The organism is Kaistia granuli DSM 23481 (genome assembly GCF_000380505.1).
Lineage (GTDB): Bacteria > Pseudomonadota > Alphaproteobacteria > Rhizobiales > Kaistiaceae > Kaistia > Kaistia granuli.
This window is the reverse complement of sequence record NZ_AQYH01000008.1, coordinates 338,087-451,690: the sequence shown is the minus strand read 5'-3', so window position 1 is coordinate 451,690 and position 113,604 is coordinate 338,087. Positions and strand designations below refer to the sequence as shown.

Below are 113,604 nucleotides of genomic sequence, written 5' to 3'. Positions count from 1 at the left end.
GCTGCTGCTCGGCCTCTTGGCGCTTTTCATGGTGGCGATCGCCGGCCTGCCGCCATTCCCGGGCTTCTGGGCGAAATGGGAGCTGGTCATGCAGCTGACCAGCGCCGGCAAATTGCCCTGGATCGCCGTGATCCTGACCGGCTCGCTGCTCGAAGCCGCCTATATGTTCAACTGGTTCGTCCGCGCGCTGCGTCCTTCCGAGGAACGCGCTGGCGCCGGACCCGACACCGTCGCGCTGTTGCCGGTCTATGGCGTCGCGCTGCTGCTCGCAGGCGCCGGCTATCTCGCCGCGCGCCTTTCCGGCGCGGCGTCGCTCTGGATCTTTGCGCCCCTCGCAGTCGGCATCGTGCTCTATGCGCTCGACCGGCTGCCGGGTCGGGTCAAGGGCGTACTGATGCTGATCGCCGTCGCGCTCACCGGCACATGGCTCGTCGAAAGCGCGGTCGGCATCGCCTGGCTGTTCGCCGTGCTTCTCCTCGCCGGCAGCGTCGTCATCGCCGCTGCCAGCCTCTACCGCGAGGATCAGCGGCCCGGCTATTACCCGATGCTGGCGGTGCTGCTGATCTCGATTCCGGCGCTGCTGCGCTCGTCGACCAGCCTCGAATTCTTCTTCAGCTGGGAGATCATCACGCTCTCCTCCTGCTTCCTGATCGCCAAGGGCAGGGGAGCGGGCCCGCATGTGCTGACCTTCCTCCTGTTCTCGCTGGTTTCGGCCTTCTTCCTGCTGGCCGGTTTCGCCGGCATCGCGGCGCTCTCCGGCACCACCAGCCTGACGGCGCTCGTCACCAGCGGTCCCGACGCCACCATCGCCTTCGTGCTGCTTGCCATCGGCTTCCTGATCAAGGCCGGGGCCATCGGCGTGCATGTCTGGCTGCCCGGCGCCTATACCGAGGCCGACGACGATTTCACCGCCATGCTCTCCGCCGTCGTCAGCAAGGTGGCGATCTTCGGCCTGCTGACCGGCACTTATCTCGCCATTCGCTCCGAGGCGGCGCTGGAGATCGCGCATGGCATGGCCTGGATCGGCATGCTGACGACCATCGTCGGCGCGCTGCTGGCGCTGCGCCAGACCGACTTCAAGCGCCTGCTCGCCTTCTCCAGCATGAGCCAGCTTGGCTACATCGTCACCGCGATCGCGCTGATGAGCCATCTCGGCTGGGTGACGGCGCTCTATCTCGTTGCCAACCACATGATGGTGAAGGGGATTTTGTTCCTCGCCGTCGCCGGCATCATCCTGAGAACCGGCACGCGCGATTTCGCGGGCACCGGTGGTCTCGCCCGCGCCATGCCGGTGACCTTCATCCTGGTCGTCGTCGCCCTCATCTCGATGTCCGGCCTGCCGCCGCTGATGGGTTTCGGCGGCAAGTGGCTGCTGCTCTCGGCCATGACCGACAAGGGCTGGAACTTCCTCGCCATCGCCGGCCTGATCGCGACCTTCCTCGGCTTCCTCTACATGATCCGCCTCGTCGCCGGCTTGTTCTTCGGCGCGCGTGCGGCCGGACAGGCGGATGTGCGCGAGGTGCCGCTGGCGCTGATCGCGCCGCAGGTTCTGCTCGTCGTCGGCATCCTCGTGCTGTCGTTCTATCCGAAGCTGCTGATGGACCCGGTCTCGGCCGCGATCGATCCGCAATTCGCGGCGACGCTCGTCTGGGAGGGCATGTCCCTCTACACCATCTATGGCTACTGGAACCCGACGCCGGTGATGATCGGCGCGGTGGGCGCGGCGGCTGTCCTCGGCGTCATCGCCTGGCTCGTCTATCGCAGCGGCGTCGGCCGTTCGGGCAGTCTCGCCCGCTTCTATGCCTATTACCGGATGGTGATCGAGCGCGCGGTGCCGCCGGTCGCGACGGAGTTCTGGAGCGGCGTCACCGGCTTCACGCTGGCGACGGCCGCCACTTTCAGGCAGGTCTATACCGGCAACGGCCAGACCTACGCGCTCTATGTGCTGGTCTATTTCCTCGCGCTCTATCTCGCCAGCACCGGACCGGCCGGCTTCTGGATCGCCGGATGACCGGCGTCACGCTTACAACCGGGATGGGACCATCGGTATGACGGCCGCACCAGACGACGCCATCCCGCTGCATCTCCTGCGGCTGGTCAGCCCCAGCCTGCCTGTCGGCGCCTTCTCCTATTCGCGCGGGCTGGAATTCGCGGCCGAGGCCGGCTGGGTGCAGGACGAGGCGTCCGCGAAGGACTGGATCCACGGCACGCTGGAAAACAGCTTTGCCCGGCTCGACGGCGCCCTGTTCTGGCGGATGATCCGGGCGCTCGACGCCGGCGACCATGACGGCTTCGTCCACGCTGATGCCTGGCTTTCGGCTGGCCGCGAGAGCCGCGAGCTGCAGCTGGAGGATCGCCGCATGGGCGAGGCGCTGCTCACCCTGCTCGCCGATCTCGAAGTGCCGGAGGCGATCCGCTATCTCGACGCACCGCTCGGCTATCCCGCCGCCTTCGCCATCGCCGCCCATCATTGGAATGTCGCCCCGGCCGCTGCGCTGAAGGGGCTGATGTGGACGATCGTCGAGGGCCAGGTCGCCGCCGCGATGCGGCTGGTCAGGCTCGGCCATACGGCCGGCCAGCGCATCCTGATATCCGCCGTGCCGGTGATCGAGCGCAGCGTCGCCACGGCGCGCACGCTCGATGACGATCAGATTGGCAATGTCTCGGTCGCCATGGCGATGGCGAGCGCCTGGCACGAGACGCAATATTCGCGGCTGTTCCGGTCGTAGGGGGGCGAGGCTCTAGGCAATGCGCCTTACGGCCTTGGCCCACCCTCCGCCGTCATCCCGGGCCTGACCCGGGATCCATTCAGCCGGGTTGCCACTCGCGCGCCCCCTGCTTCCGAGGCTGTATGGATCCCCGCCTTCGCGGGGATGACGGAGCCTCGTGTGGCAGTCGGAGCCTGGCCTGAATGCGTCGTTAGACCGCGTGCTGGTCGTTCATGATGACGAAGTCCTTGCCCGAGCGGCTGTCGGCCGAGAGCGGCAGGTCGACCGTCACCATCACGACGCCCGGCTTCATGCGGGCGCGGATCGCGTCGTTGATATCGCGGCCGGCGCGGATCCGGGTCAGGGTGGTCTGGTCGGCATTCGCCGCCGCCTGGTTCGGATCGGTACTGTAGCCGATCGGCTGCCAGTGCAGCGCGCCATGGTCGGTGTTCAGGTGCGACAGGATGAAGACGTGGTTGCCGAGCGGCTGCGAGGGATCCACGAGCGTGAGCGGTCCCTCGGCGACGACAACGCCGTCGTCGAGCACGACGATCTTCTTGTCGGCGCTCGACACCATGATCGCGGTCGCCGGCGGCTGGTAGGGATGCTCGGCCGAGGTCGGGATCTTCTTGTCCCTAAGGTTCGCGACCGCGTGGTCGAAATCCTGCTCGGCGGTCTCGGAGAGCACCATGCCCGGATGCACGACATTCGGCGGGAAGGTGGTCGTGTCGGCGATGATGACCGGCGTGCCGACATGGGTGATGCTGAAGAGATCCGCCGAGAAGGCCATCGGCAGGCGGACGCAGCCATGCGAGGCCGGATAGCCCGGCAGCTTGCCGGCATGCAGCGCGATGCCCGACCAGGTCAGCCGGTTCATGTTCGGCATCGGCGCGTCGTTGTAGGTCGACGAGTGGTGGTTCTTGTCCTTCTGCAGGATCGTGAACACGCCGGTCGGCGTCTCATGGCCGGGCTTGCCGGTCGAGCAGGTCGAGACGCCGATGCGGATGCCGTTGCGATAGACATAGACGCGCTGATCAGGCAGCGAGACGACGACAGCGACCGGGCCGGCCGGGGACCGATCCGGATGCCAGGTGAACTCGCCCGGCTTCATCGCCGAGATCGGCTCGACCGTGTCGGCGAGCACGGGGCCATGCCCCGGTGTCGCCAGCAGGGCAGCGGTGCCGAGCAGAAGTCCGCGGCGCGAAAGAACGAATGGTCCGGTCATGAGGCTCCCCTTGTCGCCGTGTCGAATCAACCCTCTCGATGCTTACGGTTGTGGGGAGCGATCCGCAACGATCATTCGGTCCGCGCCGTCGTCCGGCGGCTGGCCCGGCGGGAGCGGCGATTACTCGCCGCCCCCCGCGAGGTAGCGGGCGCGGTTGTCCTCCGGCGTCGTCGCCTCGGCCGGCGGTACCGGCACCAGCGCCTTGAAGCCGTATTGGCCGATCAGCATCAGCCAGGTGACGAGCACGAAAGTCGACGTCAGCACCGGCATGCCGATCGGGCCGAGGAAGATGGCGATCGAGGCCCAGAGCCAGGTCGTCACGACGATGCCGAACAGCGTGTAGACGAAGCTGCGCCAGGTCAGCACCAGGAAGAAGCCGCCGAGCGCGATCGCCGTCAGCGCCGCGTTGTAGCCGAACAGGCCGTCGCGGATCGCCCCTTCCGGGCCGCCGAAGATCACCGCGACCAGCGCAGCGCCGGCCGCGCCGATCAGCGCCATGCCGGCCGAGATGCGCGAATTGACGGCGATGCCGATGACGATCAGGTAGCCGGTGATCCAGTTGTCCTGGAAGAAGATCTGGCCGATGCCGTTGCCGATGCCCTGGTACCAGGTCGGCAGGGCATAGGCGATCGCCGCGTCGTACTGGTCGGGCGAGACCGGCTTCGCCAGCGGTCCGGCCTCGATATTGGCGAATTTCAGCACGGCGAACAGGAACAGCCAGCCGATCAGCACGAAGGGCGCGGTCAGCGCCGCCACCTTGTGCGGGCCGAGCAGCGTCGCGATCGTCGAGAACGTGATGGTGGTCATCGCCGCCGCGAAGATGATGTAGACCGTCATGGCGGCCGAGGGCACGGCGCCGGTGCGGAAGTCGGCGCTGGTGAAGGCGACGAGTGCCAGGGCGACGAGCACGCCGTTGAAGCCGAACAGCCCGTCGCGGATCAGGCCCTTGTCGGCCTTCAGCAACATTGCCGTCGCCGTCGCCACGACGACGCCGAGGATGCAGATCGTGCCGTAGATCGCCGAATTGAAGAACAGGGCGAGCAGGATTATCAGGCCCGAGAGCGGGTTGTTCTGGAACACGACCTGGCCGACGCCGCGCAGGCTCCAGTCGACGAAGCCGAGCGTCGGATGGTCCCTGTATCGATCCTGAAACGGAAACTGGGTCTGGGTCACAAGCTTTCTCCCCCAAAGAAAAACCCCACCGGACGTTCCCGGTCCGATGGGGTCTGTGTCTGTCGCCGCCGGCTTCCCGTCAGAACAGGAAGTAGCGCTGCGTCATCGGCAGGGTTTCCGCCGGCTCGCAGGTGATCAGCTCGCCGTCGATGCGCACCTGGTAGTTCTGCGGATCGACCTCGATCTTCGGCGTCAGCGTGTTGTGGATCATGTCCTTCTTGCGGACGCCGCGCGTGCCCTTGACCGCCACCAGCTGCTTCTGCAGCGAGAGCTTCTCGCCGATATTGTCGTCGAGCGCCGCCTGCGAAACGAAGGTGACACCGGTCTTGCCGCGCGCCCGGCCGAGCACGGCATACATCGGCCGGTAGTGAACCGGCTGCGGCGTCGAGATCGAGGCGTTCGGATCACCCATCGGGGCGGTGGCGATCATGCCGCCCAGGAGGACCAGCGACGGCTTGACGCCGAAGAAGGACGACTTCCAGAGCACCAGGTCGGCGCGCTTGCCGACTTCGATGGAGCCGATCTCATGGGCGAAGCCATGCGTGATCGCCGGGTTGATCGTGTATTTGGCGATATAGCGCTTGCAGCGGAAATTGTCGTTGCGGTCGCTGTCCTCGGGCAGCGGCCCGCGCTGCACCTTCATCTTGTGCGCCGTCTGCCAGCAGCGCAGCGTCGTCTCGCCGATGCGGCCCATGGCCTGCGAATCCGACGACATCATCGAGAAGGCGCCGAGATCGTGCAGGATGTCCTCGGCCGCGATCGTTTCCTTGCGGATACGGGATTCGGCGAAGGCGACGTCTTCCGGGATCTGCGGGCTCAGATGGTGGCACACCATCAGCATGTCGAGATGCTCGTCGATGGTGTTGATCGTGTAGGGCCGCGTCGGATTGGTCGAGGAGGGGAGGATGTTCTCCTGGCCCGCCGCCGTGATGATATCCGGTGCGTGGCCGCCGCCCGCGCCTTCCGTGTGGAAGGAGTGGATGGCGCGGCCTTTCATCGCCGCGAAGGTGTCGGCGACGAAGCCGCTCTCGTTCAGCGTGTCGGAATGCAGCGCGACCTGCACGTCCATCTCGTCGGCGACGGTCAGGCAGTTGTCGATCGCCGCGGGCGTGGTGCCCCAGTCCTCGTGCAGCTTCAGCCCGATGACGCCGGCGCGGATCTGTTCGCGCAAGGGCTCAGGGAGGGAAGCGTTGCCCTTGCCGAGCAGGCCGACATTGATCGGCAGCGCCTCGATCGCCTCCAGCATGCGGTGGATGTACCACGGGCCGGGCGTGACGGTGGTGGCGAGCGTTCCGACCGAGGGGCCGGTGCCGCCGCCGACCAGCGTCGTCGTGCCGCTCGTCAGCGCTTCCTCGGCCTGCTGCGGCGCGATGAAGTGGATGTGGGTGTCGATGCCGCCGGCCGTCAGGATCTTGCCTTCGCCGGCGATGACGTCGGTGCCCGGGCCGATGATGATGTCGACGCCCGGCTGGATGTCGGGGTTGCCCGACTTGCCGATGCCGGAGATGCGGCCGTCCTTGACGCCGACATCCGCTTTGATGATGCCCCAATGGTCGAGGATGATGACGTTGGTGATGACGAGGTCGGCGACCTCGGCGGCATTGCGCTGGCTCTGGCCCATGCCGTCGCGGATGACCTTGCCGCCGCCGAAGGTGACCTCGTCACCATAGACGGTGCGGTCTTCCTCGATCTCGATGATCAGGTCGGTATCGGCCAGCCGGACCCTGTCGCCCTTGGTCGGGCCGTAGAGCGAGGCGTAGTTTTCGCGGGTGATGCTCGCCATCTCAGACCTCCAGCTTTCCCATGACCTTGGCATTGAAGCCATAGACGGCGCGGTCGCCGGCGAGCGCCACCAGCTCGACGGTGCGCTCCTGGCCCGGCTCGAAGCGGACGGCGGTGCCGGCCGGAATGTTGAGCCGGAAGCCCTTGGTCTTCGCGCGGTCGAAATGCAGCGCCGTGTTGGTCTCGTAGAAATGATAGTGCGAGCCGACCTGGATCGGCCGGTCGCCGGAATTGGCGACGTCGATCGAGATCTTTTCCCGGCCGGCATTGAGCTCGATATTGCCGTCCTCGAGGATGAATTCGCCTGGAATCATGACACGCCCCTACGGTATCGGGTTGTGGACGGTGACCAGCTTGGTCCCGTCGGGGAAGGTCGCTTCGACCTGGATGTCGTGGATCATCTCCGGCACGCCGTCCATGACCTGATCGCGGGTCAGCAGCGTGGCGCCGTAGGACATCAGATCGGCCACGGTCCTGCCGTCGCGGGCGCCCTCCAGGATGGCGGCGGAGATGTAGGCAATCACTTCCGGATAGTTCAGCTTGACGCCGCGAGCCAAGCGGCGTTCGGCCACCAGAGCTGCGGTGAAAAGCAGAAGCTTGTCTTTCTCGCGCGGCAAAAGTTCCATCGCGGACCCCTCTCGACTGTTGTTACGTTGCCCAGATGCGCGGCGCGCTGGCCGCCTTTCCCTGACATGACGTCCGGAGCGCGTCCCACGCCTGGACGAAGAGTGACTTGCCTTCGGAGACGCGGGGGCCGAGATAGCGGCACACCACGCCCTGATCGAGCTGGCTGACGGAAAACACGCCGTCACCCCGGCTCCCGATCGCGCCGCGGACGCGTTCGGCCGCGTCCTCCGCCGTCGGTCCGGCATAGATCATCGTACCCCATGTCGGCCTGCCGGCAAGCGCATAGGTTGCATTGGCTAGATTGGATCCGCCGGACAGTTGCATCCGCTCGAACCAGATGGGCTTGCCGTCGCGGAGGATTTGGATCCGCTGGCTGACGCTGCCGCTCTCGAAGCGCTCGCGCGCCGCCGGCCTGCCGAGGCAGAGAAAATCCCAGCCGACATAAGTCGCGCCCTCGGCGAGCGTGACCCGGGTGTCGATGACGGCGTTGGCACCGTCGAACAGGATGGTTTCCTGCGGCAGGTATTCGCAGACAGCCCCGGCGCCGACGTCGATGGCCGTCGACTGCGTGCTCACGCCATGCTCGCTGCGATAGAATTTGGTCGCGCCCGGCGTTGTCAGCACGGCGCGGGCATCGGCGGCGAGGTGAAAGCGCATGTCGAGCTGGTCGCCGCCGGCGACGCCGCCCGGCGGATGCAGCAGGTAGACGTGGCAGGTGCCGTCCTTTTCCGGGTGGAACGGCTTCTGGACGACGAGCGGTCCGAGATGACGGCGCCGCATCAGGCGCGTCTTGCCGGCGTTCGGCGCGAACCAGAGTTCCAGCTCGGCCAGCCAGTGGCTGGGCGCCGCCGCATAGTGCGCCCGCGCCGTCGTGACGGCGTCCGGCATGGCACTTTCGGCAAGCAGCAACGGCTTCACTCTATACGTGCTCCCGGTCTGGACCACTCTTCGAGCCGATCACGAGACGGTTGTGAGTTTGACCTATCACACGGTGAACGGCCCGTTCGCAACGGTAAAATCCGGCACGTCGCACTTATGGAGCCGCACGCTATGCGCACGGTCTCGCGACTTGGCGCTCCGTCCCGAAATTGGCATGGCCGCTTTCTTTTGTCGCCCAAAGAAGGGAAGATCGTGCCCCATCGCATTCGTCTTGCGACCTGCGAAAATGCGCTATAGGCGGTGACGGCGATGGTATGTCGCCGAGCCTTGAGTTGAAGAGCGGGGAAGTGGAATGTTGAGGGCAATCGCCGTCAGGCGGGCATCGGAAATCGCTGCCGAGGACGAGGCCCAGCCGCTCGGCCGTGCCGTGCTGCCGCATGACGAACGGCATCTGCGCCGGCGCGCCATCGAGCTGGTCGACGGCCGCAAGGTGCTGGTCGATTTGCCCGAGCCCGTCGTGCTGGAGGCCGGCGATCGCCTCGTCGTCGAGGGTGGCGGCGAGATCGGGATCGCGGCGGCCTACGAGCCGCTCTACGAGATCTTCGGCCAGGATCCGGTGCATCTGATGGAACTCGGCTGGCATATCGGCAACCGGCATCTGGCGGCGGCGATCGAGCCGACCCGCATCCTCATCCTGCGCGATCACGTCATCAAGGCGATGCTGGAAGGGCTGGGCGCGCGGGTCAAGGAGATCGTGGCGCAGTTCAATCCGGTGCGCGGCGCCTATTCTGGCCATGGCGAGCATTCGCACGGCCATGATCACGGCAACCATTCCCACGATGCACATGCCGGGCATAGCCACGGTCATGATGGGCATAGCCACGACCATGACCACCATGACCATGACCACGACCATGGTCATCATCACGATCATGGTCCCGGCGGCCACCGCCACGACTGAGCCGGCCCGTCGACCGGACCGATCCTGCTAGAGAAGGCCAGAGCGCTCATGACATCGAAAAACGGACCCCTTCGCGTCGGCATCGGCGGCCCCGTCGGCTCCGGCAAGACGACGCTGACCGAAAAGCTCTGCAAGGCGATGCGCGACGAGTTCTCGATCGCGGTCATTACCAACGACATCTACACCCAGGAAGACGCGCTGATCCTGGCGCGCCGGCAGGCACTGCCGGAAGACCGCATCATGGGCGTCGAGACGGGCGGTTGCCCGCACACGGCGATCCGCGAGGATGCCTCGATCAATCTCCAGGCGATCGCCGAGATGAACCGCAGGATCCCGGGCCTTGATATCGTCTTCATCGAATCGGGCGGCGACAATCTGGCCGCGACCTTCTCGCCGGATCTCGCCGATCTGACGCTCTATGTGATCTCGGTCTGCCAGGGCGAGGAAATCCCGCGCAAGGGCGGGCCGGGCATCACCCGCTCCGACTTCCTCGTCATCAACAAGAGCGACCTCGCGCCCTATGTGAACGTCGATCTCGACATCATGCAGAAGGACGCGGCGCGGATGCGCGGGATCCGGCCGTTCGGCTTCACCGATCTCTCGCGCGGCAAGGGGCTCGACGCCGTCATCGACTTCATCGTCGAGAATGGCGGGCTGCGGCTCGAGGCGCGCAAGAGCGCCTGATCGGGGAGAGCGCCTGACCGGGCTTTCGCCATTCGACGTGGGCTTCGCAGGGTCGCATTGGCAGCCGGCCGCCGCTATACCGGGCGGGATGTGAAACCGGCCCCTCCGGCCGCGCCGTCGCCGGTGCCGCGGGACGCCGCCAGGATCCGGATCTGGTGATGGATGAAGTCGAGTGCGTCGTCGTCGGCGCGGGAGTGGTGGGCCTCGCCGTGGCGCGGGCGCTCGCCAATGCCGGCCGCGAAGTGCTGGTGATCGAGGCTGAGGACGCCATCGGCACGCAGACCTCGTCGCGCAACAGCGAGGTCATCCACGCCGGCATCTATTATCCGGCCGGCAGCCTGATGGCGCGATCCTGCGTCGCCGGCAAGCTCGCCCTGTATGATTATTGCGCCGAGCGCGGTGTGCCGTTCCAGCGCTGTGGCAAGCTGATCGTCGCCGCCGACGCGGCCGAGCGTGACAGACTCGGCGCCATTATCGCGCGCGCCGCCGCCAATGGCGTCGACGATCTCGTCGAGCTGACGGCGGCCGAGGCGCTGGCGCTGGAACCGAACCTCGCCTGCGCCGGCGCGCTGCTGTCGCCCTCGACGGGAATCATCGACAGCCATGCCTACATGCTGGCACTCGAGGGCGACCTCGAAGCATCCGGCGGCATGGTGGTGTTGTCGAGCCCGCTCGTCGGCGCGGCACCCGATGGCGACGGGCTGGTGCTGTCGATCGGCGGCACCGAGCCGATGCAGCTCCGCACCCGGCTGCTGATCAATTCCGCCGGCCTCTCGGCGCCCGCCGTCGCACGGACGATCGCGGGGCTCGATGCCGCGCATATCCCGACCGAGTACTATGCCAAGGGCAGCTATTTCACGCTGTCGGGCCGTTCGCCCTTTTCGCGGCTGATCTATCCGGTGCCGGTGCCGGGCGGGCTCGGCACGCATCTGACGCTCGATCTGGGCGGCCAGGCCCGCTTTGGTCCGGACGTCGAATGGATCGATGCGGTCAACTACGACGTCGACGCGGCGCGGATCCCGCTCTTCGTCGACGCGGTCCGGCGCTACTGGCCCGACGTGAGCGCCGATCGGCTGCAGCCGGGCTATGCCGGCATCCGGCCGAAGATCGTGCCGAAGGGCGCCGGCGCCCAGGATTTCGTCGTCCAGGACGGTTCGGTGCATGGCATCGCCGGCCTGATCAACCTGTTCGGCATCGAATCCCCGGGCCTGACCGCCTCGCTGGCGCTGGCGGATCACGTCGCTGGGCTGGCGGCGCGCTGATCCAAAACGGTCCCGGCCTGAGCCGGAACCGTCATGCCATAGGCCGGGCTGGATCAGCCGCGGCCGACCAGCGGCATCTTGGTGGCCATGATGGTCATCTGCAGGATGTTGGCATCGAGCGGCAGGCCGGCCATGTGGACGACGGCATTGGCGACGTGGCTGACGTCGAAGGTCGGCTCGACCTTGATCGAGAGATCCGGCTGCAGCACGCCGCTCTTCATCTTCGCCGCCATCGGCGTCTCGGTGTTGCCGATGTCGATCTGGCCGCAGGCGATGTCGTACTTGCGGCCATCGAGCGCGGTCGAGCGGGTCAGGCCGAGCACGGCGTGCTTGGAAGCGGTGTAGGGCGCCGAGTTCGGGCGCGGCATCACGGCCGAGATCGAGCCGTTGTTGATGATGCGGCCGCCCATCGGCTTCTGGTCCTTCATGATGCGGAAGGCGGCCTGGGTGCACAGGAAGACGCCCGACACATTGGTGTCGATGACCGCCTTCCACTGGGCGTAGGTCAGGTCTTCCATGTTGATCGGCGGGGCGTTGACGCCGGCATTGTTGAACAGCACGTCGAGGCGGCCGAAGCGGTTCTTGATCTCGCCGAACAGGGCGGCGACCGAGGCCTCGTCGGTGATGTCGGAGGGAATCGCGACGGCGTCGCCGCCGGCTTCCTTGGCGACTTCCTGCAGCGGCTCGATGCGGCGGCCGGTGACGACGATCGTGTAGCCGGCGCCAGCGAGCGCCAGCGCGACGGCGCGGCCGATGCCGGTGCCGGCGCCGGTGACGAGCGCGATCTTGCCATTGTTGGACATGGGATTTCCTTCCAGGGATCGTTTGTTATTGGGCGAGGAAGCCGCCGTCGACCGGCAGCGTGTGGCCCGTGACCATCGAGGCGCCGGGGCCGGCGAGGAAGAGGATGGCGTTCGCGACCTCCTCCGGATCGGCGAGGCGGCGGAGCGGTGTCATCGCCTCGATGCGGGCGATCAGCTCCGGATCGGCCATCAGGCCGGCGATGAAGGGCGTGCGGACATAGGTCGGCGCCACGGCGTTGACGCGGATGCCGTTCGGCGCCCATTCGACGGCCAGCGCGCGGGTCATGTTCACGATCGCGCCCTTGGTCGTCTGGTACGAGATGTTGGGATAGAGCCCGCCGCCGGAAAAGCCCATGATCGACGAGACGTTGACGATCGAGCCCTTGATGCCGGCGGCGATCATCTGGCGCGCCGCGATACGCGATGCGAGGAAGGTGCCCGTCATGTTGACGTTCACCACCGTCTCCCAGTCGGCGACCGAAAGCTCGACCGCCGGACGGCGGATCGCCGTGCCGGCGCTGTTGACCAGGATGTCGAGCTTTCCCGCCTTGTCAGCGACCGCCTGGAAGGCGGCCTCGAGGCTCGCCTCGTCGGCGACGTCGGCGGTGACGGCGAAGTGCTCCGCCGCCATGCCGAGCGTTGCGAGCACCTCCGCCGCGACTGGATTGCGGTCGAGCAGGACGACGCGGGCGCCGGCATTCGCGAGCGCCTGCGCGCTCGCGAGGCCGATGCCGGAGCCGCCGCCGGTCACCGCGGCGAAGCGGCCTTTAAGGGAGAAGGGATCGCTCGCCATCGGTGTCATTCCGGTTCCGGGTTCCTGGGGTGTCGCTCAGCCGCCGATCTTGCCGCCGAGTTCATCCTCGACATGGGCGCGGATGATCTGGTCGAACGAGGTCTCGGCCTTGAATCCCAGTCCTTCGGCGCGCTTGGTGTCGAAATCGCGCGCCCAGCCGGCGACGATGCGGTCGATGGTCTCGTCCTTCTCGTGGCGGATCAGCTTGACGGCGGCATCGCCGGCGACGCGGCGCAGCGCCTCGATCTCTTCCCCGACGGTCGCCGACAGGCCCGGCATGTTGAGCGTGCGGCGCGGGCCGACCGTCTCGAGGTCGATCGTGCCGGCATGGATCAGGAAGCCGACGGCCGAGCGGGGGCTGGCGAACCAGTGGCGAACATCCGGCGAGACCGGCAGCACGGCTTCGATGCCGACCAGCGGCTCGCGCAGGATGTTGGAGAAGAAGCCCGAGGCGGCCTTGTTCGGCTTGCCGGGACGAATGCAGATCGTCGGCAGGCGGATGCCGATGCCGTCGAAGAAGCCGCGGCGCGAATAGTCGGCCAGCAGCAGTTCGCCTATCGCCTTCTGCGTGCCGTAGCTGGTCAGCGGGGTCTGGAAGAACTCGTCGCCGATCTTCTCCGGGAAGGGCGCGCCGAAGACGGCGATCGACGAGGTGAAGACGACGCGCGGCTTGTAGCCCGACTTGGCATTCTCCAGGCGGATCGTGTCGAACAGATAGCGCGTGCCGTCGAAATTGATGCGGTAGCCCTTGTCGAAATCGGCCTCGGCCTCGCCGGAGACAATGGCCGCGAGGTGGAAGATGACGTCGGGCCGATTGGCGATCAGGGTATGCGAGGCTTCCGGCGCCGACAGGTCGATCGTCAGCGTCTCGACCGGGCCGTTGAAGCCCTGCGGGGCCGCCGGGGCGACGACATCGGCGAGCGTCAGACGGCTGACTTCCTTGCCGCCGAGATGACCGTCGGCGACCAGCCTGTCGGTGAGCTTGCGACCGACCATTCCAGCCGCGCCGATGATGAGGATATGCATTGGAAAAACCTCGAAAAGGGAAACGATGTCAGGAGATCAGGAGACGGGCCACGGCGTAGGGGGCAAGCGTGAGCGTAGCCTCGTCGAAGGGCTGGGTCAGATGGTCGAGCGCGTCGCGATCCCCTGTCGCCGCCACGAAGCTGTCGGCATCGAGCAGGAAGAGGCTGCGCGGCGCGCCGGGCAGGGTGACAGACTGTTCTGTGCCCGTGCGGTTGGCAAGCCAGAGTTCGACGCCATCCCCGGTCTCGGCGGCGATCGCCTCGATGGCATCGGGCGTCGCTACGGCACGTAGCGGCAGGCCTGCGAGTCGCGCCATGCCGGCGAGGACGTGGAACATCGGAAAGACGCCGCCGGCCTCGTCGAACCAGGGCTGCGGCCAGTCGTGCTTGACGGCGATGAGCCCGAAGGCGCCGGTAGTGCCGCCGAGCGTGATCGTCGTTGCGCCGCCCGCCGCGAAGCGGGCGAAGAAACCGAGCGCCCAGGCGGCGCCGAGCAGGCCGCGGTGGCGCGGATCGTTGAAGTTCATCGCCTGGCGGATATTGCCAGGGTTCTTCAGCGGTGCCTCGCCATAGGGGTTCATGCGCATGCCGATGGCGCTGGGGCCAACCGCATAGGGTTTTCCGTCTGCAATGGCGCGGGCGCTGAGCGCGATCGCCGGCAGCGTCTCCAGCCCTTCGGTAATCGAGTGGTCGTCGCCGGCATGCAGCATCGCCGTCGTCGTGAACGAGACGAGGTCGATCAAATCGACCGGCGGCCGCTTGCGATTCATCTCGGTGAACAGGCTGAACATGCCGCCGCCGAGCCGGGCGTTCGGGAAGACTTTTCGCGCGACTTCAAAGAAATCGCGCGGCGGCGGCGCTGGCGGCCAGACGCTGCCGGGCAGCGTGCATTTCAAATCCGGCAGCGGCGACAACAGCACGGTCGGGAAGGGCGAGCCCATTTCGGCTACGGTTTTTCCGAGAGTCTCGATCTCGGCCTCGAAGCCGTCGACGGACTGGATGACGGCTTCGAGCCAGGGCTCGGCGCCGATCGCGCGGGCGGCGGCGACGATTCCGCCCAGCGTCGTCGGACCATGGCCGAGCGAGGGGTCGTAATAGCCGACCAGCACCTTCGCGCCGATCCGTCGCAGTGTGTCGGCGCGGGCGATCGTGTCGGTGATCTCTGTGGGATCGAGGCCGAGGCCGAGCGGCGGCACCGTGCCGATGCGCTCGCCGAGCGTGACCTTGCCCGCTTCGGCGCCTGCAGCGGCCTGCGGCAGCGAACCCGCGATAGTGACGCGCACCGCCTGCCGGATGGTCTCGTCCTTTGGCAGCGTGTAGGGCCAGGGCAGGGCCAGCGGGCGGACATAGGTCTTGTACGAGGCGTCGGTCCAGTTGCGCTGGTCCTCCATCTCGTAGGTGTCGCCCTCCATCCGGCAGGTCACCGTCAGTCCCGGCGCCGCCTCGTGGGTGAGCGCGCGCAATTCCATCATCGGCTGCACGGGGTCGATGATGTCGGGGAAGCGGCTCTCGACGATCGAGCCGTCGACATGCTCGATCGTCACCGGATGGCCGGAAACGCCGTTGATGGGATGCAACACGACGAAGCCGGTGCGGTTGGTGAGGAAGGGGTTTTCCGCATAGCCCTCGGCCGAGAAATCGAGCGTGCCGTCGGCCGAGCCCTCGATGCGGGCGGAATAGCGGAAGGCCTGGTTGTCGTCGAGCGCGAGCGCCTTGTAGGTGACGGTGAAGCCGTCGGCGCGCTCGTCGACGACGAGGTCCGAGAGGATCGGGTTGTAGGTACCCCAGTTCTTGTCGCGGACGATGAAGGAGACGGCGCGGATGATCTCGACGCCGGCATAGCGGATATGGCGGAGATTGCCGGTATCGAGCTCGGCGGTGAGCGCCCCCGCCCTCAACAGGCGGAGCGGCGTGACGGGCTCGTCGGTGCCGAAGAGCCGGATTGCGAGGGAGGGGGCTTGGCTCATCGGCTGATCCTCGAGGAAACCAGGCGCTCGACCAGGAGCGCCAGGATGATGATGGTGCCGATCGCGGTGCCCTGCCAGAAGGGCGAGACGCCCATCAGGTTCAGCCCGTTGCGGATCATCACCATGATGAAGACGCCGATCAGCGTGCCGATCATCGAGCCGCGGCCGCCATAGAGGCTGGCGCCGCCGATGACGACCGCCGCGATGGCGTCGAGTTCCATCTGGTTGCCCATCAGCGGATCAGCCGAGAGCAGCTGGCTGATCGAGAAGGTGATGGCGACGGCGGCGAAGGCGCCGGACAGCACATAGGGCAGGATCGAATAGAAGGTGGTGTTGAGGCCGGCGGCGCGGGCGGCTTCCTTGTTGGAGCCCACCGCATAGATGGTGCGGCCGCCCTTGGTGTAGGTCAGATAGCCCCAGGCGGCGGCGTAGAGCGCGATCAGGAACAGCACGTTGGACGGGATGCCGAGGACATCGGTGTAGACGATGTTCTGCATCGCCTCGGGGATGTTCGAGATCGCCGTCTGGCCGGAGAAGATGTAGGCGAGGCTGCGGCCGATCGCCATGACGCCGAGCGTCACCACGAAGGGCGCGAGGCCGAACACGGTGATCAGCGTTCCCGAGATCAGGCCGATGAAGCCGCCGGCGACGACGGCGATGCCGATCGCCGGCACGATCGGCACATGCTGCAGCGACAGGCCGAGGATGATGCCGGTCAGCCCCGCGACGGAGCCGACCGAGAGGTCGATGCCGCCGGTCAGGATGACGAAGGTCATGCCGACGGCGACGATGCCGATCACCACCGACTGGTCCAGAAGGTTGAAGATGTTGGACTTGGTCAGGAAGAAGGGCGACAGGAAGGACAGGCAGACGGCGATCAGCAGCGCCAGCAGCAGCATGCGGACTTCGAGCCGCTGCGCGAACTGCTTGAGCGGCGAGGCGGGCGCCCGGCGGTTGAGGGTTTCGGTGTTGGCCATGGTCGAAGGATCCTTGGTCACAGCGTTGCCGCCATGGTGTCGATGCGGGATTTGATCGTGTCGGGCGCGGGCAGCGGCCGGTCGGCCGGCAGCGACAGCCCGACCCAGCCGAGGTCGTGGCCGCGCGGGCTGGTCATCGGCACCACCAGCGTGGTGCGGCTCCTGTCCGCCTCGGGCACGAAGATCGGCTCGCGGCGGCGGAGCGCCTCGGGAATCTGGGTCGCGCCGAGCTCGCGCGCCTGTCCGGCCCGGAAGCCGGGATCGAGCGCGGGGTTGCTGACGACGGCGTTCAGGCAGATCAGCCGCTCGCCCTCGATCAGCGCCCAGAAGCCGGAGCCGCCATGCTCGCGGGCGAGGCCGTTGAGCATCTCGGTATTGCGCACCATCGAGGTGCGCGGCGCTGCCAGCAGCGTCAGGCTTTCCTCGTCGAGCATGGCGCTCGGCAGGTCGGCGATGGTGCGGCCGTCGCTGATCACGACGACGCGGTCGGAGAGGCCGAGCAGCTCCTCGAAATCGGAGGAGACGACGACGAGGGCGACGCCCTCGGCCGCGATGTCGCGCAGCATCGCGTAGATCGAGGCGCGGGTGCCGATGTCGACGCCCTTGGTCGGCTCGTCGAGGATCAGCACGTCCGGCTCGAGCAGCAGCCAGCGGGCGATGATGATCTTCTGCTGCATGCCGCCGGAGAAGTTCAGCATCGACGCGTCCGCCACCCGGTCCTCGGGCATGCCGAGCTTGGCGAGCAGCTCCTTCACCTTCTTCTCGCGCGAGGCGTAGCTGCAGAAGAAGCCGCGATGCGCGCCGAGATGCGCGAGCAGCAGGTTCTCCTTCACCGAGAGGTCGGGGACGATGTTCTGCGTGCGGCGGTCCTCGGCGACGAAGCCGAGGCCGGCGCGGATCGCCGTCTGCGGGCTGTCGGCGCGGAGCTTCTTGCCCCCGAGCGTGACCTCGCCGCCGGTGCGGGGCCGGAGGCCGAAAATCGCCTCGACCGTCTCCGACCGGCCGGCGCCGACCAGGCCGCCAATTCCGAGGATCTCGCCCTTGCGGACCGAGAAGGAGACATCGCGCACGGCAGGCGCCGAGGCGAGATTGCGCACTTCAAGCGCCACCGGCGCGTCGGTCTCGGCGACGTGGTGGCTTTCACCGCGCTCGTAGATCGCGCCAAGCTCGGCGCCGACCATGGCGCGGATCAGCTCGGCCTGCGACAGCGTCGCGGTCGGGTGCGCGTTCATCACCGTGCGGCCCTCGCGCATGACGGTGACGCGGTCGGTGATGGCGAAGACTTCTTCCAGACGGTGCGAGACGAAGACCAGGCCGTGGCCGGACGAGCGCAGCCGCGCCATGATGTCGAACAGGCGCTCCGCCTCGCCGGGGCTGAGCGACGCCGTCGGCTCGTCGAAGATCAGCAGCTTGGCGCGCACGCCGAGCGCCTTGGCGATCTCGACCAGTTGCTTCTGGGCCGACGAGAGGCGGCGGACTTCCCAGTCGAAGGGCAGGCTGTCGCCCTGGCCGAGATCGTTCAGGATCTCCTGGCCGCGCCGGCGCAATTCGCTGTAGTCGAGGCGGCCGGGCCGGCCGAGTTCGGGCAGGAAGATGTTTTCGAGCACCGTCAGGTCGGGGACGAGGCTGGTCTCCTGCATGACGATGGCGATGCCGATGCGGAGCGCGTCGCGCGTCGAACGCAGGCGGATCTCGTGGCCGCGATAGGTGAGTTCGCCGCTGTCGAGCGTGTAGTGGCCGGAAATGACCTTGGAGAGTGTCGACTTGCCGGCGCCGTTGGCACCCAGCAGGCCGTGCACCTCGCCCTCGCGCAATTCGAAATTGGCGCCCTGGAGAGCCCGCGTGCGGTCGAAGGTCTTGGTGATGTCCCGGGCCGTGAGAAGGGTGGTGTGGCCCGTCTCCGCGAGGGGGGCAGTGTTGGGCTGCAACGGATCATGCTCCTGGTGTCGGCCTCGACACCCTCAGGGCGGAGGCCGGCGGCGGAAAAAGGGTCGCCGCGCGACGACGGGCATCGCGCGGCGGGATCGGGATCAGACTTCGTTGGCGAAGACGGTCCGACGGATGGTCGGCAGTTCAGCTTCGATGTTCGTGCTGGTGATGGCGACGATCGGAACCGTGATTTCGGCCTTCGGCGTCTTGCCGTCGAGCACTTCGAGCAGCGCTTCGCCGGAGTTGACGCCCATCAGGAAGGGCTGCTGCATGCCGGAGACGACGAGGTCGCCCGACTTCAGCAGGTCAACGAATTCCGGGATGCCGTCGAACGCCGCGACGAGCACTTCGCCGTTGCGACGCGCCGCCTTGATGGCGCGCAGCGCGCCGATCGCCGGCTGGTCGGTCTGGATGAACAGCCCGCGCATGTCCGGATTGGCGGTGAGCAGATCCTGCGTGAACTTGAAGGTCTCGTCGGCGGTGTAGCTCTGCATCTGCTGCAGGCCGGCTTCCTTGCCGGTGAAGCCGCCTTCCTTGAGGCCGTCCAGGAAGCCCTTGGTGCGGGCCTGGCCGTTCTTGCGCGCCTGCGAAATGGCGACGATACCGACCGAACCGCCTTCCCAGCCCTTTTTCTTCAGCGCTTCGGCCAGCGCCACGCCGACGTCATGCGCGCCCTTGTAGTTGTCGGACGAGATGAACGAGGCGAAGTCGCCGCTATTGGTGCCGATGTCGCCGATGACGACCGGGATGCCGGCCTTCTGGGCCAGTGCCAGCACGCTCGGAGCCGTCGAGGAATCGGTCGGCGAGATGATGATGCCGGCGACGCCGCGGGCGATCGAGTCCTGCGCGTTGCGCAGCTGCGTCTCGGCGCTGTTGTGGCTGTCGAGCGCCTGGAAGTTGAAGCCCTTCGCCTTGACCGTCTCTTCGATGCCCTTCGACAGGTAGCGCCAGAACGGCAGGTCGAGGCCGGGCGTCAGGTAGACGATTTCCTTGCCGGCCGCGGCGGCGGCGGAAATTCCGGCAAGACCGGTGCCGGCGAGCAGCGTCGAGCCGGCCGCGAGCTTCAGGAATGAGCGACGTTCCATAGAGTTCCTCCCATTGGATCAGCCAGGATCGGCTGCGTTGCAGATATTCGAGTGCCGACGCGCGTTGCGAACCCCCGTTCACGCGCGAAGGTCGGTCAGCCGCCTCCCTTGATGAAGGGTTGCGTCGTCGCGTAGATGCGGCCGGTATGCGTCATGAACGCCTCGGCCGCCGCCTCGGGATCGCGGGCGCGGATCGCCTCGACGATGGCGACGTGATCGGCATAGCTGGTGGCGATGGCGCCGGGGCTGGTGAGCGCCTCGCGGCGGTATTCCATCATGTAGGCGTAGAGATCGGTGCTGATGTCGGCGAGCAGCGGATTGCTCGACGCATGGTAGAGCGCGACGTGGAATTCCCGGTCGGAGATCAGGAAGCGCACCGGGTCGTCGAGCGCGTCGACCTGCGCCTCCAGCAGCGATTCCAGGATCTTCACGCCGGCGTCGTCGATGTTGCGCGCCGCGTCGGCGACAACCTGCCGGTCGACCAGCAGCCGCGCCGCATGCACGGATTCGATGTCGTAGGAATTGACCGCGCGGGCGGTGGCGAAACCGACCGTGACCGGTCCGATCTCGTTGCTGCGCACGCGCGTCCGCGCGCCGTGCGAGATCTCGAGAATGCCGCGCGCCGCCAGCATCTGGATGCCGCCGCGCACGGCGTCGCGGCTGACATTGAGCGCGGTGGCGAGATGGCGCTCGCTGGGTAGCGCGTCGCCGACCTGCAGGATGCCGGACGCGATCAGCGCCGCGATCTTGTCGCTGATGACGGTCGTGATCGGTCGCTTGACGATCGCTTCCCGAAAGCTCGGGAGCTCGGCAATCAGCGCGGGATCCATGTTCTTGGTCGAAGACGACATCGCACCACTAATTGACTGATCGGACCAGCAGACCAGTTGCTTTAATCGCGAGGCGCTTCGGGAGTCAAGCCGGTGATGACGGCGCTGTCATCGGTAATCCCCTGCCAAGTTGACCGAGCGTCTTCCACGCCGCCCCGAGGGCCTTTCGTGGCGCCATGCGCCGGGCCTGCCGTGATATTCCGAAGCGGAAGCTCTCTATTCGGGCAATTCGTTTGGGAACGGAGCCGGGACGGCGACGTTTAGTCCATGTCCTCCGTGAGGTCGACGCCGGGCAAAGTCCCCGCTGGCTGTCACGCCGAACCCTATGAAAAGCACAAACCAGGAGCGTTTCATGGCAATCGAACATGCCCTTGTACGGGCTGTGCAAAAACCCTGGGGAAGCCGTAATCTCCTTCCGTGGAGTTCCCTGCGCGACGACGCCGGACCGATCGGAGAACTGTGGTTTGAGCGGGCCGATACCAAGGCGCCGGATCCCGAACTTCTCCTCAAGCTGCTCTTCACCCGCCAGGCCCTGTCGATTCAGGTCCACCCCGACGACAGCTATGCCCGCTCGATGGGCGAGCCGCATGGCAAGACCGAGGCCTGGTACATCCTCGCCGCCGAGCCAGAGGCGGCCGTCGCCGTCGGGCTGCAGCGCGACCTCACGGCGGAGCAATTGCGGGCCGCCATCGAGGACGGCTCGATCGCCGATCTGGTGGAGTGGCATCCCGTCCGCGCCGGCGAGACCATCTTCATCCCGGCCGGCACGATCCATGCCATCGGCCCCGGTCTGGTGCTGGCCGAAATCCAGCAACGCAGCGACGTGACGTTCCGCCTGTTCGACTATGGCCGAGCGCGTGAACTGCATGTCGACGCCGGTGTCGCCGTCGCGCAGACAGGCCCCGCCGCGCCCTTGCCGTCGCCGCGCCATCTCGGCGACCACCGCACCTTGCTGGTCGCCAATCCGTATTTCGTGCTGGAGCGGGTGGAGCTCGGGCCGGACACGACCCGGATCCTGAACGCGTCGCAGGAGACGTGGATTCTCGGCCTCGCGGGCGATGCCGCGATCGGATCGAGCGGCATCGCGATCGGCGAGGCCGTCTTCCTCGACCATGAGCGCTGCACCGTCCATGCGGGCGCCTACGGCGTGAAGGCGCTCGTGGCCTATCTCGGGCCGCAACCGCATCGCAACCTGCTGCAGGCCCCCGACCAACGCATCGTCGATCTGTCCGCGCATCGCTTCGGCGCGCCGGCTTCTCATCACAAAGGGAGCGCCCAGGCGTCCTCCCGCATCGCGGAGAATACCCTATGAAAACGGTACGCCGGACCTCGACCCTGCGGGTGGCCTTCATCGGGAACTCGCTCCCGCGCCGTTGCGGCATCGCCACCTTCACAACGGATCTGAGACAGGCGATCGCGGATTCCGGCGCCGCCGAGACGGAAGTGGTCGCGATGACCGATCATGGTCACCGCTATGACTATCCGCCGGCCGTTACCTTCGAGATCGATGACGGCACGCTCGAGGACTATGTCGCGGCGGCCGACTATCTGAACCGGGGCGATTTCGACGTCGTCTCGCTGCAGCACGAGTTCGGTATTTTCGGCGGCGAGGCGGGCAGTCACGTCATCGCCTTGCTGGCGCGGCTCGACATGCCGGTCGTCACGACGCTGCATACGGTGCTCGCGGAACCGTCCGAGGCCCAGCGGCGCGTGCTCGACCGCATCATCGACTTGTCGGCGCGGATCGTCGTCATGGCCGAGAAGGGGCGGGAACTGCTGCGGACCATCTACCGGGTGCCGGCCGAGAAGATCGAGGTGATCCCGCACGGCATTCCCGATTTCGATTTCGTCGATCCGGAGCCGGTCAAGGAAAAGCTTGGCTTTGCCGGCCGCACCGTCATCCTGACCTTCGGCCTGCTGTCGCCGAACAAGGGCATCGAGGTGATGATCGATGCCATGCCGGAAATCCTGGAGAGCCGGCCCGACGCCGTCTATGTCGTTCTCGGCGCCTCGCACCCCAACCTCGTCCGCGACCATGGCGAGAGCTATCGCGACAGTCTGAAGACGCGGGCCCGCGACCTCGGCATCGAGGATCGCATCGTCTTCCGCGACCAGTTCGTCGACCGCGACACGCTGCTCGACTACATCGCCATGTGCGATCTCTACGTCACGCCCTATCTTCATGAGGCGCAGATGACCTCAGGGACGCTGGCTTATAGCTTCGGCCTCGGAAAGGCTGTCGTGTCGACACCCTACTGGCATGCGAGCGAACTTCTGGCGGATGGCCGCGGCGTGCTCGTCCCCTTCGGCGACGCGGCGGCGACCGGCCATGCCATTGCCGGGCTCCTGACCGACGATGTCCGCCGCGAGACGATGCGCAAGCGGGCCTATTCGTCGAGCCGTACCATGATCTGGGAGAAGACAGCCGAGCATTATCTTGCCGTCTTCGAGACGTCGCGGCGTCCGAGCGACCGGCTCAAGCTGATCGCACCGTTCGGCCAGGAGACGCGTTCTGTCGCGCATGCGGCGCCCCCTGCCATGCAGCTCGGTCATTTCTTCGCCATGTGCGACGACACGGGCCTTTTCCAGCATGCCGTCCACTCGGTGCCGGATCGCCATCACGGCTATTGCGTCGACGACAATGCGCGCGCGCTGCTCGTCGCCTGCACCCTCAACCGGACCGGCGAGCAGCGATTGCCGGAGGAGATGACGTCCCGCTTCGCCGCCTTCATCCAGCATGCATGGAACCCGGACAATCGCCGCTTCCGCAATTTCATGAGCTTCGATCGGCGCTGGCTGGAGGATGAGGGGTCCGAGGACAGCCACGGCCGGACGCTTTGGGCACTGGGCGAGGCGGCGGCGAGCGACAGCAGTCCGTCGCGCCGGCGCTGGGCGGCATCCCTGTTCATCGCCGCCCTGCCGACGGTGCTGCGGTTCAGCTCGCCGCGCGCCTGGGCGTTCACGCTTCTGGGGCTCGCGCCTTATTGTGCCGCATTTCCGGAGGATCCTGTCGCCCGTCGCCATCGCGACCTTCTGGCGGAAAGGCTCATGTCGATCTTTGCCAAGACGGAGACGCCTGATTGGGTCTGGTTCGAGAACGGGCTTGCCTATGACAATGCCCGCCTGCCGGAGGCTCTGATCCTTTCGGGTATGGCGAGCGGGACGGCGTCGCAGATCGAAGCCGGCCGCAGGGCGCTGCGCTGGTTGACGGAGGTGCAGACGTCGCCGACCGGCTGCTTCCGTCCGGTCGGCAGCGAAAGTTTCGGCGATATCCGCAAGCCGCCGCTCGCCTATGACCAGCAGCCGCTGGAAGCGACGGCGACCATCTCGGCCTGTGTCGCCGCCTGGCGCGCCGATGGCGCGCGAAGCTGGATCGGGGAGGCGAAGCGCGCCTTCGCCTGGTTCCTCGGCGACAATGACCTCAAGATTTCGCTGGTCGACCCGGAAACTGGAAGTTGCCGCGACGGGCTGCATCCCGATCGCGCCAACGAGAACCGCGGAGGTGAATCCGTCGTGTCCTATCTGCTCAGTCTCGCCGAGATGCGCCAGCTGGCTCGCCTCAGCGACGATTACGTGCGTCGCGAGTTGCGCGCCGTGCGTGCGTGACGTCCGTGCTGCATTCCGTCAAACCAGTCGAGGACGTCTTGTCTCCAGCCTCATTTCTGAACCGGCAGGCGCTGTTTCTGCGTCCGGATCCCGCCCGCGTGGTGGTTCGTCCGTTCAAACCTGCCACCGAACCGCGCGATCTCAACCCGAAGGAAAAGACGCGGGCGAACCATATCGTCGACCGCGTCCTCGCCCTGGAACCGGAGGCAGCAGCCAGCCAGCTGATCGATGTTCTTGAAAACTTCGACGGCCGGCACCGCAACCTGTTGAAGACTTTCGAGAACCGCGCCGACGAGATGGAGGAGGCGTTCACGCCTCACCCGGAGTTCAGTCGGATCCAGCGGCAGCTGATCGGCGCCTATTTCCTGCATGAGTACTCGTTCGAATCGGCGGCGCTGTTCAATCCGAGCATCGTGCTGCATCCCGACCAGACCGGTGCGCCGCCGGGCGGCTGCCGTTTCATCCTCAGCCTGCGTTCCGTCGGCGAGGGGCACATCTCGTCGCTGACCTTCCGTTCCGGCTCGATCGCGGCCGACGGCGGCATCGTGATCGATCCGACCATCCGGCTCGCCTCGGTGCCGAAGGTCCTCAGCCGGACGGCCGTCCTCGATGGCGAGGTGGTCCATCTCGAATTCGCGACCGACGAGGACATCACAGAGCGGCTGATCTTTCCCCTGACGAGCTCGCAGTCGAACGGCATCGAGGATGCGCGCTTCGTCCGCTTCGAGGATGATGGCAAGCGGACCTACTACGCCACCTACACCGCCTATAGCGGCAGCGCGATCCGTTCGGAGCTGTTGCAGACAGACGATTTCGTCCGTTTCCGGATGTCGCCGCTCTATGGCAGCGCCGCCCGCAACAAGGGCATGGCGCTGTTCCCGCGCAAGATTGATGGCCGCTACGCGATGATCGGCCGGCAGGACAACGAGAATCTCTACCTGATCTATTCGGACGATCTCTCCGTCTGGGACGGCGGCGTGCCCTTCATGCGGCCGCGCTTTCCGTGGGAGTTCGTGCAGATCGGCAATTGCGGTTCGCCGATCGAGCTCGACGAAGGCTGGCTGCTGTTCACCCACGGCGTCGGGCCGGTCCGCAAATATTCGATCGGCGCCGCGCTGCTCGACAAGAAGGATCCCTCGAAGATCCTGGCCCGTTCGAGCGAACCGATCGTTCGGCCCGAGCCGTCCGAGCGCGAAGGCTATGTGCCGAACGTCGTCTATACCTGCGGCGCGATGCGGCATGGCGAGCACATCATCCTGCCCTATGCACTCTCCGATACCGCCTCCAACTTCGCCACCATGCGGATCGATGCGCTGCTGCGCGCCATGGAAGGCTGAGTGCCGGCGCGTTCCACGCGCGCGGGTGTGGACGCCGGGGCGAACTCCGCGATAATGCTGGCAGATCGGAACGCGAGCGGGGGAGCGGGCGGACTTCATGACGACGGAATCGGGACGGAGCGCGGAAGCACGGTTGGCCGTTATCGTGATGGGGGTGTCCGGCTCGGGCAAATCGAGCGTCGGCGAAGGGCTGGCGGCGGCACTCGGCATCGATTTCGTCGATGGCGACGGCCTGCACAGCCCGGAGAACGTCGCCAAGATGGCCAGCGGCCAGCCGCTTGTCGATGACGACCGCTGGCCCTGGCTCGACAAGATCGGCAGGACACTCGGCGATCGCGCGGCGCATCCGACCGGCATCGTCGTCGCCTGCTCGGCGCTTCGCAAGATCTACCGCGATCGCATCCGCGCCGCGGCCGGCCAGCCGATCCGTTTCGTCTTTCTCGACGCGCCGCAATCGCTGGTCCAGGACCGGCTCGGCGCGCGCAAGGGCCATTTCATGCCGCCGAGCCTGCTCGCCAGCCAGTATGCGACGCTGGAGCGACCGGGCGATGGCGAGGCCGACGTCCTGGCCGTCGCCGTCGACGTGCCGGTGGTCGAGATCGTCCGCCGCGCCGCCGCCGAGCTTGCAACGCCCGGCCTCTGAGGCGGTCCCGGCAGGGTTCGGCCAGGACCGACGGCCGGGGAACAGGAAACTCCGCCGGCAGAAAACTTCGGAACAATCCAACTCGATTGTTCGGGTGGGCCGCCGTACTAGTTTCATCTTGGCGGTCGCCGCCGAGCCGCTGCCCATCCTCCACCTTGATCCGCTCGGTCGACAGTCGATGACGCAAAGCCCAGATCCTACCGCCGTCGCGCTCCGGGGCGTCGTCAAGCGCTTCGGCGAGCAGACGGTGCTGGACGGGCTGTCGCTCGACGTGCCGCGCGGCGAATTCCTGGCGATTGTCGGCCCGAGCGGCAGCGGCAAGACCACGGCGATGCGCGTCATCGGCGGCTTCGAGACGCCGGACGAGGGCTCGGTCTGGATTTCAGGCGAAGACGTCACCGGCCTGCCGGCCGAGCGGCGCGACGTCAATACCGTGTTCCAGAGCTATGCGCTGTTCCCGCATCTCTCCGTCCTCGACAACGTCGCCTACGGCCCGAGGATGCGCGGCGTGCCGCGCGCCGAACGGCGCCGCCAGGCGGGCGAACTGCTCGATCTGGTCCGCCTTTCCGGCGCGGCCGACCGCAAGCCCAACCAGCTTTCCGGCGGCATGCAGCAGCGCGTGGCGCTCGCCCGCGCGCTCGCCAACCAGCCGGCCGTCCTGCTGCTCGACGAACCGCTCGGCGCGCTGGACCGAAAGCTGCGCGAGGAAATGCAGCGTGAGCTCCGCCGCATCCAGACGGAACTCGGCGCCACCTTCATCTACATCACCCATGACCAGGAGGAGGCGTTCGGCATGGCCGACCGCCTCGCCGTGATGCGCGACGGTCGCTTCGCCCAGATCGGCGATCCGGCGACGCTCTATGACGAGCCGGTCGACGCCTGGGTCGCGCTCTTCCTGGGCAGCGCCAACCGCATCAGCGCGACGCGCGGCGTAGGCGACGAGCTTCATTCCGATCTCGGGCCGCTCGCGGCGGCGCACATCGCGGCCGACCTGCAGGCGGGCGACCGCGCCATCGTCATCATCCGGCCGGAGCAGACCCGCTTCGAACGGCCGACCGCTGGCCTCGCCGCGCCGAACCGCATTCCGGCCCGCATCCTCGACATTGTCACGCTCGGCCCGTCGCTCCGGCTCCGCGCCGTCACGGCCGGCGGCGTCGAGTTCGAATCGATCGAACGCCGCGGCGACCACCGCGACGATCGCGCCGGCCTCTCTTCCGGCGATGCCGTCTCCGTCACCTTCGACGTTTCTGCCGCGCGCGCCTATCGCGCCGGCACCGAACCGCTTCCCATCGGTCCGTCCTCTTGAAAGGAACCGCCATGACCCGGCATCTGCTTCTTCCCCAGGGATCCGCCAAGCGCACGGGCTTCAGCCGGCGCTCCATGCTCGGCCTGCTCGGCGCGGCGCCGGCGGCGCTGGCGATCCAGTCGGCATTCCCGGGCTCGGCCTTGGCGGAATCGGCCGGTGGTGGCGCGCTCAACGTCTTCTCCTGGCCGAACTATTTCTCCAACGACAGCCTCGCCGAGTACGCCCGCAAGTCCGGCGTGACGCCGAACATCACCTCCTACGATTCGAACGAGACGCTGTTCGCCAAGCTGAACAGCCCGGCCGGCGCTGATTTCGACCTCGTCATCCCGAGCTCGAGCTGGATCAAGCAGATGGCCGATCGCGGTCTCTTGCAGGAGATCGACCACTCGCGCCTGAACCTCGCCTCGCTCGATCAATCCCTGCTCAACCGCGACTACGACCCCGGCAACAAGTACTCGATCCCGAAGGACTGGGGCGTGCTCGGCGTCGTCTACGATCCCGAGGCCGTCGGGGCTGAGATCAAGACCTGGCAGGATTTCCTCGATGCCGGCGCCAAGCCCGGCGTCAGCGGCAAGGTGCGCCTGTCGGATTCCGGCTGGGAGACGATCGGGATGTCGCTCTGGACCCATGGCAAGGACTGGAACAAGGCGACCGAGGCCGAGATCCGCGCCGCCGGCGAGGAGATCAAGGCCTTCGCCAAGCATGTGAAGACCTTCGCCGGCCTCGATCCGAACCAGCTCGCCAACGGCGCCATCGTGCTGGCCCAGACCAACCAGGGTACGGCGCGCGCGGCCATCGCGCTCAATCCGAAGTTGAAGTTCGTCGTGCCCGGCCCGATGAGCGAGCTCTGGGTCGACAACTACGCCATTCCCGCCAAGGCGCCGAACCTCGACCAGGTTTATGATTTCCTCGCCTACCAGCTGGAGCCGGAGGTGCAGATCTCGGAGACGCAGTATATCGGCTTCCCGGCGGCGCTCGCCGGCCTGCGCGACAAGCTGCCGGCCGACACCAAGAATGTCGACCTGATCTTCGGCGGCAAGGACCTCGATTTCGACAAGCTCACCTCCTTCGTCGTCGATCCGGCGACGATCGGCGTCTATCTCGAGGTGCAGACCGAGATCCAGGCGGCTGCCGGCGGCTGATCCTTCGGAAAACAGATGTCCGCGAACCCTCCGATCGATGCGACCGTTGCCCATCCGGGCGGCGGTCGCGCCAACGCCCGGCGCGCCGCGCCGGCGCGCTGGGTCGATCATGGCTTCGCGGCCGTCCCGACCTTGTGGCTGGCGCTGTTCTTCCTGGCGCCGCTCGGCTTCACCGTCGTCTATTCCTTCGGCAATTCGCTGTTCGGCGCGGTCGAGCTGGGATTGACGCTGAAGAACTACCAGACGGCGCTTTCCGGCTTCTATCTCACCACTTTCCTGCGCACGGTGCAGTTCGCGGTGACCGCCTCGGCGCTCTGCCTGATCGTCGCCTTCCCCGTCGCCTATTTTATCGCCCGCAAGGCCGGCCGGTTTCGCACGCTGGCGCTGGTGCTGATCCTCGTTCCCTATTTCTCGTCGTTCCTCGTCCGCGTCATGTCCTGGCAGATCCTTTTGGCGCGCGGCGGGGTCATTGAGACGATCCTGAATTTCCTGCATCTGCATGATGGACCGCTCGATCTGCTCGACACCAAGACCGCCGTCTTCATCGGCATGGTCTACACCTATCTGCCGATCGCGATCGTGCCGCTCTTCGTGGTGCTCGACCGCATTCCCGGGCCGCTGCTGGAGGCGAGTCGCGATCTCGGCGCCAGTCGCTGGCAAACCTTTTATGCGGTCACCCTGCCGCTCGCGCGGCCGGGCATCGCCACCGCCGTGCTGCTCACCGCCGTGCCGATGCTGGGCGAGATGGTGATCCCGCGCCTGCTCGGTGGCAGCCGTGGCGTGCTGATGGGTCAGGCGATCCAGTCGCAATACATGCAGTCGCAGAACTACGCGCTCGGCTCGGCCATGGCCGTGCTGGTGCTGATCGCGGTCGCGATCCTCGTCGCGGCGCTGGCGCGCCTCACCAAGGGCTTCGCCACGGTGCCGGCATGACCGCGCGCGCCGCGAGCACAAACGGGCAGGGCGGCATTCGGGCAAGCGATGCCGGGCTGGCGCTCTGGTTCGCCCTCGCCATCCTGTTCCTGTTCGCGCCGATCGCCGTCTCGATCCTCTATTCGTTCAATGCCGGTGTTGTCGGCAAGCAGACGGCGCAGTTCACCGGCTGGACGCTCGACTGGTATCCGGCCGCGTGGAACGACCTGGCGCTGCGCCGCTCCGTCCAGACCAGCCTCTACGTCGCCTTCTGGGCGGCGCTGATCGCGCTCGCGATGGGGACCTCGCTCGGCTACGCGCTGGTGCGCCATCCGAGCGCTCGGGTGCGCTGGTGGCTGTCGGGGCTGACCTACATCCTGCTGATCGTGCCGGAAGTCGTCATCGGCGTCTCGCTGCTTCTGTTCTACGCCGTCACCGGCGTTCCGCTCGGCGCCGCGACGTTGATCGCCGGCATCACGCCGGCGGCGATCGCCGTCACGGCGCTGATCGTGCGCGCGCGGGCGCTCACCCTCGACCCGAGGCTGGAGGAGGCGGCGGCCGATCTCGGCAGCACGCGCTCGAAGACGCTCTGGTTCATCATCCTGCCGCAGCTCCTGCCGGCGATCCTCGCCGGCGGGCTGATGTCCTATGCCTTCTGCTTCGACAATCTCGTCGTCGCCGCCTTCCTGACCACGCCGACCGTCAACACGCTGCCGGTCTATCTCTATGGCAGCCTGCAATATGGCCCGGCGCCCTCCGTCTATGCGGCGGCGACCGTGGTCTTCCTTTTCACGGTGACCCTGCTCGGGCTTGCGGCGCTCTGTTTCCATTTGAGCCGGAAGCCGGGCCGGGCTCGACCGGGAGGTGACTGATGGAAGCTCGAAGGGCCGTCATCCCGGCGAAGGCCGGGATCCATACACGCAGTCCGGTGGTCACGGGGCTGGGCCACTGTCTGCCCGGTCGGTGTTCATGGGCCCCGGCGTTCGCCGGGGCGACGAGTTTTTCCATCCGCCGCAGTGAGCACGGCTGCTTTGAGTTTGCCTCACCTCTCCCTCGGGGAGAGGTGAAAAGCCAGGTTCCCCCGGCCCTGGTTCCAGAAAGAGACGATAATCGATGACCGAGTTCTCCGCCGAAGACCTGCTCGATCCGCCCGCCTATCCCAGCGTCGGCTATGCCGTGCTCGCCGACCGGATCGGAGCACTGATGCGCAGCTTCGACGATGTGGTCTTCGTCCAGGCCGAGGCGGTGGTGGCGCTGGAGGCGGTCGCCGCCAGCCTTGCCAAGCCGGGTCTTCGCGTCCTCAACGTCGTCAGCAGCCCTTATGGAGACTATTTCGCGGCCTGGCTGCGTCGCGGCGGCGCCGTCGTCGAGAACGTCGTCGCCGAGCTTGGCCGCCCGGTCGAGCTGGCGGCGTTCCAGGCGGCGCTCGACGGCATGGAGAGGGTCGATGTCGTCGTGCTCGTGCATGGCGAGGCGGCGAATGGCTCCCTGAACCCGCTGCCGGAGATCGCCGTCGCCGCCAAGGCGCGCGGCGCGCTCCTGGTCGTCGACGCCGTCGCCTCGATCGGCGCGCATCCGTTCGAGGTGCAGACGCTCGGCATCGACATCGCGATCATCGGTCCGCAGAAGGCGCTGGCCGGGCCGGCCGGCCTCTCCGCCATCTCGGTCAGCGAGGCCGCCTGGGCCAGGATCGCCGAGGCGCCGGCCCTGCGGCTCTCGACGCTGTCGCTGCTCGATCTCAAGGAAAACTGGCTCGATCGCGGCGCCGATGCGCTGCCCGGCACCCCGGCGCCGCTGGAATTCTGGGCGCTCGACGCGGCGCTCGACCGGATCGACGCGGAGGACGACGGCATCGAGACCGTGGTCGAGCGCCACCAGCTCGCCATGCGCGCCACCCGCGCCGGGCTTCGCGCGCTCGGCGCCGCCCTCTGGATCGAGGATGACGAGGCCGCCTCGGCGCTCGTCACCGCCGTGCCGGTGCCTAGCGGCGTCGACGTCGACGCGCTGGTCGCGGCGGCAAGCGCGGGCGAGGGCGCCGCGATCAGCCCTGGCGTCGGCGGCGTCGAGACGCTTCTGGTGCGACTGAACCACACCGCCGCCCGCGCCGCCTACCGGCCGGTCCTGGCCAATGTCGTTGCCTATGGCCAGGCGCTCGCAGCGCTCGGCCAGGCCGTCGACCTCGACGCCGCGATCGAGGCCGTCGCCAAGTCCTTTGCCGACGCCGAACCGGCCGGCTCCACCGACTGAGATAGAGCATGAGCGCCCGCACCATCCATCTGAACGCCTTCGAGAATTGCTCGCCGGTCAACATCTCGGCCGGCCTCTGGCGCCATCCGGACGACCAGTCGCACCGCTACAAGGACATCACCTACTGGACCGAGCTCGCCGTCATGCTGGAGGAGGCGGGGTTCGATTCGATCTTCCTCGCCGACGTGCTCGGCATCCTCGACGTCTATGAGGGCAAGCCGGACGCAGCGCTGCGCCATGCGATCCAGGTTCCTATCAACGATCCGCTCACCGTCATCCCGGCGATGGCGGCGGTGACGAAGCATCTTGGCTTCGCGGCGACGGTATCGCTCACCTACGAGCAGCCCTATGCCTTCGCCCGCAAGATGACCAGCCTCGACCATGCGAGCAACGGCCGCGTCGGCTGGAACATCGTCACCTCCTATCTCGATAGTGCTGCCCGCAATCTTAGCCGCGGCGAACAGCTCTCGCATGACGAGCGCTATGACCGTGGCGACGAGTTCCTGGAGGTGCTCTATAAGCTCTGGGAAGGTTCCTGGGAGGACGACGCCGTCGTCATCGACAAGGCGCGCGGCATCTATGTCGATCCGGCCAAGGTACATCCGATCCGGCATGCCGGGCGCTATTTCAACGTGCCTGACTCCTTCATCGCCGAACCGTCGCCGCAGCGGACTCCGGTACTGTTCCAGGCGGGATCCTCGTCGCGCGGCCAGACCTTCGCCGCCACCCATGCCGAGGGCGTGTTCGTGCACGGCACCCGGCCGGAGGTGATCGCGCCCGTCGTCGCCAACATCCGCGCCAGCGCGGCGGCTCAGGGGCGCGATCCCCGGAGCCTCAAGATCTTCGCCGTTACCACCATCGTCGCAGGGGCGACGGACGGCGAGGCGGACGAGAAATATGCCGAGCTGCTGTCCTATGCGGACTATGAGGGCGCGATGGTGCAGTTCGCCGGGCCGCTCGGCCTCGATGTCTCGAAGTTCGATCCCGATCGGCCGCTGACCGAGATCAACCCGAACGCGGCGCATTTCACCCGGCATCTGTTCGCCGGGGCCGATCCGGACGTCGTCTGGACGCTGCGCGACATCGCCCACTACATGGGCGTCGGCGGCATGGGGCCGAAATTCGTCGGCTCCGGCGCGACGATCGCCGACGAGATGCAGCGCTGGGTCGAAATCGCCGATCTCGACGGCTTCAACATCACCTATGCCATCCGCCCCGGCACCTTCGTCGACACGGTCAAATACGTCGTGCCGGAGCTGCGCCGACGCGGCCTGATGCGTCCGGCCTATGCGGGCTCGACCTTCCGCGAGAACCTCTACGGCGCGGGGCAGAAGCAGTTGCGCGACGACCATCCGGGCAAGAAGTACCGGCGGGGGTAGGGGGCTCCCCAGAACCCTCTTCCGGAACGGAGAGGGAGGCCGACAGTGTTTGAGGACCACGGCATGTTCGATCTCGACACCGCCCAGCGCTTCATGCAGGCCGAGGGCATCGATGCCTGGCTGCTGGTCGACTATCGCGGCAGCAATCCGCTGCTCTGGCACATCCTCGGTGTGGTCCGGCAACCGACCCGGCGCGCCTTCCTGGTCGTGCCACGCTCGGGCACCCCGGTGCTCCTGATCCATACCGTCGACCAGTTCTTCTTCCACGACGTCGAACTCGACAAGCGGATCTATCGCGGCTGGGTCGAGATGCGGGAGATGCTCCGCGACCTGCTCGGGCCGACGCGGCGGCTTGCGCTGGAATATTCGGAAGAGGGCGGCGTGCCGACCGTCTCCTGGGCCGATGCCGGCACGGTCGAGCTGCTCCGGAGCTGGGACTATCAGATTGTCACCTCGGCCGACCTGTTCCAGGTCTCGGCCGCCGCCTGGGACGATTTTGCGATTCGATCCCACAAGCGCGCCTGCGTCGTCGTCGCCGGCATCAAGGACGCCGCCTTCGACCGCGCGAAAACGGCCATCGGGGTTAACAAGCCGCTAACAGAATATGAGCTGCAGCAGTTCATTGTTTCCGAGTTCGAGCGCCTCGGCCTGGAGACGGAGGGGCAGCCGGTCGTGCAGGTGAACGGCCATTCCGGCATCGTCTCCTACGAGCCGAAACCGGAAGGCTCGGCGCCGATCGGCGCCGGCGACTGGCTCTTGATCGACTTCTGGGCCCGCTATCCCGGCGAGCGCAACGTCTATTCCGACATCGCCTGGGGCGCCTATGCCGGTGCGACCATCCCGCCGAGGCTGCAGGAAATCTTCGACATCGTCCGCCGCGCCCGCGATGCGGCGCTACAAGCGATTGAAAAGGCTTGGCAATCCGGTGCGGTTCTGGAGGGCTGGCAGGTCGACGACGTGGCCCGCGGCATCATCGCGGCGGCCGGCTTCGGTGAGAATTTCCACCACCGCACCGGCCACAGCATGGGCCCTGGCAAGCGGCTGCATGGGCTCGGCGTCAACCTCGACAATCTCGAGACGCACGACACCCGCCGCATCCTGCCGCGCACCGGCTTTTCGATCGAGCCGGCGATCTACCAGCCCGAATTCGGTGTTCGGCTGGAGATCAACGTCTTCCTCGACCCCGTCGCCGGGCCCAGCGTGACGACGCCGATCCAGGACGAAATCGTTCGGTTGATCTAAGGCTTAGGCGCTGCGGCGGAGCAGGCTGCCATAGATCTCGTCGTCGCCGCAGAGGCCGGCCAGCTTGCCGTCCGCATCGACGAAGATGATCGGATGGTCGGTCTTGCGCTTCAGCGCGATCGTCGTGGCGAGCTTCAGCTCGACCGGCGCCACGATGATATCGCAGGGCGTGTCGAAGGCGCCGGCATTGCCGTTGACGCGGCCAAGGCTGCCCTCGCGGCCGTTCACCTCGACGCCGACCGGGCGGTCGCCGGCGTCGACGCGCATGCGCACCAGCCCGTCGCGATCGAGCAGGACCGTGCCGTCGCTCCGCCGGACCGAGCAGGCGGGCGTCATCACCGAGTGGCCGCGCAGCACGTTCAAGGGATTGGTATGCTTGACGAATTCCGCGACATAGGGCGTCGCCGGGCGGAGCAATATGTCCTCCGCCGTGCCGCACTGGACGATGCAGCCCGCCTCCATGATGGCGATCTTGCTGCCGATCTTCATCGCCTCGTCGAGGTCGTGGCTGACGAAGAGGATGGTCTTCTGGATGCGGCGCTGCAGGTCGAGCAGTTCGTCCTGCATCTTGTCGCGGATCAGCGGGTCCAGCGCCGAGAACGGCTCGTCCATCAGCAGGATCTCGGCATCGGTGGCGAAAGCCCGCGCCAGGCCGACGCGCTGCTGCATGCCGCCGGAAAGCTCCTGCGCATGCTTGTCGGCCCATTGCGAGAGCCCGACCATGGCGAGCTTCTCGTCGACGATCCGCCGGCGTTCGGCAGCCGGCATGCCGCGGATTTCCAGCCCGAAGCCGACATTCTCGCGTACCGAGCGCCAGGGCAGCAGGCCGAATTGCTGGAACACCATCGAGACGGTGCGCATGCGGATCTCGCGCAGCGTGGCGTCGTCGCAATGTGTGACATCGACGGCGGCGCCGTCATGCGAGACGAGCACGCTGCCGCGCGCGACTTCGTTCAGCCCATTGACGGCGCGCAGCACCGTCGACTTGCCGGAGCCCGAGAGTCCCATCAGCACGCAGATCTCGCCGCGCTCGACGGTCAGGTCGATGCCGGCCGCGCCGAGGACGGCGCCGGTCGCAGCCAGGATCTCGTCGCGTGTCTTGCCCTGGTCGATCAGCGCTGGTGCCTTGCCGCGGCGGTCGCCGAAGACGATGTCGACCTTGTTGAACTGGATGGCCGGCATGTCAGCGCGCTCCCTTCCTGCGTTCGGGGCGCTTGCAGACCCGGTCGAGCACGATGGCGAGCAACACGATCGCCGCGCCTGCCTCGAAGCCCATGCCGATATTGACGGAATTCAGCGCGCGGACGACCGGCTTGCCGAGCCCGTCGGCGCCAACCAGAGCCGCGATCACCACCATCGAAAGCGACAACATGATGCACTGGGTGATGCCGGCCATGATCGTCGGCATCGCGTGCGGCAGCTCGACCTTGTAGAGCAGCTGCCGCTTGGTGGCGCCGAAGGCCTGGCCTGCCTCTCGCAACTGGGCCGGCACCGAGGTGATGCCGAGATGGGTGAGCCGGATCGGGGCGGGGATGGCGAAGATCACCGTCGAGATCAGGCCGGGCACGGTGCCAAGGCCGAACAGCACGAGCGTCGGGATCAGATAGACGAAGGTCGGAATCGTCTGCATCAGGTCGAGAGCGGGGCGGATGCCGGCATAGAGCCAGGGCCGGTGCGCGGCGGCGATACCGATCGGCACACCGACGACGACGCAGACGAGCGTCGCCCAGATCACCAGCGCGAGCGTCTCGATCGTCGGCTGCCAATAGCCGAGATTGATGACCAGCAGGAAGGCGATGGCGGTGAAGGCCGCGAGCCTGAACGAGCGGTGCAGCCCATAGGCGATGCCCGCGAAGATCGCGATCAGAAGCAGCGGCGGCACCGCCAGCAGCAGATCCGTCAGCCCTTCGATCAGCGTGCCGAGGACAAGTGAAATCCAGTCGAACAGCCATTGCGCGTGCTGGTTCAGGAAGTCGACGAAGCTCTTGATCCAGGATCCGAGCGGGATTTTGTGCTCGGTCAGCCAGCTATACATGGCGCGCTGCGATCCTCAATTGGGTCTCCGGGGGCCGGACGGACCGGCGGGGCGATGAAATGTCGCTCGCCCCGCTCAAGCGTTGTGGATCCCACCGATGCCGGCCGAACCGGCGCCGGTAGGAACATGGCTCAGAGACCGAGGCTCTGCTTCACGGCGGCGAGGCCGGGCTGGCCGTCGATCGTGTTTACGCCGGCGAGCCAGGCGTCGAGCTGGGACGGATTGGCCTTCAGCCAGGCTTCGGCGGCGGCGATCGGCTCCTTGCCGTCGTCGAGGATGCTCGACATCACCTGGCCCTCGATCGGCAGGGTGAACTTCATGTTCTTGATCAGCGCGCCGACATTCGGGCACTCTTCGAGATAGCCCTTGCGCACGCTGGTCGAGACGGTGGCGCCGCCGAAATTCGGGCCGAACACCTCGTCGCCGCCATCGAGATACTGCATGGCGAACTTCTCGTTCATCGGGTGCGGCGCCCAGCCGAGGAACACGATCGCGTCCTTCTTGCGGCCGGCGCGGTCGACCTGGGCGAGCATGCCCTGTTCGCTCGATTCGACCAGCTCGAACGAGCCGAGGCCGAACTTGTCGGCCTTGATCATGTCGAGGATCAGCCGATTGCCGTCATTGCCCGGCTCAATGCCGTAGAGCTTGCCGTCGAGCTTGTCCTTGAACTTGGCGATGTCGGCGAAGGTCTTGAGGCCTTCGTCGAACAGATAGGCCGGCACAGCGAGCGTGTATTTGGCGCCTTCCAGATTGACGCCGACGACCTCGACCGAGCCGTCGTCGAGATAGGGCTGGAGGTCGGCAGCCATCGAGGGCAGCCAATTGCCGAGATAGACGTCGATATCCTTGTTCTTCAGCGAGGCGTAGGTGACCGGCACCGACAGCACCTGCAGCTTCGGCTCGTAGCCAAGGCCGGTCAGAATGCGCGAGGTCAGGCCCGTTGTCGCCGAGATATCGGTCCAGCCGACGTCGGAAAAGCGCACGGACTTGCAGCTGGCAGGTTCCGCCGCCGAGGCGGTTCCCGCGAGCGCCAGAACGCACGTCATGGCGGCCAGTGACTTCGACACTACCGAATTCAGCATTCTCTACTTCTCCCAACATGTGGCTTTGCCAGGCGACCGCCGGATGGGGTCAAGCATAGCGCAGCAATCGACGCGATGATGCGTCCTAGCTGTGGATCGGATGATAGTCTCCGCGACGATGTGTCCGCCACTCTTCGTTCGAAGTCAAATGAACGCGGCTAGGCTTTCTGATTCTTGTCCATTGAATGGGCGTTCAATCCTGATTGTCAGCGGATTTGCGCGATTTGAATGACGATATCGACTTGAGATGTCTGCTCCAACGGAGGGAGTAGAGGGAAGCGGTCCGTGCTTTGATTGGCCGTTCAATCAGGATAAATGACGGGTGCGTGCTTGTTGGCGGAAGAGGATTGTCATGGCCGAGGCAGGTTCCGTCCGGATCGAAGTCGAGGATCTGCGTCGTCGACAGCTGATCGAGGCGACGATCGAATCGCTGGCCGAGGTCGGTTTTGCCGCCTGTACCCTGATGGATATCGGCCGCCGGGCCGGGGCGTCGCCCGGACTGGTGGCGCACTACTTCGGGGACAAGGAAGGCTTGCTCGAAGCGACCTTGCGCTACATGGCCGGCCGTTTGAGCCGGATCGTCTCGATCCGGCTGGCGGAGGCCCGGTCGCCGCGTGAGCGCGTGCAAGCCGTCATCGACGCCAATCTGGCGCCCGAGGAATTCGATCGCCGCACGGCCAGCGTCTGGCTCGCCTTCTGGGGGCAGGTCATCCACTCCGCCCGCTTCAAACGCGTGCAGAACGTCTATCAGCGCCGGATGCTCTCCAATCTGCGCCATGGGCTGAAGCAGATGGTGCCGGCGCGCGAGGCGCAGTCGACGGCGGTGGCGATCGCCGCCGTCATCGACGGGCTTTGGCTGCGCGAGACCCTGTTGGCGGAGGGCGAGCCGGAGAGCGCCGAGGCGCGCGCCATCGCCACGGCCTTCGTCGATGCCCAGCTCGCCGCGATCCGCGCGCGGACATCGGCGGCGGATGCCCTGCCTGGGCCCGAAGGCCGCAAGGTCGTCCGCAATTTCATCGGCGGTCGCGCCCGCGCGAATGGCGACGACCGCCGTTTCGCAATGATCGATCCCGCCACCGGCGAAACGATCGCCGAGATCGAGCTGGCGGACGCGGTGGAAATCGACGCGGCCGTTGCAAGTGCCGAGGCGGGCCAGCGGCTCTGGGGTGCGATGACGGGTGCCGCACGCGGCCAGATCTTGCGGCGAGCCTCGGCAATGCTCCGTGAGCGCAGCGATGAACTCGCCCGGCTGGAAACTCTCGAGACGGGCAGGCCGATCCGGCAGACGGCGGGAACGGCCTCCGCCGCCGACTGCATCGACTACTTCGCCGGGCTGGCCGGCGCACCGACGGACGGGGCCGTCGATCTCGGAGCGGAGGCGTTCGGCTATACGAGGCGCGAGCCGCTCGGCGTTCTCGCCGCTATCGGCGACGAGAGCCATCCCCTGCTGAGCGCTTGCGGCCACGCCGCGCCGGCGCTCGCGGCCGGCAACGCCCTGATCCTCAAACCCTCCGAACAGACGCCGCTATCGGCGGCCAGGCTCGCCGAAATCCTGAGCGAGGCGGGTGTGCCGGACGGCGTCTTCAACGTGGTGCACGGGGCAACCGAGACGGAGCGACTTCTCGCCCGCCATCCCGGCATCATCCGGATCCCGTCGGCCGACGCGGGGCAGCCCCGGACATTTGAGGGGGACGGCAAGTCGTCCCTGCTCGTCTTCGAGGATGCGGAGTTGGACGATGCTGTATCCGGGGCGCTGCTTGCCAGCTTCGCTCGGGCCGGTTGGGGCGGAACGCGGATCTTCGTGCAGGAGAGCGTGCGGGACGCATTTCTCGAGAAGCTCGTCGCCCGCGCCAGCCGCCTGATCGTCGGTGACCCGCTCGATCCGCGCACCCAGATCGGCGCGCTGATCTCGGAAGCGCATCTGGAGCGCCTGCTCGACCAGATCGCGCAGGCCCGGGAGGCGGGTGTGTGCGTGCTGGCGGGTGGCTATCGCATCGTGGCCGGGGCGATGGCGAAGGGCGCTTTCGTCGCGCCGACGATCCTCGACCAGTGTACCGACACAATGGCGGTCGTCCGCGAAGCGATCGTCGGCCCGGTGGCGACGGTGCTGTCGTTCCGGGATGAGGACGATGGGATCGCCAGGGCCAATGCGCGGCCGTTCGGGCCGACCGCCACGGTCTTCACGCGAGACCTGGCGCGCGGCAATCGTGTCGTCGCGCGCCTCCATGCCGGCTCCTGCTGGATCAATCATCCCGGCTTCGGTGTCGATATCGCGGGCGAGGCGTTCGCGGCGACGCTTGAGCCCTATACCCGATTGAAGCGCGTCTTCGTCCAACTCGGCTCCGTCGAGGCGCCGTTCTGAGCCGTCGCTGCCAGGACGCTACCGCGCGCGGTCCATTGCACTGGCTCCCGCCTTGGTTGAAGCTGCCGTCTCGCCGGCAGCCGGAAGGCGCCTATATCGGAACAGGTAGTGGATCGGGCGTCGCTGCGACGCCGGTTCGAGAGGAGGGACGAGATGACGACCGCACGATCACTGGCGTTTGTGGCTTCTGTCGCGCTGATGGCGCTTGGCGGCGCCGCGAGCGCGCAGGAAGGCAGCATGACCTTCTTCATTTCCAGCGTCGGCTCGGGCAAGGGGGCCGATCTCGGCGGGCTCGAAGGCGCCGACAAACTTTGCCAGACGCTGGCGGAGAAGGCCGGGGCAAGCGGCAAGACCTGGCGCGCCTATCTCTCGACCCAGGCTGTCGACGGCACGCCGGCGGTCAATGCGCGCGACCGTATCGGCGCGGGACCCTGGCAGAACGCCAAGGGCGTCGTCATTGCCAAGGACGTGGCGGAACTGCACGGCAAGAACAATCTCACCAAGGAGACCGGGCTGACCGAGACCGGAGTGCCGGTGAATGGCCGCGGCGACAAGCCGAACACGCATGACATCCTGACTGGTACGCAGCCGGACGGCACGGCCTTCCCGGCCGGCGAGGACAAGACCTGCGGCAACTGGACGAAGAGCGGCGCCGAGGGCGCGGCGATGGTGGGTCACCACGACCGGGTGGGGCTCGATGAATCGGCGCCGGCGAAGTCGTGGAATTCGTCGCACCTGTCGCGCGGCGGCTGTTCGCAGGAAGCGCTGCAGGGCACCGGCGGTGCCGGGCTGCTCTATTGCTTCGCTGCCCAGTAAGGCGCGACGGTGCGTGACGGGGCGGGCCTACGGGCCGCCCCGGATCGGCGATCTCTAGGGGCCGGCGAACTGGCTCCGGCGGATCTGCACATCCTCGATCTTCGGGATCAGTTCGCTGTCGTAGAAGTAGCGCTGGTCGTCGTCGAGCGCCGTGACACCGTTCTCGATCACCAGCTTCATGATGCGGTGCGCATCGGAGCGGCGAGAGATCTGGCCCTCGTCAAGGAGACGGTCGAGCGCCGTTGTCAGGAAAATTCGTCGCGACATAATTCCGACCACCCTGTCGAGAAGAACCAATCCTTAGATTCTGCCTGATACGAGATTCGGTCAAGCGGTGGTGACGGTCGGGCTTTTCGCCTCGATGCCCCGTCCACAAGATGTTGCGCGGCTCGGTCGCATCGACGGTTGGCCCATTTTTATGTCAACGCGTCCTGAGAAATCTGTCATACGTTTGCCGAAACGAGGGATCTTTCCATATGAACAAGAAGCTGACGGCGCTTCGGGCGCGGCTGGTCGAAGCGCAGCAGAGGTTGATCACGCAGGCTGTCGACGCCGGCGGCCTGCCGACCGACGGCGCGCTGCGCAAGATCTCAGATCTGGAGAACGCCATCATGGCTGTCGAGCACATGATGGAAGATGTCGGTACTTCCAAGAGCTGATCGGGCCGGGCGCGTCTAGCGCCCGCCACCGGCGCAAGCGCAACGGAGCCAGTCGCCGAAGCGATCGGCCGTTTTGGCACGCGCCGATTTTCCCACGTCTCGACCTAGATGCGCTTCAGAAGCCGCTTCGGGGCGATGAGCTGGTAGCTGCGGCGGACCAGGTCCGCGACTTCCTGCCAGTCAGGATCCTCGTCGAGCCGGATGCCGACCCAGCCCTTCGATCCGACATAGGGCGGCACGAAGAAGCGCGCAGGGTCGGCGCCGACCAACACCATCTGGCTGCCTTGCGGCGCCTTGATCCAAACCGACAGCCGCTCGTCGCCTGATTTCACCATGGCGAAGATCTTGTCGCCGACGCGGAAGGTGGGATCGCCCCAGGTTTCCTGTTCGACGACTTCGGGCAGGGCGAGGCAAAGTTCGCGCAGTCGATCGGTCGGTTGTTCCTGCGGCTTCATGACGTCCCGGCTGGAGGCCTGCTCCAGTTCGCGGTCAGCGTTCGCCCAGATAGCTGAACAGGGTCTGCTTCCACCAGTCGCTATGAACGTTGTCGAGCAGCGCGACGTCGATGTTCTTGCGCAGCGGGCTGCCGAGCGGCAGGCCGATGCCGTAGTTCTGCGGGTCGAACACCAGGTCGAGCATCTGGATCGACGACGAATAGCGTTGCAGGACGATCCAGGCGAGCAGCGGCTTGTCGTAGACGAAGGCATCGATCTCGCCGGCCTTCAGGGCTTTCAGGCCATCCTCGGCCGAGGGGAAGCCGGTATATTTGAGGCGCTGGGTGTTGAGATAGTCGACGGTCGAGCTGTCCGAGATCGCGCCGACCCGAACCGAGGCCAGATCGTTCGGATTGCTGATCAGCCCTTGCAGCGCGCTCGTCGTCAGCGCCGAGGTGACGCCCGCCGTGAAGACGGCGATCGCGATGATCGATACCGCCATCCAGAGAATGGCGAGCGACCGGCCGGCGAGCGTGATGGGCGTATGCACACCGGTGCTTGCCTGTGTCATCGCCTCGGCCGACCACCAGATCGAGGCGCCGATGCCGCGCGCGCCGCCGAAGTGCTCGTTGCGCCGGCGCTCGAATACCCAGATCAGGAAGCCGACCAGCAGCGCGAGGCCGATCAGCGCGCCGACGGCTTGCAGAAATCCGAGCGACAGCATGGAGCGCAGAATCACCGTCCAGCGCGATCCGTCCGAGAAGGGCACGGCGATGCCGAGGCCGGTTCGATAGAAGGGCTGGCTGAAGTCGAGGATCTCGGCGCGCGGACCTGTGATCGTCAGGGCGGCGACGGCGGCGTCGTACTTGCCGCTCGCGGTGCCGTCGATCAGCGCCTCGACGGTCGGCTCCTCGACGAGGCGATATCTGACGTCGAGCTTGTCGGCGATGCGCTGCCAGAGATCGATGCTGATGCCGGTCCAGACACCGTCTGCGCCCTTGATGGCGAAGGGTGGCGCCTGCTTGGTGCCGATGACCAGTTCGCGTGCCGTCGCGGGCGGGGCGGTCTCCTCGGCCAGGGCCGTGGCAGCAGGGCCAAGCGCGAGCCAGAAGCCGGACACCAGAAGAAGGAAGGCCCGCAGCATCGCCTTGTCACCATTTGCTGGATCGGCATGCAAAGGCATGGTCGATATCCGGACCGGTTCTACTGGAAGCGGTCAGGATATCTAGTGCTCTGTTTCGGCGTTGGTGCTTCTTCGCGAAGTACCAACGCCTTTTTTATCCGCGGCTTAGTCGACGAAAGTGTGGTCGGCGATCGATTCCGCCTTCATCTCGATCGAGAAGCCCGGCAGCTTCGGCGGCATGTAGGCGGCGTTCTGGATGTCGCAGGGCTCGATGAAGTGCTCGTGCAGATGGTCGACATACTCGATCACCCGGCCTTCCTTGCTGCCCGAGACGACGAGATAGTCGATCATCGACAGGTGCTGGACGTATTCGCACAGGCCGACGCCGCCGGCATGCGGCCAGACCGGCTTGCCATACTTCGCCGCCATCAGCAGCACCGCCAGAACCTCGTTCAGGCCGCCGATGCGGCAGGCATCGATCTGCACGATGTCGATGGCGTTGCGCATGATGAACTGCTTGAACATGATGCGGTTCTGGCACATCTCGCCGGTCGCGACCTTGATCGGCGCGACGCCCTCGCGGATCTTGCGATGGCCTTCGACGTCATCGGGGCTGGTCGGCTCCTCGATGAAATAGGGCTTGGCGAAAGCGAGCTGCTTGACCCAGTCGATCGCGGCATCGACTTCCCAGACCTGGTTGGCGTCGATCATCAGGAAGCGGTCCGGACCCATGACCTCGCGGGCCGCCTTCAGACGACGGATGTCGTCCTCGAGATCGCGGCCGACCTTCATCTTGATGTGGTTGAAGCCCTGGTCGACGGCTTCCTGGCAGAGGCGGCGCAGCTTCTCGTCGCTATAGCCGAGCCAGCCGGCCGAGGTCGTGTAGCAGGGATAGCCCTCGGCCTTGAGCGTGGCGATGCGTTCGGCCTTGCCGATCTCGGCCTGCTTCAGGATGGCGAGGGCCTCGCCGGGCGTGATGCCGTCGGTCAGGTAGCGGAAATCGACGATCTTGACGATCTCTTCCGGCGTCATCTCGGCGACGAGCTGCCAGACCGGCTTCTTGACTTCCTTGGCCCAGAGGTCCCAGGCGGCGTTGACGACGGCGCCGGTGGCCAGGTGGATGGCGCCCTTGTCCGGGCCGATCCAGCGCAGCTGGCTGTCGCCGGTGATGTGGCGCCAGAAGCGGCCGGGATCTTCCTTGATCCAGTCGAGTTCGAGGCCGATCACCAGATGATCGAGCGCGCGGATCGCGGCGCAGCAGATCTCGTTGCCGCGGCCGATGGTGAAGGTCAGGCCGTGGCCGGAGAGCTGGGGATTGTCGGTATCGAGGATGACATAGGCGGCCGAATAGTCCGGATCCGGGTTCATCGCGTCCGAGCCGTCGAGCGATTGCGAGGTCGGGAAGCGGAGATCGAAGACGCGAATGCCAGTAATGCGGGTCATTGTTCTTTGCTTTCGTCTTGTCGGCGCGGTCGGGAGGAACCGCCCGGACATCACGGTGGGGGGCGCCGTGGTGGATGCGTCCAGCTTCCGAATACCTTACGGCCCGGACCTCGGCAACGGCCCTGCCGGCCTCGCAACCTGACGATGCGGGCGGATTTCCTATCGCCCATCGGAAAGTCATGCGGCATTATCAGGATGGCGATTCGGCAGCCAAGCCGAACGGAATGCATTTCGACCGGGAGAGACCAGACGTGCTGTTTCCTCGATTTCGGTCCAAGGAACGCGATATTCGTAGTGATGTCGAGCGGTTGGCATCGGTCGAAAGCGCGATATCGAAGGTGATCGACGAGGTCGAACAGGAACTGGCCGGCCTCACGGCGCGCATCGAGGAAGCCCGCGCCCGCGCCGCGTTTCTCTATGGCGACATGCTCGAGGGCGAGAACCCGGATACCGCCGGCGCCGCGGCGATGCTGACCGATGCGGAGCGTCTTCTGGTGCGCGGCGACGTGCGGCTGGTCGAGATCCACGGCAATCTCGCCTTCCTGCGCGACCTGCGGCAGCGCACGCTTTCCGAATCCGGCCGCCTGCAGGCCTACGCCGCCCAGGGTGAATGAGCTGACCCCGGTGATCGACGCCCCGGCCTGAACCGAGGCGTCATTTCCATGATTTCGTTCAGTCGACGCGACCACGCGCCGCCACCGCCACCGTCTCGACGACATGGTCGCCGGAGACCAGGTGGACGTGGTCGAACAGGTTCGAGACGGGGCAGGCGTGGTTCGGCAGGATACGCAGCCGGTCGCCGACCTTCGGCTTCTTGGCCGAGGCCGAGAAGTCGATATTGCCGTGCTCCTCGCTCATGCCGTAGATCACCGCGTCGGGATAGCCCATCACGGTGCCGTAGCCGCTGAGGCCGAGCAGGTCGCTGGTCAGCGCCTTCGAGCCGGCGTCGACGATGGCGCGGTCTGCCGTCGGCCGGCTGACCACCGTCACCAGCACGTTGAGGGCGCAATCCTCCTCCGTGGCGACGCCGCGGGCGACCAGCGATCGGTCGTAATAGATATAGGTTCCGGGGCGATATTCGGTGGCGATCGCCGTCTCGTGCGCGCGCCAGAGGTCGGGCGTGCCGCCGGTCGAGATGGCCTTGGCCGGCAGGCCGGCATCGGCGAGCTTCGCCGCCGCTTCCTCGAGCCATTGACGCGCGCCGGCGGAGTTGCCAGCCGGCGGATAGGTCATCAGGCCGCCGAAGACGAGGCCGGGGGTCGAAGCGATCCGGCGGGCGAGCGCGACGGCGTCGTCGGGCGTCTGCACGCCACAGCGGCCGGCGCCGGTATCGCATTCGATCAGCACGTTGAGCGGTGCGTCGGCGGAGTCGGCGAACGTCGCGGCATAGCCGTCAACGACATAGTCGCTGTCGGCGGTGACGGCGAGCGTCACCCGCCTGGCGAGATCCTTCAGGCGGGCGAGCTTCTCCGGCGCCATCAGATTGTAGGGCAGGAAGATGTCCTCGATGCCGGCATCGGCCATCACTTCGGCTTCGCCCAGCTTCTGGCAGGTGATGCCGATGGCGCCCAGCTCGAGCTGGCGCTTGGCGAACAGCGGCAGCTTGTGCGTCTTGATGTGCGGCCGAAGGCGCACGCCATGGGCATCGGCATAGTCCTGCGCGCGCTGGAGATTGGCTTCGGCCTTGTCCAGGTCGATCACGACGCAGGGGGTCTGAAGGGTATCGATATGTCTCGGCATGATGTCCTCGCCTGGCCGCGGCCGCGGCGGATGGGGTTGCTGGTGCGACGGGCTTCGAAGGTCAGAAGACGTCGCGGATGAAGCGCAGATTGCCCGCAGTGAGCCCGGCATCGACGGGCAGCGCAACACCTGTGATGGCGCCGGCGAGCGGCGAGGCCAGGAACAGGGCGGCGTTGGCGACGTCGGAGGGTACGACCAGCTTGCCGAGCGGATAGTGCGCCACGACCTTAGTCAGGAGGCTCGGATCCTTCTCGACGCGATGATCCCAGGCCGGCGTGCGCACGGATCCGGGGCAGATGCAGTTGGCGCGGATGTTGTCACGGCCATTCTCGACCGCGATCGCTCGCATATAGGCGATGAGCCCGGCCTTGGCCGCCGCATAGGCCGGATTGCCGTAATGGGCGAGGGCATTGACGGTCGACGTCATGACGATGGCGCCGCCGCCATTGGCGATCATCGCCCGCATCGTCGGGTCGATGAGGTTGAAGCTGCCGGTCAGGTTGATGTCGACTTCCTGGTTCCAGGACTTCTGATCGACCGTATCCATCGTCTCGGCCCGGCTGAACCCGGCATTGCTGACGAGAACGTCCGGCGTGCCGTGCTCGGCGACGAGGGCCGCCACCGCGCGGGCCGTCGCTTCCGCATCCGTCAGCTCGAACACCGATTTCGCGACGCCCTGCAGCGGCGCCAGCAATTCCGGATCGCGGTCGCAGGCCGTCACGCGGGCCCCGGCCGTTTGGAACGCGGCCACGAGGGCGCGGCCGATGCCGCCTCCGGCGCCGCTGATCACCACATGCTTGTCGTTCAGACCGAACATTCTCATTCCTCCGCCTGCCGCAAGGCTCTTTCGGATCGGGCAACAAAGCAACCGGCCAAATGCAGTGTTTCGCCGGTTTCCTGTCGATAATCGGGGCGATTTATTCTAGCCTCGCCGCCGCTACTCTGGGGTGGTCTGATGGCCCGCTGTCGGGCCGCCTCGCATAACCAAAGGGGCTTGTCCATGAGCAAACTGAAGATCGTCTACGGCGCCTCGCATGTGCCGCTCTCCCCGGCCGTGCGTGCGGGCGATTTCGTCTATGTCTCCGGCCAGGTGCCGACCGACGCGAGCGGCACCGTCGTCGTAGGCGGCATCGAGGCGCAGACCCGGCAGACGCTCGAAAACGTCAAGGCGGCGCTGGCGCTGGCCGGCTGCACCATGGACCAGGTGGTCAAGACCTTCGTGATCATCACCGACGCGCGCGACTTCGGTGGCTTCAACAAGACCTATGCGACCTTCTTCGAGAAGGACCCGCCGGCGCGCACCACGGTCGAGGCCCGGCTGATGATCGACATCAAGGTCGAGATCGAGGCCATCGCCTACGCCCCGCTGGGCTGACGCGGTCACGGCCGTTCGAAACCGGCTCGACCATCGGACCCCGGCCCGGCACGGGTCGGGTCCGATGACCCCCTTTCCAGGATCCTTCCCGAATCATGCGCATCTTCACTGCTTCGCTCGCGACCGAGACCAATACGTTTTCGCCCGTCCCGACCGACCGGGCGAGCTTCGAGATGGCATTCTATGCAGGACCTGGCCGGCATCCCGAGACGCCGACGCTCTGCTCGTCGCCGATCGTGGCGCTGCGTCGCCGCGCCAAGGCTGACGGCATCGACCTGGTCGAGGGCACTGCGACCTGGGCGGAGCCGGGCGGTCTGTTGCAGCGCGCCACCTTCGAAGGTTTGCGCGATGAAATCCTCGACCAGCTTCGCGCCGTCATGCCGGTCGACGCCGTCGTGCTCGGCCTGCACGGCGCCATGGTGGCGCAGGGCTATGACGATCCGGAGGGCGATCTGCTCGCCCGCATCCGCGAGATCGTCGGCCCCGATGTCCTCATCGCCGCCGAACTCGATCCGCACAGCCACCTGACGCCGAAGCGCGTCGCGAATTCGAACATCCTGGCTGCTTTCCTCGAATTCCCGCACACGGATTTCTACGAGCGCGGCGAGCATGTCGTCGATCTCGCCATCCGCGCGCTGCGGGGAGAGATCAAGCCGGTGATCTCCACCTTCGACTGCCGGATGATCGACGTTTTCCCGACCAGCCGCGAGCCGATGCGTTCCTTCGTCGACCGGATGAAGGCGATGCACGGCAAGGACGGCATCCTGTCGGTGTCGCTGATCCACGGCTTCATGGCCGGCGACGTGCCCGAGCTGGGCACGCGCATGCTGGTGGTGACCGACGACCGCAAGGCGGAGGGCGACGCGCTGGCCGAGAAGCTCGGCATGGAGATCTTCTCGCTGCGCGGCAAGACGATGATGCCGCAATTCGGCATCGACGCGGGGCTCGATCACGCGCTGGCGCTAGTCGCCGGCCGGCCGGGCAAGCCGGTGGTGCTGGCCGACACCTGGGACAATCCGGGCGGCGGCGTTGCCGGCGACGGCACGCTGATCCTGCGCCGGATGATCGAGCGCGGCATCGACAACGTCGCCGTCGCGACGATCTGGGATCCGCTCGCCGTCACCTTCTGCCTGGCGGCGGGCGCGGGGGCGCACATCCAGCTGCGCTTCGGCGGCAAGGCGGGGCCGGACGGCGGTGCGCCGATCGACGCCATGGTCGAGGTTGTCCGCGCCGTCGAGGAGAGCTGGCAGAGCTTCGGCGCCAGCCGCGTCACGTTCGGGCCGACGGCCCTGGTCCGCATTCTCGGCACCGAGATCGACGTCATCCTCAACACCAACCGGACCCAGACCTTCGAGCCGGACGCCTATTCCAATCTCGGGCTCGATCCATTGGCGAAGGAGATGCTGCTGGTCAAGTCGACTAACCATTTCCATGCCGGCTTCGCGCCGATCGCCGCCGAGATCGTCTATATCGACGCTGGCGCGCCCTATCCGTCCAATCCGCGCGTCACCGATTATCGCAAGCTCAACCGGCCGATCTGGCCGCGCGTCGAGAATCCGCACGGCTGACGGCGGGAATGCGGCGTCACCCGCGCGCCGCATTCCGCTTGTGCTCGGCGCGCGAAAGCGCGATGAATCAGGGGTTCGATGTGTCGCCGGCTGGCACCACGTCGCCCCGCCCTGATCTCCCTCGCCGTCGGCCGGCATGACCTTCGCAGCACCGCAGAAATCGACCTGGATTGCCTTGCTCGTCGCTGTCGCGTTCTTCATGGAGAACCTCGACGGCACGGTGATCGCGGCGTCGCTGCCCCAGATGGCGGCCTCCTTCGGCGTGGAGGCGGTCGATCTCAACATCGGCATGTCGGTCTACATGCTGACGCTGGCGATCTTCATTCCGGCGAGCGGCTGGATGGCGGATCGCTTCGGCGCCCGCACCGTCTTCGCCTGGGCGGTTTTCGTCTTCACCATCGCCTCCGTCTTCTGCGCGCTCAGCGACAGCGTGCTGACTTTCGTGCTCGCGCGCATCCTGCAGGGGGCCGGCGGTGCCATGATGGTGCCGGTCGGAAGGCTGGTCGTGCTGCGCAATGCGTCCAAGAGCGAGCTGATGCGTGCGATCGCCGTGCTGACCTGGCCGGCGCTGTCGGCGCCGATCCTCGGCCCGCCGCTCGGCGGCTTCATCACCACCTATGCCTCCTGGCACTGGATCTTCATCCTGAACGTGCCGATCGGCATCGTCACCCTGGCGCTGTCGTTCTGGCTGATCCCGAACGAGCGCGTCGCCGAGCGGCAGAGCTTCGATTGGCTCGGCTTCATCCTGACCAGTATCGCCTGCGCTGGGCTGATGTACGGACTCGACCTGGTCGGACAGAGTCATGTCGACTGGGTCGTCGGCGCTGGCATCCTGGCGGCGAGCGCGCTGTTCTTCTGGGTGGCGCTGCGCAATTCGAGCCGACATCCGCATCCGCTGCCGGATCTCTACGGCCTCGCCATCCAGACCTTTGCAGTGACCATGAAGGGCGGCTCGCTGTTCCGTACCGCCGTCAGCGCCGTGCCGTTCCTGCTGCCGCTGATGTTCCAGCTCGGTTTCGGCCTCGATCCGTTCCAGGCCGGCCTCTATGTGCTGGCGCTGTTCGCCGGCAACCTCGCGATGAAGCCGTTCACCAGCCTGGTGCTACGCACCTTCGGCTTCCGCACGACGCTGATCGGCAACGGCCTGTTCTTCGTCGCGACCCTGTTCGGCTGTGCCATGCTGACACCGGCGACACCCTGGCCGATCCTCATGATCGTGCTGTTCCTGAGCGGCGCCGCGCGCTCGATGCAGTTCACTGCGATCGGCACCATGGCCTTCGTCGATGTTCCGCAGGACCGGATGAGCGGCGCCAACACGCTGTTCAGCCTCGTGCAGCAGATTACCTTCGGCCTCGGCATCGCGCTCGGCGCGATCGCGCTGCGCCTGGCCGATGCCTGGCTGACGCCGGACATAGAAGGCTTGACGCTCGCCGACTTCCACGTCGCCTTCCTGATCGTCGGCGTTGTCGGCCTGTTCGGCCTCTACGATTCCTTCGCCCTGCCGCGCGACGCCGGCACCGCGGTCAGCCGACATCGTCTGCGCGAGCGGGCCGTCGCGACGCCGCGCCCTTGACGCAAAGCCGGTCCAATCCCTAGTTCGAGCCAAACCTGATAGTGGAGTTCCAGCCCATGACGATGATGCACCGTGATCCCTCGCTCACCCACGAGCAGAAGCTCGATAGGCTGGGCGAAGTGGCCGTCCGGGTCGGCCTCGGCCTGCAGGAAGGCCAGGAGCTGGTCATGACCGCCTCGCTCGACGCGCTGCCCCTGGTGCGGCGCATCACCGAGCATGCCTACAAGGCCGGCGCGTCGCTGGTCACGACACTGTTCTCCGACGAGGAAGCGACCCTGATGCGCTTCCGCCATGCCCGTGACGGCTCGTTCGACGTCGCCTCCGGCTGGCTCTTCGACGGCATGGCATCGGCCTTCAGCAACGGCGCTGCGCGCCTTGCCATCGCCGGCGAGAACCCGTCCTTGCTCGCTGGTCAGGATCCCGACAAGGTTTCGCGCGCCAATCGCGCCCGCTCCAAGGCCTACACGCCCGCCATGGAACGGATCGTCGGCTTCGACATCAACTGGACGATCACATCCTTTGCGTCGCCGGCCTGGGCGCGGACCGTGTTCCCGAACGAACCGGAGGAGGTCGCGGTCGCCAAGCTCTGGGATGCGATCTTCGCTGCCTCGCGCGTCGATCTCCCCGATCCGATCGCGGCCTGGGGCGAGCACAACAAGGCGCTGCACGCCCGCACCAAGCTCTTGAACGACAAGCGTTATTCGGCGCTGCGCTTTGTCGGCCCCGGCACGGACCTGACCGTCGGGCTGGCCGACGACCATGCCTGGGAAGGCGGGGCCTCGACGGCCAAGAACGGCATCGTCTGCAACCCGAACATCCCGTCGGAAGAGGTGTTCACCACGCCGCACAAGGACCGTGTTTCCGGCCATGTGACGAGCACCAAGCCGCTCTCCTACCAGGGCACGCTGATCGAGGACATCGCCGTCCGCTTCGAGGACGGCCGCATCGTCGAATCCACCGCCCGCACCGGCGCCGACGTGCTGGCCAAGGTGCTCGATACCGATGAAGGCGCGCGCCGGCTCGGTGAAGTGGCGCTGGTGCCGCATTCCTCGCCGATCTCGGCCAGCGGCCTGCTCTTCTACAACACGCTGTTCGACGAGAACGCCGCCTGCCACATCGCGCTCGGCCAGGCCTATTCCAAGTGCATTCGCGGCGGCGACAAGCTGAGCCCCGACGAGTTGGCGGCGAGGGGCGCCAACAAGAGCCTGATCCATATCGACTGGATGATTGGTTCCGGCCAGGTCGATATCGACGGCATCGCCGCCGATGGCAGCGCCGAACCGATCATGCGCCAGGGCGAATGGGCCTGACGTAGCAGCGCCGGGCGTCCCGCGACGGAAGGCAGCAGGTCATGCCATGTAAATCTGCTGCTGTCTTCCGCGCACGGCCTCAATCCAGCCAGATTTGAGGCTCTTCAACCTTGCATCGGATGCAAGGAGAATGGCGGCGGCCCCTATCGACAGCATGTCGATTGTCGCGCCGGCGCCGTGACGTCATGATGAGCGATAGCGTTACATTGCTCGCACGCAGCGCCCGTCGCCGCGTGGAAAAGCTGCGTGAAGACATGGCCGATCCGCACAGGGACGAGGCGCCGGACTGCAGCGAAACCGGCGCTCCGTCAGCACCGCGTTTTGAGCGGCTCCGCGCTGCCCTGGCGCCCTGGCGTCCCGCCATCGCCGCGCTGGTCGGCGTCGCCGTCGTCATCCTCGTCTGGCTCGCCGTGTCGCGGCTGGTCGCGGAGGTCAACTATGACGACGTCCTCGACACGCTGCATGCGACGCCGTTCTCGGCCATCGCCGCGGCGATCGGCTTCACGGCGCTGAGCTTCCTGGCGCTCAGCATCTACGATCAGTCGGCCCTTCGCTATCTCGGGCGCTCGGTGCCCTATCCGATCGTCGCGCTGACCGCCTTCTGCGCCTATGCGGTTGGCAACACCGCCGGATTCGGTCCGCTGACCGGCGGCGCCATTCGCTACCGCTTCTATTCGCGCCTCGGCTTCGAGCCGGCCGACGTCGCCAAGATCGTCGCGTTTGTCACTGTCGCCTTCGGCCTTGGTCTTGCCGGTGTCACCGGGCTCGGCCTGACCTTCGCCGCCGCCGATCTCGCGGCGCCGCTCGCCTTGCCGCCGGCGCTGCTGCGGGGGATCGGCGTCGCCGTCCTCGCAGCCCTCGCGGCACTTGTCGCTTATTCGGCCTATGGCGGCGGCAAGATCGGCGGGCGCGGCTTCTCCCTGGCCCTGCCGCGGCCGGGGATCCTGTTGACCCAGTTCGGCGCCACCCTGGTGGACGTCTCGGCGGCGGCCGCCGTGCTCTGGGTGCTGTTGCCGCAGACGGATGTCGGCCTGCCGGCCTTCATTGCCGTCTATGCGGTGGCAATCGGCCTCGGCGTCGCCAGCCACGTGCCGGCCGGGCTCGGCGTGTTCGAGGCGGTGATCATTGCCGTGGTTGGTCGAACGGCCTCCGTCGACGAGGTTTTGTCGGCGCTCATCCTGTATCGCGTGATCTATTACGGCCTGCCGTTGCTGGCGGCGTCGGCGTTGGTGACCGGGCTCGAAGTGCAGCGGGCCGCGTCCGGGGCGCAGGCATCCCGCGTGCTGAGGGCCGGAGCGCAATTGTCGCCGCGGGTGCTGGCGGCTCTGACCTTCGCCATGGGCGCAGTGCTGATCTTCTCCGGCGTGACGCCGGCTTCCGACCAGCGGCTGGACCTGCTTTCCGGCCTGCTGCCGCTGCCGATTGTCGAGGGCGCGCATTTCCTCGAAAGCGTCCTCGGCCTTGGCCTGATCGCGATCGCGCATGGGCTTGCGCATCGCCTGGATGGCGCCTGGTGGGCGGCGGTGACGGCGGCGGGCGCCGCGGTTCTGCTGTCGCTCCTGAAGGCGATCGCGATCAGCGAGTCGATCGCGCTGGCGCTGCTGTTCATCGCTCTCCTGGCGACGCGGCGCGAGTTCAACCGGCCGGCGTCGCTTCTGCACCAGCGCCTGACGCCGGGCTGGTACCTGGCGATTGCGACGGTGATCGTCACGGCGCTCGCCGTCATGCTGTTCGTCTATGCCGATGTCGACTATTCCAACCAGCTCTGGTGGCAGTTCGAGTTCTCGCAGGAAGCCCCGCGCAGCCTGCGCGCGCTTCTCGGCGTCGTCATCGCGGCTGGATCGATCGCCGCCTGGTCGCTGCTGCGGCCCTCGAAGGGCAAGACCGGACGACCGAAGCCGGAGGAAGTGGCCGAGGCGGTCCGCATTCTCGAGGGCCAGCCTTATCCGGACGCCAATCTCGTGCGGATGGGCGACAAGACGCTGCTGTTCTCCGACGATCGCCGCGCCTTCATCATGTTCGGCCGCCAGGCGCATTCCTGGGTGGCGCTGTTCGACCCGATCGGGCCGCGCGATGCCTGGCCCGGGCTGATCTGGCAGTTCGTCGAGATGGCGCGGGCGGCGGGCGGCCGCGCCGTGTTCTATCAGGTGATGCCGGAGAATTTGGCGCTCTACGCCGATGCCGGCATGCGCGCCTTCAAGCTGGGCGAGGCGGCGCAGGTCGATCTCGAAGGCTTTGATCTGAAGGGCGCGAAGCGGGCGGGCCTGCGCCACGCGTTCAATCGCAGCCAGCGCGAGGGACTGAGCTTCGAGTATCTCGAACCGGGCGAGGTGGCAGGATCGATCGACGACCTCGAAGCCATCTCGAACCGCTGGCTGGCCGAGCACAGGGCCCGCGAGAAGCGCTTTTCGCTCGGCGCCTTCGAGCGCGGCTATGTGATGTCGCAGCCGGCGGCCGTCGTGCGCAGAGAGGGGCGGATCGTCGCCTTTGCCACCGTCATGACGACGGAGACCAAGGAAGCGGCGACCGTCGATCTGATGCGGTTCGATCCTGGTGTTCCGGCCGGTGCGATGGAGTATCTGTTCGTCTGCGTGATGCTGCATCTCCGCGCGCTCGGCTATCGCTGGTTCGACCTTGGCATGGCGCCGCTCGCCGGCTTGTCCGAGAGCCCCGCCGCGCCGATGTGGCACCGGTTGGGCCGGGCGGTGTTCGAGCATGGTGAACGCTTCTATAATTTTCACGGGCTCAGGGCTTTCAAGGCGAAGTTCCAGCCCGAGTGGCATCCTCGCTACATGGCGGTATCGGGCGGCATGTCGCCGGCCCTGGCCCTGGCCGATGTGACCGTCCTGATCAGCGGCAGCCTCAAGGGAGTCGTTGGAAAGTGATCCGAGATCTGATCTTCGCGGCGCTGATCGCCAGCGCAGCCGCGCCCGCTCTCGCCGACGATGCGGCGCCGAAGCCGACGAATTTCCGCGCCGGGCTGCTCGGCACGCCGCAAATCCTGGTGCCGGACGGGGATGTCGGCGGCGCGGTCTTTCTGTTTTCCGACAAGGCCGGCTGGACGCCGGCCGATGAAACCCTGGCGACCGGTCTGCAGCAGGCGGGGGCCATCGTCGTCGGCGTCGATACGCCGAAATTCCTCGCCGGGCTGGAGGTCGACAAGGTGGACGAGTGCGTCTACCTCGTCGCCGACATCGAGGATCTGAGCCACCAGATCCAGCGCTCGCTTGGCACCGCCATATATCATTCGCCTATCATCGCCGGCATCGGGACGGCCGGCACGCTAGGTCTCGCCATCGCCGCACAGACGCCGGACGCGACGATCGGCCGGACCGTCGTGGTCGACCCGCAGAAGGTCCTGCCGCTGGTGAAGCCGCTTTGCACCGACGCGCCGCGGACCGCGGCGGCCGGCGGCGCCGTCTACGGTCTCGCCGAAGGCGACCTGACCAATCCCGTCGACGCCATCTACACGCCGGCCGCGCCGGCCGACGGCAAGGCGCATGTGGTCGATCTGCAGAAGCAGGGGTTCAGGATTAAGGACAAGACCGCCGAGGGCGATGCGCATGCCGCGCTGCAGGAGCGTCTCTTGCATGTCCTGACGCCGAAATCGTCCAGCGAGGATCCGCTGGCCGATCTGCAGCTGATCGAGCTGCCGGCCACGGCCCGGCACAACACCATGGCGATCGTCTATTCCGGCGATGGCGGCTGGCGCGATATCGACAAGTCGGTCGCCGAGGCACTGCAGAAGCAGGGCGTGCCGACGGTCGGTGTCGACTCACTGCGCTATTTCTGGTCGCAGAAGACGCCGGAACAGACGTCGGCCGATCTCGCCCGCATCATTGAGGCCTATGTCGAGCGCTGGAGCGTCGATCACGTCATCCTGATCGGCTATTCCTTCGGCGCCGACGTGCTGCCCAACGCCTATAACCGCCTGCCGACGGAGGTGAAGGACACGGTGGCGGAGCTCTCGCTGCTCGGCCTCTCCGAAGCCGTCGACTACGAGATCTCGGTCGGCGAGTTCCTCGGCACAAGCTCAAGCGAGGGCGAAACGCTGCCGGACCTGAAACAGATCAAGCCGGCCCTGGTGCAGTGTGTCTATGGCGAGGACGAGGAGGATTCCGCCTGCCCGAAGCTCGAAGGCACCGGCGTCGAGATGATCAAGACCACCGGTGGCCATCATTTCGACGGCGACTATGATGCGCTGGCGGCCAGGATCCTCGACGGCTTCAAGCGCCGCGTTGCGGGGCAGGGCCATCCCCAGGCGGCGCGGTAGGTAGCCGCCCGGGGAGTTCACCCGGATCAGGCCCTGGACCCGCTTGTCTCGCTGCTGTTGAGCCAGCGGATCAGGGACGAGCGCAATACCAGCCGCTCGCCTGGTCCGTGCACCGCCGCGAACAGCAGGCCGGCGATGAAGGTGAAATGGTCGATGAAGGCGCCGATTTCCATCTGGCTGTTCCAGTGCGACGGACCGTGGAAAGCGAAGGCGAGGAACAGCACATAGGCGGCGGCGAGCAGGGCGGCTTCCGAGAAGAAGGCGCCGGTCAGGAACGCAGCCGCGAGTGCCACTTCGAAGAAGGCCGCGATCCAGGCGAGGAACAGCGGGAACGGGAACCCGGCCGACGCGATATAGCCGGCAGTCGCATCCATGCCGGCGAATTTGAACGTCGCGGCCATGATGAAGATGCCGGCGAAGATCAGCCGGGCGACGAGGATTGCTGCGGTCTTGCCCATGATGGAACCCTCCTGAACTCATGCAGTCGGGTACACGACGAACGGACGCTGTCGATTTCGACACCATCCTCGCCGGCACGCCGCAGGATTTCAGGCTGCTACCAGCCGGAACCGCCGCCCCCGCCGCCGCCGCCGCCGGACGAACCGCCACCGCTGCTGCCGGAGCTGAAACCGCCGGAGCCGGAGCGCGAACCTGGCGCCGTCGAGGCGGAGGCCACCGTCTGCGATAGTCCCGAGCCGAGGCGGTCGACCAGATCGGTCGCGCTGCGATTGCCGCTGGCGAGATACCAGCTCGATACCGCCGCCGTCGCACCGGCGGCGGCGAGGATGCCTGAGAACTTCTTGGCCCAGGCGTTCTCGACGTCGAGCGCCACGGCATAGGGCAGGTAACGCTCGAACAGCTCGGGCGTCTTTTCCGGCGGATGCAGCATTTCCAGCCGATGTTCCTCGGCGATGCCGAGATACTGGCGGAAGCCGGCGATGGCATCACGCAGCTTCTGGCCCTCCGGCGTCGGCGAGCGCATCCACGAAAAGGCGGACGCGAGCACCGGCAGCAGGGCGAAAGGCAGCACGAGAACGGCCAGGTCGAGCGGGCCGCGAACAGCGCTCAGAAAGACGCCGAGGCCAGCGCCGCCGAAGGCGAGCGCGAAGATGCCGGTGAACAGCAGAACGAAGATCCGCTTGTACCAGGGACTGCCGCGCAGCGACCGCAGGGTGAGCCCGACGACGATGGCCGGGATCGACAGGAACACCAGGCTGAAGGCGGCGACCATGCCGTTCTCGCCCATGGCGATGACCAGGCCGATCGCGGCGAGCGCATAGGCCGCGAGTGTGATCAGGACGCCGCCGGTCAGCCAGCCGCCATTCATGTTGAAGACGGTGCCGGAATAGGCCTTGGCGAGGCCGCGCTCCAGCGTCGCCTTGGCGCTGGACAATGTCGCGTGGTTCGACTGGACCAGCGAGATCTCGCCGCCGCCACGGAACAGCGCCGCCGCCGCCGCCGCCTCCGGCTGGGCGATCGGCTTGCCGCCCGGGGTGCGGGTCAGCACCAGCGTCTTGTCGCTGTCGGCGATCTTGAGTTGGCCCTTGACGCCGAGATCGAGGATCGCCGCCGTGAAGGCGCGGTCGTCGAAGGTCATTTCGGTGATGTAGCGCGTCGCCGCCGCCGAGAGGCCCTCGGGCGGCGTGAACAGCGGAATGACGGGGCCGGGCTCGGGATCGCGGCCGGCCTTGCGCCAGGCCTGGAACAGATAGAGCAGTCCGCCGGCGGCGCCGAGCAGCGCGAAAATTGCGCCGATATTGTCCTGGATCCACCAGTACGTGCGCTGACTCGAACTCGGCGCGTCGACGACGCCCTTCGGCCAGGCGGCGGCGACCGTCAGGCCGCTATGGGCGGGCAGGGGCTCGGTCGTGCGGAAGACGATCCGTCCCGGCTCCTTCGAGACGATCCGGGCGTCCTGGCCTCGCTCGCCCTGATGGCCGGTATAGATCGCCGTGTTGCCGAACGGGACGGCCTCCGGCAGTGTGATGCGCGCCTCGGCGACGTCGATCGGGAAGGTCCAGCCGGTGCCGGTGGCGTTCCAGTAGAGTTCGTCGAAATCGTCAAAGAAACCAATCTGGCGCGTGGTCTTGTAGCGGATGACGTAGTCGTGCGGACCTGGCGTCAGCAGCGTGTCGCCGGAGCCGATGCGGATGCGCTTGCCGTTCGAGAGCTGCTCGATCGCGAAGGGCTCGTCGCGGCCGTCGCGGGTGACGGATTCCACATCGAAGCCGACAACGACGGAACCGCCCTTGTCATCGCGATAGGTGGTCGGGAAATCGCGCAGGATGCCGCGCCGGATCTCGTTGCCCTCGGCCTGGACGCGGATCGACTCGACCACGTCGAGATCGCCGTTCCGCTCGACCGTGACATCCGATACGAAGCGCAGGATGCGTTCCTCGGCCGTGGCGGTCGAAAGCGGCGCGAACGCCAGCAGCAGGCCGGCGGCGAGGCCGAGGATGGATCCGAAGGGCGGTCGCGCGCGCATGGCTGCCTCAGAACGAAACCTTGGGCGGGATCTGCGCGGCGGCGCGGTCCTCGATCTCGTAGAAGGCCTCGGGGCGGAAGCCGAACATGTTGGCGACCAGCACGCTCGGGAAGGTCTGGATCGCCGTGTTGAGGTCGCGCACCGTGCCGTTGTAATAGCGCCGCGCCATCTGCATCTCGTCCTCGACGCTGGCGAGCTGCGCCTGCAATTCGCGGAAATTGGCGTCGGCCTTCAGGTCGGGATAGGCCTCGGAAATGGCGATCAGCCTACCGAGTGCGCCGGAGAGCGCTTGGTCCGCCGCCGCCTGGCTCTTGACGTCGCCGGCGTTCATGCTGGCGGCGCGCTTCGCCGCGACGTCCTCGAAGATCGCCTTTTCGTGCGCGGCGTAGCCTTTGACGGTCTCGACCAGATTGGGGATCAGATCGGCGCGCCGCTTCAGCTGGACGTCGATTCCGCTCCACCCTTCATGGGCGAGGTTCCGCTTGGCGACGAGGGTGTTGTAGAGGCTGACCGCATAGAACGCGGCTGCCACGATCACGGCCAGGACAATCCATGTGGTCATCTTCGTTCCTCGGCTTGCCGGCGGCGGGTTCGGGTGGACACGAATCTCTGCCGCCCGAATGGGCTGATCTGTTGATAGCGCCTCGCGGCCCGGATTGCGAAGAGGCGCCGATTCAATCGCGTGATTCCGCGCGGCTTGGTTTCGGCGCGGCGATCCCCATCTGTCCGGATTGGCATCGTTGGTCCCGACGGACGCGCCGCCTCCTCTCATGAGCTCCAACGCTCCCGGTACATCGAATGACTGATCTCACCTCGTTCGCGCTGGAAACCCGCGACCGGCTGCCCGACGAACTGCGCTATCTGGCCGAACTCTATCCGCGCGAGGTCTGGACCGGCCACGCCAATCTCGGCATGACGGCCCGCTTCTGGTTGCAGCGCCACGACGCCTTTCGCGAGCAGGGCAAGATCATGGCCGCCGGGCTGGTCGATTTTCGGGAAGGCAGGATCGAGCCGCGCGCCTTCGGTCCGTGGCTGGCGCCACGGTTGCAGCGCTTCCTGAACGAGCTGAACGGCCATCACCAGATCGAGGACTATCAGTATTTCCCCGTCTTCACGGCGGCGGAACCACGACTGGCGCGTGGCTTCGAACTGCTCGACGGCGATCACCAGACGATCCATCACTGGATCGACACGGTGGCGGAGACGGCCAACGGCTTTCTCCGCTCGCTCGACGGCGACCGCGATGCCTTGCTGCGGGCAAGCGACGCCTATGCCGATGCGAGCGGCGCCATGCTCGCCGGGCTGATGCGCCATCTCGCCGACGAGGAGGATCTGATCATCCCGCTGATCCTCGACCGCACTGAGGACGGCATCGGGATCTGAAGACCGCCTAGTTTCGCGCCTGCTGCATCGGCCCTAGCTTGTCGAAGATGCGGGAGCGCTGGCGCGTATCGCGGGCGATGGTCTGGATCCGAGGATTGCCGCGTACGGCCTCGCGGCCGGCGTCGACGACCAGGTCGACCTGATCCTTGGACAATTTGAGCCGGGTCGGCACCTTGTTGAGCTTTTCGTATTGCTCCGGCCTGGCGTTGCGGAAGGTCAGGTGCTCGGTCGTGATGTGGACATCGCGGCAGTTCCAGTCGGCCAGCGTCCCCCGATAGCGCAGCACCTCGCTTCGCGGCAGGCCACAGCGGTACCGGATCAATTGCTGCTGCCATTCGGCCAGTGCGAGGTCGATGGCGTCGAAACCATGACGGGTCGAAGCGGCGATCGTCGTATCCGCGACGGAGCGCAGGATCTTGCCGAGATGCGGGGTCTGCCGCGACGCGCCCCAACCATATTGCCCCTCGACGCCCGCATCGGTGACGATGAACAGGAAATGGCGGATGCGGACGGCCTGATGGGCGGAGAGCGGGGCATAGGGCGTGTTTGCCTGGGCCCGCTCCAGGGACAGTCCACCAATGCCGAGATTGTCGGTAAGGCCGCCGTCCAGCAGGCGGACATATTTGAGCTCATCCTTCGACTGGTAGGAATCGAGTGCCCGTGCGTAGGCCTGCAGGCGGACGGAGGGATTGTCCGATTCGAGCGCCTTTTCTAGCCAGGCCGGTCGGCGATAGTTGCATTCTCCCTTGTCGGGCGTGGCGAGCACGACAGGAGAGAAGACTATTGGCACGGCGGCAGAGGCGGCGACGGCATCGGCAATCTTGACCTGCTGCAGATCGCTGCACAAAGCCGAGAACGTGTCCTGAGTGAAAAGGAAGGGCGTGTTGTTGTAGATGTCCGACGCGGTGATCCAGACCAGCGGCCGGTCCGGCTTCTGGAACGCGGCATAGGTCTGGCCGTCGAACAGCCTTTCGTCGAGCCAGCGGCCGAAGCTGCTGCGGTCGTTCGCGCCGCCATATACCGTCGCCGTCAGGAGATTGGCGGGATTGGCCGAGGTCCGCATGTAGGCTTCGGCATCCTGATCGAGGAACCGTGTGCGGAAATCCGCGAATTCGCCTTTGCCCTTGTAGCCGAGATAGGCGGCCATGACGGCGCCGCCCGACGTGCCGGCGACCGAGCGTACGTCGTCAACCAGGCTGCGCTCATACGGAGCATCATCAATGACGAGTGTGTCCAGTTCGGTGAGCGCGCCATAGGCGAAGGCGGCCGCGCGGGTTCCGCCGCCCGAAAACGCGAGGGCGACGATGGTGCTGCCGTCGTCGCCGGGATCGGGCAGAGCGTGCGAGGACGGCGAACCGGGCTGCCGGCCTGGCTGGTTGATCGGCGTGGTGTCGATGGATGTGCAGCCCGACACCAGGATCGCCGCGGTGAACCCGACGATCCGCAGCATGACTTTGAACGAATTCAGCACCCAACCATCCTCGGCCCGCTACTCCGGCCGGCAGTCTAGGGACGAGGGCTTAATCCTCCTTGAATCCCCGTCCGCTGCCTTGCCGGTCGGATGGCGTCGGTGGATTCGGCTCTCAGCTCTTTCCCGCCCAGGGGACCAGACGGCGTTCGATCCAGCGCAGGACCGCTTCCAGCGCGAAGGCGACTGCCGCGATGACGAGGATCCCCATCAGCACGACGTCGGTGACGAGGAATTGCGCCGCCGACTGGATCATGAAGCCGAGGCCGCGCGAGGCAGCGACGAGTTCGGCTGCGACCAAAGTCGACCAGCCGGCGCCGAGCGCGATGCGGATGCCGGTCAGGATCGCGGGCAGGGAACCGGGCAGGATGACATGGCGGAGCAGTTGCCTCCGCGTCGCGCCGAGCGAGCGGGCGGCGTTGAGCCGGTCGGCGTCGACGCCTTTGACGCCTGTCGCCGTCGAGATGACGATCGGCGCCAGCATGGCGATGCCGATGATCAGGATCTTCGACGGCTCCCCGATGCCGAACCAGATGATGACGAGCGGCAGGTAGGCGAGCGGCGGGATAGGCCGCAGGAATTCGATGATCGGATCGAAGGTGCCGCGACCAACCGCGCTGGAGCCGATGGCGAAGCCGATGGGAACGGCGATCAGGGTCGCGCCGACCAGCGCGGCGAACACGCGACCAAGGCTGGCGGCGAGATGCTGCCACAGCGTCGCATCGACAAAGCCGTCGCGCGCCACGGTCACGAAGGCTTTGCCAACGGCGACTGGCGACGGCAGGAACAGGGCGGAGACGAGCTGGAAATGCGAGGCGATCGCCCATGCCAGGACCAGGCTTGCGATCGTCAGCGCCGCGGTGATGGCGACGACGGGACGATTTCGCGGTGCGGCCTTGGTCGGCCCGGCGCGCTCCGCGGGCCGGGACGGGGCGAGCGCGGCTTCGGCGAGATCGAGACTCATGCCGCTTCCCTTTCGAAGATGCTGTCGAGGAGATCCTCGCGCGCTGCGACGAAGGAGGGGCTCGCCTTGATCGAGCGCGCGCTTTCGCCGGCGAGCCGCCTGCGGCCGAAATCGACCTCGAGCCTGCGAACGATGCGGCCGGGCTGCGGCGCCATGACGATGACCCGCGTGGCGAGATAGAGCGCTTCCTCGACGCCATGCGTGATCAGCAAGGTGCCGGTCCGTGTCCGGTTCCAGGCTTCGAGCAGCAGGTCCTGCATCGCCTCCCGCGTCATGGCGTCGAGCGCGCCGAGCGGCTCGTCCATCAGCAGGAAGCGCGGTTCGGCGGCAAGCGCGCGGGCAAGGCCGACGCGCTGGCGCTGGCCGCCGGACAATTGCCAGATCGGCCGGTCGCCGAGGCCGGCAAGTCCGACGATATCGAGGTAGCGATCCGCCTGCGCGCGGCGCTCCGCCGGGGCGATGCCGGCGAGCCGGGCGGCGAAGGCGACGTTCTCCGCCGTCGACAACCAGGGAAACAGCGCATCGTTCTGAAACACCACGGCGCGATCGGCCCCGGGGCCGGTGACGGGGCGGCCATCGACAAGGACCTGGCCCGATGAGGGTGCGAGAAAGCCGGCGGCGAGGTTCAGGAGCGAGGTCTTGCCGCAACCCGACCGGCCGACCACGACGACGAATTCGTCAGCCCGTATATCGAGCGAGAGATTGCCGAGAACCGGCGCGCCTCCCTCGTATCGGAGCGATACGCTATCGAGCTGGAGATGCGCCATGGTCTTGTTTTCCTTGCCGTATCGGATCGAAAGCGGAAGAGGCCCGCTCCGCGCGAGAGGGATCGCGGAACGGGCCTTGCGTCGCGGCATTGCCCCGACCGCGACGGGATCAGTTCGAGGCGAGCGCCTCGGTCACGAATTTCGTCGTGACATAGGGGCTGTAATCCGGCAGCACGGCCGGGACCTTGCCCTGCTCCTTCAGGAAGGCGGAGGCGTCGGCGATCGCCTTTGCCGTGCCGCCGCCGAGCAGCCCGGCCGAGGTCTGTTCGTCAAGCAGCGGGAAGTGATAGCCCTTGAGCAAGGCCGGCACTTCCTCGACCTTGGCGCCGGTCAACCGCGCGATCTTGGCGGCCTGTTCTGACTTGGCGTCCCAGGCTTCCGGCTTGGCGCGGAAGTCGGCATAGGCCTGGCCGGTCGTCTTGACGAAGGCCTTCACGACATCGGGATGCGCTTCGGCATAGTCCTTGCGGACGATCCAGGCGTCGAATGTCGGGGCGCCGAACGTCGCAACCTGAGCGGAATCCGTCAGCACCTTGCCGTTTTCCTTGATCTTGCCGAGCGCCGGATCCCAGACATAGGCGGCGTCGATGTCGCCGCGCTCCCAGGCCGCGGCGATCTCGGGCGGCCGGAGGTTGAGGATCTCGACCGTCTTCGGATCGATGTCCCAATGCTTGAGCGCGGCGAGCAGGCTGTAATGCGTGGTCGAGACGAAGGGCACGGCGATCTTCTTGCCGACGAGATCCTTCGGCGAGGCGATGTTCGTGCCGTCGCGAACGACCAGGGCTTCGGATTCACCGATCAGCCCGACCACGAAGATAGTCTCGATCGGCAGCTCGCGGCTGGCGGCGGCGGCCAGCGGGCTTGAGCCGACATAGCCGATATCGAGCGCTCCCGACGCGATGGCGGCGATGACGTCGGCGCCGGAATCGAATTTCTTCCAGTCGATGGCGGCCTTGGCCGCCTTCTCATAGGCGCCGTCGGCCTGCGGGATCTTGGACGGCTCGACGACGGTCTGGTAGCCGATCGTCAACTTGGATTCGTCGGCGCGGGCGGTGGCGCCTGCGGCGAGCGTCAGGCCGATGGCGGCTGCCGTGGTGACGAAAGTGCGGCGGGTGAAAGCTGACATGGTGCTGTCCTGGATTTTGCGCGCAGCTGGCCGTTCGCTCAGCTTGAGCGCGCAGGAAAACTGGGGATCTTCAAGGAGGGCCGCATTGGCGCGGCGTCGCGATCAAGCGGACGTCAACAGAGCCGGGTGGTCATGGCGTGCTCCCTTTGGGGCTTAGCCGTTGTTGGCGCGGGGCAAGCCAGCCTGAAATCGCCGCGACGATCGATCATCCGACCGTGCCTTCAGCCTATGAAAGGCGGCTAAGACGATAAAGGAAGTCGTTTTTAATTTTGCGATTGCGCGAGGCAGTTCGTTGCGCGATGCCCAGCCTGCGCAATTCCCAGATGTTCCGCTGGTAGGCCATGAGCCGGTGTCCGGGGTGGCCGGGCGGTCCGGCTTTTCGTGTCGCAAGGCCGCCGTTTCGCCGCTGCCGGCGCTGCGCAACGAAAAAGGGAGGGCGCTCGCGCGCCCTCCCTCTGTAACCGTCGATCCGGACGAACGGCCGTCAGTTCGCCTTGGGCAGGGCGTAGGCGACGATATAGTCGCCGCGATCGGGCGACTGGCGGGCGCCGCCGGCCGAGATGACGACAAACTGCCGGCCACTCTCCGGCGACACATAGGTCATCGGGGTCGCCTGGGCGCCGACGGGAAGCCGGCCTTTCCAGAGTTCCTCGCCCGTCTTGCTGTCGAGCGCGCGCAGGTAATAGTCCTGCGTGCCGGCATAGAAGACGAGACCGCCGGCGGTCGTCGTCGGTCCGCCGAGCGACGGCATGCCGACCGGGATCGGCAGACGGGTCTTCAGGCCGAGCGGGCCGGTATCCTCCAGCGTGCCGGCCGGTACCTGCCAGACGATCTCACGCGACTTCAGGTCGATGCCGGTGATCGTGCCATAGGGCGGCTGGTGGCAGGGCACACCGAGGACCGACATGAAGCCGTTCTTCAGCGCGCCATAGGGCGTGCCGACCTGGGTGCCGAGGCCGTCATGCGCGGCCGAGGGTCCGTAATTGTCGGCGACCTCGCGCGGCAGCAGCTCGACGAACTGCGGCATGCGGATGTCGTTGACGACGAGCATGCCGTTCGCTTCGTCGATCGAGGCGCTGCCCCAGTTCATGCCGCCGTAATAGCCGGGGAAGATCAGCGAGCGGGTCGTGCCGGGCGGGGTGAATTCGCCCTCGTAGCGCATCTTCTTGAAGGCGATGCGGCAGAGCAGCTGGTCGATCGGCGTCGCACCCCACATCCGCGCCTCGGTGAAGGGCTCGGTGCCGATCGATGGCATGCCGACCGAATAGGGCTGGGTTGGCGACAGGAAGTCCTCCTTGACGCCGCCGGTCTGCGGCACAGCCATTTCCTGCACCTCGGCGATCGGCTTGCCGTCGCGCCGGTCGAGCATGAAGATCTGGCCGCGCTTGGTGACCTGGATCAGGGCCGGCGTCGTGCCGCCCTTGCCGTCCGGAACCTCGTAGAGCGCCGGCTGCGAGGGAACGTCATAGTCCCAGAGATCGTGATGCACGGTCTGGAACTTCCAGCGCTCGCGGCCGGTTTCGATGTCGAGCGCCACGACCGACGCCGTGTATTCCTCGGCCGCCTTGGAGCGATGCGCGCCAAAGAAGTCCGGCGTGGCGTTGCCGGTCGGCAGGTAGACGAGACCGAGGGCTTCGTCATAGCTCGGCGTCGACCAGACGTTCGGCGTGCCGCGCGTGTAGCTCTCGCCCTCGGGCGGCAGCTTGGTGATGTTGGGATTGCCGAGGTCCCAGGCCCAGGCCAGTTCGCCGGTGCGGGCGTTGAAGGCGCGCACGGCGCCCGACGGTTCGCCGGTCTCGACATTGTCCCAGACCCAGCCGCCAACCAGGATCAGATCGCGCATGACGGTGGGGGCCGAGGTCTGGAAGTAGAAGCCGGCCTTGACCTCGCCCATGCCGTTCTTGAGGTCGACCGTGCCGTTGTTGCCGAAGCCGGTGCAGAGCTCGCCGGTCTTGGCGTCGACCTGGATCAGGCGGGCGTCGATGGTCGTCAGGACGATGCGGCCGCCGCAATTGTCTGCGACGGGAGCCGGGGCCGGGGCGGCGGGGGGCTCGGTCGCCGGCGTGGTGGTCGCGTCGCTCGCCTCGGCAGGTGCCGCGGCGGGCGCCTCGACGACGGGCTGCAGAACCGGTTCGTAGTAGCTGACACCCCGGCAGCGCTGCCAGAGCGGCGACTTGGCTTCCGGATCGAACTTCCAGCGCACCGCGCCGGTCTCGGCGTTCAGCGCGTGGACGATGTTGTGCGGCGAGCAGGTATAGACGGTGTCGCCGACCTGCAGCGGGGTGTTCTGGTCTTCGGCGCCCTTCACCGCCGGATCGCCGGTCTGGAACGTCCAGGCGACCTTCAGATCCCTGACATTGTCGCGGTTGATCTGGTCGATCGGGGCGTAGCGGGTGCCGTACGGCGTGCGGCCGTAATGGCGCCAGTCGGTGGCGCTCGCCGCCGCCGGCGGGACGGTCGCCGCTGCCGGGGCAGCCGAGGCGATCTCATTGCGGATGACGCCATGCGGCTTGAAGGCATAGACGACGGCCGCACCGAGCGCGACGAACAGGACCAGGGCCAGCAGGATGGCCGGGGCCGACGACCGGCGGACGCCGTTGCGAGCCGGGAAGGCCGGCACCAGGATCAGCGCGATCACCGCCAGGACGGCGGGAGCGATCAGGCGCGGCACTAGCGGCCAGAAATCGAGGCCGACTTCCCAGATCGCCCAGGCGATGGTTGCCAGCAGGATGAGGATGTAGAGCCAGGTGGCCACCGGCCGACGCAGGATGTGCAGGATGCCGACGATCAGCAATCCGGCTCCCGCCAGCGCGTAGTACCACGAGCCGCCCAGTGTGATCAGCTGGACGCCGAGACCGGCGAGCAGGGCGCCGACGAGCGCGACGACGATCCCGAAAAGGACGAGCAACCATCCGCCTATGCCTAGCGGAGCTCTCGATTGGGCCATGTTTCTACCTCGGTATGATGCGCCGGCGAGGGGCGGCCGGTGCCGATCTGCGATTGAGCCTATGGCAAACCACGCAATGCGCGCCGGGCGGCGCGACGACTCAACAGGAGTCTGCACCATCCTAGGCTTCGAAGGCGGTGGGCTCAATGCATCGACCAGGCGGGGAAACGAAGCCGCGACAAGGGGATGCGCCGGGTATTCGGCGGGTAGCGAACTAATTCGGCCTCGCAGTCGGGTTCTGTCCGCATGTTACCCGACGATGGCAGGCCGGCTCGCCCGGGCGAGACCGGCCGGGGCCCGCGCTCAGGCGGCGGCCTTGACGGCGCGGTTGCCGAGGCGGGCGGCGAGGCGGAAGCCGTCGGCCCATTTGCCGTGCCCGCTTTCCGTGTTGACGTGACCGGCCGTGCCCAGATCGTGCAATTCCGAGCCCCAGTGCGCGGCGAACAGCCTTCCACGCTCGACCGACACATACGGATCGTTCCGGCTCAGGGCCAGGATGGACGGGAAGGGCAGGCGCTTCAGCGGCACGGAGCCGAAATCCGCCAGCGGATGATCCGCCGGCAGGTTGTCGACATCGGCGGGCGCCACCAGCAGCGCGCCGGCGATCGGCGCCCGCGGATAGAGGCTGGCATAATGCGCGACGAGGATGACGCCGAGGCTGTGGGCGACCAGGGTCGGTTGCCGCACGCGGCGGACCGCGGCGTCGAGCCGGACCAGCCAGGCTTCGAGGTCCGGCGCAAACCAGTCGTCCTGCTCGACGAAGCGCGCATCGGCATCGACATCGAGCCAGCGGCGCTGCCAATGGCCAGCGCCGGATCCCTGCCAGCCGGGGATGATCAATCGGGACATGTCTTTGCTCTGTCGGTGGCGTTTCCCCAAGAATAGGACAGAGCTTTTCGGCAACGAAGGAATGAGGCTCCAAGGTTTTCCGCGATGCCGGATTTTCTTGCCTTTCCGTCGCAAGAAGACGTGAAGCGAGACGCGGTTCGAGGCACTCGCGTTCGACTGGCCGATTCGAGGCGCGGGCCATGAGCGGTCCAGGGATATTCGATCCGCCGACCGCCCCGAAGGAAAAAGCCGGACGGTATCCCGTCCGGCTTGATCGCGTTAGCTTCCGGCGCGCAGGCGCTGCAGCAGCGCGGCGTCGGGATAGGAATCGGCCGGCATGCCGAGCTCGATCTGCATCGCCTTGACGGCGGCGCGGGTGCCGGCGCCGATCATGCCGTCGGCCTTGCCGACATCATGCCCGCGCTTGGCGAGCAGCTTCTGCAGCTCGACCACTTCCTTGTAGGGAAGCTGGACGGCGCCATTGCCGCGCCCGACCGGCGGCGCGCCGGCGAGGCGGGTCGCGTAATAGGCGGCGGTGGTGGCGTAGATGAACGACTGGTTCCATTCCAGATAGACCCGGTAGTTCTGGTAGGCGAGGAAGGCGGGGCCGTTGCGGCCCATCGGCAGCAGCAGCGACGCCTTCATGTCGGCTTCCGGCAGCTTCGAGCCCGGCGCGACGGAGACGCCCATCTTCTTCCAGGTCGAGACCGGATGCTGGATCTGCAGGTCGGCCTGCGACCAGTCGAGATTGGCCGGAACGCGGACTTCGGTCAGCCAGGGCTGGTTGCGCTGCCAGCCTTCATGGACCAGCAGATTGGCGGCGGAGGCGAGCACGTCCGGCGTGCTCTTGATCAGGTCGCGGCGTCCGTCGCCGTCATAGTCGACGGCGAAGTCGCGGTAGTGCGTGGCGAGGAACTGCACCTGGCCGAGCTCGCCGGCCCAGGGGCCCTTCATCTGGGCGGCTGTCAGGTCGCCGCGATCGATGACGGTCAGCGCCGCCATCAGCTGGTCGTGGAAGAGTTGCGGGCGGCGGCAGTCATAGGCGAGCGTCGCCAGCGAGCGAAGCGTCGGCATGTCGCCGAGATTGGCGCCGAAATCCGTCTCGAGGCCCCAGAACCCGACCAGAACCGCGGCGGGCACGCCGTAGTCCTTCTGGATGCGGTCGAACAGCTTGGCGTTCTGCTTGATCAGCTGCGCGCCCTTCTGCATCCGGTACTTGGCGACCATGCGGTCGGAGAATTCCAGGAAGCTCTGCGAGAAGACGTTCTGGGCGCGATCCTTGGCGACGACATCGGGCGCGTAGGAGAGGCCGTCCAGCGCGGCGATCGCCTGCGAGGAGTGTCCCTTCTGGGCGGCTTCCTGCTTGAAGCTCTGAAGCCAGGCCGGGAAGCCGGAGGCGTCCTTGCAGGAGGCGGCAAAGGCGGGAAGCGCCGAGACGGTGAGGGCGAAGAATGTCGCGAGCTGCAAGCCAGCTTTGCGCATGAAAACCTCCGAGGGGAGCGGCCGGGCGCGGCCGGAAATGTCAGGGTCCGGTGTCGCAGACGGTCCGGAATCGATTGGGGGGACTATGAACGGCGCAATCCGTCGATTCCATGACGAAGTGCAAGGAAGACGACGGGCGACGCTCAGTTGCGCTCCCGGTCGAACGCCGCCGCCAGCCGCTTCGGCGCGGACTGGCGCCAGGATCGTTCGACCAGTGGCGCCAGCCGGTCGGCGTCGATCCGGGGCAGGCGGATGAGGACATAAGCATAGCCGCGGAAATGGTCGTTGGTGAAGAAGATGTCCGGCTCGACCGCGATCAGCATGTCGCGGTCGCCGATGTCGATCTTCAGGGCGAAGGTCGTGCCGTCGTCCTGCAGGCGGCCCAGGAACCTCTTGCCCAGATAGAAGGACAGCGTGCCGTGGGTGACGCCCTCGCGCATCTCGGGAAGCGCGAGGAAGATCTGTTTCAGCCTCTCCGTGTCGACCGGCATCGACCGCTCCGCCGCGTGGACGCAGGAATTGCGACCCGGGGCTCAGTCTGCGCCCGACGTCCGCGCGCGACCAGCCCCGGAGGCTAGGCTGCCTTCTCGCGCTGGTAATCCTTGATCTCGCTGGCGACGATGGCCGGCGAGCGCTCGAGGTCGTAGCGCAGCTCGAAGGCGGAGGGCGCCATGAAAACGGGCGCGCCGTCCAGATCCGACGCCATCGACGAGCGGTGGCGGTCGATGAAGGTTTCGAGCGCGACCTTGTCGGTCGAGGTCACCCAGCGGCAGACCTGGAAGCGCGAATGCTCGAAGTCGATCGGCAGGCTGTATTCCACCTGCATGCGCTCCTTCAGCACGTCGAGCTGCAGTGCGCCGACGACGCCGATGATTGCCGGCGAGCCGTCATGCGGCACGAAGACCTGGACGACGCCTTCCTCGGCCATCTGCTGCAGGGCTTCCTTCAGCTTCTTCGCCTTCATCGGATCCTGCAGCCGGATGCGGCGCATGATTTCCGGCGCGAAACTCGGCACGCCGTGGAAGACGAGGTTTTCGCCCTCGGTCAGTGTGTCGCCGATGCGGAGCGTGCCGTGGTTCGGGATGCCGACCACGTCGCCGGCATAGGCCTCGTCGGCGAGCAGGCGATCCTGCGCGAAGAAGAACTGCGGGCTCGACAGCGGGATCGGCTTGCCGGTGCGCACCAGCTTCGCCTTCATGCCGCGCTGCAGCTTGCCCGAGCAGACGCGCAGGAAGGCGATGCGATCGCGATGGTTCGGATCCATGTTCGCCTGGATCTTGAACACGAAGCCGGACATCTTCGGCTCGGTCGGCTCGACCATTCGGCCCTCGGCCTGCTGCGGCCGCGGCGACGGGGCGTAGGCGGCCATGGCATCGATCAGGTCGTGCACGCCGAAATTGCGCAGCGCCGAGCCGAAATAGACCGGCGTCAGATGGCCCTGGCGGAAGCTGTCCATATCGAAGCCGTTGCCGGCGCCCTCGATCAGCTCCATCTCCTCGCGGAAGCTGGCGACGGCGCTGGCGGTCGTCAGCGCGTCGATCTGCGGATCTTCGGGACCACTGACCGGGATGACGGAATTGTCGGTATCGATGCGGCGGATGGTGCGGGCGACGATGTCGTAGGTGCCGGCGAATTCGCGGCCGCGGCCGATCGGCCAGGTCATCGGCACCGTATCGAGCGCCAGCGTCTTCTCGATCTCGTCGAGCAGGTCGAACGGATCGCGCGTCTCGCGGTCGAGCTTGTTGATGAAGGTGACGATCGGGATGTCGCGCAGGCGGCAGACCTCGAACAGCTTTCGCGTGCGGTCTTCGATGCCCTTGGCGGCGTCGATCACCATGACGGCCGAATCGACGGCGGTCAGTGTGCGGTAGGTGTCTTCCGAGAAGTCTTCATGGCCCGGCGTGTCGAGCAGGTTGAAGATGGTCTCGCCATATTCGAATGTCATCACCGAGGTGACGACCGAGATGCCCCGCTCGCGCTCGATGCCCATCCAGTCGGAACGGGTCTGGCGGCGGTCGCGCTTGCCCTTGACCTCGCCGGCGAGCTGGATCGCGCCGCCCATCAGCAGCAGCTTTTCGGTCAGCGTCGTCTTGCCCGCGTCGGGGTGCGAGATGATGGCGAAGGTCCGGCGGCGATCGACGGGTCCGATGGGGCGGTCCATGGCTTGGTCTTCTAGCGGTTTTTGAGATGGCGCATCGATAGACGAGACCGACCGGAAAGGCCAGCCCCGATGGTCCCTAGCGCTTCTTCTGGATAAGCGCGGAGATGGCGACGCCCAGCCAGCCGATCATCATCGTGGTGCCGCCGATCGGGGCGATGGAGGCGAGGGCGGGGCTGCCGGTCAGCGTGTGGAAGGCGAGCGCGCCGGCGAAGCCGATCAGGCCGAGCGCAATCGCCCAGGCCGATATCGTCATCAGCAGCGCCGATGCCGGCACGAAGAAGCCGAGCGCCAGCAGGGCCGGCGCCTGCGCCATCGCCATGTTGCCGGCGGTCGCCAGCCTTTCGCCGCCCGGCACATGGGCCCCGGCGGCGGCCATGGCGACCCCGAGCATGCCGGCGAGGCCGGCGACGACGAGGAGCGCGCGTTGACCGTTCATCACTTCATCTCCGTGCAGTGCGCCGATCCCGGCGGCGGACATCTCTTGTTTCACCATCGGCTCTGGCCGGATCATGCCGGCCTCGAAGCGATCCATGCGATAGCGGCAACGCGCTTGCTTGGCTTCGTGGCAAATGCGCTCAGAGGATAGGTCTGCAACACCTGCCGCCGCGGCATTGAAGCGCCGGGAGCCGGTGCTATGGTCGGATGAATGGACAGGCATTCAGGCTCAGCCGCCCTGCGGAGGCGGCGCGCCCGTCCGGTTCTTATAGCATGTCGGGAGGAAAGCATGATCGTTGTCACGGGTGGAAGCGGGCTGGCCGGCCGCGCGGTGGTCAGGGACCTGGTCGAGCACGGCTATGACGTCACGTCGATCGACATGGCGCCGCAGCCACCGGGTCAGGGCGTCCGTTTCAGCCGCGCCGATCTGACGGATTACGGCCAGGCGATCGCCGCCCTCTCGGCCATTGACGAGCGGGTGTCGAAGGTAACCGGCATCGTCCATCTCGCCGCCATTCCGGCGCCTGGCCTCGCGCCCAACCATGTGATCTTCGAGACCAACATGGTCTCGACCTACAATGTCTTCGAGGCGGCGCGCGTGCTTGGCATCCGCAACGTCGTCTGGGCCTCGAGCGAGACGGTACTCGGCATCCCGTTCGACACGCCGCCCCCCTATGTGCCGGTCGACGAAGAATATCGCGGCCGACCGGAGACCGCCTATTCTCTGTCGAAGTTCCTTTCGGAGGAAATGGCCAAGGAGTTCTGCCGCTGGGATCCGGAGATGAAGATCTTCGGCCTGCGCTTCTCGAACGTCATCGCGCCGGAGCGCTATGCCGAGTTCCCCGCCTTCGACGCCGACATCAAGGCGCGGATCTGGAACCTCTGGGCTTATATCGACGTACGCGACGCGGCGCAGTCGTGCCGGTTGGCGCTCGAATCGCCGCTGAAGGGCGCGGACGTCTTCGTCATCGCCAATGATGACGGCGTCATGAGCCGGTCGAATGATTCGATGCTCGACGAGGCGTTTCCGGGCGTCGCCCGCAAACGCCCGATCGGGCCGAACGAATCGCTGCTGTCGATCGAGAAGGCGAAACGGGTGCTCGGCTACAAGCCGCAGTTCAACTGGCGCTAGCGCCCTCCGGGCGGCGGCGCTCAGCCGCCGCCGAACAGCGGCAGTTCATCGAGCCTGGCGCGGCTCTCGATGGCGAGGATCCGCCGCTTGGTGCCGATGCCGCCGCTGCCGGAGAAGCCGCCGACCTTGCCGCCGGCCGCGAGCACGCGGTGGCACGGGATGATGATCGGATACGGGTTTTCGCCCAACGCCCTGCCGACGGCGCGGGCGGCGCCCGGTTCGCCGATCGCCGCGGCGATCTCGCCATAGGTCATGGTCTCGCCGGGAGGAATGCGTCGCGCCACGTCGTAGACGCGCTGGTTGAAGGGCGGAATGTGGTCGGGGTCGAGCGGAATGCTCGTCAGGTCGTCGTCCGCGCCTTCGAGCAGGGCGACGATCGCCGCGATCGCCTCGGTGACGAAGCCGGGCGGATCGATCGCCGTCGCTTCGGGGAAGCGGCGGCCGAGCTCCGCCCGCGTCGCGTCGGCATCCGCCTCGGGCAGATGCAGGCCGGTGATGCCGCGTTCGCCCCAGGTGATTCCACACGGACCGATGGCGGTTTCGAACAGGACGATGCCTTGGGTGCTCATTCCGAAATTCTAGCACAAAACGGGAACAGCGCCAGCTCGCCCATGAGCGTCGCGCTTCGCCAGGCCAGCTTGCGCGCTAGGCGCCATCGTCGGGAATGGCGAGGATCTCGCCGCAGGCCTTGCAATGGACCGCGTCCTGGTCGTGCCACTGCAGGGCGCAGCGCGGGCAGGGGTGGAAGACCTTGCTCGGGCGGACGATCGCCTGCGCCAGGCGGACGAACAGCGAGATGCCGCAGATCATGGTGACGATCGAGGTCAGCTTGCCCCACGGGCCCGGCAGCGTGATGTCGCCGAAGCCCGTCGTCGTGACGGTGGTCACCGTGAAGTAGAACGCATCGATATAGCCGGTGGCGCCGGGGTTATGCCGGAAGAAGAATGTATAAATGAAGCCGGTGGCGACTAGCAGGAAGGTCAGCAGGTTGAGCGCTGCGCTGAGCGGCTGTTCCCAGCGCGCAAAGCGGTTGGAGCGGATCGGTCGCCAGAGCTGCCCGCTGCGCGACAGCGACCAGAGACGCAGAATGCGCAGGAAGCCGAGATTGGCCAGGGAATGGGGGAAAAGCAGCGTCACCAGGATGAAGATGTCGACGATGACGGTCGGCTGCTTCAGCCAGGCGCGCAGATGTGGTTCCGACAGGCCGCGGGCGACGATGTCGATCAGCAGGATGATCGCCACCGCATAGTCCAGCCAGAGAAAGGCCGAGGCGTCGCGCAGCACAGGTGTCGCGATGAAGAAGGCGATGATCGCGAGGTCGATGATGATGACGCAAGCCTGGAAGATCCGGGCCCGCCGCGCCCTGCTGTGGTACAGGTAGTGAAGGCGCCGCCTCAGTCGGGTGAGGCCGGCATCGGTGGGGCTCTTCGATTCCGCAGTCATCTCGGCTCGCTGTTCGAGGCTGTCGACGCCATAGCACGCTTCCCGAACACGGCCTATCGCGACGGGATGCGCCTGACTGGACGGCTTCAAAGCGCGCCGGCAGTATAGATCCGGGCGACGGGCCCGCGCGTACAGTTTCGAATGGGCATCCCAAGGAGGCGGCCATGCGAAGCGATGCCGAATACCTGCGTCTCACCATGAAGCTTGCCGCGGAAAGTCGGGCCAGCGGCAGTCATCCCTTCGGGGCGCTCCTGGTCGGGCCGGAGGGCGACGTGTTGTTTTCCTCGGGCAACACCTATGCGCGGGATCGCGGCGTTGGCCACGCCGAATCGAATGTCGCCCGCGCGGCCGCGCTGCGATACGAGCCGGCATTTCTAGCGGGGTGCATGTTGGTGACCTCGGTCGAGCCGTGCTGCATGTGCTCGGGCGCTTCGTACTGGGCCGGCATCGGCACCGTTGTCTTCGGTTTGAGTGAAAAGCAGTTGGTCAAACTCACCGGAGACAACCCGCGCAACCTCACCATCGATCTGAGCTGTCGCCAGGTGTTCGCTGCCGGACGGCGCCAGATCGAGGTCCGTGGCCCGTTCCCGGAACTCGAAGACGAGATCCTGAAGGACCACAAGGACTTCTGGTGAGGGGCCGTGGGACACCTCGTGGATCGCTCTGATATCCGCGAGCGCTACGGTTGGGCCTTGGTCGGTGGGCGCGACCGGCTAGCCGCCTAGTGGGCCGCCAGTGTCGGGTCCGATTGCTTCAGCTTGCTGATGCCGACCGAATAGATGTCGCGCACCCGGGTGATGTGATTGCGGATGGTGTTGGTAGCGCTGGCGAGATCGTCCTGCGCGATCGCCTGGACGATCGCCGCGTGCTCGCTCTTCGAGATGTCGAACAGGGTCTCGTTGGGAGAAGAGAAATTGGCGCGCAGCGCCTGGATGCGCGGATCGATCGAGCCATAGACCTCGCCGAGCAGGGCATTGCCGCAAGCCGCGAAGAACGCCTTGTGAAAATCCTGGTCGAGCCGGTGATAGGTCTCGTGCTGATACTGGTCGCGCATGTCCTCCATCTGCTCGAAGGTCCTGGTGACGGCCTTCAGCAGCTTCTTCGGACCGCGTTCCATCGAGAGGCGGAGCGCATAGCATTCCAGTTCGACGCGCAGTTCGCAGAGTTCGCGCACCTGCTCGAGCGTAGGGTAGGGGACGAAGCAGCCCTTCTGCGGCTGGATCTCGACGAGGCCCAGCGATTGCAGCTGGAAGAAGGCTTCGCGGATCGGCGTCTTGCTGGTGCCGAAGGTTTCGGCGACGGCCTTCTCGCTCAGCATGCTGCCATAGGCGATCTCGCCCTGGGTGATGCTTTCGAGCAGGCGTTCGAAAGCCATTGCGGTCAGCGATTTCGGTCGGTCGAGCTGGTGGGCGGTCATGGGACGGGGGCTCCCCTGGTGGACGAGACGTTGCCGAGTTCGGATCCGGCAATCGGTTGGACGGTGAATATTTCGACCATCGAAGATGGGCATGGCACAAGGCGGCGCTTGCCGAAAGCCTGCGCGCATCGCGCGTGAGGTCGCTGCATCTTTATCCTCAACCGTCCGCTTCCTTCCGCCGCCCGAAACCGGCGCGGCTGCGCGCTGGTCCCGCCCGACGCCGGCGCTCCAATCGGAACCGTCGTCGCCCGGCCCGCTCCGATGCATCCTCATCCGAGCCGCAACAACATCCCTAGTCAGGGATTGCCTCTCCGTCAATTTTGAAATATCTGAGATATCACTAGCCGCCCGGTGGGGACTTTGGTGCCGGCAGCGATCGCTAGCTTTGTGGAGGAAGAAACCGATGTTGAATCGCCGTTCCGCGTTCAAATACGCGCTCGCTTTGTCGGCCCTGACTGCCGTGATCTCGTCCGGCCCCAGCTTCGCCGAAGAGAAGAAATTCACGATCGGCTACTCGCAGATGTGGGGCACCAACCCCTTCCTGCTGGCGCAGGCCGCCGGCGCCGAGAAGGCCGTCAAGGAATGGGCCGACAAGGGCGTCGCGGTCGACATGATCGTGACCAATGCCGGTGACACCGACGTCAACAAGCAGGTCGCCGATCTCGAGGATCTCTATGCGCGCGGCGTCGATGGCCTGCTGATTTTCCCGGGCGACAGCATCGTCGTCGGCGATCCGATCGTGAACCTCTACAACAAGGGCAAGATCCCGGTCGCGATCACTGATATCGGCATCGAGAAGGGCGACTACGTCCACTTCAACATCACCGACAACTACAAGGGCGGCGCGCTGGCGGCGCAGCTGATGGCGAAGAACGTGCCGGCCGGCGCTAAGGTCATCACCTTCGATCACCTGCCGAACAGCACGGCCGGCCAGGAGCGCCGTCGCGGCTTCGAGGAAGAGGCGGCCAAGCTTGGCCTCACTGTCGAGCCGCGCAAGATCTACACGCTGAGCCTCGAGAATGCCCGTCGCCTGATGGAAGACACGCTGACCTCCATTCCGGACGTCGCCGGCGTGTTCTTCATGAACCAGGTCGGCGGCCAGGGCGCCGCCTCGGCGCTGGAGACGCTCAACAAGGCCGACAGCGTCAAGCTCGTCGCCTTCGATCTCGATCCGATCTCCTACGGCATGGTCAAGGACGGCAAGCTGCTCGGCCTCGTCGTCCAGAAGCCGTTTGAGATGGGCTATGCCGGCATGAACAACATGGTGGCGTCGCTGACCGGCGGCGAGGTCCTGAAGGACATGCAGATCGAGCCGCTGATCCTGTCGAAGGAGACGGCCGCCGACTTCGCCAACGACCCGCAGGTCACCGGCGGCAAGTAACGCCCGCTTCCCGAACCTATCGACCATTGAACTCGCAGGGCGCCCGCGCGGCGCCCTGCCCAGGGAATAGCCATGAGCGGGGAGCAGCCATGAGCGGGGCGGAAGCGCCAATTCTGCAATGTAGCGGCATCGTCAAGTCGTTCGGCGGCGTCCGCGCGTTGCGCGGGGTCGACTTCGCCATCCGGCGCGGCGGTATTCATGGTCTCGTCGGCGAAAACGGCGCCGGCAAGAGCACGCTGACGCGCATCATCGCCGGCATCCATCGCCAGGACGAAGGCTCGATCCGTCTCGACGGCGAGGAGTTGCGGCTCGCCGATGCGAACGACGCGCTCGCCCGGCGCATCGTCACCATCCATCAGGACATCAACCTGATTCCGTCGCTGTCGGTCACCGACAACATCCTGCTCAACAACGAGCTGACGAAGGGTGGGCTGCTGCGTCGCAAGGACGGCCGCAAGCGCGTCGCCGACCTGCTGGCGAAATATCATCTCGACGTCTCGCCCGATGCGCTGGTGCAGACGCTGCCGAACGATGCCCGCAAGATGATCCAGATCATCAAGGCGGTGAACCGCGACGCGCGCATCCTGATCATGGACGAGCCGACCTCGTCGCTGAACCAGACCGAGGTCCGCGTCGTCCTCGACATGATCCGCTCGCTCGCCGAGCAGGGCGTCGGCATCGTGTTCATTTCCCACTACATGTCGGAGATCTTCCAGGTCTGCGACGACATCACCGTGCTGCGCGACGGCCAGAACGCGGCGCATCTGCCGCGCGAGACGACGACGCTCGACGTGGTTGTCGGGGCGATGCTGGGATCGGAGGCGGCCGCCGCCAAGGCGACCGGGTCGCACGCACGCCGCCAGATCGCCGACGAGCCGCTGTTCGAGGTCGCGGGTCTGTCAGCGCCGGGCAAGCTGCGCGATGTCGGCTTCACCCTGCGCAAGGGCGAGGTGCTCGGCGTCACCGGCCTGACAGGTTCCGGCGCCAGCGATCTCGCCAAGGCGATCTTCGGCTCGACCGATATTCGCCGCGACGGCGGCCGTTTCCGGCTGGAGGGCCGCGAGGTTCGTCTCGACAACCCGCACCAGTCGCTGTCGCACCGCATCGCGCTTTTGACCAGCGACCGCCTGCGCGAGGGCGTGCTGCCGGATTTCTCGCTGATCGACAACATGACGCTGCCGATCCTCGACCGGTTCTCCAAGGGATCGGGCTTCCTGGATGAGAAGCAGCGCCGCGAGGTGACGGAAGCCGGCATCCGCCGCCTGAACGTCCGAACCTCGGGGCCGAATGCCACCATCCGGCAGCTCTCCGGCGGCAATCAGCAGAAGGTGCTGATGGCGCGCTGGCTCGAGACCGGGCCGAAGGTGCTGATCCTCGACGAGCCGACCATCGGCATCGATCTCGGCGCCAAGGCGGAGATCAAGGCGATCATCCGCGATCTGACGGCGCAGGGCGTCGGCGTCATCCTGGTCACCACCGAAATCGATGAGATCGTCGACATGTGCGACCGCGTCCTCATCCTCTACCGGGGCGCGCTGATCCGCGAATACGCCGGAACCGACATCAACAGAGAGGCTGTTCTGGCGGCCTCGATCAGCGGGAGCTGAAATCCATGAGTGATGCTGTCGTCAAGCCCGCCCCGGGCCAGAACAATTGGATGGACACGCTGCGGCGGTCCTACGGCCTGATCCAGTCGCTCGCCGTTTTGGCACTGCTGATCATCGTGCTGTCCTATCTTTCGCCGCGCTTCATGACGTGGATCAACATCAGCAACCTGATGGCGCAGATGTCGGTGATTTTGATCGTCGCCGCCGGCATGACGGTGGTGATGATCGCCGGCGAGCTCGACATCTCCGTCGGCGCCATCGTGGCGCTGACCTCGACCACCGCCGCCTATCTGATGGTGAACTATGGCATCACCGCCGGCCTCGTCGCCGGCATCCTGATCGGCCCGGCCTTCGGCATTTTGAACGGCTTCATCGTCACTCAGTTCAAGATACCATCATTTATCGTCACGTTGGGCACGTCGATGATGGCGCGAAGCCTCGCCTTCGTCGTCACCGGTGGCATGGTGATCGCCGGCGTCCCGGCCGAGTTCAAGATCATCGGCCAGGGCAAGCTGCTCGACGTGCTCGGCTTCACCGAGACGGGCGCGTTCGAATATCTCAACATTCCGCTGCCCTTCCTGATCGCCATCCTCGTCTACGCGCTGGTCTGGATCCTCCTGACGCGCACCGCCTTCGGCAAGAAGGTCTACGCCGTCGGTGCGAACAGTACCGTCGCGATGCTGTCCGGCATCCGCGTCGCGCGGGTGAAGATCGCCTGCATGATGATCGTCGGCCTGACGGCATCGCTGGCCGGCCTGCTGCTGCTTTCCCGCGTCGGCGCCAGCCAGGCGGATTCCGGCCGCGGCCTCGAATTCGAGGTCATCGCCGCCGTCGTCATCGGCGGCACCAGCCTCTATGGCGGCCAGGGCAACGTGCTGCGGACGATCATCGGCGTCGTCATCATCGTCCTGATCCGCAATTTCCTGAACCTCTCGCGGATCGACATCTTCTGGCAGGATTTTGCAACCGGCGTGATCATCATCACCGCCGTGCTGCTTGACGCCCTGCAGAAGTACATCGCGTCGCGGAGGTAGGCATGTGCGCCATCGACACCACCGATGACGCGGCCTTCGTCATCGCCCTGATCGACACGATGATCCCCGGCGACGGGGATTTTCCGAGCGCCTCGGAAGCGGGCGTCGCGGCGCTGGTCGCGGCGCGCGCCAAAGAGATGCAGGGGCCGGCCTTCCTCGCCGGCCTGCGCGAAGCCCTCGATCGCGACGGCGCGCCCTTCGCCGGCGCGGACGAAGGCGAGCGGGTCGCCCGGCTCGTCGCGCACGAGACGGCGAAGCCGTCCGACGTGCAGGCGGTCTGCGTCGTCCTCTACCTCTCCTACTACGGCGCCGCGTCCGTGAAGGCGGCGATCCGGCGCATGGGGATGCAATATCCCGACGCGCCGCAGCCGGGCGGCTACGTCATGTCGCCGTTCGATCCGGCCGATCCGATGGAGGCGCCGGTGCATCGGCGCGGCCATTTCGTCGCGACAGACGCTGTCGCGCGTGTGTCGACGGAAGGCCTTGGCGATCTGATGGAGCGGGTCGGATGAGCGCGACGGAGCATAGCAACGAGCCGGTCGATGTCGTCGTCATCGGCTCCGGCGTCGGCGGCGCCATCACTTCGATGATCCTCGCCGAGAAGGGCCTCAAGGTCGTCTGCCTGGAGCAAGGCGACTGGGTCGACGATCATCCGCATGGCGATCCCGGCTGGGAATATCGCCGCTTTTCGGACTGGGCTCTGTTCCCGAACGAGCGCCGTCGCGCCAATGACTATCCGCTCGATACGCGCGACGAGAAATCGCTGATGTGGAACGGCGTCGGCGGCTCGACCAACCTCTACACCGCCACCTGGCCGCGCTTCCGCCCCTCGGATTTCCGCAAGGGCACTGAGCACGGCCTCGCGCCGGATTGGCCGATTACCTATGAGGATCTCGCCGAGTTCTACGACCGCTCCGACGTCGATTGCGGCGTCGGCGGCTTCCTCGGCGATCCCTCCATGCCGGAACGCGGCCCGTTCCAGACGGCGCCCTGTCCGCGCGGGGAGATGTCCCGTCATGCGGCGCGCGGCTTCGACGAACTCGGCTGGCACTGGTGGCCGATGCCGACGGCGATCCTCGCCGAGGACTATCTCGGCCGCAACGCCTGCAACAATTGCGGCTACTGCCTTGCGAGCTGCCCGACCGGGGCGCTGGCCGGCATGCATGTCACCCACTGGCCGCGCGCGCTCGCAGCCGGCGTCGAACTGCGCACCAATGCCCGCGTCGCCCGCATCGAGACGGATGCGGACGGCGAGGCGACCGGCGCGACCTATATCGACCGCGCTAGCGGCGAGCGGCGGTTCCAGGCGGCGAAGGTCGTCGTGCTGGCCGGCAACGGCATTGGCACGCCCCGCGTTCTGCTCATGTCGGACTCTGAGGCGCATCCGAACGGGCTCGCCAATTCGTCGGACCAGGTCGGTCGCAATCTGATGCACCACGTGCTCGCCTTCGTCGAGATGTGGCTGGACGAGCCGACCGAGAACCACATGGGTACCGTCGGCGCGACGCTGATCTCGGCGGAATTCGCCGAGACGGACGCCTCGCGAGGCTTCGTCAACGGCACGACGCTGCATCTGGTGCGCCAACTCGGCGCCGGCATTCAGTCGCTCGGCAGCAATTCCGGCAATCGCGCACCCTGGGGACGTGGGCACCATGATTGGTTCCGCCGCCATTTCAGCCACGGTCTGTCCGTGCTCGTCTATGGCGACGACCTCCCGCAGGCGGAAAACCGTGTGACCCTGTCTGACGAGCTTCGGGACAGCTCCGGCCTGCCCGGGGCCAAGATCGACTACAAGCTCTGCGCCAATGACCGCCGGTTGATCGAGTTCGGCATCGAGCGGGCCAAGGAGCTCGGCCGGGCGCTCGGCGCCTTCGAGATGAAGGTCAACGATTTTCGCGATGCGGACGGAAACTACGTTCCGAACGCCTGGCATCTCTATGGCACGGCGCGGATGGGCGATGATCCCAAGAGCTCGGTCGTCAACCAGTGGCACCAGGCCTGGGACTGCCCCAACCTGTTCGTGATCGACGGCTCGGTCATGGTCACGGGCGCCGCCGTCAATCCGACCAGCACAATCGCCGCCCTCAGCTACCGCGCGGCCGAAAATCTCGCCGAGCGGTTCGAAGATGCCTGTCTCGGGCGTTCGTTCGTCTGAAAACTGATCCCCCCGAAGGAATGCATGAAATGGGCAAGGCCGAGGCCAAGCTGGACGAGACGATCCTCATTCGGGATATCGATCCCGGCTCCCACTATATCCGCGACTGGTCGGGCGAGGCGGACGGCAATCCGTCCTTCATCGCCCGGCCCCGCACTGTCGATGAGGTCGTCGAGCTGGTGCGCTATTGCGCGGCGAACGGCCTCCCCATCGTCCCGCAGGGCGGTCATACCGGTCTGGTCGAGGCGGCCGCGGCCCGGATCGACGGCGGGCATGTGCTAGTCAGCCTGGAGCGGATGAACCGCATCCGCGAGATCGACGATCTGAATTTCAGCGTCGTCGTCGAGGCCGGCTGCGTGCTGGAAGCGCTGCATCAGGCCGTCGAGGCGGAGGATCTGCTCTTCCCGCTGTCGCTCGGCGCCAAGGGCAGCTGCCAGATCGGCGGCAATGTCGCCACCAATGCCGGCGGCATCAACGTGCTGCGCTACGGCATGATGCGCGACCTGGTGCTGGGGCTGGAGGTGGTGCTGCCGGACGGCCGCGTCTGGAACGGCCTCAAGAAGCTGCGCAAGGACAATACCGGCTACGACCTGAAGCAGCTCTTCCTCGGCTCGGAGGGCACGCTCGGCATCGTCACGGCGGCGACGCTGAAGCTGTTTCCAAAACCCTCCCAGGTCGAGACGATGTTCCTGGCGGTCGAATCCGCCGAGGCGGCCGTCCGTCTGTTCGCCGCCGCGCGCCGCCAACTCGCCGACCTGCTCTCCGCCTTCGAGCTGATCTCGGACAAGAGCGTGGCCATGGCGATGAGCATGCCGGATATCGTCAATCCGCTGGCGACGCCGTCGCCGTTCTACGTGTTGCTGGAGGCAGCATCGAGCGGTCCGCTCGATCTCGAGGCGCTGGTCGGCGGGTTCCTCGAATATGCGCTGGAGGAGGGCATGATCCTCGACGGCGTTCGCGCTTCCAGCGCGACGCAGGCGCAGAAGATCTGGGCCATCCGCGAGGCGGTCGTCGAGGCGCAGGTGAAACGCGGCACGCATCTGCGCACCGATGTGTCGGTGCCGATCTCGCGTGTCGCCGCCTTCATCGTCGAGGTCGAGGCAGTGCTGGCCACGACGGCCGAGAACGGCATCGTTCTGACCTATGGCCATATCGGTGATGGCAACCTGCACTTCGTCGTCGTGCCGCCGGACGATCTCGCCGGCGAGGCGCGCCGAACGATGATCGAGGCCAGCGAGGCCGCCATTTTCGCGGTGGTCGATCGCTTCGACGGTTCGATCAGCGCCGAGCACGGCATCGGCCGCCGGAAGCATCATGCCTTCGCGGACCGGGCTTCGCCGACGCAGCTGGCGCTTCTTCGCACGATCAAGTCGGGTCTCGACCCTGCCAATCTGATGAACCCGGGGGCGATCTTCGACTGATCGCGGCCGTCGACAAGACAGGGCTGGCATCAGCCCGTTTCAAGGGAGAGGAACGACATGAAGCGGATCGGTTTCAAGATGCGGATGAAGCCCGGCTGCGGCGCCGAATACAAGAAGCGCCATGACGAGATCTGGCCGGAGCTGCGCGAACTGCTCGCCCAGCACGGCGCCCGCGACTACACGATCTTCCTCGACGAGGAGACGAACATCCTGTTCGCGATCAACCACATAGCCGACGGCGCGCGCGCCGACGAGCTGAACACGCAGCCGCTGATGCAGAAATGGTTCGCCCATATGGGCGACATCATGGACACCCACCCCGACGGCACGCCCGTCATGATCCCGCTTCCCGAAGTCTTCCACATGGATTGACCTCGACGGCATTGAGGTCCTGGCCTCGTTCGGGAGGTTGGAGCTGGCCTGTCGGGCTGGGACCTCGATTGCGTGACCGGGCTTCGGCCCGGTCACGTGCTTTCGCGCTGCAGCACGCGAAACGGCATGATCCGCGTTTCCGGCGGGATCACCTGGCCGCCGCGCCGCGCCTCGATCGCCTGCAACAGCAGGCTTCCCGCTGTCCGCCCGATCTCGAAGGCGTCGACCGCGACCGTCGTCAGCCGCGGATGGGTGCATCGCGATACCTCGAAATCGCCGAAGCCGGCGATGGCGATCCGTCCCGGTACCGCCCAGCCGCGCCGGTGGCATTCCATCAGCGCACCGAAGGCGGAGAGATCCGAGACGCAGATCGCCGCGTCGACCTCGGGCCATTGCGTGACCAGCTGGACGATGGCCTCGGCCCCTTGCGCCATCGAGATCGGCGGGCTGCCGAACGAGATGATGCGGGCCTGCGGCAGGCCGAGTTCCTCGATCGCCTGGCTGTAGCCGAGCCGCCGGTCGGCGCCGCGCGTATCGCGATTGCTGGTACCGCCGATGAACCCGATCCGGCGATAGCCGCGCGCGTGGAGGTCGTGCACGAGGGCGCGGATCGCCGCCGCGTTGGAGAAGCCGACGACGTGCTCGACCGGCTTTTCCGGCAGGTCCCAGGTCTCGATCACCGGGATGCCGATCGCATCGAGCAGCCGCCGGCAGCGAGGGCTGTGCGATCCGCCGGTCAGGATGATGCCTTCCGGTCGCCGGGTCAGCATCGATTCCAGCAGCGTTTCCTCCTTTTCGACCAGATAGTCGGTATGGCCGAGCAGGAGCTGCAATCCGCTGCCTTCGATCGCCTCGGTGATGCCGCGCACCGTGTCGGAGAAGTTCGAATTGTTCACGGAGGGGATCAGGGTCGCGATGAAGCCGGAGCGCTTCGACGACAAGGTTCCTGCCGTCTGGTCGAGCACATAGCCGAGCTCGTCGACCGCCGCCATGATCCGCCGGCGCGTTTCGTCGGAGATCGGGCTGCCCTTCTTCAGGGCGCGCGAGACCGTCATCGTCGAGACGCCGGCGCGCTCGGCGACGTCGGCCATCGTCGGCTGGCTCTTCGGCGGTTTTCCGGGGGGGACGGTCGCCATTTTCACTACCCAAGGCCCTGGGCGCGGGTTTCTGCCGCGTCCGGTGAAGTGCGAAGTCGGCCGGTTGTCGTCACGCGAACTGGGCCATCGAGGCGCCGTCGTTACTCCAGCCGCCAGCGCGGCACCAGAGCCGGATGCGGCGGATCACCAGATCGGACGGGATCGTTTCCTGCGGGCGCCAGTGGCCGCGGATCGAGCCGGCGGCCGCTTGAGGCGGCCGCCGGACGAGAGGTCAGGGAGCGATCAGTTGACGCCCCAGATCTTCTTGTAGGCATCGCGGTAGCCGTTGTCGGGGTCGAAGATGTTCTTCGGGCCGCCGTCGAAGGCGATGTTGTCGGGCGTCACGAGATGCACGCCCGGCACGTAGCCGGACCACTTCTCGCCGGCGAAGGCGCGGTTCAGCTCGTCGACGAGCTGCCAGCCCTGCATGGCGAGCGGCTCCGGCACGGTCGCAGCCTGGTGGTCCTTGGCGCGGATGCGCTGGAAGGCCGATTCCGAGCCGTCACCGGCTGAGATGTTCTGCGGGTCGCCGTCGCCGGCGATGCCGGCGGCCTGCAGCGCCGGCGGCATGAAGTCGTAATAGAGGTCGTTGATCGCCAGTGAATGGGTCCACTTGGCGCCGTTCTGCTGCAGCAGAGTCGTGGTGAGCTGCGGGATGCGGGTCGAGACGTCGGCGAGCGGCGTGTCCTGGAACGAGACCACCGTGCAGCCGGCGCACTTCTTGATCCACTCTTCCATGGCGCGGCCCTTGGCGATGGCGATTGCATAGGTCGAGTCGGCGAAGACGACAACACCGGCCTTGCCGTCGGAATCGGCAACCGCCTTCATCGCCGCGACCTTGGCGACTTCCATCGCGTCTGTCGTGACGTTGGCGAAGATCGGCGTGCCTTCGAGCGGGCCGGGGACGGGGCCGGAGTGCCAGCCGACCATCAGGATGCCCTCCTTGGCGGCGCCTTCAAGGCCGGCCTTCTGCTCGACCGCGTCGCTGCCGCCGACGATGATGGCGTCGGGCTTCAGCGCGATGGCCTGGGAGAGCGCCGTGGCCTGGCCGGAAACGGTGCCCTGGCCGTCGATCTCGCGATAATCCCAGCCAATGGCTTCGGCGGCTTCCTTGGCGCCCTGGGCAACGCCCAGGATGCCGCCATTGCGCATGTCGCCGGCGACATAGACGATTGTCTTCTTGCCGGCCGCCTTCGGGCCGGTGGTCGGGCCGTCCCACTTGTCGGCGCGGCCGGAGGCCTTGGCGACGATCGCCTTGGCCTCGTCGACGAAGGCATCGGCATGCGCGATGACCGGCATGGCCAGCAGCGCGACGGCGCTGGCCGCCGCGAGGAGCAGATTGCGTGATTTCATGAACGTCCCTCCGAGTTGTGACGGGTCTCTCATGTGCCCGCCTTCTTGAACTGCTTGCTGCTGCTGGCGCCGCGGCGGCGCTGGGCGTAGCCGGCGATACCGATGGCGACCAGAAGCGTGACGCCGTTGAACATCGGCTCGACCCAGAACGAGCCGCCGAACTGCTGGATGCCGGCGATGCCGACCGCCAGGATCGCCACGCCGACGAGCGTGCCCCAGACATTGACGCGGCCGGGCTTGATCGTCGTCGAGCCGAGGAAGGCGCCGACCAGCGCCGGGAGCAGATATTCGAGGCCGACGCTGGCCTGACCGATGCGGAGCTTCGAGGCGAGCAGCACGCCGGCGACGGCCGTCAGGGCGCCCGAGGCGATGAAGGCGCCCATCGTGTAGCGCTGGACGGGGATGCCGTTCAGGGCGGCGGCCTTCGGATTGGCGCCGATGGCGTAGAGATAGCGGCCAATCGGCAGGTGCTCGAGGATCAGCCACAGCACGATGGCGAGTCCGATGACGTAGAAGCCGGTGATCGGCAGGCCGAACACCATGGTGCCGTTTAGGGACAGGAAGCCTTGCGGCAGCTGCGCCACCACCTGCCGGCCCCCCGTGTGCCAGAGCGCGATGGCGTAGAGCACGGTGCCGGTGCCGAGCGTGGCGATGAAGCTATCGATGCGGGCGACCTCGACGAGCAGGCCATTCAGGAGGCCGACGCAGGCGCCGAGCACGATGACGATCAGCACGGCGAAGGGCCAGGGAATGCCGGCCATGGTCTGCAGGCTGATGGCCAGGATGTGCCAGAGCACGATGCCGTAGCCGACCGTCAGGTCGATCTTGCCGGCGGCCATCGGGATCATCGCGGCAAGCGACAGCAGGGCGATGATTGCCTTGTCGGAGATGATCGAGCGCACGTTCAGCATGGTCGGGAACGTGTTCGGCAAGATCAGCGAGAACAGGATGATCAGCAGGACCAGCAGAATCGGCAGGCCGTAGACGGGAATGCGCCGGCGGATGCGCTCGCCGAGCGAGGCGTTCTTCAATTCGCTGCGGGTCGGCTCCAGCGCATCGGAGCGGACGGAATTCATCGACATGGGCGCTTCCTAGGCTGCTTCCGACGCGGAGGCCGCGGTGATCACGGATTCGGTGGTGAGGGCGGGGCCGGAGAGTTCGGCGATGATCTTGCCCCGGTTGAAGACGAGCGCCCGGTGGCAGATATGGGCGATCTCCTCGAAGTCGGTGGAGACGACGACGACCGCGAGGCCGTGCTCCAGCGCCTGAGCGATCAGCCGGTAGATCTCGGCCTTGGCGCCGACATCGACGCCGGCCGTCGGATCCTCGGCGATCAGCAGCCGCCGGTTGGTGGCGAGCCAGCGGCCGACGACGACCTTCTGCTGGTTGCCGCCGGAAAGGCCTTCGATCGGCAGGTCGGGATCGTTCGGGCGAAGGCCGACCGAGGCGCCGAGCGTGATCGCCTGACGCGCTTCGGCGCGCGGCGACAGATAGGAAAACAGGCCGCGTCCGATGGCGGCTGGATTGAGATAGGCGTTCTCGCGGACACTGAGCGAGAAGGCGACGGATTCCTCGGTCCGGTCGCGCGCCACCAGCCCGATGCCCGATGCGAGCGCCGAGCGGGGCGAGGCGAGGTCCGGCGCGGCGCCGTCGATCCTGACCGAACCGCGATGCGGCGCGGCGCCGAACAGGGCGCGGCCGATCTCTTCCTGCCCGGCGCCGCGCAGGCCGACCAGGCCAAGCAGTTCGCCCTGGCGGACGTTGAAGGAGACCGGTCCGGCGGACGGCGTCTCCAGATCCCGGATCTCGACGCGGACCTTGCCGGAGGCGAGCTCGGCCTTCTGGAACAGCTCCAGCGTCGTCGAACCGACGATCAGGCTGACCAGCTCGTCCGGCGTCGTCTCGGAGACCGGCTTCTCGCCCACCTTGAGGCCGTCGCGCATGACGACGACGCGGTCGGCGATGCGGAAGATCTCGTCGAGACGGTGCGAGACATAGATCATGCCGACGCCACGGGCGCGCAGCCGGCGGATCGCCTCGAACAGGCGTTCCACCTCGTCGGCCGGAAGGCTGGCCGTCGGCTCGTCGAGGACGAGGAAGTCGCAATCGACCACTAGCGCGCGGGCGATGGCAACCAGCGATTTCTCGGTGCGGCTCAGGCTGTGCACGCGGGTCGTCGGATCGATGTCGCAGCCGACCAGTTCCAGTGCCGTCGCGGCCCGCTGTTCGGTCGATTTCCAGTCGATCAGGCCGCGCGCGCCGCCGCGGCCGGAAAAGCCCTGGGCGAGGCCCATGTTCTCGGCGACCGTCATCCATTCAACGAGGCCAAGATCCTGGTGGATGAAGGCGACTTTCTGCCGTTCGCCGCGCGCCCGGGCGCGATGGCGATAGGGCTCGCCGCCGATCGTGACGTGACCGCTATCGGCCCGGAAGATGCCGCCGAGGATCTTGATCAGCGTCGACTTGCCGGCGCCGTTTTCACCGAGCAGCGCCACGACCTCGCCGCGTGCCACGTCGAAGCTGACGCCCTTCAGCGCCCGCGTGCCGCCAAATGCCTTGGCGACATCGTCGAAGCGGAGGATTCCCCCGTCGGCCATGCTTTCATCCTCCCGGATGCGGGTGGCACCGCTATCGTTCCCATCCGGCTCTTTGGCCAGTTGTTCTTGTTATCGATAACAGTTGACGTCGTGTCAAGCGCTGCTGACGAAGCGTCAGATGCAATGCAGGCGGGAGACGGGGGAGGGTCCGGGAAGTCTGGTCTTGCTATGGGGCAGGGAAGGCGGCCTGGCGGGCCGCCTTCCTCTTCGGCAGGGGCGTCAGAGGCTGGCTGTGATGCCGCCGTCGACATAGAGAATGTGGCCGTTGACGAAGCTGGAGGCGTCGGAGGCGAGGAAGATCGCCGCGCCGGCGAGTTCCTGGACGTTGCCCCAGCGGCCGGCCGGCGTGCGGTTGGAAAGCCAGGCCGAGAAGGTCTCGTCGGCGACCAGGGCCGCGTTCAGCTCGGTCTTGAAATAGCCGGGTCCGATACCGTTGACCTGGATGCCGTAGCGGGCCCAGTCCGTCGCCATGCCCTTGGTCAGCATCTTCACCGCGCCCTTGGTCGCCGTGTAGGGGGCGATGCCCGGACGCGCCATCTCGCTCTGCACCGAGCCAATATTGATGATCTTGCCGCGGCCGCGCGGGATCATGCGGCGGCCGACGGCCTGACCGACCAGATAGACGCTGTCGATGTTGGTGGCGGTGATCTTGCGCCAGGCTTCGAGCGGGAAGTCCTGCAGCGGGGTCCGGTGCTGCATGCCGGCATTGTTGACGAGGATGTCGATCGGCCCGATCTCGGTTTCGATCGTCTCGATGCCGGCGGTCACCGCGTCGGGGTCGGTGACGTCGAAGGCGGCGGTAGCGACGTCGTAGCCCCGGCCCGCGAGCGCTGCACGCGCGGTTTCCAGCCTGGCCTCGTCGCGGCCGTTGAGCACGATGCGGGCGCCGGCGGAGGCAAGAGCGTCGGCAACGGCGAAGCCAATGCCCTTGCTGGCGCCGGTGACGAGGGCCAGTCGCCCGCTGAGATCGAACAGATTCACGCGCTCACTCCCTGAATGGATAGGCTTAGCCTTGGAATGGATAGTCTATCGGCAATTGTCGCGACGAATTTGCTATCGATAACAATGGCCATGTCAAGCGGATGGCCAGGCGCCCATGGCGGGTCGGGCTGGTGTTCCGTCCGCCCGGCGGTACAACACGGGTCCTAGTCGGATCCGGCGGTGAGCCACCGCGCAGGGCCGGCATGCATCTCGAAGCGGAGCGGAAACCAGCAGTGACGGAAACAGTCTATGGCGGCGGGTGTCTTTGCGGCTGGATCCGCTATGAAGCGATCGGGCCGGCCAACGATCCGCATACATGCTCCTGCCGGCAGTGCCAGCGGTTTTCGGGGGCGCCGACCACCGTCTGGGTCGAATTCCCGCGCGACGGCGTATGCTGGACGGGGCCGGGCCAAGAGCCGTCCACCTTCCGGTCGTCGGACACGACCCGCCGTGCGTTCTGTCAGAAATGCGGCAGCTCGATCGGCGCCATCGACGATGCGCCGACGATCGAACTACTGATTGGCGGTTTCGACGAGGCGGACCAGGCCGCCCTGCGGCCGAGGCGGCACGCCTTCGACGATCGCAAGCCCGGATGGTGGCATGTCGATACCGGTCCGGCCGATGCCGGGGCGGACGAGCCGTAACGGCGGGGACCGGCGAGGCGGCCAGGTCGTCTTGCACTGCCGGCAAATCGTGATATCGCTAACAAAATCAAGTGGGGAGAGAGACTGATGCGTGCCGTCGTCATTCATGCGGCCCATGATCTGCGGGTCGAGGAGCGGGAAGTCGGAGCGATGGGACCGGGCGAGGTCACCGTCCGCATCGAGGCAGGCGGCATCTGCGGCTCCGATTTGCATTACTACCAGCATGGCGGTTTCGGCACGGTGAAGCTGCGCGAGCCGATGATCCTCGGCCACGAGGTCGCCGGCACCGTTTCCGCCGTGGCGGCGGATGTCACCAGCGTCAAGCCGGGCGACCGCGTCGCCGTCAACCCGTCGCGCCCCTGCCGCGCCTGCCGCTATTGCTACGAGGGCCTGCCGAACCAGTGCCTGAACATGCGCTTCTACGGCAGCGCCATGCCGATGCCACATATCCAGGGCGCGTTCCGGCAGGAGCTCGTCTGCATGGAGACCCAGTGCGAGAAGGGCGGCAACGCCACGGTCGCCGAACTGGCGATGGCGGAGCCCTTCGCCGTGACGCTGCATGCGCTGTCGCGGGCGCCGTCGCTGCTCGGCAAGCGCGTGCTGGTGACGGGATGCGGCCCGATCGGCGCGCTGACGGTGGCGGCCGCCCGTTTCCATGGCGCCGCCGAGATCGTCGTCACCGACGTCGTCGACGAGCCGCTGGCATTCGCCCGCGAACTGGGCGCGGATCGCACCATCAACATGGCGCGCGAACCGGAAGCGCTCGCGGCCTTCGCCGTCGACAAGGGCAGCTTCGGCGTGATGTTCGAATGTTCCGGCAATGAGCGGGCGCTGCGCTCCGGCCTCGATGTGGTCCGGCCGCGCGGCACCATCGTCCAGGTGGGTCTCGGCGGCGAACTCTCCCTGCCGCAGAATGTCGTCGTCGCCAAGGAGATCGCGCTCACCGGCTCGTTCCGCTTCCACGACGAGTTCCCGCTGGCGGTCAAGCTGATCGACGAGCGCAAGGTCGACCTGCGACCGTTGCTGACCGGCAGCTTCGGCATCGAGGATGCGCGCGAAGCCTTCGAGACCGCCGGCGACCGTCGCCGCGCCATGAAGGTGCAGCTGGCGTTCTAGGGGAAGCCGACGAACTTGGCCGGCGCGCGTTCTTCCAAACACGCGCCGGCGTCTCCGCGACGACGGAAGCCCGCCGCGATTAGGCGGGAACGTAGGTCAACCGGATCACGTCCTCGCCGAGGCGATCGGAGGCAACCAGGCGGAGCGGCGGCCTCGGGCCGGCGAAGAACGGCCGGCCGCCGCCGAGCACGACGGGGTGGAAGTAGAGGCGATACTCATCGACCAGACCGAGCTCGGCCAGGCTAGCCGCGAGCACCGGCCCGGCGACGTCGATCTCGCCCGCGAGCCGCGCCTTCAGGTCACGGACCACCGCCTCGACGTCGTCCGCGACCAGCGTGGCGTTGGGGCCGACCGACGTCAGCGAGCGCGACACGACCCATTTCGGCTGCCGCCGCCAAGCTGTCGCGAACTCGCGCTCTTCCGCGCTCCATTCGGGCCGGTCCTCGTCCCAATAGCTCATGATCTCGTAGATGCGGCGGCCGTATATGCTGCCCGTCAGGCCGCTCACCAGCTCGATCCAGTGACGAAAGAGTTCGGGGCCTGTCGACATTTTTTCGTGGTCGACATAGCCGTCCAGCGAGAGGTTCATTCCAAAGACGAGCTTCGCCATGCTGCAAAATCTCCACCTCGGGATTTCACAGTAGCTTGAGGTGGCGACAGGACGCAAAAGTACGGCCGGGCTTTGGCCGTGCGTCGCCCTTCAAAGAAAGGGGGCAGGTCCGGCCGTTTCGCCGCTAATGGCGCTCGCGTCGAGGCGGTTCCGGCTGCGGCTCGTCCCAATCGTCCTCCCAGTCTTCTTCCGAATCCGGGTCGAGATGCGGGCCGACTTCCTCATCGTCTTCTTCCTCCGTCTCGTCATCCTCATCGTCCTCCTCGAACTCATCCGGTTCCGGGGCAGGGCGCGGACGGCGCGAGAGGAAGCGCAGGATGGCGGCGTTGATCACCAGCGCCAGCACCAGCAGCAGGAAATTGAGGAAGGCGCTGGAGCTGTCGATCCACCAGGTCAGCAGCACGCTCCAGGGCAGGCCCAGCACCAGCGCCAGCACGGCGGCCAGCGGGTTTGTCGCGATGACGCCGAGCGCGCTCAGGGGGACGAGCAGGATCGCGAAGACGGCCCATGCCACGTAGATCAGGAAGAGGATGCGGAGAACGCGCCAGCGCATAGTCGTCCGGTGAAAAGAAATCGCGGAGGTCGCCGTCCGGCTCGAAGCGGCCGGAGCCGCGCTCCGCCGGCCGTGATTCTACCCGGCCATGCTTTCCAGAGTCTTTCCCGCCCTCCGTTCAGCCTCGACGACGGCGCGGCGGGCCGCCGCAGGGGGTGGCGACGGGACGGTTTTTTGCCGTTCCGGCAATTTTCTGGATTGCGATTGCTCGTTTTCCGGAGCGGCCTCGCGTAGAAGTTCGGGCCCCGTCTCAAAGGGCGTCCGAAACAAGCGGTTCCAGCAGCCTATGCCTCATCGCCTTCGACATTTCGTCACTCGTCATGAAGTGCGTTCCGGCAGCACGCTGCAGCATATGAAATCCGGTCTCGGCGGCGCGATCGGCATCGGCGCGGTCGGCGCGCTGGCCGTGACGACGCACCAGCCCTTCCTGCTGGCGCCGTTCGGCGCCTCGGCGGTGCTGCTCTTCGGTCATCCGGCCAGCCCTCTGGCGCAGCCGGCCAATGTCATCGGCGGCTATTTCGTTGCCACGCTGGTGACGCTCCTGGTGCTGATGCTGTTTCCCGGCGCCTGGGTCGCGGCCGCCGTTGGCGTCGGCCTCGTCATCGCCCTGATGTCGATTCTGCGGATCACCCATCCGCCGGCGGGCGCCATCCCGATTCTCGCCGCCACGTCGACGATCCAGGGCGGGACACTGCTCGGCGTCGTGGTCGGCGGCAGCATCGGTCTCGTCGGGGTCGCCTCGCTGCACCACTGGCTACCGCCGCGGTTTGAATATCCGAAGCGTCGCCCGGTCAAGGAAAACGGCGCGCCCTGATTATTCGGGCACGCTGTTGCATAAATCTCGCCGGAATCGTCATCTGCCTCGGCTATCATGGCCGTCATGCAGAACATCATTTCCGTCGAACACCTCTCGAAAGTCTATGCGTCCGGCTTCGAGGCGCTGAAAGATGTGAACCTCGACATCCGCCGGGGCGAGATCTTTGCGCTGCTCGGGCCGAACGGCGCCGGCAAGACCACGCTGATCAGCATCATTTGCGGCCTCGTCAATCCGTCGAGCGGCCGTGTGCTGGCCGATGGTCACGACGTGGTAGCCGAATACAAGGCTGCCCGCGCGCGCATCGGCCTAGTGCCGCAGGAACTGACGACCGACGCCTTCGAATCGGTCTGGGCGACCGTCACCTTCAGTCGCGGCCTGTTCGGCAAGCCGGCCAACCCGGCCCATATCGAGAAGATCCTGCGCGACCTGTCGCTCTGGGACAAGAAGGACGCCAAGCTCCGGACGCTCTCGGGCGGCATGAAGCGCCGCGTCATGATCGCCAAGGCGCTGTCGCACGAGCCGCAGATCCTGTTCCTCGACGAACCGACCGCCGGCGTCGATGTCGAGCTTCGGCGTGACATGTGGGACGTGGTGCGGGCGCTCAGGGCGAGCGGCGTCACCATCATCCTGACGACGCACTACATCGAGGAAGCCGAGGAGATGGCCGACCGGATCGGCGTCATCCATCGCGGCCAGATCATACTGGTCGAGGAAAAGGCCGAGCTTATGCGCAAGCTCGGCAAGAAGCAGCTGACGCTGCAATTGCAGGAGCCGCTCGCCGGTGTCCCGGACGGGCTCGACGCCTATGGGCTTGAGCTCGGCGCCGACGGCAACGAACTCGTCTACAGCTATGACGCCGATGCCGAGCAGAAGGGCATCGCCGATGTGCTTCGCGCCCTCGGCGCGGCCGGTATCCACTACAAGGATCTGCAGACGAGCCAGCGCTCGCTCGAGGAGATCTTCGTCAGCCTGGTGAGTGAGCGCACATGAACGTCTACGCGATCCGCGCGATCTATCTCTTCGAGATGGCGCGCACCGGCCGCACCTTGCTGCAGAGCATCGTCGCGCCGGTTCTCTCCACCTCGCTCTATTTCATCGTCTTCGGCGCGGCGATCGGCTCGCGCATGCAGGAGATCGACGGCGTCAGCTACGGCTCGTTCATCGTGCCGGGCCTGATCATGCTGACGCTGCTGACGCAGAGCATCTCCAACGCCTCCTTCGCGATCTACTTCCCGAAATTCGTCGGCACCGTCTACGAGGTCCTGTCGGCGCCGATCTCGCCGTTCGAGATCGTCATCGGCTATGTCGGCGCGGCGGCGACCAAGTCGATCCTGCTGGCGCTGATCATCCTGGCGACGGCGGGCCTTTTCGTCGATATCGAGATCCAGCACCCGGTCTGGATGCTGCTGTTCCTGGTGCTGACCGCCGTCACCTTCAGCCTGTTCGGCTTCATCATCGGCATCTGGGCGGACGGGTTCGAGAAGCTGCAGCTGGTGCCGCTGCTGATCGTGACGCCGCTGACCTTCCTCGGCGGCAGCTTCTATTCGATCTCGATGCTGCCACCGGCCTGGCAGACGGTCGCCCTGTTCAATCCGGTCGTCTATCTCGTCAGCGGCTTCCGCTGGAGCTTCTTCGGCACGTCGGACGTCAATATCGGCATCAGCCTGGCGATGACGCTGGTCTTCCTGGCCGTCTGCCTCGCCACCGTCACCTGGATATTCAAGACCGGCTACCGGCTGAAGAACTAGAAGCCGCGCGCCGGTCGGCGATCGCCCGTTCCAGGCTTGGCGTCGCGTGGTCGCGGAACCAGCCGATCATGGCGTGGATGTCGCACTCGGCCGGGCGCGTCTCGCCGGCGCCGATCAATTCGGCCCCGACCTCGGCCATGGCGACGAGGATGCGCGCCGTCTCCGGCCGGTAGTCGAGATCCGCGCCCGCCTCGTGCCGCGCGCGCAGGATCGCGTAGCGCAGGTTTTCCGGATAGGTCCAGGCGCTCGCCAGGATGTCGCCGACGCTGACCTCCTGGCCGTTCACCGCGATGGTCGCGTCGCGGTCCGCCGGACCGTAGCCGCTCGCTTCGATCCGTTCGCACGCATCGATCGCCGCGTTCATCATGGCGCGGATCTGGTTCCAGTCGGTGGTCATGCCGCGGTCTGTTTCAGGCGGTTTCGGCGGCGGCGGGCGTAAAATCGCCGGGCAGGAAGAGCGAGATCGGCCTGAGTTCATAGGCGCCGCCGGGGTTGGCCTCGGTCAGGTCGCGGGCGATCTGCAGCGCCTCGTCGCGATCGGCGACGTCGACGGTGTAGAATCCGAGCAGTTGCTCCTTGATCTCGGCGTAGGGGCCATCGATGACCCGGCCCTGGTCCTTGAGGTAGGTCGTGGCGGTGCGGGTCGGACTGAGGCGCGCCGTGGGGCCGAGCTGACCGTTGCGCGCCAGCTTCTCGTGCACCTTGTGCAGGCGCGCCATGACGGCGTCGTCCTCTTCCTTCGTCCAACTGCCGACGATATTCTCGTCGTGATAGCAGATGATCGCATAGAGCATGGAAGCCTCCTTCCTTCGAGCGGCGACTATGCCCCTGCGTCCGGGCGTCCGCCGCAAAAAATTGGCTCCGCGGGCGAAAAAGTTCGTTGCGCTGCGCAGGAGCCGCCGGAATCGTCGCGAAAAAGTCGAACTGCGCCGGTCTTCTGCCCTGGCCGCCGGCCATAGTCGACCGCCACAAGTCCCACAGGATTCCCGGCAAGTGGATACCATAACGATCGTTCTCGTGCTGCTGCTCGCCGTCGTCGTGAGCGGCTTCGTTTCCCGCATGCTGCCACTGCCGATCCCGAGGCCGTTGATCCAGATCGCGCTCGGCGGAGCGATCGGCCTCGTCGCCGACTTCCGGGTAACGCTCAATCCCGACATCTTCTTCCTCTTGTTCCTGCCGCCGCTGCTTTTCCTCGATGGCTGGCGCGCGGCGAGGGAGGAACTGATCCGCGACCGCAAGGCAATCCTGGCGCTGGCGCTCGGCCTTGTCGTCTTCACCGTCCTCGGCGTCGGCCTTTTCGTCCATTGGCTGATCCCGGCCATGCCGCTCGCCGTCGCCTTCGCGCTGGCCGCCGTGATTTCGCCGACAGACCCGATCGCCGTTTCCGCTATCGCCTCGCGCGTGCCGATCCCGAGGCGGATGATGAGCATTCTCGAGGGAGAATCGCTGCTGAACGATGCGTCGGGCCTCGTGTGCCTGCGTTTCGCCATCGCCGCCGCGCTCACCGGCACCTTCTCGCTTTACGAGGCGACGCTGAGCTTCGCCTGGGTGTCGCTGGGCGGCGTCGCCGCCGGTTTCGCCGTGACGTGGATCATCAACGCGGCCAAGAACTGGATCGCCGCCCGCTATGGCGAGGAGAGCGGCTCGCAGATCCTGATCAGCGTGCTGATTCCGTTTGCCGCCTATCTCGTGGCCGAGCATCTCGACTGTTCCGGCATTCTGGCGGCGGTCGCCGCCGGCGTGACGATGGGTTTCAGCGAAGCTTCAGGCCAGGCGCTGGCAACGACCCGGGTCCGGCGCAATACGGTCTGGGACATGATCCAGTTCGCCGCAAACGGCATCATCTTCGTGCTCCTCGGCGAGCAGCTGCCGGCGATCCTGCGCAGCGCGGCGGAGACGGTGCGGGTCACCGGACATCATGAACCGGGCTGGTTGCTGATCTATGTGCTCGCCATCAACTTCGCGCTCGCCGCGCTGCGCTTCGTCTGGGTCTGGGTCTCGCTCGATCTGACCCTGCTCCGGGCCCGCCGTCGGGGCACCGTCATCCAGCGGCCAAGCTGGCGGCTGCTGGCGGCCATGTCGCTCGCCGGCGTGCGCGGCGCGATCACGCTGGCCGGCGTCCTGACTCTGCCCTTGTTCCTGGCCGACGGTTCGCCGTTCCCCGCCCGGGAACTGGCCATATTCCTGGCGATGGGGGTGATCATCCTGTCGCTGATTGCCGCCAGCATCGGCCTGCCGCTACTCCTGAGCGGTCTGAAGATGCCGGCCGACACGTCACACCAGGCCGAGGAGGAGCGGGCGCGGATCGCCGCCGCCCAGGCTGCCATCGCCGAGATCGAGCGCGTGCAGCATGAACTCGCCGGTGGCCGCCCCGACGCCGATATCTTCGTGGCGGCGGCGGCGCGGATCATGGATGCGTATCGCGCCCGCATCGATGCCGGCTCGCGCGCGGCCGAGGAGGCAGCGCTGGCACGCCAGATCGACGCGATCGAAACACGCCTGCGCGTGGCGGCGCTGAAGGCGGAACGGACGACGATCTTCAAGCTGCTGCGCGGCCGCAAGATCGGCAGCGACACGGCGCGCAAGCTGGTGCGCGAACTCGACCTGATGGAAGCGCGCTACGAGGGGTGAGGCGGGCGGTTGAAAGCGCAGCAACCCGACCGTGGTTCGCTCGTGCCAACCCGGGATCCATCCAGCGGCGGCCAAGGGAGGTCCCCCCGAGAGTGGCCTTGGCTGCGTGGATCCCCGCATTCGCGGGGATGACGGAGGGGGCGGGGACGAGGCGAGGGGACATGCCCTCGCCGTGCTAGTGCTCAGACGACCGCCGTCACGCCGCCGTCGACATAGAGGATGTGGCCGTTGACGTAGCTCGACGCGTCGGAGGCGAGGAAGATCGCAGCGCCCGCGAGCTCCGGTGTATCGCCCCAGCGGCCCATGGGCGCGCGCTGCGCCAGCCAGACGTGGAATTCGGGGTTCTCGACCAGCGCCTTGTTGAGCTCGGTCTTGAACCAGCCCGGGCCGATGCCGTTGATGTTCAGGCCGTGCTTGGCCCATTCGGCGCACATGCTCTTGGTCATCATCTTGATCGCGCCCTTCGATGTCGAATAGGGCGTGATCGTCGCGCGGCCGAGCTCGCTGGTCACCGAGCAGATGTTGATGATCTTGCCGCGCTTGCGCGGGATCATATGGCGCGCCACCGCCTGGCCGACGACGAAGGCGGCGTCGACATTGGTCGCCAGCACCTCGCGCCACTGCTCCAGCGTGAATTCCTCCAGCGGCAGGCGCTTCTGCGTGCCGGCATTGTTGACCAGGATGTCGACGGGGCCGATGTCGCTCTCGATTGCGTCGACCGCCTTCGCCACCGCCTCGACATTGCAGACGTCGAACACCGACGCCGAGGCGTTGAGGCCGTCGGCGCGCAGTCCGGCAACGGCCGTTTCTAGAGTACCGGCATCGCGGCCGTTCAGCACGACCGTCGCTCCCGCCTCGGCGAGGCCGCGCGCGATGGCGAGGCCGATGCCGCGGCTGGAGCCGGTGACGAGCGCGACGCGCCCCGTCAGGTCGAAGAGCTTGGTCGTCATGAATTCCTCCCGATCGGCGCAACCTGCGCCGGTAACCATGGTGATCGCGAGCATCGCGCTGCCGCGACGAAGGCGCAACGCGAGGATCGGATGAAGGGGCGGGCGGGCTGGCCGGTGCGATCCCAGCGGATGTCGGCGCCCGCGCTTGACGAGCATGCCGCATGGGCTCAGAATTGTCACATCATTTGACGATTTTTCGGGTTCGCGGCAGTCCTTTCCCCCGGTCCGGACGTCGCCTCGTCTCACACAGCCAGGAACCGCCATGGTCTATGTCGCCGCCGCCGATCGCTATGACGCGATGAAGTACAACCGCGTCGGCCGTACGGGCCTGAAACTGCCGGCGATCTCGCTCGGCCTCTGGCACAATTTCGGCTATGACGGCAGGGTCGAGACGATGCGGGCGATGTGCCATCGCGCCTTCGATCTTGGCATCACCCATTTCGATCTCGCCAACAATTACGGTCCGCCGCCCGGCGCGGCGGAAGAGTTCTTCGGCACGATGACGACGGGCGATTTCAAGCCCTATCGCGACGAGATGATCATTTCGTCGAAGGCCGGCTACCTGATGTGGCCGGGGCCCTACGGCGAATGGGGCAGCCGCAAATATCTGATCGCCAGTCTCGAGCAAAGCCTGAAGCGGATGAAGCTCGACTATGTCGACATCTTCTATTCGCACCGCTTCGATCCCGAGACGCCGCTGGAGGAGACGATCGGCGCGCTCGATTCGATCGTGCGCCAGGGCAAGGCGCTCTATGTCGGCATTTCCAGCTATTCCTCGGCCAAGACGGCCGAGGCGGCGGCGATCGCCCGCTCTCTCGGCACGCCACTGGTTATCCACCAGCCCCGTTATTCCATGCTCGATCGCTGGACCGAGAAGGACCGGCTGCTCGACACGCTCGAGACCGAGGGCATGGGCTGCATCATGTTCTCGCCGCTGGAGCAGGGCGTGCTGTCCGATCGCTATCTCGACGGCATTCCGGCCGACAGCCGCGTCACCCATTCGCAGGCGCTGCGCAAGAGCGTGCTGACGGCGGAAAACCTGGAGCGGGTGAAGGGCCTGAACGAGATCGCCAAGGCGCGCGGCCAGACGCTGGCGCAGATGGCGCTCTCCTGGGTGATGCGCGACAGCCGCATGACCTCCGCTCTGATCGGGGCCTCCAAGGTCGCGCAGATCGAGGACGCCGTTGCGAGCCTGGCGAAGGCGACGTTCACTGCCGACGAGTTGATCGCAATCGACAAGCTGGCGATCGACGGCATGCTGAAGAGCTGAAGCAGGACCGGCCCATCGCCGGGAGAGGTGTCTTGTGCAGAATTATTACAAGTCGATCACCGATCCCGGCGTGCGTCGGTCAGCCGGCGCCGCGCCTCGACGAGATGGAACTTCATGTAGAGCGCGGCCTGGTCGGCCTGCTGGCGGGAGATCGCGTCGACGATGTTGCGGTGCTCGGCGAACAGGGCTCGGCGTCGTTCGTCGGAGCCGACGCGCGTCATGCTGAGCGCGCTGCGCATCCAGTCCTCGATCCGACCCTTCAGGCTGTCGAGCACGGCCGGGAACACCTCGTTGCCGGTCGCCTCGGCGATGGCGTGGTGGAAGGCAAAATCCTCCTCGAGACCCGCCGCGCCGGTATTGAGCGCACTCTCGAACGCCGCCTGCCGCGCCTCGATCTCGGCGAGCTGGGCGGCCGAGCGCCGGGTCGCCGCCAGATGCGCGCATTCCGTCTCGATCGCGATGCGGACCTCGGTGACGCGCAGCACGCTCGCGACCTGCTGCGGCGGCGTCGTCTCCAGCAGGCCGCCCGGCGGCTTGTGCGAGACGAAGGTGCCGGCGCCCTGGCGCGCGATGACCAGCCCGTCGACCTGCAGGCGCTGCAGCGCTTCGCGGACGACGGGACGCGAGACTTCGAAGGCCTTGCAGATGTCGTTCTCGGACGGCAGCCGGTCGCCCGGCGCGAAGGTGCCGGAGACGATCTGCTCGAGGATCTGGCCATAGAGGATGTCGGAGAGCTTCTCGCGGCGCGCCGGCTTCAATTGCAGATCAACCATGCGCCTCTCGCCTTCCTTGTTCCCCGACTCAATTCGACCAAGCGTAACCTCAAGGGGCCGGATTTCCGAATGCCCCCGACCAAGGACCTGTTCCGATGACGTCGTCCGCCTTGAAGCCGTCCCGGCGTTCGATCGCCTCGCTCCGCAGCCAGCGCTGGTTCGGCGCCGCGGACCTGCGCTCCTTCGGCCATCGTTCGCGCACGCTGCAGATGGGCTACGCCTATGAGGAATTCATGGGCAAGCCGGTGGTCGGCATCATCAACACCTGGTCCGACATCAATCCCTGCCACGCGCATTTCCGCCATCGGGTCGAAGAGGTGAAGCGCGGGGTCTGGCAGGCCGGCGGCTTCCCGATCGAGCTGCCGGCGATGTCGCTGGCCGAGAATTTCGTCAAGCCGACCACCATGCTCTACCGCAACTTCCTTGCCATGGAGGTGGAGGAGTTGATCCGTTCGCATCCGGTCGATGGCGTCGTGCTGCTTGGCGGCTGCGACAAGACCACGCCGGCGACGATCATGGGCGCCATCTCGATGGACCTGCCGACGATCTTCCTGCCGGCCGGCGCCATGCTGCGCGGCAATTATGCCGGCAAGCCGCTCGGCTCCGGCTCCGATGTCTGGAAATACTGGGCCGAGAAGGAAGCCGGCAATATTGGCGAGCGCGAATGGCGTGAGATGGAATCCGGCATCGCGCGTTCCTTCGGCACCTGCATGACCATGGGCACGGCCTCGACCATGACGTCGCTCGCGGAAACGCTCGGCCTGTCGTTGCCGGGCGCGTCGTCGATCCCGGCGCCGGATTCCGCCCATTCGCGCATGGCGGCGGAGTGCGGCCGCCACATCATCGAGATGATCTTCGAGGACCTGAAGCCGAGCGACATCCTGACCGCTTCTTCGTTCGAGAATGCGCTCGTCGTGCACATGTCGCTGGCGGGCTCGACCAACGCCATGGTGCATCTGATCGCCATGGCCGGCCGGGCGGGTATTCCCCTGACGCTGGAAGACTTTGATCGCGTCGCGCGGAAAATTCCCGTCCTCGCCAATCTGCGCCCCTCCGGCGAGTGGCTGATGGAAGATTTCTTCTATGCCGGGGGCCTGCCGGCGCTCTGGGCGGAGCTGCGCGACCACCTCGATCTCAACGCGCGGACGGTGCGCGGCACGCTGGCCGAGGCGGTCGAGACGGCGCGCAACTACAATGCCGACGTCATCCGGACCTTCGACAACCCGATCTCGGCCGAGGTCGGCACGGCGATCCTCACCGGCAACCTCGCGCCGGACGGCTGCGTGATGAAGCCGTCGGCGGCGGAGCCGCGGCTCCTGAAGCACACCGGCCCGGCGCTGGTCTTCCGCGACTACAACGAGATGGCGGCGATGGTGGAGCGCGAGGATCTCGACGTCACGGCCGACACCGTGCTGGTGCTGCAGAACGCCGGCCCTGTCGGCGGGCCGGGCATGCCGGAATGGGGCATGCTGCCGATCCCGAAGAAGCTGCTCAAAGAGGGCGTGCGCGACATGCTGCGCATTTCCGACGCGCGCATGAGCGGCACCAGCTATGGCGCCTGCATCCTGCACGTTTCGCCGGAATCGCATATCGGCGGCCCGCTCGGAGCCGTACAGACCGGAGACTTGATCTCTGTCGACGTCGAGGCGCGGACCATCCATCTGCATGTTGATGACATTGAGATCGCGCGCCGGCTCGCCAGCTTCACCCCGCCGCCGCGCGACTATCCGCGCGGCTACAACAAGCTGTTCGCCGCCCATATCCGCCAGGCCCATCTCGGCTGCGACTTCGACTTCCTAGAAGGGACGGAAAAGTTGCCGGAGCCGGAGATTCACTGAAGGAAGCGGAAGTCGCCCCCGGACCAGCGCAGCCAGAACTCACCGTAGAAGACGAGCCAGAATGTTGCCAGCAACATGACGCGGCTGCGCAGGCGGAGGCGCGGCCTGAGCTTCTGGTCGAGGAGGGCGACGACGCTGGTCGCGACGACGAAGCGGACGAGCCGGATCGGGATGGTCGCGCCGAAGAAGAGCAGGGCGCTCAGATCCTCGTGGCCGGCGCCCACCGCATAGACCTTGTAGGGAATGCCGGTGACGGAGCCCCAAAGCATGGCGAGGGGCCAGTTGGCCTCGGCCATGCCGGCCAGGCCCCGCGCGATCATGCGTTCCGAGACGAAGGGTACGCTGCGCAGCAGCGTCATGGCCGCCGCCGGATCGGTCCCGGCGATGCGCCACAGGATCAGGCCGCCACAGGCCGCGCCGAGCGCGGCGGCGACGCTCGCCCACAGGCTGGCGCGCAGTCCGCAGGCGACGGCGATGAAGGTCAGCAGGACGTCGGCGACGACGAAGAAATAGCTCGCTTCGGCCGCGCCCCACAGGAACGCAACGAGCAGGATGGCGAGCAGGGAACAGGCTCCGCAGGCCAGATCATCGTGTGGTGATGTTTTCTCTGCGCAAACCGGTATCCACTTCGCTCGAAAACGCTTTCGGCGCGGCGGCGCGGGGTTCACACCAGGCCTGCGATTTCGGCGAAGTGGAAGACTTCGATGCCGCCGTCCCAGATCATCTTGCAGGCGACCCAGGCGATGACGGCGAGGCCGACATAGGCGATCCAGGGCAGGCGCTTTAGCAGCCTGGCGACGACATTGGCGGCGACGCCCATCAGCGCCACCGATAGCACCAGCCCGACCACCAGCACCCAGGTGTGTTCGCGCGCCGTGCCGGCGACGGCGAGCACGTTGTCGAGCGACATCGAGACGTCGGCAACGATGATCTGGATGATCGCCTGCTTGAAGGTCTTCGTCCCCGCCGGGCCGCCCGCGGCTGCTTCGGCGATCTCCGTCTCGAGCGCCTCTGCCTCGTCGTTCTGGCTGGAACGGATCTCGCGCCACAGCTTCCAGCACACCCAGAGCAGCAGAATGCCGCCGGCCAGCGTCAGGCCGATGATGCCGAGCAGCTTGGTGGCGAACAGGGCGAAGATGATGCGGAGCACCGCCGCGGCGCCGATGCCGACCAGGATCGCCTTGCTGCGAATGTCCTTCGGCAAGCCGGCGGCGGCCATGCCGACGACGATGGCATTGTCGCCGGCCAGTACGAGATCGATGAGGACGACGGTCGCCAGCGCGACCAGTTCGGCAGCAACGAAATCCATCGGGGAGAGGGCCTCAGCAGGTAGGAGGCCTCTGATCTGGGCCTATTGATCCGACTTGTCCAGCCCAAAGCGGTCGGGCGCGATCGGTTCCATTGCCGGTGTCGTAGTGACGCGACCTGCCGGACGCGGCACGGCGGCGCGAGATGGGACGGGCGCCTGTGCCGATCGGGGCGGGTGGGGTCGGGGGCGGGAAACGTCCCCGTGCCCGCCCCGGGCATTCGGAAATGCGCCCCGCGCCGCCGCCGCAGGTCTCCGATCGAGCCCCATTGACGGTCTCCCAAAACGCCCCTAGCATCATGTTAAACGTTTAACACAATCGTTGGAGAAGCCCGTTGTCTGCTGCCCAGTTTGATTTGGATGCCCTGAAGAAGGTTCTGTATTCGGCTGTCCTGTCCGATGTCCTCGATGATTTCGGCATGACCCGCCAGGCGATGCTGCCCTTCGTGCGGCCGCTGGACGACAGCCTGACGATGATCGGCTACGCCCGCACCGGCCTGTTCATGAACACCTATTCGGTGCGCGAGGACGAGAACCCCTACGAGATCGAGATCGCGCTGATCGATGATCTGAAGCCGAACGACATCGCCGTGCTCGGCTGCGACGGCCCGACGACGCGGATCGCGCCCTGGGGCGAACTGCTAACGACGGCATCGCGCAAGCGGGGCGCCGTTGGCTGCGTCACAGACGGGCTCGTCCGCGACGTCCGCCACATCCGCAATCTCGAATTCCCGGTGTTCCATGGCGGCATCGGCCCGCTCGACTCGCGCGGTCGCGGCAAGATGATGGCGCGCGACCTGCCGATCGAATGCGCGGGCGTCACCGTCACCTCCGGTGATCTGATCTTCGGCGATGTCGACGGCGTCGTGGTGGTGCCCCAGAAGATCGCCCCGGAAGTCATCCAGGCGGCGCTGAAGAAGGTCACCAGCGAGAACAAGACCCGCGAGGAGCTCGAGAACGGGCTGCTGCTGGGTGAAGTCTACGCCAAATACGGCGTCCTCTGAGCCGACGGTTCCGACGGCCCGCCAATCCATTCCTGCCGGATCGACGCAAAGAAACGCCAGAACCGCCCGCGCTTGTCCAAGACGGGATGCATGGCGTCGGAAGCGATCCGGCAGGGTTCCGGCCCCTCGCGCGAGGGGCTTTCTGCCTGACAACGCAATTCGACAATCCAGACGCATGGGGAACATGATGCAGAGCAAATTCACACGACGCGGATTTCTGACCACGGCGGGCGCGCTGGCCATGAGCGCGCCGCTGGTGGCACGCCCGGCCTTCGCGCAGGACGCGGGAACGGACCTCCTCGCCGACATCAAGAAGCGCGGCTTCCTCCGCGTCGGCACCTTCAGCATTCCGCCGGAGACCTGGATCGATATCGGCACCGGCGAATGGAAGGGCATCGCTGCCGATTTCACCAAGGCGGTGGCGAAGGAGATCGGCGTTGAGGTCGACCCGGTCGTGCTCGTCCACTCGGCGCTGGCGCCGGCGCTTGATTCCGGCCGTATCGACGTCATCTCGGGCCTCTACAAGACGGCCGAGCGTCAGAAGGTGATGGCCTATGGTAGCAAGCCGTTCTGGTACGGCATCGACGTTCTGCTGACCCGCTCGCAGGACGGCATCGAGAATGTCGCCGGCCTCAAGGACAAGGTGATCGGCACCGTGCGCGGCTCGGCGCAGGAGATCGAGGCGCAGGAGCTGCAGAAGCGCTACGGCGTTTCCGAGATCCGCAAGTATGATTCCGCCGATCCGATGCTGATGGACCTGAAGGCCGGCCGTCTCGATGCGGCGGTCTGGTGGGGCTATACCTTCGACTACGCGGCGGCGCAGAACCCCGATTACGACTTCAAGGTCGTGGAATATCTGGCGCCGGAATATCTCGGCAGCGAGACGCTGCCCGCCAACTACTACGTCTATTCGAAGAACGGTACCGAGAACCTCATCAAGGCCTTCGACGACGCCATCGGTGCCATCAAGGCGCGTGGCGAGGACAAGGAGATCATGGCGCGCTACGGGCTCACCAACCCGTCCTACCTGACCGGCAAGTTCTAGAGCTTTTCAGCCGTCGGCAGGCCAATTGCTGCCTGCCGGCGGCGTTCTGTTGCCCGAAGGTCCGAATTTCATGAATGACTATCTTCAATTACTGCAAACCTACTTCCCCTATATAGCCAAGGGGGCCATCGTCACGCTGGAACTGACGGTGTTCTCGCTGATCGGCAGCGTCGTCATCGGCCTGCTCGCTACCTTCGCCAAGATGTCCGGGATCCGGGTGCTCGGCTACGTCGCCGGCATCTACATCGAGCTGATCCGCGCGACACCGGCGTTGCTGCAGCTGTTTATCATCTATTTCGGCCTGACCTCGTTCGGCATCCGGCTGGAGCCGATGGCGGCCGCCATCATCACGCTGTCCCTGGTCGGCGGCGCCTATGCGGCGGAGATTTTCCGCGCCGGCATCGAGGCGGTCGATCGCGGCCAGTTCGAGGCTGCGCGCAGCCTCGGCATGTCGACGCCGCTCGCCATGCGGCGCATCATCCTGCCCCAGGCCGGCGTGATCATCCTACCGCCCTTCACCAATTTCATCATTTCGATGATCAAGGACACGTCGCTGGCCCTAACCATCTCGGTGCCGGAAATCATGTATCGATCCTACGACGCATCGAGCCAGTCCTATCGCAGCATGGCGATCTACTCGATGGCGGCGATCCTCTATCTGGCGATCTGTCTGCCTCTGTCCCGCTTCGCCAAGCGGCTCGAGCGCAGGAGGGCGGCTCAGTGAGCGCACCGATCCTGCAACTCGAGGGCCTCCAGATGGCCTTCGGCGAACTCCAGGTCCTGCGCGGTGTCGACCTGACCGTGCGCGAGGGCGAGAGCGTCGCCATCATCGGCCCGAGCGGCTCCGGCAAGAGCACGTTGCTTCGCTGCCTTAACCGGCTGGAGACGCCGACAGGCGGCAAGGTGACATTCGAAGGCAAGCCGATCACCGAGAGCTCCAACGTCAATCATCTGCGCATGCGGATGGGCATGGTGTTCCAGCACTTCAACCTGTTCCCGCATATGACGGCGCTCGGCAATGTCATCGAGGCGCCAATCCATGTGCTGAAGATGAGTCGCGCCGACGCCGAGGCGCGCGGACGCGACCTGCTCGGCAAGGTCGGGCTTCTGGAGAAGGCCGGCAATTATCCGCGCCAGCTCTCCGGTGGCCAGAAGCAGCGCGTCGCCATCGCCCGTTGTTTGGCGATGAACCCGCGCCTGCTGCTCCTGGACGAGATCACCTCGGCGCTGGATCCGGAACTGGTCGGCGAAGTGCTCGACGTCGTGCGCGATCTCGCCCGGCAGGGCATGACGATGATGCTGGTGACGCACGAGATGCGGTTTGCCCGCGAAGTGGCGGATCGCGTCGTGTTCATGGATGGCGGCGTTGTGGTCGAGGCCGGCCCGCCGGAAGAGATCTTCACCCGCCCGGAGAGCCCGCGCCTGCAGAAGTTCCTGAAGGCGGTGCTGGAGCAGGTCTCGGAGACCTGATCCGCGTCGCGCTCGAAGCGATTTACGGGATGCCTCCGATCGGGGGCATCCCGCCTATACGGTTGCGCCGGGCACGATGCCGACCGGCAGCGTGTATTCGCGCTGCTCGAATTCTCCGCCTTCGAGACGTTCGAGCAGCAGCTTGCCGCCCAGCTCGCCCATCTCATAGGCGGGTGAGCGCGCGGTGGTGAGGTCGAGACCGGCATAGTCGTTCGAGGCGAAGGCGTTGAAGCCGGTGACGGCCACATCCTCGGGCACCCGGGCGCCGCGTTCTTCCAGGCTGTGCAGCGCCACGATGGCGATCTTGTCGTTGGCGCCGATGATGACGTCTGGCAGGCCGGCCTTTTCGATCTGGTCCTCGATCGCATGGGCGATGGCGGCCGGATCGCTTTCGTCGCAGCGGATGATCTTGGCCGCGACGCCGGCGCTCTTCATTGATTGCCAATAAGCCTCCAGCCGTAGCTCGATGGCGGGCCAGAAGATGTCGGGAATGACGATCAGCACCGATTTCGGCTGGCGGGCGAGCACGAGCTTCGCCAGCGCCTTGGCGCCGCCGGCATCGTCCTGGTTGACGAAGCAGGTATCGGGGATGCCGTCGGCGGCGCGGTCCTGGAACACCACCATCGGATGGCTCAACGTGCTGAACAGCTTGGTGTTCTGCCGGCGGAGCTGGGCTGAGCCGGACAACATGAGGCAGAGGCCGTCGACGACGTTTTCCTTGACCAGGAAGGACGATTCCACCTGCTTCGGCTTGATGCCGTGCAGCAGCAGGCCGAAGCCCCGGTCGCTCAGATAGTTGGAAAGCCCGGCGACCAGATTCGTGGTGAACGGGTCGGCGAGGAAGGTGGGCGAGGGGTCGACGATCGCCATGCCAATGATCGAGCGGCGCAGCGTGCGCAGGCCGCGACCGGAACGGTTGGGCCGGTAGCCAAGCTCGCTGACCGAGGCGAGGACGCGTTCGAGGGTCGCTTCCGAGATGCCGTAGCGCACGCCGTTGACGACCTTCGATACCGTGGCGATCGAAACGCCGGCATGGGCCGCGACAGTGTGCAGATTGGGTTTGGCCATCTCATCCTTCTCCGGAAGCCGTTATCTGGCATACGGCCACGCGCGGGATTCGCAAGTTACCCCCAGAAGGTTGGTTAAACGTTTCATGCGGCAGAGGAAATAGCGATGCCGGCCGGGATGGAGTGACCGTTGTTCGGAAGCCCTGGCAACGAGGCGCCTGTCTTCGGCGGGCGCATCGGACCGCGGAATCCGGTAGCAGCGAAGCGCGATGATTCGGCACGCGGATCGATCGGGCGGGGGCAGCCGGCGGCCTTGACCGCCGGCAAAAGTGTCCGGCTGGCGTGCCGATCGTCCCGGTCCGGCCGCGAATGTGTCGCGCCGTCGCTTTCCGGTTGCACAAACGCGATCCAGCCGCTTTCATCGTGCGGCTGACGGGGGAATGCGCATGCGCCTTTTATCTCATCTGTTGAAGCGGTTCGTCCGGAACGGCCGCCTCACCGTGCTCGATCATGCCGGCAAGCGGCATGTCTTCGGCTCCGGCGAAAACGGTCCGGCGGTGACGATCCGCCTGGCGGACGCCGCCGTCGAGCGCGAGATCTTCCTCAATCCGGAACTGAAGACCGCCGAGGCCTACATGGATGGCCGGCTGACGGTGGAGGAGGGCGGCAGCGTCTTCGACCTGCTGTCGCTGTTCTCGGTCAACCGCTCGGGCCTCGCGGCGCATCCGATCCAGAAGGGGCTGCGCAGGGTCTGGCGGTCGCTGCGCCGTCGCCAGCAGCGCAACACGATCCCGCTCGCGGCCGAGAACATCAAGCATCACTACGATATCCCGCCGAAGTTCTACCGGCTCTGGCTCGACGACACGATGACCTATTCCTGCGCCTATTATTCGGCGCCGGATATTGGGCTGCATCAGGCGCAGATCGACAAGCTTCGCCACATCGCCGCCAAGCTGAAGCTTGAGCCGGGCATGCATATCGCCGAGATCGGCTCGGGCTGGGGCGCGCTCGCGACCTTCCTGGCCCGCAATTACGACGTCCGCGTCACCTCGGTGACGCTGTCGCCGGAGCAACTCGCCGTGGCGCGGAAACGCGCGATCGAGGAAGGCGTCGCCGCCAAGGTGACCTTCCTCGAACAGGATTATCGCAACCTCGCCGGCACCTATGACCGCGTCGTCTCGATCGCGATGATGGAAGCGATCGGCGTCGCGAATTTCGACAATTACTTCGAATCGATCCAGCGCCTGACCAAGCCGGGCGGCTTCGCGCTGGTGCATTGCATCGGCCGGATGTCGCCGCCCGGCACGACCGCGCCGTTCATCCGCAAATACATCTTCCCGGGCGGCTACGTGCCGGCACTGTCGGAAGTGTTCGCCTCGTTGGAGCGGACGGGAACCTGGTGCGCCGACATGGAAAGCCTGCGGCTGCACTATTACTGGACCATCCGCGACTGGCGCCTCGCCTATGAGGCGAAGCGCGAGGAGGCGGTCGCCATGATGGGCGACCGGTTCTGCCGGATGTGGGATTTCTATCTGGCGTCGGTCGAACTCGGCTTCCTGCACGGCTCGAATTTCGTCTTCCAGCTGCTTCTGTCCAAGCAGCGCGACGACGTGCCGGTGATCCGCGACTACATCGTCGACGAAGAGCGCCGGCTGGCCGAGGTCAACGCCCGCTAGATCCGCCGCAGATGATTGTCGAACTGCTCGTGGCGGCGGGCGATCGGCGCGAGATGGCCGTTCTCGGCCCGCATGACGCTCCCGTCACCGGCGGTGGCGAGGAAGGCCTCGCCCCCGGTCGCGGCCACGCCGCAGCCGTCCGGCAGGGCGACGCAGTCGCGGAAATCGCCGCTCGCGGCGTCCCAGAAGAATAGCTGGCCGCCGATCGGCGATGAGGTGGCGATGGTCGAGCCGTCGCGGCTCGCGACCACCGAACCGATATAGTTGCGGGCGAGCGGCGCGATCGCGTCGGGGAACGCCGTCAGCTTCGCCTTGCCGGTCTTGCCGACACGGCCGACTAGCGGCGGCCGCTCGCTACGCGCGCCCTCCCACTGGCAGCCGAACCAGACATTACCGGCACCGTCGAAGGTCATGTGGCGCATGGAGAGGCGGTTCAGCTCGGCGTCGAGCACGGTCTCGTCGAGGAGATCGCCGGTCTCGCGATCGATCCGGACGATGGAGGGCCGCATTTCGGCCAGGTTCAGCTTCTGCCGGCCGTAGTCCGGGTGGGTCTCGATGCCGCCATTGGCGATCACCAGCGTGCGGCCGTCCGGCGCGAGCAGCATTTCATGCGCGTCGACGCCATGCGTTTCGAATTCGCCGATGCGGGCATAGTCGCCGCTGGCGTCATAGATGCCGACGACGCCACGGGCGCGCTCGCCGTCGAAATGGTTCTCGGTCGCGTAGAGCAGGCGGCCATCGGCGGAGAACAGGCCGTGGCCGAAGAAATGATGTCCCGGAGGCGGCGTGATCGTCGCCAGAGGCTCGCAGGAGGCGACGTCGACGATGACCGCGAAATAGCCGGGACGGCGCGCGAACACGGCGAGGCGCCGGCGTTCGGGATCGATGGCGATGTCATGCGCGCGGCCGGCGAGCTTCATGCGGCCGATAATGGCGCCCCGTTCGTCGATCAGCATCAGCTCGTGCTGGCGCGGGCCGACGCGGACGGAGGAGACGAACACCTGCCGCTCCGTCGATCCGCCTGTTTTGCGCGCGAAGGGCAGGACGGCGGCAAGCGCGCGGCCGGCAAGGGCCCGCAGCCCGCCCTGTTCAGTCGCCATCGAGCGCATTGAACCCCGGCGAGATCCCCGCCGCCTCCGCGAAACGGAAATTGAAGATGTCTTCCAGCGTCTTCAGCACGTCGAAGGCGTGTCTGAGGCTGTCATAGGCGGCCGGGTCTGCGAATGCCTCGTTCCAGGGCTTTCCGATGTCGATCGCCTTGCGGAATTCGCCGGATCCCGCCTCGGTCGCCGCCAGCAGGGTAGCGGCGTCGTTGGGCGTCAGGCTGAAGACGTCGGATTGCTCGACCAATTCCTCGATCGCGTCGATCGAGGCGTTCAGATAGGCGAGGCTCAGGCCGGATTTGACGAAGGCGCCGCGGTTCGGCTTGGCCTTGTCGATCGAGGCGCCGAGCGCCGGCAGCAGGCGCTGGTCCCGCATCTGCTGCAGGCCGGTGACAACAGCCTTCAGGATCTCGACCAGTGGCTCGGTCGCGTCCCGATAGACGATGTTGGCGCCGCCGGGCTGCAGCATCAGCTCGCGCCAACCGCCGGGCCGCGTCCATTCCGTCACTGCTTCGGACGCGATGAGGTTGAGGTTCTCGGCGATCCGCAGCGCCAGCTGGCAGCGATAGGCCGCCGTCTCGGCGTCGTCCGAGGCGCCGAAGACCAGCGCCTCGAAGGCGGGCATGCCCTGCACGGCGGCGCTCTTCCTGGCGATCGCGCCGGGTTCGAGCAGCGCCGGATCGGGCTTGGCCAGGATCTGGCGCAGCTGGCGCGCTCCGGTACCATGCGGATCGGGCAGGAAGGAAAAGCGCTCCAGCCGGGCCTTTTCGGCCATTGGGCCGAAGCGCAGGAAGTCGACCCGCGCCCAGGCCTCGAGAACGGCCTCGAAGGCGGCGCGGACGGCCGGGTCCGGCGCGGCGGTTGGGTTTTTGCAGCTCTCCTGCATGGCGGCGACCAGCCTGGCCGTCGCGTCGCGCAACGTCTCATAGGATGGGATGAAATAGTTCGAGATCGCCTTGTTGGCGACGATGGCGAGCGCCTCGGGACTCGGACCGGGTTTTGTCGGCGCATCGGCGTTCTGGGCGAAGACGCGCTTGGCCGCGATCAGGAGCGGCGACAGCAGCAGCAGGCGTTTGGTAATCGCGATCATAGCGTTTCCAGATAGGCGATGAGCGCGGCCCGGTCGGCCGCCGCGAGGGCTTCATAGCGCGTTTTGGCGGCCGTGGCTTCGCCGCCATGCGCGCGGATGGCTTCATCGATCGTGCCGGCTCGGCCGTCATGCAGGAAGCGCCTGCCGTCGCCGGTGCGAAAGGTCAGCGAGGCGAGCGGCGCGGTGCGCCATTCGGACGAGGCGACGCCCGGCTCGCCGACGCCGTCGTCGAGGCCAGCGCCCATGTCGTGCAGCAGCAGATCGCTGTAGATCGCGACCGTGCCGCCATCCCTGGCCTTGAGGCTCGGCACATGGCAGGCGGCGCAGCCGGTCGAGGCGAACAGGGCGGCGCCCAGTGGGGCCGGCTCGACCGGCGCCGGGGCGGCGAGGCCGGCGAGATAGGCGTTCAGCAGCCGGATCATCTCGGACGAGATCTCCTCGCCGTCGAATTCGGGGCTGCGGCCGTCCGGGGCTGCCAGGCAGTCGGGCTGCGCGGCCGTGCAGTCGCCATGCGGAAACGGCGCGAGCGGGCTCGACATGCCGATATCGAGCCGGAACGCG

General features: G+C 66.5%; 105 protein-coding genes (2 of these 105 only partly in view). 49 read left to right on the top strand and 56 right to left on the bottom strand.

The genetic code is table 11. The features are described 5' to 3' along the window. Positions 1–2,011: the 3' portion of a complex I subunit 5 family protein gene (locus G342_RS0114500; RefSeq protein WP_018183884.1), read on the top strand. Its footprint begins 1,088 nt before the window's first position; 2,011 of the gene's 3,099 nt are visible here — the last part of the coding sequence; its start codon lies off the left edge, out of view; its stop codon occupies positions 2,009–2,011. A 37-nt stretch (positions 2,012–2,048) separates the two neighbouring features. Continuing rightward, a complete protein-coding gene (locus G342_RS0114495) occupies positions 2,049–2,729 on the top strand; it encodes an urease accessory protein UreF (RefSeq protein ID WP_018183883.1) in 681 nt (226 codons plus the stop codon). 190 nt (positions 2,730–2,919) lie between these two features. Here the strand turns inward: G342_RS0114495 and G342_RS0114490 are convergent, their stop codons facing one another. From G342_RS0114490 to G342_RS0114465, 6 genes are all read right to left on the bottom strand, one after another. Next, entirely contained in the window at positions 2,920–3,933 is a 1,014-nt protein-coding gene (locus G342_RS0114490; RefSeq protein WP_018183882.1) for a L,D-transpeptidase, read from the bottom strand. A gap of 120 nt (positions 3,934–4,053) precedes the next feature. Then, positions 4,054–5,106, bottom strand: coding sequence for an urea transporter (locus G342_RS0114485; protein WP_018183881.1), 1,053 nt, complete (start codon positions 5,104–5,106; stop codon positions 4,054–4,056). A gap of 79 nt (positions 5,107–5,185) precedes the next feature. Beyond that, on the bottom strand, positions 5,186–6,889 hold the full coding sequence (gene ureC, locus G342_RS0114480) for an urease subunit alpha (protein WP_018183880.1): 1,704 nt from the start codon (positions 6,887–6,889) through the stop codon (positions 5,186–5,188). A 1-nt stretch (position 6,890) separates the two neighbouring features. Then, positions 6,891–7,202, bottom strand: a complete 312-nt coding sequence (locus tag G342_RS0114475; protein ID WP_018183879.1) for an urease subunit beta — start codon at positions 7,200–7,202, stop codon at positions 6,891–6,893. A 9-nt stretch (positions 7,203–7,211) separates the two neighbouring features. Then, entirely contained in the window at positions 7,212–7,514 is a 303-nt protein-coding gene (gene ureA / locus G342_RS0114470) for an urease subunit gamma (RefSeq protein WP_018183878.1), read from the bottom strand. A 22-nt stretch (positions 7,515–7,536) separates the two neighbouring features. Continuing rightward, positions 7,537–8,403, bottom strand: coding sequence for an urease accessory protein UreD (locus G342_RS0114465; RefSeq protein ID WP_018183877.1), 867 nt, complete (start codon positions 8,401–8,403; stop codon positions 7,537–7,539). 343 nt (positions 8,404–8,746) lie between these two features. On the opposite strand from G342_RS0114465, the gene ureE reads away from it, so the two are divergent. The 3 genes from ureE to G342_RS0114450 all read left to right on the top strand — a co-directional run bounded on the left by ureE (position 8,747) and on the right by G342_RS0114450 (position 11,301). Next, positions 8,747–9,355, top strand: coding sequence for an urease accessory protein UreE (gene ureE / locus G342_RS0114460; protein ID WP_018183876.1), 609 nt, complete (start codon positions 8,747–8,749; stop codon positions 9,353–9,355). Between the two features lie 48 nt (positions 9,356–9,403). Next, positions 9,404–10,039: an urease accessory protein UreG gene (ureG, locus tag G342_RS0114455; RefSeq protein WP_018183875.1), complete on the top strand. Its 636-nt coding sequence runs from the start codon at positions 9,404–9,406 to the stop codon at positions 10,037–10,039. Between the two features lie 158 nt (positions 10,040–10,197). Next, entirely contained in the window at positions 10,198–11,301 is a 1,104-nt protein-coding gene (locus G342_RS0114450; protein WP_018183874.1) for an NAD(P)/FAD-dependent oxidoreductase, read from the top strand. Positions 11,302–11,354: 53 nt separating this feature from the next. Here G342_RS0114450 and G342_RS0114445 read toward each other — a convergent pair whose 3' ends face one another. From G342_RS0114445 to G342_RS0114410, 8 genes are all read right to left on the bottom strand, one after another. Further along, positions 11,355–12,104: an SDR family oxidoreductase gene (locus G342_RS0114445; RefSeq protein ID WP_018183873.1), complete on the bottom strand. Its 750-nt coding sequence runs from the start codon at positions 12,102–12,104 to the stop codon at positions 11,355–11,357. Between the two features lie 25 nt (positions 12,105–12,129). Beyond that, positions 12,130–12,897 carry an SDR family NAD(P)-dependent oxidoreductase gene (locus tag G342_RS0114440; protein ID WP_018183872.1) on the bottom strand — a complete coding sequence of 256 codons (768 nt, stop codon included), beginning with the start codon at positions 12,895–12,897 and terminating at the stop codon, positions 12,130–12,132. A gap of 36 nt (positions 12,898–12,933) precedes the next feature. Continuing rightward, entirely contained in the window at positions 12,934–13,923 is a 990-nt protein-coding gene (gene denD / locus G342_RS0114435) for a D-erythronate dehydrogenase (protein WP_018183871.1), read from the bottom strand. Between the two features lie 28 nt (positions 13,924–13,951). Beyond that, positions 13,952–15,889 carry a D-apionate lactonase family protein gene (locus tag G342_RS0114430; RefSeq protein ID WP_018183870.1) on the bottom strand — a complete coding sequence of 646 codons (1,938 nt, stop codon included), beginning with the start codon at positions 15,887–15,889 and terminating at the stop codon, positions 13,952–13,954. Beyond that, positions 15,886–16,866, bottom strand: a complete 981-nt coding sequence (locus tag G342_RS0114425) for an ABC transporter permease (protein ID WP_018183869.1) — start codon at positions 16,864–16,866, stop codon at positions 15,886–15,888. The genes G342_RS0114430 and G342_RS0114425 overlap by 4 nt, the downstream gene beginning before the upstream one ends. Positions 16,867–16,883: 17 nt before the next feature. Beyond that, positions 16,884–18,794: a sugar ABC transporter ATP-binding protein gene (locus G342_RS0114420; RefSeq protein WP_018183868.1), complete on the bottom strand. Its 1,911-nt coding sequence runs from the start codon at positions 18,792–18,794 to the stop codon at positions 16,884–16,886. 102 nt (positions 18,795–18,896) lie between these two features. Next, the gene (locus tag G342_RS0114415) at positions 18,897–19,880 is read right to left on the bottom strand and encodes a substrate-binding domain-containing protein (protein WP_018183867.1); all 984 of its coding nucleotides are present in this window, start codon (positions 19,878–19,880) and stop codon (positions 18,897–18,899) included. Between the two features lie 95 nt (positions 19,881–19,975). Beyond that, positions 19,976–20,731: a FadR/GntR family transcriptional regulator gene (locus G342_RS0114410; RefSeq protein ID WP_018183866.1), complete on the bottom strand. Its 756-nt coding sequence runs from the start codon at positions 20,729–20,731 to the stop codon at positions 19,976–19,978. Positions 20,732–21,062: 331 nt separating this feature from the next. Between G342_RS0114410 and G342_RS0114405 the strand changes: the two genes are divergently transcribed. The 11 genes from G342_RS0114405 to G342_RS0114355 all read left to right on the top strand — a co-directional run bounded on the left by G342_RS0114405 (position 21,063) and on the right by G342_RS0114355 (position 34,524). Beyond that, positions 21,063–22,022 carry a class I mannose-6-phosphate isomerase gene (locus G342_RS0114405; RefSeq protein WP_018183865.1) on the top strand — a complete coding sequence of 320 codons (960 nt, stop codon included), beginning with the start codon at positions 21,063–21,065 and terminating at the stop codon, positions 22,020–22,022. Then, the gene (locus G342_RS0114400; RefSeq protein ID WP_018183864.1) at positions 22,019–24,316 is read left to right on the top strand and encodes a glycosyltransferase family 4 protein; all 2,298 of its coding nucleotides are present in this window, start codon (positions 22,019–22,021) and stop codon (positions 24,314–24,316) included. The genes G342_RS0114405 and G342_RS0114400 overlap by 4 nt, the downstream gene beginning before the upstream one ends. A gap of 38 nt (positions 24,317–24,354) precedes the next feature. Beyond that, on the top strand, positions 24,355–25,653 hold the full coding sequence (locus G342_RS0114395) for a glycoside hydrolase family 130 protein (RefSeq protein ID WP_026304446.1): 1,299 nt from the start codon (positions 24,355–24,357) through the stop codon (positions 25,651–25,653). A gap of 97 nt (positions 25,654–25,750) precedes the next feature. Next, a complete protein-coding gene (locus tag G342_RS0114390; protein WP_051094237.1) occupies positions 25,751–26,296 on the top strand; it encodes a gluconokinase in 546 nt (181 codons plus the stop codon). A gap of 178 nt (positions 26,297–26,474) precedes the next feature. Next, complete coding sequence (locus G342_RS24205; RefSeq protein WP_083931236.1) at positions 26,475–27,602, top strand: ABC transporter ATP-binding protein; 1,128 nt, start codon at positions 26,475–26,477, stop codon at positions 27,600–27,602. An 11-nt stretch (positions 27,603–27,613) separates the two neighbouring features. After that, entirely contained in the window at positions 27,614–28,744 is a 1,131-nt protein-coding gene (locus G342_RS0114380) for a polyamine ABC transporter substrate-binding protein (RefSeq protein WP_018183860.1), read from the top strand. A gap of 15 nt (positions 28,745–28,759) precedes the next feature. After that, complete coding sequence (locus G342_RS24200; protein ID WP_018183859.1) at positions 28,760–29,677, top strand: ABC transporter permease; 918 nt, start codon at positions 28,760–28,762, stop codon at positions 29,675–29,677. Continuing rightward, positions 29,674–30,528 (top strand): ABC transporter permease, encoded by an 855-nt coding sequence (locus G342_RS0114370; protein ID WP_018183858.1) that lies wholly within the window; start codon positions 29,674–29,676, stop codon positions 30,526–30,528. The genes G342_RS24200 and G342_RS0114370 overlap by 4 nt, the downstream gene beginning before the upstream one ends. Positions 30,529–30,769: 241 nt before the next feature. Continuing rightward, positions 30,770–31,903, top strand: a complete 1,134-nt coding sequence (locus G342_RS0114365) for a pyridoxal-phosphate-dependent aminotransferase family protein (RefSeq protein ID WP_018183857.1) — start codon at positions 30,770–30,772, stop codon at positions 31,901–31,903. A gap of 8 nt (positions 31,904–31,911) precedes the next feature. Then, positions 31,912–33,282, top strand: coding sequence for an LLM class flavin-dependent oxidoreductase (locus G342_RS0114360; protein WP_018183856.1), 1,371 nt, complete (start codon positions 31,912–31,914; stop codon positions 33,280–33,282). Positions 33,283–33,345: 63 nt separating this feature from the next. Further along, positions 33,346–34,524: a M24 family metallopeptidase gene (locus tag G342_RS0114355; protein ID WP_018183855.1), complete on the top strand. Its 1,179-nt coding sequence runs from the start codon at positions 33,346–33,348 to the stop codon at positions 34,522–34,524. A 3-nt stretch (positions 34,525–34,527) separates the two neighbouring features. Here G342_RS0114355 and choV read toward each other — a convergent pair whose 3' ends face one another. The 3 genes from choV to G342_RS0114340 all read right to left on the bottom strand — a co-directional run bounded on the left by choV (position 34,528) and on the right by G342_RS0114340 (position 37,641). Beyond that, a complete protein-coding gene (choV, locus tag G342_RS0114350; protein WP_018183854.1) occupies positions 34,528–35,706 on the bottom strand; it encodes a choline ABC transporter ATP-binding protein in 1,179 nt (392 codons plus the stop codon). Between the two features lies 1 nt (position 35,707). Beyond that, a complete protein-coding gene (choW, locus tag G342_RS0114345) occupies positions 35,708–36,559 on the bottom strand; it encodes a choline ABC transporter permease subunit (RefSeq protein WP_018183853.1) in 852 nt (283 codons plus the stop codon). Positions 36,560–36,690: 131 nt separating this feature from the next. After that, entirely contained in the window at positions 36,691–37,641 is a 951-nt protein-coding gene (locus tag G342_RS0114340) for a choline ABC transporter substrate-binding protein (RefSeq protein WP_018183852.1), read from the bottom strand. A 352-nt stretch (positions 37,642–37,993) separates the two neighbouring features. Here G342_RS0114340 and betI point away from each other — a divergent pair, with 352 nt between their 5' ends. Both betI and G342_RS0114330 read left to right on the top strand, forming a co-directional pair. Next, the gene (gene betI / locus G342_RS24195; protein ID WP_018183851.1) at positions 37,994–40,003 is read left to right on the top strand and encodes a choline-binding transcriptional repressor BetI; all 2,010 of its coding nucleotides are present in this window, start codon (positions 37,994–37,996) and stop codon (positions 40,001–40,003) included. 153 nt (positions 40,004–40,156) lie between these two features. After that, positions 40,157–40,819, top strand: a complete 663-nt coding sequence (locus G342_RS0114330; protein WP_018183850.1) for a hypothetical protein — start codon at positions 40,157–40,159, stop codon at positions 40,817–40,819. Between the two features lie 54 nt (positions 40,820–40,873). On the opposite strand, the gene G342_RS0114325 is transcribed toward G342_RS0114330, so the two are convergent. Next, positions 40,874–41,086 (bottom strand): hypothetical protein, encoded by a 213-nt coding sequence (locus G342_RS0114325; protein WP_018183849.1) that lies wholly within the window; start codon positions 41,084–41,086, stop codon positions 40,874–40,876. 209 nt (positions 41,087–41,295) lie between these two features. Here G342_RS0114325 and G342_RS0114320 point away from each other — a divergent pair, with 209 nt between their 5' ends. Then, complete coding sequence (locus G342_RS0114320; RefSeq protein WP_018183848.1) at positions 41,296–41,478, top strand: hypothetical protein; 183 nt, start codon at positions 41,296–41,298, stop codon at positions 41,476–41,478. A gap of 104 nt (positions 41,479–41,582) precedes the next feature. On the opposite strand, the gene G342_RS0114315 is transcribed toward G342_RS0114320, so the two are convergent. The 3 genes from G342_RS0114315 to G342_RS0114305 form a co-directional block, all read right to left on the bottom strand. Beyond that, entirely contained in the window at positions 41,583–41,933 is a 351-nt protein-coding gene (locus G342_RS0114315) for an MmcQ/YjbR family DNA-binding protein (protein ID WP_018183847.1), read from the bottom strand. A 34-nt stretch (positions 41,934–41,967) separates the two neighbouring features. Next, positions 41,968–43,095, bottom strand: coding sequence for a transporter substrate-binding domain-containing protein (locus tag G342_RS0114310; protein WP_018183846.1), 1,128 nt, complete (start codon positions 43,093–43,095; stop codon positions 41,968–41,970). A 105-nt stretch (positions 43,096–43,200) separates the two neighbouring features. Then, positions 43,201–44,478 (bottom strand): L-fuconate dehydratase, encoded by a 1,278-nt coding sequence (locus G342_RS0114305; RefSeq protein WP_018183845.1) that lies wholly within the window; start codon positions 44,476–44,478, stop codon positions 43,201–43,203. Between G342_RS0114305 and G342_RS26280 the strand changes: the two genes are divergently transcribed. Continuing rightward, positions 44,478–45,092, top strand: a complete 615-nt coding sequence (locus G342_RS26280; protein WP_198010796.1) for a hypothetical protein — start codon at positions 44,478–44,480, stop codon at positions 45,090–45,092. The two genes, G342_RS0114305 and G342_RS26280, sit on opposite strands and share 1 nt — an antisense overlap. A gap of 58 nt (positions 45,093–45,150) precedes the next feature. Here G342_RS26280 and G342_RS0114295 read toward each other — a convergent pair whose 3' ends face one another. Further along, positions 45,151–46,218 (bottom strand): D-TA family PLP-dependent enzyme, encoded by a 1,068-nt coding sequence (locus G342_RS0114295; protein ID WP_026304443.1) that lies wholly within the window; start codon positions 46,216–46,218, stop codon positions 45,151–45,153. A gap of 61 nt (positions 46,219–46,279) precedes the next feature. Further along, positions 46,280–47,035: an SDR family oxidoreductase gene (locus G342_RS0114290; RefSeq protein ID WP_018183842.1), complete on the bottom strand. Its 756-nt coding sequence runs from the start codon at positions 47,033–47,035 to the stop codon at positions 46,280–46,282. A 183-nt stretch (positions 47,036–47,218) separates the two neighbouring features. Between G342_RS0114290 and G342_RS0114285 the strand changes: the two genes are divergently transcribed. The 6 genes from G342_RS0114285 to G342_RS0114260 all read left to right on the top strand — a co-directional run bounded on the left by G342_RS0114285 (position 47,219) and on the right by G342_RS0114260 (position 56,317). Beyond that, positions 47,219–47,593: a RidA family protein gene (locus G342_RS0114285; RefSeq protein WP_018183841.1), complete on the top strand. Its 375-nt coding sequence runs from the start codon at positions 47,219–47,221 to the stop codon at positions 47,591–47,593. Between the two features lie 95 nt (positions 47,594–47,688). Then, positions 47,689–49,161, top strand: a complete 1,473-nt coding sequence (locus G342_RS0114280; protein ID WP_018183840.1) for a M81 family metallopeptidase — start codon at positions 47,689–47,691, stop codon at positions 49,159–49,161. A 136-nt stretch (positions 49,162–49,297) separates the two neighbouring features. Beyond that, positions 49,298–50,734: an MFS transporter gene (locus G342_RS0114275; protein ID WP_018183839.1), complete on the top strand. Its 1,437-nt coding sequence runs from the start codon at positions 49,298–49,300 to the stop codon at positions 50,732–50,734. A gap of 56 nt (positions 50,735–50,790) precedes the next feature. After that, positions 50,791–52,044: an aminopeptidase gene (locus G342_RS0114270; protein ID WP_018183838.1), complete on the top strand. Its 1,254-nt coding sequence runs from the start codon at positions 50,791–50,793 to the stop codon at positions 52,042–52,044. Between the two features lie 185 nt (positions 52,045–52,229). Further along, positions 52,230–54,929, top strand: coding sequence for a bifunctional lysylphosphatidylglycerol flippase/synthetase MprF (gene mprF, locus G342_RS0114265; protein ID WP_198010795.1), 2,700 nt, complete (start codon positions 52,230–52,232; stop codon positions 54,927–54,929). Next, positions 54,926–56,317, top strand: coding sequence for a virulence factor family protein (locus G342_RS0114260; RefSeq protein WP_018183836.1), 1,392 nt, complete (start codon positions 54,926–54,928; stop codon positions 56,315–56,317). The genes mprF and G342_RS0114260 overlap by 4 nt, the downstream gene beginning before the upstream one ends. A 26-nt stretch (positions 56,318–56,343) precedes the next feature. Here the strand turns inward: G342_RS0114260 and G342_RS0114255 are convergent, their stop codons facing one another. From G342_RS0114255 to G342_RS0114245, 3 genes are all read right to left on the bottom strand, one after another. Beyond that, on the bottom strand, positions 56,344–56,775 hold the full coding sequence (locus G342_RS0114255) for a DoxX family protein (protein ID WP_018183835.1): 432 nt from the start codon (positions 56,773–56,775) through the stop codon (positions 56,344–56,346). 98 nt (positions 56,776–56,873) lie between these two features. Beyond that, on the bottom strand, positions 56,874–58,802 hold the full coding sequence (locus tag G342_RS0114250) for a DUF2207 domain-containing protein (protein WP_018183834.1): 1,929 nt from the start codon (positions 58,800–58,802) through the stop codon (positions 56,874–56,876). Between the two features lie 7 nt (positions 58,803–58,809). Beyond that, on the bottom strand, positions 58,810–59,364 hold the full coding sequence (locus G342_RS0114245; protein WP_018183833.1) for a LemA family protein: 555 nt from the start codon (positions 59,362–59,364) through the stop codon (positions 58,810–58,812). A 236-nt stretch (positions 59,365–59,600) separates the two neighbouring features. Here G342_RS0114245 and G342_RS0114240 point away from each other — a divergent pair, with 236 nt between their 5' ends. Then, entirely contained in the window at positions 59,601–60,185 is a 585-nt protein-coding gene (locus G342_RS0114240; RefSeq protein WP_018183832.1) for a hemerythrin domain-containing protein, read from the top strand. A 7-nt stretch (positions 60,186–60,192) separates the two neighbouring features. Here the strand turns inward: G342_RS0114240 and G342_RS0114235 are convergent, their stop codons facing one another. The 10 genes from G342_RS0114235 to G342_RS26275 form a co-directional block, all read right to left on the bottom strand. Continuing rightward, entirely contained in the window at positions 60,193–61,635 is a 1,443-nt protein-coding gene (locus G342_RS0114235; RefSeq protein ID WP_040878982.1) for a patatin-like phospholipase family protein, read from the bottom strand. Between the two features lie 133 nt (positions 61,636–61,768). Further along, on the bottom strand, positions 61,769–62,617 hold the full coding sequence (locus G342_RS0114230; RefSeq protein WP_018183830.1) for an ABC transporter permease subunit: 849 nt from the start codon (positions 62,615–62,617) through the stop codon (positions 61,769–61,771). Further along, the gene (locus tag G342_RS0114225) at positions 62,614–63,384 is read right to left on the bottom strand and encodes a taurine ABC transporter ATP-binding protein (RefSeq protein ID WP_026304440.1); all 771 of its coding nucleotides are present in this window, start codon (positions 63,382–63,384) and stop codon (positions 62,614–62,616) included. Before G342_RS0114225 ends, G342_RS0114230 begins: the two co-directional genes overlap by 4 nt. A gap of 109 nt (positions 63,385–63,493) precedes the next feature. Continuing rightward, entirely contained in the window at positions 63,494–64,510 is a 1,017-nt protein-coding gene (tauA, locus tag G342_RS0114220) for a taurine ABC transporter substrate-binding protein (protein ID WP_018183828.1), read from the bottom strand. Positions 64,511–64,994: 484 nt separating this feature from the next. After that, the gene (locus G342_RS0114215; RefSeq protein ID WP_051094235.1) at positions 64,995–67,457 is read right to left on the bottom strand and encodes a membrane-bound PQQ-dependent dehydrogenase, glucose/quinate/shikimate family; all 2,463 of its coding nucleotides are present in this window, start codon (positions 67,455–67,457) and stop codon (positions 64,995–64,997) included. Positions 67,458–67,760: 303 nt separating this feature from the next. Then, positions 67,761–68,306 (bottom strand): RBBP9/YdeN family alpha/beta hydrolase, encoded by a 546-nt coding sequence (locus G342_RS0114210; protein ID WP_026304439.1) that lies wholly within the window; start codon positions 68,304–68,306, stop codon positions 67,761–67,763. Between the two features lie 258 nt (positions 68,307–68,564). Continuing rightward, complete coding sequence (locus tag G342_RS0114205; protein ID WP_018183825.1) at positions 68,565–69,767, bottom strand: lytic murein transglycosylase; 1,203 nt, start codon at positions 69,765–69,767, stop codon at positions 68,565–68,567. 143 nt (positions 69,768–69,910) lie between these two features. Next, positions 69,911–70,258 (bottom strand): MmcQ/YjbR family DNA-binding protein, encoded by a 348-nt coding sequence (locus tag G342_RS0114200; RefSeq protein ID WP_018183824.1) that lies wholly within the window; start codon positions 70,256–70,258, stop codon positions 69,911–69,913. 83 nt (positions 70,259–70,341) lie between these two features. Further along, a complete protein-coding gene (locus G342_RS0114195; protein WP_018183823.1) occupies positions 70,342–71,928 on the bottom strand; it encodes a peptide chain release factor 3 in 1,587 nt (528 codons plus the stop codon). Positions 71,929–72,004: 76 nt separating this feature from the next. Beyond that, complete coding sequence (locus tag G342_RS26275) at positions 72,005–72,364, bottom strand: DUF423 domain-containing protein (protein ID WP_026304438.1); 360 nt, start codon at positions 72,362–72,364, stop codon at positions 72,005–72,007. A 288-nt stretch (positions 72,365–72,652) separates the two neighbouring features. Between G342_RS26275 and G342_RS0114185 the strand changes: the two genes are divergently transcribed. Then, complete coding sequence (locus G342_RS0114185) at positions 72,653–73,495, top strand: NAD-dependent epimerase/dehydratase family protein (RefSeq protein ID WP_018183821.1); 843 nt, start codon at positions 72,653–72,655, stop codon at positions 73,493–73,495. Positions 73,496–73,515: 20 nt separating this feature from the next. On the opposite strand, the gene G342_RS0114180 is transcribed toward G342_RS0114185, so the two are convergent. Both G342_RS0114180 and G342_RS0114175 read right to left on the bottom strand, forming a co-directional pair. After that, positions 73,516–74,064 carry a methylated-DNA--[protein]-cysteine S-methyltransferase gene (locus tag G342_RS0114180; protein ID WP_018183820.1) on the bottom strand — a complete coding sequence of 183 codons (549 nt, stop codon included), beginning with the start codon at positions 74,062–74,064 and terminating at the stop codon, positions 73,516–73,518. Between the two features lie 76 nt (positions 74,065–74,140). After that, complete coding sequence (locus G342_RS0114175) at positions 74,141–74,938, bottom strand: ion channel (protein ID WP_018183819.1); 798 nt, start codon at positions 74,936–74,938, stop codon at positions 74,141–74,143. A gap of 164 nt (positions 74,939–75,102) precedes the next feature. Here G342_RS0114175 and G342_RS0114170 point away from each other — a divergent pair, with 164 nt between their 5' ends. Then, positions 75,103–75,573, top strand: coding sequence for a nucleoside deaminase (locus G342_RS0114170; RefSeq protein WP_018183818.1), 471 nt, complete (start codon positions 75,103–75,105; stop codon positions 75,571–75,573). A gap of 86 nt (positions 75,574–75,659) precedes the next feature. Here the strand turns inward: G342_RS0114170 and G342_RS26270 are convergent, their stop codons facing one another. Further along, the gene (locus G342_RS26270) at positions 75,660–76,355 is read right to left on the bottom strand and encodes a GntR family transcriptional regulator (RefSeq protein WP_018183817.1); all 696 of its coding nucleotides are present in this window, start codon (positions 76,353–76,355) and stop codon (positions 75,660–75,662) included. Positions 76,356–76,758: 403 nt separating this feature from the next. Between G342_RS26270 and G342_RS0114160 the strand changes: the two genes are divergently transcribed. From G342_RS0114160 to rhaM, 7 genes are all read left to right on the top strand, one after another. Then, complete coding sequence (locus tag G342_RS0114160) at positions 76,759–77,736, top strand: substrate-binding domain-containing protein (protein WP_018183816.1); 978 nt, start codon at positions 76,759–76,761, stop codon at positions 77,734–77,736. Positions 77,737–77,825: 89 nt separating this feature from the next. After that, positions 77,826–79,343, top strand: a complete 1,518-nt coding sequence (locus G342_RS0114155; RefSeq protein ID WP_018183815.1) for a sugar ABC transporter ATP-binding protein — start codon at positions 77,826–77,828, stop codon at positions 79,341–79,343. A 5-nt stretch (positions 79,344–79,348) separates the two neighbouring features. After that, the gene (locus G342_RS0114150) at positions 79,349–80,377 is read left to right on the top strand and encodes an ABC transporter permease (protein ID WP_018183814.1); all 1,029 of its coding nucleotides are present in this window, start codon (positions 79,349–79,351) and stop codon (positions 80,375–80,377) included. Positions 80,378–80,379: 2 nt separating this feature from the next. Next, positions 80,380–80,889 (top strand): gluconate 2-dehydrogenase subunit 3 family protein, encoded by a 510-nt coding sequence (locus G342_RS0114145; protein ID WP_018183813.1) that lies wholly within the window; start codon positions 80,380–80,382, stop codon positions 80,887–80,889. Beyond that, on the top strand, positions 80,886–82,532 hold the full coding sequence (locus tag G342_RS0114140) for a GMC family oxidoreductase (protein WP_018183812.1): 1,647 nt from the start codon (positions 80,886–80,888) through the stop codon (positions 82,530–82,532). Before G342_RS0114145 ends, G342_RS0114140 begins: the two co-directional genes overlap by 4 nt. 29 nt (positions 82,533–82,561) lie before the next feature. Further along, positions 82,562–83,953, top strand: coding sequence for an FAD-binding oxidoreductase (locus G342_RS0114135; RefSeq protein ID WP_018183811.1), 1,392 nt, complete (start codon positions 82,562–82,564; stop codon positions 83,951–83,953). A 57-nt stretch (positions 83,954–84,010) separates the two neighbouring features. Then, complete coding sequence (gene rhaM, locus G342_RS0114130) at positions 84,011–84,325, top strand: L-rhamnose mutarotase (RefSeq protein ID WP_018183810.1); 315 nt, start codon at positions 84,011–84,013, stop codon at positions 84,323–84,325. Between the two features lie 92 nt (positions 84,326–84,417). Here rhaM and G342_RS0114125 read toward each other — a convergent pair whose 3' ends face one another. From G342_RS0114125 to G342_RS0114105, 5 genes are all read right to left on the bottom strand, one after another. After that, on the bottom strand, positions 84,418–85,416 hold the full coding sequence (locus G342_RS0114125; RefSeq protein ID WP_018183809.1) for a LacI family DNA-binding transcriptional regulator: 999 nt from the start codon (positions 85,414–85,416) through the stop codon (positions 84,418–84,420). A gap of 288 nt (positions 85,417–85,704) precedes the next feature. Then, entirely contained in the window at positions 85,705–86,814 is a 1,110-nt protein-coding gene (locus G342_RS0114120) for a substrate-binding domain-containing protein (protein WP_018183808.1), read from the bottom strand. Positions 86,815–86,843: 29 nt separating this feature from the next. Continuing rightward, positions 86,844–87,890 carry an ABC transporter permease gene (locus tag G342_RS0114115; RefSeq protein WP_026304437.1) on the bottom strand — a complete coding sequence of 349 codons (1,047 nt, stop codon included), beginning with the start codon at positions 87,888–87,890 and terminating at the stop codon, positions 86,844–86,846. A 15-nt stretch (positions 87,891–87,905) separates the two neighbouring features. Next, complete coding sequence (locus tag G342_RS0114110) at positions 87,906–89,411, bottom strand: sugar ABC transporter ATP-binding protein (protein ID WP_018183806.1); 1,506 nt, start codon at positions 89,409–89,411, stop codon at positions 87,906–87,908. A 219-nt stretch (positions 89,412–89,630) separates the two neighbouring features. Next, entirely contained in the window at positions 89,631–90,392 is a 762-nt protein-coding gene (locus G342_RS0114105; protein WP_018183805.1) for an SDR family oxidoreductase, read from the bottom strand. A gap of 233 nt (positions 90,393–90,625) precedes the next feature. Here G342_RS0114105 and G342_RS0114100 point away from each other — a divergent pair, with 233 nt between their 5' ends. Both G342_RS0114100 and G342_RS0114095 read left to right on the top strand, forming a co-directional pair. Then, positions 90,626–91,036 carry a GFA family protein gene (locus tag G342_RS0114100; protein WP_018183804.1) on the top strand — a complete coding sequence of 137 codons (411 nt, stop codon included), beginning with the start codon at positions 90,626–90,628 and terminating at the stop codon, positions 91,034–91,036. An 87-nt stretch (positions 91,037–91,123) separates the two neighbouring features. Continuing rightward, complete coding sequence (locus G342_RS0114095) at positions 91,124–92,152, top strand: L-idonate 5-dehydrogenase (RefSeq protein ID WP_018183803.1); 1,029 nt, start codon at positions 91,124–91,126, stop codon at positions 92,150–92,152. A 79-nt stretch (positions 92,153–92,231) separates the two neighbouring features. Here the strand turns inward: G342_RS0114095 and G342_RS0114090 are convergent, their stop codons facing one another. Together G342_RS0114090 and G342_RS0114085 are read right to left on the bottom strand one after the other, a co-directional pair. Then, positions 92,232–92,762, bottom strand: coding sequence for a dihydrofolate reductase family protein (locus G342_RS0114090; RefSeq protein WP_018183802.1), 531 nt, complete (start codon positions 92,760–92,762; stop codon positions 92,232–92,234). Positions 92,763–92,886: 124 nt separating this feature from the next. After that, complete coding sequence (locus G342_RS0114085) at positions 92,887–93,315, bottom strand: hypothetical protein (RefSeq protein WP_026304436.1); 429 nt, start codon at positions 93,313–93,315, stop codon at positions 92,887–92,889. A gap of 286 nt (positions 93,316–93,601) precedes the next feature. Between G342_RS0114085 and G342_RS0114075 the strand changes: the two genes are divergently transcribed. The 3 genes from G342_RS0114075 (at position 93,602) to G342_RS0114065 (ending at position 95,880) form a co-directional block, all read left to right on the top strand. Next, on the top strand, positions 93,602–94,129 hold the full coding sequence (locus G342_RS0114075) for an HPP family protein (protein ID WP_040878882.1): 528 nt from the start codon (positions 93,602–93,604) through the stop codon (positions 94,127–94,129). A 66-nt stretch (positions 94,130–94,195) separates the two neighbouring features. Continuing rightward, complete coding sequence (locus G342_RS0114070) at positions 94,196–95,122, top strand: ABC transporter ATP-binding protein (protein WP_026304435.1); 927 nt, start codon at positions 94,196–94,198, stop codon at positions 95,120–95,122. After that, positions 95,119–95,880: an ABC transporter permease gene (locus G342_RS0114065; protein WP_018183798.1), complete on the top strand. Its 762-nt coding sequence runs from the start codon at positions 95,119–95,121 to the stop codon at positions 95,878–95,880. The genes G342_RS0114070 and G342_RS0114065 overlap by 4 nt, the downstream gene beginning before the upstream one ends. Here the strand turns inward: G342_RS0114065 and G342_RS0114060 are convergent. Together G342_RS0114060 and G342_RS0114055 are read right to left on the bottom strand one after the other, a co-directional pair. Next, positions 95,852–96,277, bottom strand: a complete 426-nt coding sequence (locus G342_RS0114060) for a hypothetical protein (RefSeq protein WP_018183797.1) — start codon at positions 96,275–96,277, stop codon at positions 95,852–95,854. The genes G342_RS0114065 and G342_RS0114060 overlap by 29 nt on opposite strands. Positions 96,278–96,290: 13 nt before the next feature. Further along, positions 96,291–96,674 (bottom strand): YciI family protein, encoded by a 384-nt coding sequence (locus G342_RS0114055; protein WP_018183796.1) that lies wholly within the window; start codon positions 96,672–96,674, stop codon positions 96,291–96,293. Positions 96,675–96,873: 199 nt separating this feature from the next. Between G342_RS0114055 and G342_RS0114050 the strand changes: the two genes are divergently transcribed. Then, positions 96,874–98,511 (top strand): Na+/H+ antiporter, encoded by a 1,638-nt coding sequence (locus G342_RS0114050; protein WP_018183795.1) that lies wholly within the window; start codon positions 96,874–96,876, stop codon positions 98,509–98,511. A 182-nt stretch (positions 98,512–98,693) separates the two neighbouring features. Here the strand turns inward: G342_RS0114050 and G342_RS0114045 are convergent, their stop codons facing one another. Further along, complete coding sequence (locus G342_RS0114045) at positions 98,694–99,461, bottom strand: glucose 1-dehydrogenase (protein WP_026304434.1); 768 nt, start codon at positions 99,459–99,461, stop codon at positions 98,694–98,696. Positions 99,462–99,723: 262 nt separating this feature from the next. Here G342_RS0114045 and mgrA point away from each other — a divergent pair, with 262 nt between their 5' ends. Beyond that, the gene (mgrA, locus tag G342_RS0114040) at positions 99,724–100,731 is read left to right on the top strand and encodes an L-glyceraldehyde 3-phosphate reductase (protein ID WP_018183793.1); all 1,008 of its coding nucleotides are present in this window, start codon (positions 99,724–99,726) and stop codon (positions 100,729–100,731) included. Between the two features lie 56 nt (positions 100,732–100,787). Here mgrA and G342_RS0114035 read toward each other — a convergent pair whose 3' ends face one another. Beyond that, positions 100,788–101,504: a FadR/GntR family transcriptional regulator gene (locus tag G342_RS0114035; RefSeq protein WP_018183792.1), complete on the bottom strand. Its 717-nt coding sequence runs from the start codon at positions 101,502–101,504 to the stop codon at positions 100,788–100,790. 95 nt (positions 101,505–101,599) lie between these two features. Between G342_RS0114035 and araD the strand changes: the two genes are divergently transcribed. Continuing rightward, a complete protein-coding gene (gene araD / locus G342_RS0114030; RefSeq protein WP_018183791.1) occupies positions 101,600–103,342 on the top strand; it encodes an L-arabinonate dehydratase in 1,743 nt (580 codons plus the stop codon). Here araD and G342_RS0114025 read toward each other — a convergent pair. Together G342_RS0114025 and G342_RS0114020 are read right to left on the bottom strand one after the other, a co-directional pair. After that, positions 103,336–104,010, bottom strand: coding sequence for a hypothetical protein (locus tag G342_RS0114025; RefSeq protein ID WP_018183790.1), 675 nt, complete (start codon positions 104,008–104,010; stop codon positions 103,336–103,338). The two genes, araD and G342_RS0114025, sit on opposite strands and share 7 nt — an antisense overlap. After that, positions 104,007–104,651, bottom strand: a complete 645-nt coding sequence (locus G342_RS0114020) for a TerC family protein (protein WP_018183789.1) — start codon at positions 104,649–104,651, stop codon at positions 104,007–104,009. The genes G342_RS0114025 and G342_RS0114020 overlap by 4 nt, the downstream gene beginning before the upstream one ends. Positions 104,652–104,983: 332 nt before the next feature. Here G342_RS0114020 and G342_RS0114015 point away from each other — a divergent pair, with 332 nt between their 5' ends. From G342_RS0114015 to G342_RS0114000, 4 genes are all read left to right on the top strand, one after another. Further along, the gene (locus tag G342_RS0114015) at positions 104,984–105,652 is read left to right on the top strand and encodes an RraA family protein (RefSeq protein ID WP_040878879.1); all 669 of its coding nucleotides are present in this window, start codon (positions 104,984–104,986) and stop codon (positions 105,650–105,652) included. 184 nt (positions 105,653–105,836) lie between these two features. After that, positions 105,837–106,697 carry a substrate-binding periplasmic protein gene (locus G342_RS0114010; protein ID WP_018183787.1) on the top strand — a complete coding sequence of 287 codons (861 nt, stop codon included), beginning with the start codon at positions 105,837–105,839 and terminating at the stop codon, positions 106,695–106,697. 70 nt (positions 106,698–106,767) lie between these two features. Further along, the gene (locus G342_RS0114005; RefSeq protein ID WP_026304432.1) at positions 106,768–107,421 is read left to right on the top strand and encodes an amino acid ABC transporter permease; all 654 of its coding nucleotides are present in this window, start codon (positions 106,768–106,770) and stop codon (positions 107,419–107,421) included. Beyond that, the gene (locus tag G342_RS0114000; RefSeq protein WP_018183785.1) at positions 107,418–108,167 is read left to right on the top strand and encodes an amino acid ABC transporter ATP-binding protein; all 750 of its coding nucleotides are present in this window, start codon (positions 107,418–107,420) and stop codon (positions 108,165–108,167) included. The genes G342_RS0114005 and G342_RS0114000 overlap by 4 nt, the downstream gene beginning before the upstream one ends. Positions 108,168–108,221: 54 nt before the next feature. Here G342_RS0114000 and G342_RS0113995 read toward each other — a convergent pair whose 3' ends face one another. Beyond that, complete coding sequence (locus tag G342_RS0113995; RefSeq protein ID WP_018183784.1) at positions 108,222–109,235, bottom strand: LacI family DNA-binding transcriptional regulator; 1,014 nt, start codon at positions 109,233–109,235, stop codon at positions 108,222–108,224. Between the two features lie 385 nt (positions 109,236–109,620). Here G342_RS0113995 and G342_RS0113990 point away from each other — a divergent pair, with 385 nt between their 5' ends. Further along, complete coding sequence (locus tag G342_RS0113990) at positions 109,621–110,850, top strand: SAM-dependent methyltransferase (RefSeq protein WP_026304431.1); 1,230 nt, start codon at positions 109,621–109,623, stop codon at positions 110,848–110,850. Here the strand turns inward: G342_RS0113990 and G342_RS0113985 are convergent. The 3 genes in view from G342_RS0113985 to G342_RS0113975 are tightly spaced (each overlapping or abutting the next) and all read right to left on the bottom strand, a layout consistent with a single transcriptional unit that may run on beyond the window. After that, positions 110,847–111,950: a DUF1513 domain-containing protein gene (locus tag G342_RS0113985; RefSeq protein WP_198010794.1), complete on the bottom strand. Its 1,104-nt coding sequence runs from the start codon at positions 111,948–111,950 to the stop codon at positions 110,847–110,849. The two genes, G342_RS0113990 and G342_RS0113985, sit on opposite strands and share 4 nt — an antisense overlap. Continuing rightward, entirely contained in the window at positions 111,940–113,043 is a 1,104-nt protein-coding gene (locus tag G342_RS0113980) for an imelysin family protein (RefSeq protein ID WP_018183781.1), read from the bottom strand. Before G342_RS0113980 ends, G342_RS0113985 begins: the two co-directional genes overlap by 11 nt. Beyond that, positions 113,040–113,604, bottom strand: partial view of a di-heme oxidoredictase family protein gene (locus tag G342_RS0113975; RefSeq protein ID WP_018183780.1) — the 3' end only. The gene runs 638 nt beyond the window's last position; only the last 565 of its 1,203 coding nucleotides appear in the window; its start codon lies off the right edge, out of view — the gene reads right to left on this strand; it ends in the stop codon at positions 113,040–113,042. The genes G342_RS0113980 and G342_RS0113975 overlap by 4 nt, the downstream gene beginning before the upstream one ends.

Bases quoted from the DNA above. Each gene is read 5' to 3' on its own strand.
- G342_RS0114150 (WP_018183814.1), top strand. From the start codon at position 79,349: ATGAGTGATGCTGTCGTCAAGCCCGCCCCGGGCCAGAACAATTGGATG.
- G342_RS0114215 (WP_051094235.1), bottom strand. From the start codon at position 67,457: ATGGCCCAATCGAGAGCTCCGCTAGGCATAGGCGGATGGTTGCTCGTC.
- G342_RS0114045 (WP_026304434.1), bottom strand. From the start codon at position 99,461: ATGACGACCAAGCTCTTCGACCTGACGGGGCGCGTCGCGCTCGTCACC.
- G342_RS0114160 (WP_018183816.1), top strand. From the start codon at position 76,759: ATGTTGAATCGCCGTTCCGCGTTCAAATACGCGCTCGCTTTGTCGGCC.
- mgrA (WP_018183793.1), top strand. From the start codon at position 99,724: ATGGTCTATGTCGCCGCCGCCGATCGCTATGACGCGATGAAGTACAAC.
- G342_RS26275 (WP_026304438.1), bottom strand. From the start codon at position 72,364: ATGAACGGTCAACGCGCGCTCCTCGTCGTCGCCGGCCTCGCCGGCATG.
- G342_RS0114170 (WP_018183818.1), top strand. From the start codon at position 75,103: ATGCGAAGCGATGCCGAATACCTGCGTCTCACCATGAAGCTTGCCGCG.
- G342_RS0114035 (WP_018183792.1), bottom strand. From the start codon at position 101,504: ATGGTTGATCTGCAATTGAAGCCGGCGCGCCGCGAGAAGCTCTCCGAC.
- rhaM (WP_018183810.1), top strand. From the start codon at position 84,011: ATGAAGCGGATCGGTTTCAAGATGCGGATGAAGCCCGGCTGCGGCGCC.
- G342_RS0114450 (WP_018183874.1), top strand. From the start codon at position 10,198: ATGGATGAAGTCGAGTGCGTCGTCGTCGGCGCGGGAGTGGTGGGCCTC.
- G342_RS0114330 (WP_018183850.1), top strand. From the start codon at position 40,157: ATGACGACCGCACGATCACTGGCGTTTGTGGCTTCTGTCGCGCTGATG.
- G342_RS0114205 (WP_018183825.1), bottom strand. From the start codon at position 69,767: ATGCGCAAAGCTGGCTTGCAGCTCGCGACATTCTTCGCCCTCACCGTC.
- G342_RS0114070 (WP_026304435.1), top strand. From the start codon at position 94,196: ATGCAGAACATCATTTCCGTCGAACACCTCTCGAAAGTCTATGCGTCC.
- G342_RS0114445 (WP_018183873.1), bottom strand. From the start codon at position 12,104: ATGTCCAACAATGGCAAGATCGCGCTCGTCACCGGCGCCGGCACCGGC.
- G342_RS0114175 (WP_018183819.1), bottom strand. From the start codon at position 74,938: ATGACTGCGGAATCGAAGAGCCCCACCGATGCCGGCCTCACCCGACTG.
- G342_RS0114155 (WP_018183815.1), top strand. From the start codon at position 77,826: ATGAGCGGGGCGGAAGCGCCAATTCTGCAATGTAGCGGCATCGTCAAG.
- G342_RS0114185 (WP_018183821.1), top strand. From the start codon at position 72,653: ATGATCGTTGTCACGGGTGGAAGCGGGCTGGCCGGCCGCGCGGTGGTC.
- G342_RS0114095 (WP_018183803.1), top strand. From the start codon at position 91,124: ATGCGTGCCGTCGTCATTCATGCGGCCCATGATCTGCGGGTCGAGGAG.
- G342_RS0114370 (WP_018183858.1), top strand. From the start codon at position 29,674: ATGACCGCGCGCGCCGCGAGCACAAACGGGCAGGGCGGCATTCGGGCA.
- G342_RS0114285 (WP_018183841.1), top strand. From the start codon at position 47,219: ATGAGCAAACTGAAGATCGTCTACGGCGCCTCGCATGTGCCGCTCTCC.
- G342_RS0114360 (WP_018183856.1), top strand. From the start codon at position 31,912: ATGAGCGCCCGCACCATCCATCTGAACGCCTTCGAGAATTGCTCGCCG.
- G342_RS0114475 (WP_018183879.1), bottom strand. From the start codon at position 7,202: ATGATTCCAGGCGAATTCATCCTCGAGGACGGCAATATCGAGCTCAAT.
- choW (WP_018183853.1), bottom strand. From the start codon at position 36,559: ATGTATAGCTGGCTGACCGAGCACAAAATCCCGCTCGGATCCTGGATC.
- ureG (WP_018183875.1), top strand. From the start codon at position 9,404: ATGACATCGAAAAACGGACCCCTTCGCGTCGGCATCGGCGGCCCCGTC.
- G342_RS0114010 (WP_018183787.1), top strand. From the start codon at position 105,837: ATGATGCAGAGCAAATTCACACGACGCGGATTTCTGACCACGGCGGGC.
- G342_RS0114115 (WP_026304437.1), bottom strand. From the start codon at position 87,890: ATGAATTCCGTCCGCTCCGATGCGCTGGAGCCGACCCGCAGCGAATTG.
- G342_RS0114005 (WP_026304432.1), top strand. From the start codon at position 106,768: ATGAATGACTATCTTCAATTACTGCAAACCTACTTCCCCTATATAGCC.
- G342_RS0114305 (WP_018183845.1), bottom strand. From the start codon at position 44,478: ATGACCCGCATTACTGGCATTCGCGTCTTCGATCTCCGCTTCCCGACC.
- G342_RS0114405 (WP_018183865.1), top strand. From the start codon at position 21,063: ATGGCAATCGAACATGCCCTTGTACGGGCTGTGCAAAAACCCTGGGGA.
- G342_RS0114125 (WP_018183809.1), bottom strand. From the start codon at position 85,416: ATGGCCGACGTCGCCGAGCGCGCCGGCGTCTCGACGATGACGGTCTCG.
- denD (WP_018183871.1), bottom strand. From the start codon at position 13,923: ATGCATATCCTCATCATCGGCGCGGCTGGAATGGTCGGTCGCAAGCTC.
- G342_RS0114310 (WP_018183846.1), bottom strand. From the start codon at position 43,095: ATGCCTTTGCATGCCGATCCAGCAAATGGTGACAAGGCGATGCTGCGG.
- G342_RS24200 (WP_018183859.1), top strand. From the start codon at position 28,760: ATGTCCGCGAACCCTCCGATCGATGCGACCGTTGCCCATCCGGGCGGC.
- G342_RS0114085 (WP_026304436.1), bottom strand. From the start codon at position 93,315: ATGCGCTGGCGCGTTCTCCGCATCCTCTTCCTGATCTACGTGGCATGG.
- G342_RS26270 (WP_018183817.1), bottom strand. From the start codon at position 76,355: ATGACCGCCCACCAGCTCGACCGACCGAAATCGCTGACCGCAATGGCT.
- G342_RS0114295 (WP_026304443.1), bottom strand. From the start codon at position 46,218: ATGCCGAGACATATCGATACCCTTCAGACCCCCTGCGTCGTGATCGAC.
- G342_RS0114135 (WP_018183811.1), top strand. From the start codon at position 82,562: ATGGGCAAGGCCGAGGCCAAGCTGGACGAGACGATCCTCATTCGGGAT.
- araD (WP_018183791.1), top strand. From the start codon at position 101,600: ATGACGTCGTCCGCCTTGAAGCCGTCCCGGCGTTCGATCGCCTCGCTC.
- G342_RS0114440 (WP_018183872.1), bottom strand. From the start codon at position 12,897: ATGGCGAGCGATCCCTTCTCCCTTAAAGGCCGCTTCGCCGCGGTGACC.
- choV (WP_018183854.1), bottom strand. From the start codon at position 35,706: ATGCCGGCCATCCAGTTCAACAAGGTCGACATCGTCTTCGGCGACCGC.
- betI (WP_018183851.1), top strand. From the start codon at position 37,994: ATGGCCGAGGCAGGTTCCGTCCGGATCGAAGTCGAGGATCTGCGTCGT.
- G342_RS0114355 (WP_018183855.1), top strand. From the start codon at position 33,346: ATGTTCGATCTCGACACCGCCCAGCGCTTCATGCAGGCCGAGGGCATC.
- G342_RS0114180 (WP_018183820.1), bottom strand. From the start codon at position 74,064: ATGAGCACCCAAGGCATCGTCCTGTTCGAAACCGCCATCGGTCCGTGT.
- G342_RS0113985 (WP_198010794.1), bottom strand. From the start codon at position 111,950: ATGGCGACTGAACAGGGCGGGCTGCGGGCCCTTGCCGGCCGCGCGCTT.
- G342_RS0114120 (WP_018183808.1), bottom strand. From the start codon at position 86,814: ATGAAATCACGCAATCTGCTCCTCGCGGCGGCCAGCGCCGTCGCGCTG.
- G342_RS0114230 (WP_018183830.1), bottom strand. From the start codon at position 62,617: ATGAGTCTCGATCTCGCCGAAGCCGCGCTCGCCCCGTCCCGGCCCGCG.
- G342_RS0114290 (WP_018183842.1), bottom strand. From the start codon at position 47,035: ATGTTCGGTCTGAACGACAAGCATGTGGTGATCAGCGGCGCCGGAGGC.
- G342_RS0114365 (WP_018183857.1), top strand. From the start codon at position 30,770: ATGACCGAGTTCTCCGCCGAAGACCTGCTCGATCCGCCCGCCTATCCC.
- G342_RS0114490 (WP_018183882.1), bottom strand. From the start codon at position 3,933: ATGACCGGACCATTCGTTCTTTCGCGCCGCGGACTTCTGCTCGGCACC.
- G342_RS0114465 (WP_018183877.1), bottom strand. From the start codon at position 8,403: ATGCCGGACGCCGTCACGACGGCGCGGGCGCACTATGCGGCGGCGCCC.
- G342_RS0113990 (WP_026304431.1), top strand. From the start codon at position 109,621: ATGCGCCTTTTATCTCATCTGTTGAAGCGGTTCGTCCGGAACGGCCGC.
- G342_RS0114020 (WP_018183789.1), bottom strand. From the start codon at position 104,651: ATGGATTTCGTTGCTGCCGAACTGGTCGCGCTGGCGACCGTCGTCCTC.
- ureC (WP_018183880.1), bottom strand. From the start codon at position 6,889: ATGGCGAGCATCACCCGCGAAAACTACGCCTCGCTCTACGGCCCGACC.
- G342_RS0114275 (WP_018183839.1), top strand. From the start codon at position 49,298: ATGACCTTCGCAGCACCGCAGAAATCGACCTGGATTGCCTTGCTCGTC.
- G342_RS0114235 (WP_040878982.1), bottom strand. From the start codon at position 61,635: ATGCTGCGGATCGTCGGGTTCACCGCGGCGATCCTGGTGTCGGGCTGC.
- G342_RS0114380 (WP_018183860.1), top strand. From the start codon at position 27,614: ATGACCCGGCATCTGCTTCTTCCCCAGGGATCCGCCAAGCGCACGGGC.
- G342_RS0113980 (WP_018183781.1), bottom strand. From the start codon at position 113,043: ATGATCGCGATTACCAAACGCCTGCTGCTGCTGTCGCCGCTCCTGATC.
- G342_RS0114430 (WP_018183870.1), bottom strand. From the start codon at position 15,889: ATGAGCCAAGCCCCCTCCCTCGCAATCCGGCTCTTCGGCACCGACGAG.
- G342_RS0114315 (WP_018183847.1), bottom strand. From the start codon at position 41,933: ATGAAGCCGCAGGAACAACCGACCGATCGACTGCGCGAACTTTGCCTC.
- G342_RS0114400 (WP_018183864.1), top strand. From the start codon at position 22,019: ATGAAAACGGTACGCCGGACCTCGACCCTGCGGGTGGCCTTCATCGGG.
- G342_RS0114255 (WP_018183835.1), bottom strand. From the start codon at position 56,775: ATGGGCAAGACCGCAGCAATCCTCGTCGCCCGGCTGATCTTCGCCGGC.
- G342_RS0114270 (WP_018183838.1), top strand. From the start codon at position 50,791: ATGACGATGATGCACCGTGATCCCTCGCTCACCCACGAGCAGAAGCTC.
- G342_RS0114075 (WP_040878882.1), top strand. From the start codon at position 93,602: ATGCCTCATCGCCTTCGACATTTCGTCACTCGTCATGAAGTGCGTTCC.
- G342_RS0114060 (WP_018183797.1), bottom strand. From the start codon at position 96,277: ATGACCACCGACTGGAACCAGATCCGCGCCATGATGAACGCGGCGATC.
- G342_RS0114425 (WP_018183869.1), bottom strand. From the start codon at position 16,866: ATGGCCAACACCGAAACCCTCAACCGCCGGGCGCCCGCCTCGCCGCTC.
- G342_RS0114495 (WP_018183883.1), top strand. From the start codon at position 2,049: ATGACGGCCGCACCAGACGACGCCATCCCGCTGCATCTCCTGCGGCTG.
- G342_RS24205 (WP_083931236.1), top strand. From the start codon at position 26,475: ATGACGCAAAGCCCAGATCCTACCGCCGTCGCGCTCCGGGGCGTCGTC.
- G342_RS0114090 (WP_018183802.1), bottom strand. From the start codon at position 92,762: ATGGCGAAGCTCGTCTTTGGAATGAACCTCTCGCTGGACGGCTATGTC.
- G342_RS0114200 (WP_018183824.1), bottom strand. From the start codon at position 70,258: ATGCCGGTCGACACGGAGAGGCTGAAACAGATCTTCCTCGCGCTTCCC.
- tauA (WP_018183828.1), bottom strand. From the start codon at position 64,510: ATGTCAGCTTTCACCCGCCGCACTTTCGTCACCACGGCAGCCGCCATC.
- G342_RS0114195 (WP_018183823.1), bottom strand. From the start codon at position 71,928: ATGGACCGCCCCATCGGACCCGTCGATCGCCGCCGGACCTTCGCCATC.
- G342_RS0114245 (WP_018183833.1), bottom strand. From the start codon at position 59,364: ATGACCACATGGATTGTCCTGGCCGTGATCGTGGCAGCCGCGTTCTAT.
- G342_RS0114250 (WP_018183834.1), bottom strand. From the start codon at position 58,802: ATGCGCGCGCGACCGCCCTTCGGATCCATCCTCGGCCTCGCCGCCGGC.
- G342_RS0113995 (WP_018183784.1), bottom strand. From the start codon at position 109,235: ATGGCCAAACCCAATCTGCACACTGTCGCGGCCCATGCCGGCGTTTCG.
- mprF (WP_198010795.1), top strand. From the start codon at position 52,230: ATGATGAGCGATAGCGTTACATTGCTCGCACGCAGCGCCCGTCGCCGC.
- G342_RS0114240 (WP_018183832.1), top strand. From the start codon at position 59,601: ATGACTGATCTCACCTCGTTCGCGCTGGAAACCCGCGACCGGCTGCCC.
- G342_RS0114280 (WP_018183840.1), top strand. From the start codon at position 47,689: ATGCGCATCTTCACTGCTTCGCTCGCGACCGAGACCAATACGTTTTCG.
- G342_RS0114145 (WP_018183813.1), top strand. From the start codon at position 80,380: ATGTGCGCCATCGACACCACCGATGACGCGGCCTTCGTCATCGCCCTG.
- G342_RS0114110 (WP_018183806.1), bottom strand. From the start codon at position 89,411: ATGGCCGACGGGGGAATCCTCCGCTTCGACGATGTCGCCAAGGCATTT.
- G342_RS0114390 (WP_051094237.1), top strand. From the start codon at position 25,751: ATGACGACGGAATCGGGACGGAGCGCGGAAGCACGGTTGGCCGTTATC.
- G342_RS0114055 (WP_018183796.1), bottom strand. From the start codon at position 96,674: ATGCTCTATGCGATCATCTGCTATCACGACGAGAATATCGTCGGCAGT.
- G342_RS0114225 (WP_026304440.1), bottom strand. From the start codon at position 63,384: ATGGCGCATCTCCAGCTCGATAGCGTATCGCTCCGATACGAGGGAGGC.
- ureE (WP_018183876.1), top strand. From the start codon at position 8,747: ATGTTGAGGGCAATCGCCGTCAGGCGGGCATCGGAAATCGCTGCCGAG.
- ureA (WP_018183878.1), bottom strand. From the start codon at position 7,514: ATGGAACTTTTGCCGCGCGAGAAAGACAAGCTTCTGCTTTTCACCGCA.
- G342_RS0114325 (WP_018183849.1), bottom strand. From the start codon at position 41,086: ATGTCGCGACGAATTTTCCTGACAACGGCGCTCGACCGTCTCCTTGAC.
- G342_RS0114140 (WP_018183812.1), top strand. From the start codon at position 80,886: ATGAGCGCGACGGAGCATAGCAACGAGCCGGTCGATGTCGTCGTCATC.
- G342_RS0114320 (WP_018183848.1), top strand. From the start codon at position 41,296: ATGAACAAGAAGCTGACGGCGCTTCGGGCGCGGCTGGTCGAAGCGCAG.
- G342_RS0114415 (WP_018183867.1), bottom strand. From the start codon at position 19,880: ATGGAACGTCGCTCATTCCTGAAGCTCGCGGCCGGCTCGACGCTGCTC.
- G342_RS0114410 (WP_018183866.1), bottom strand. From the start codon at position 20,731: ATGTCGTCTTCGACCAAGAACATGGATCCCGCGCTGATTGCCGAGCTC.
- G342_RS0114340 (WP_018183852.1), bottom strand. From the start codon at position 37,641: ATGCTGAATTCGGTAGTGTCGAAGTCACTGGCCGCCATGACGTGCGTT.
- G342_RS0114210 (WP_026304439.1), bottom strand. From the start codon at position 68,306: ATGTCCCGATTGATCATCCCCGGCTGGCAGGGATCCGGCGCTGGCCAT.
- G342_RS0114065 (WP_018183798.1), top strand. From the start codon at position 95,119: ATGAACGTCTACGCGATCCGCGCGATCTATCTCTTCGAGATGGCGCGC.